The organism is Roseibium sp. MMSF_3412 (assembly GCF_030733265.1).
GTDB lineage: Bacteria > Pseudomonadota > Alphaproteobacteria > Rhizobiales > Stappiaceae > Roseibium.
On record NZ_JASHJI010000018.1, the window covers coordinates 57,672 to 140,703 of the forward strand.

General features: G+C 58.4%; 66 protein-coding genes (1 of these 66 running past the window's edge). 28 read left to right on the top strand and 38 right to left on the bottom strand.

Translation table 11 applies throughout. The features are described 5' to 3' along the window. The 4 genes from RBB49_RS23805 to RBB49_RS23820 form a co-directional block, all read right to left on the bottom strand. Positions 1–781, bottom strand: partial view of an ExeA family protein gene (locus tag RBB49_RS23805; protein WP_306145405.1) — the 5' portion only. 107 nt of this gene lie to the left of the window's left edge; 781 of the gene's 888 nt are visible here — the first part of the coding sequence; its start codon is at positions 779–781; the stop codon falls past the left edge of the window. A gap of 375 nt (positions 782–1,156) precedes the next feature. Next, complete coding sequence (locus RBB49_RS23810; RefSeq protein ID WP_306145406.1) at positions 1,157–1,858, bottom strand: VPLPA-CTERM sorting domain-containing protein; 702 nt, start codon at positions 1,856–1,858, stop codon at positions 1,157–1,159. A 293-nt stretch (positions 1,859–2,151) separates the two neighbouring features. After that, a complete protein-coding gene (locus RBB49_RS23815; RefSeq protein ID WP_306145407.1) occupies positions 2,152–2,997 on the bottom strand; it encodes a CpsD/CapB family tyrosine-protein kinase in 846 nt (281 codons plus the stop codon). Between the two features lie 31 nt (positions 2,998–3,028). Further along, positions 3,029–4,084: a hypothetical protein gene (locus RBB49_RS23820; protein WP_306145408.1), complete on the bottom strand. Its 1,056-nt coding sequence runs from the start codon at positions 4,082–4,084 to the stop codon at positions 3,029–3,031. Positions 4,085–4,109: 25 nt separating this feature from the next. On the opposite strand from RBB49_RS23820, the gene RBB49_RS23825 reads away from it, so the two are divergent. Further along, positions 4,110–4,457 carry a hypothetical protein gene (locus tag RBB49_RS23825; protein ID WP_306145409.1) on the top strand — a complete coding sequence of 116 codons (348 nt, stop codon included), beginning with the start codon at positions 4,110–4,112 and terminating at the stop codon, positions 4,455–4,457. A gap of 167 nt (positions 4,458–4,624) precedes the next feature. Here RBB49_RS23825 and RBB49_RS23830 read toward each other — a convergent pair whose 3' ends face one another. Together RBB49_RS23830 and RBB49_RS23835 are read right to left on the bottom strand one after the other, a co-directional pair. Beyond that, positions 4,625–7,072, bottom strand: a complete 2,448-nt coding sequence (locus tag RBB49_RS23830; protein ID WP_306145410.1) for a tetratricopeptide repeat protein — start codon at positions 7,070–7,072, stop codon at positions 4,625–4,627. A gap of 823 nt (positions 7,073–7,895) precedes the next feature. Then, positions 7,896–8,549 (bottom strand): NADPH-dependent FMN reductase, encoded by a 654-nt coding sequence (locus RBB49_RS23835; RefSeq protein ID WP_306145411.1) that lies wholly within the window; start codon positions 8,547–8,549, stop codon positions 7,896–7,898. A 429-nt stretch (positions 8,550–8,978) separates the two neighbouring features. Here RBB49_RS23835 and RBB49_RS23840 point away from each other — a divergent pair, with 429 nt between their 5' ends. The 5 genes from RBB49_RS23840 (at position 8,979) to RBB49_RS23860 (ending at position 14,093) form a co-directional block, all read left to right on the top strand. Beyond that, entirely contained in the window at positions 8,979–10,232 is a 1,254-nt protein-coding gene (locus RBB49_RS23840; RefSeq protein ID WP_306145412.1) for an ABC transporter substrate-binding protein, read from the top strand. Positions 10,233–10,300: 68 nt separating this feature from the next. After that, complete coding sequence (locus tag RBB49_RS23845) at positions 10,301–11,215, top strand: carbohydrate ABC transporter permease (protein WP_306145413.1); 915 nt, start codon at positions 10,301–10,303, stop codon at positions 11,213–11,215. A gap of 12 nt (positions 11,216–11,227) precedes the next feature. Beyond that, positions 11,228–12,067: a carbohydrate ABC transporter permease gene (locus RBB49_RS23850; RefSeq protein WP_306145414.1), complete on the top strand. Its 840-nt coding sequence runs from the start codon at positions 11,228–11,230 to the stop codon at positions 12,065–12,067. Further along, on the top strand, positions 12,064–13,098 hold the full coding sequence (locus tag RBB49_RS23855; protein ID WP_306145415.1) for a Gfo/Idh/MocA family protein: 1,035 nt from the start codon (positions 12,064–12,066) through the stop codon (positions 13,096–13,098). Before RBB49_RS23850 ends, RBB49_RS23855 begins: the two co-directional genes overlap by 4 nt. Next, complete coding sequence (locus RBB49_RS23860) at positions 13,095–14,093, top strand: ABC transporter ATP-binding protein (RefSeq protein WP_306145416.1); 999 nt, start codon at positions 13,095–13,097, stop codon at positions 14,091–14,093. The genes RBB49_RS23855 and RBB49_RS23860 overlap by 4 nt, the downstream gene beginning before the upstream one ends. A 76-nt stretch (positions 14,094–14,169) precedes the next feature. Here RBB49_RS23860 and RBB49_RS23865 read toward each other — a convergent pair whose 3' ends face one another. The 5 genes from RBB49_RS23865 to yghU form a co-directional block, all read right to left on the bottom strand. Then, positions 14,170–14,769, bottom strand: a complete 600-nt coding sequence (locus tag RBB49_RS23865; RefSeq protein ID WP_306145417.1) for an RNA polymerase sigma factor — start codon at positions 14,767–14,769, stop codon at positions 14,170–14,172. Positions 14,770–15,302: 533 nt separating this feature from the next. Next, on the bottom strand, positions 15,303–17,045 hold the full coding sequence (locus tag RBB49_RS23870) for a calcium-binding protein (protein WP_306145418.1): 1,743 nt from the start codon (positions 17,043–17,045) through the stop codon (positions 15,303–15,305). Positions 17,046–17,277: 232 nt separating this feature from the next. Continuing rightward, positions 17,278–18,711, bottom strand: coding sequence for an NAD(P)(+) transhydrogenase (Re/Si-specific) subunit beta (locus tag RBB49_RS23875; RefSeq protein ID WP_306145419.1), 1,434 nt, complete (start codon positions 18,709–18,711; stop codon positions 17,278–17,280). 12 nt (positions 18,712–18,723) lie between these two features. Next, on the bottom strand, positions 18,724–20,307 hold the full coding sequence (locus tag RBB49_RS23880) for a Re/Si-specific NAD(P)(+) transhydrogenase subunit alpha (protein WP_306145420.1): 1,584 nt from the start codon (positions 20,305–20,307) through the stop codon (positions 18,724–18,726). A 385-nt stretch (positions 20,308–20,692) separates the two neighbouring features. Continuing rightward, positions 20,693–21,565 (bottom strand): glutathione-dependent disulfide-bond oxidoreductase, encoded by an 873-nt coding sequence (gene yghU / locus RBB49_RS23885; protein ID WP_306145421.1) that lies wholly within the window; start codon positions 21,563–21,565, stop codon positions 20,693–20,695. A gap of 427 nt (positions 21,566–21,992) precedes the next feature. On the opposite strand from yghU, the gene RBB49_RS23890 reads away from it, so the two are divergent. Together RBB49_RS23890 and RBB49_RS23895 are read left to right on the top strand one after the other, a co-directional pair. Beyond that, positions 21,993–23,393, top strand: coding sequence for a selenium-binding protein SBP56-related protein (locus tag RBB49_RS23890; protein ID WP_306145422.1), 1,401 nt, complete (start codon positions 21,993–21,995; stop codon positions 23,391–23,393). An 18-nt stretch (positions 23,394–23,411) separates the two neighbouring features. Further along, entirely contained in the window at positions 23,412–24,053 is a 642-nt protein-coding gene (locus RBB49_RS23895) for a hypothetical protein (RefSeq protein WP_306145423.1), read from the top strand. Positions 24,054–24,067: 14 nt separating this feature from the next. Here the strand turns inward: RBB49_RS23895 and RBB49_RS23900 are convergent, their stop codons facing one another. Continuing rightward, positions 24,068–25,327, bottom strand: coding sequence for a Xaa-Pro peptidase family protein (locus tag RBB49_RS23900; RefSeq protein ID WP_306145424.1), 1,260 nt, complete (start codon positions 25,325–25,327; stop codon positions 24,068–24,070). Between the two features lie 94 nt (positions 25,328–25,421). Here RBB49_RS23900 and RBB49_RS23905 point away from each other — a divergent pair, with 94 nt between their 5' ends. Beyond that, the gene (locus RBB49_RS23905) at positions 25,422–26,309 is read left to right on the top strand and encodes a LysR family transcriptional regulator (RefSeq protein ID WP_306145425.1); all 888 of its coding nucleotides are present in this window, start codon (positions 25,422–25,424) and stop codon (positions 26,307–26,309) included. Between the two features lie 47 nt (positions 26,310–26,356). Here RBB49_RS23905 and RBB49_RS23910 read toward each other — a convergent pair whose 3' ends face one another. The 7 genes from RBB49_RS23910 to RBB49_RS23940 all read right to left on the bottom strand — a co-directional run bounded on the left by RBB49_RS23910 (position 26,357) and on the right by RBB49_RS23940 (position 36,805). Next, positions 26,357–27,142 (bottom strand): ABC transporter substrate-binding protein, encoded by a 786-nt coding sequence (locus RBB49_RS23910; RefSeq protein WP_306145426.1) that lies wholly within the window; start codon positions 27,140–27,142, stop codon positions 26,357–26,359. Positions 27,143–27,175: 33 nt separating this feature from the next. After that, on the bottom strand, positions 27,176–29,551 hold the full coding sequence (locus RBB49_RS23915; RefSeq protein WP_306145427.1) for an EAL domain-containing protein: 2,376 nt from the start codon (positions 29,549–29,551) through the stop codon (positions 27,176–27,178). Positions 29,552–29,964: 413 nt separating this feature from the next. Then, entirely contained in the window at positions 29,965–30,399 is a 435-nt protein-coding gene (locus RBB49_RS23920) for a universal stress protein (RefSeq protein WP_306145428.1), read from the bottom strand. Next, complete coding sequence (locus RBB49_RS23925; protein WP_306145429.1) at positions 30,396–33,023, bottom strand: TRAP transporter permease; 2,628 nt, start codon at positions 33,021–33,023, stop codon at positions 30,396–30,398. The genes RBB49_RS23920 and RBB49_RS23925 overlap by 4 nt, the downstream gene beginning before the upstream one ends. A gap of 182 nt (positions 33,024–33,205) precedes the next feature. After that, positions 33,206–34,168 carry a TAXI family TRAP transporter solute-binding subunit gene (locus tag RBB49_RS23930; RefSeq protein ID WP_306145471.1) on the bottom strand — a complete coding sequence of 321 codons (963 nt, stop codon included), beginning with the start codon at positions 34,166–34,168 and terminating at the stop codon, positions 33,206–33,208. 59 nt (positions 34,169–34,227) lie between these two features. After that, a complete protein-coding gene (locus RBB49_RS23935; protein WP_306145430.1) occupies positions 34,228–35,097 on the bottom strand; it encodes a MurR/RpiR family transcriptional regulator in 870 nt (289 codons plus the stop codon). A gap of 220 nt (positions 35,098–35,317) precedes the next feature. After that, positions 35,318–36,805 carry an NADP-dependent isocitrate dehydrogenase gene (locus RBB49_RS23940; RefSeq protein WP_306145431.1) on the bottom strand — a complete coding sequence of 496 codons (1,488 nt, stop codon included), beginning with the start codon at positions 36,803–36,805 and terminating at the stop codon, positions 35,318–35,320. Between the two features lie 115 nt (positions 36,806–36,920). Here RBB49_RS23940 and RBB49_RS23945 point away from each other — a divergent pair, with 115 nt between their 5' ends. Further along, on the top strand, positions 36,921–37,805 hold the full coding sequence (locus RBB49_RS23945) for a LysR family transcriptional regulator (protein WP_306145432.1): 885 nt from the start codon (positions 36,921–36,923) through the stop codon (positions 37,803–37,805). Position 37,806: 1 nt separating this feature from the next. Here the strand turns inward: RBB49_RS23945 and egtD are convergent, their stop codons facing one another. Continuing rightward, positions 37,807–38,754 (bottom strand): L-histidine N(alpha)-methyltransferase, encoded by a 948-nt coding sequence (gene egtD / locus RBB49_RS23950; RefSeq protein WP_306145433.1) that lies wholly within the window; start codon positions 38,752–38,754, stop codon positions 37,807–37,809. Then, on the bottom strand, positions 38,751–40,016 hold the full coding sequence (gene egtB, locus RBB49_RS23955) for an ergothioneine biosynthesis protein EgtB (protein ID WP_306145434.1): 1,266 nt from the start codon (positions 40,014–40,016) through the stop codon (positions 38,751–38,753). Before egtB ends, egtD begins: the two co-directional genes overlap by 4 nt. 548 nt (positions 40,017–40,564) lie before the next feature. On the opposite strand from egtB, the gene RBB49_RS23960 reads away from it, so the two are divergent. Next, positions 40,565–41,137: a TetR/AcrR family transcriptional regulator gene (locus RBB49_RS23960; protein WP_306145435.1), complete on the top strand. Its 573-nt coding sequence runs from the start codon at positions 40,565–40,567 to the stop codon at positions 41,135–41,137. Positions 41,138–41,200: 63 nt separating this feature from the next. After that, complete coding sequence (locus tag RBB49_RS23965; RefSeq protein ID WP_306145436.1) at positions 41,201–41,488, top strand: YciI family protein; 288 nt, start codon at positions 41,201–41,203, stop codon at positions 41,486–41,488. 1,040 nt (positions 41,489–42,528) lie between these two features. Here RBB49_RS23965 and metG read toward each other — a convergent pair. The 3 genes from metG to RBB49_RS23980 form a co-directional block, all read right to left on the bottom strand. After that, positions 42,529–44,049 carry a methionine--tRNA ligase gene (metG, locus tag RBB49_RS23970; protein ID WP_306145437.1) on the bottom strand — a complete coding sequence of 507 codons (1,521 nt, stop codon included), beginning with the start codon at positions 44,047–44,049 and terminating at the stop codon, positions 42,529–42,531. Positions 44,050–44,559: 510 nt separating this feature from the next. Continuing rightward, positions 44,560–45,555, bottom strand: a complete 996-nt coding sequence (locus RBB49_RS23975; RefSeq protein ID WP_306145438.1) for a YeiH family protein — start codon at positions 45,553–45,555, stop codon at positions 44,560–44,562. Between the two features lie 11 nt (positions 45,556–45,566). Further along, the gene (locus RBB49_RS23980; protein WP_306145439.1) at positions 45,567–46,889 is read right to left on the bottom strand and encodes a cytochrome-c peroxidase; all 1,323 of its coding nucleotides are present in this window, start codon (positions 46,887–46,889) and stop codon (positions 45,567–45,569) included. Here RBB49_RS23980 and RBB49_RS23985 point away from each other — a divergent pair, their 5' ends adjacent. Next, positions 46,890–47,372, top strand: coding sequence for a tetratricopeptide repeat protein (locus tag RBB49_RS23985; RefSeq protein ID WP_306145440.1), 483 nt, complete (start codon positions 46,890–46,892; stop codon positions 47,370–47,372). A 526-nt stretch (positions 47,373–47,898) separates the two neighbouring features. On the opposite strand, the gene dctP is transcribed toward RBB49_RS23985, so the two are convergent. From dctP to RBB49_RS24015, 6 genes are read right to left on the bottom strand one after another with little or no spacing between them, the layout of a single operon-like run. Then, complete coding sequence (dctP, locus tag RBB49_RS23990) at positions 47,899–48,957, bottom strand: TRAP transporter substrate-binding protein DctP (protein ID WP_306145441.1); 1,059 nt, start codon at positions 48,955–48,957, stop codon at positions 47,899–47,901. Between the two features lie 28 nt (positions 48,958–48,985). Further along, on the bottom strand, positions 48,986–50,476 hold the full coding sequence (locus RBB49_RS23995; protein WP_306145442.1) for a TRAP transporter large permease: 1,491 nt from the start codon (positions 50,474–50,476) through the stop codon (positions 48,986–48,988). Next, the gene (locus RBB49_RS24000) at positions 50,476–51,066 is read right to left on the bottom strand and encodes a TRAP transporter small permease (protein ID WP_306145443.1); all 591 of its coding nucleotides are present in this window, start codon (positions 51,064–51,066) and stop codon (positions 50,476–50,478) included. Before RBB49_RS24000 ends, RBB49_RS23995 begins: the two co-directional genes overlap by 1 nt. A 60-nt stretch (positions 51,067–51,126) precedes the next feature. Further along, positions 51,127–51,642 (bottom strand): flavin reductase family protein, encoded by a 516-nt coding sequence (locus RBB49_RS24005; protein WP_306145444.1) that lies wholly within the window; start codon positions 51,640–51,642, stop codon positions 51,127–51,129. Continuing rightward, entirely contained in the window at positions 51,642–52,532 is an 891-nt protein-coding gene (locus RBB49_RS24010; protein ID WP_306145445.1) for an aldo/keto reductase family oxidoreductase, read from the bottom strand. Before RBB49_RS24010 ends, RBB49_RS24005 begins: the two co-directional genes overlap by 1 nt. Further along, on the bottom strand, positions 52,532–53,686 hold the full coding sequence (locus RBB49_RS24015; RefSeq protein ID WP_306145446.1) for an LLM class flavin-dependent oxidoreductase: 1,155 nt from the start codon (positions 53,684–53,686) through the stop codon (positions 52,532–52,534). Before RBB49_RS24015 ends, RBB49_RS24010 begins: the two co-directional genes overlap by 1 nt. Before the next feature lie 219 nt (positions 53,687–53,905). Here RBB49_RS24015 and RBB49_RS24020 point away from each other — a divergent pair, with 219 nt between their 5' ends. After that, positions 53,906–54,616, top strand: coding sequence for a GntR family transcriptional regulator (locus tag RBB49_RS24020; RefSeq protein ID WP_306145447.1), 711 nt, complete (start codon positions 53,906–53,908; stop codon positions 54,614–54,616). Between the two features lie 36 nt (positions 54,617–54,652). Then, positions 54,653–55,777: a Gfo/Idh/MocA family protein gene (locus RBB49_RS24025; protein WP_306145448.1), complete on the top strand. Its 1,125-nt coding sequence runs from the start codon at positions 54,653–54,655 to the stop codon at positions 55,775–55,777. A gap of 109 nt (positions 55,778–55,886) precedes the next feature. Here RBB49_RS24025 and RBB49_RS24030 read toward each other — a convergent pair whose 3' ends face one another. After that, on the bottom strand, positions 55,887–56,297 hold the full coding sequence (locus tag RBB49_RS24030; RefSeq protein ID WP_306145449.1) for a hypothetical protein: 411 nt from the start codon (positions 56,295–56,297) through the stop codon (positions 55,887–55,889). A gap of 242 nt (positions 56,298–56,539) precedes the next feature. Between RBB49_RS24030 and RBB49_RS24035 the strand changes: the two genes are divergently transcribed. After that, positions 56,540–59,230, top strand: coding sequence for an SH3 domain-containing protein (locus RBB49_RS24035; protein ID WP_306145450.1), 2,691 nt, complete (start codon positions 56,540–56,542; stop codon positions 59,228–59,230). Positions 59,231–59,268: 38 nt separating this feature from the next. Here the strand turns inward: RBB49_RS24035 and RBB49_RS24040 are convergent, their stop codons facing one another. Further along, positions 59,269–59,730: an Lrp/AsnC family transcriptional regulator gene (locus RBB49_RS24040; RefSeq protein WP_306145451.1), complete on the bottom strand. Its 462-nt coding sequence runs from the start codon at positions 59,728–59,730 to the stop codon at positions 59,269–59,271. A 105-nt stretch (positions 59,731–59,835) separates the two neighbouring features. On the opposite strand from RBB49_RS24040, the gene RBB49_RS24045 reads away from it, so the two are divergent. Then, entirely contained in the window at positions 59,836–61,302 is a 1,467-nt protein-coding gene (locus RBB49_RS24045; protein ID WP_306145452.1) for an aminotransferase class V-fold PLP-dependent enzyme, read from the top strand. Between the two features lie 15 nt (positions 61,303–61,317). Next, positions 61,318–62,103 (top strand): class II glutamine amidotransferase, encoded by a 786-nt coding sequence (locus tag RBB49_RS24050; RefSeq protein ID WP_306145453.1) that lies wholly within the window; start codon positions 61,318–61,320, stop codon positions 62,101–62,103. 39 nt (positions 62,104–62,142) lie between these two features. Here the strand turns inward: RBB49_RS24050 and RBB49_RS24055 are convergent, their stop codons facing one another. From RBB49_RS24055 to RBB49_RS24080, 6 genes are all read right to left on the bottom strand, one after another. Next, complete coding sequence (locus RBB49_RS24055; protein ID WP_306145454.1) at positions 62,143–62,508, bottom strand: STAS/SEC14 domain-containing protein; 366 nt, start codon at positions 62,506–62,508, stop codon at positions 62,143–62,145. Between the two features lie 94 nt (positions 62,509–62,602). Further along, on the bottom strand, positions 62,603–63,214 hold the full coding sequence (locus RBB49_RS24060; RefSeq protein WP_306145455.1) for an HD family hydrolase: 612 nt from the start codon (positions 63,212–63,214) through the stop codon (positions 62,603–62,605). Between the two features lie 49 nt (positions 63,215–63,263). After that, positions 63,264–63,836 carry a helix-turn-helix transcriptional regulator gene (locus tag RBB49_RS24065; RefSeq protein WP_306145456.1) on the bottom strand — a complete coding sequence of 191 codons (573 nt, stop codon included), beginning with the start codon at positions 63,834–63,836 and terminating at the stop codon, positions 63,264–63,266. A gap of 51 nt (positions 63,837–63,887) precedes the next feature. Continuing rightward, entirely contained in the window at positions 63,888–64,298 is a 411-nt protein-coding gene (locus RBB49_RS24070) for a VOC family protein (RefSeq protein ID WP_306145457.1), read from the bottom strand. Next, a complete protein-coding gene (locus RBB49_RS24075; RefSeq protein ID WP_306145458.1) occupies positions 64,295–64,669 on the bottom strand; it encodes a GFA family protein in 375 nt (124 codons plus the stop codon). Before RBB49_RS24075 ends, RBB49_RS24070 begins: the two co-directional genes overlap by 4 nt. Before the next feature lie 142 nt (positions 64,670–64,811). Further along, positions 64,812–65,438, bottom strand: a complete 627-nt coding sequence (locus tag RBB49_RS24080; RefSeq protein ID WP_306145459.1) for a DapH/DapD/GlmU-related protein — start codon at positions 65,436–65,438, stop codon at positions 64,812–64,814. Positions 65,439–65,832: 394 nt separating this feature from the next. Between RBB49_RS24080 and phnC the strand changes: the two genes are divergently transcribed. The 10 genes from phnC to RBB49_RS24130 all read left to right on the top strand — a co-directional run bounded on the left by phnC (position 65,833) and on the right by RBB49_RS24130 (position 82,486). Next, entirely contained in the window at positions 65,833–66,666 is an 834-nt protein-coding gene (gene phnC, locus RBB49_RS24085) for a phosphonate ABC transporter ATP-binding protein (RefSeq protein ID WP_306145460.1), read from the top strand. A 55-nt stretch (positions 66,667–66,721) separates the two neighbouring features. Beyond that, positions 66,722–67,639 (top strand): phosphonate ABC transporter substrate-binding protein, encoded by a 918-nt coding sequence (phnD, locus tag RBB49_RS24090; protein WP_306145461.1) that lies wholly within the window; start codon positions 66,722–66,724, stop codon positions 67,637–67,639. A 273-nt stretch (positions 67,640–67,912) separates the two neighbouring features. Beyond that, on the top strand, positions 67,913–68,761 hold the full coding sequence (gene phnE / locus RBB49_RS24095) for a phosphonate ABC transporter, permease protein PhnE (protein WP_306145462.1): 849 nt from the start codon (positions 67,913–67,915) through the stop codon (positions 68,759–68,761). 11 nt (positions 68,762–68,772) lie between these two features. Next, positions 68,773–70,110 carry a phosphonate ABC transporter, permease protein PhnE gene (phnE, locus tag RBB49_RS24100; protein ID WP_306145463.1) on the top strand — a complete coding sequence of 446 codons (1,338 nt, stop codon included), beginning with the start codon at positions 68,773–68,775 and terminating at the stop codon, positions 70,108–70,110. An 81-nt stretch (positions 70,111–70,191) separates the two neighbouring features. Further along, entirely contained in the window at positions 70,192–70,716 is a 525-nt protein-coding gene (locus RBB49_RS24105; protein ID WP_306145464.1) for an isochorismatase family cysteine hydrolase, read from the top strand. 140 nt (positions 70,717–70,856) lie between these two features. Further along, positions 70,857–72,056: a lytic murein transglycosylase gene (locus tag RBB49_RS24110; protein WP_306145465.1), complete on the top strand. Its 1,200-nt coding sequence runs from the start codon at positions 70,857–70,859 to the stop codon at positions 72,054–72,056. 138 nt (positions 72,057–72,194) lie between these two features. Then, positions 72,195–72,836, top strand: coding sequence for a ParA family partition ATPase (gene parA / locus RBB49_RS24115; protein WP_306145466.1), 642 nt, complete (start codon positions 72,195–72,197; stop codon positions 72,834–72,836). Positions 72,837–72,928: 92 nt separating this feature from the next. Beyond that, entirely contained in the window at positions 72,929–78,466 is a 5,538-nt protein-coding gene (locus tag RBB49_RS24120; protein WP_306145467.1) for an alpha-2-macroglobulin family protein, read from the top strand. A 7-nt stretch (positions 78,467–78,473) separates the two neighbouring features. Next, positions 78,474–80,603 (top strand): penicillin-binding protein 1C, encoded by a 2,130-nt coding sequence (pbpC, locus tag RBB49_RS24125; RefSeq protein ID WP_306145468.1) that lies wholly within the window; start codon positions 78,474–78,476, stop codon positions 80,601–80,603. Between the two features lie 668 nt (positions 80,604–81,271). Continuing rightward, the gene (locus RBB49_RS24130) at positions 81,272–82,486 is read left to right on the top strand and encodes a porin (protein WP_306145469.1); all 1,215 of its coding nucleotides are present in this window, start codon (positions 81,272–81,274) and stop codon (positions 82,484–82,486) included. Positions 82,487–83,032 lie beyond the last annotated feature (546 nt).

Below are 83,032 nucleotides of genomic sequence, written 5' to 3' on the forward strand. Positions count from 1 at the left end.
CGAACCCGTAGAGCAGGGCGGTGTCGCAAATCGTGTTAATGAGGCGCGGTGTGCCTTGCGTCGCATAATAGATCAGGTCGCAAGCGCCCGGCGTAAACAGCGGCCGCTTGGCACCGGCGACTTTCAGCCTGTGCGCAATGTAGCTGGATACTTCCTGTTGCTCGAGGAACGACAGGTGAAAATCAGACGTGACGCGCTGAACGAATTGTCTGAGGCTGGGTGCCGCCAACAGCGTTTTCAACTCGGGCTGCCCGCTCAGGACGATTTGCAGCAGCTCCCGGTTATGCGTGTTAATGTTGGAGAGCATCCGCAGCTCTTCAAGCGTCTCAGAACCCAGGTTCTGTGCTTCGTCGACAATCAGAACGGTCCTGCGGCCCTGCTCATACTCCTCGATCAGGAAATCCCTGAACTGCTTGTAGAGTTTGACGTGGGAGTCGGTGTCGAATTCCTGGTCGAAGGCCATCAGAACCCATTGCAGGAGTTCTCCGCCACCGCCGGTGTTCGACAGGAGACCGACACGAACATCGCCAGGGAGTTTGCTCAGGAGATGCTGGATGAGCGTTGTCTTGCCAGCACCGACTTCTCCGGTGATTACGGTAAAGCCGGCATGATTGACTATACCGTACTCCAGCATCGCGAACGCCATGCTATGCGGACCGGCCCAGTATATGAAGCGCGGGTCCGGTACCAGCGCGAATGGCTTCGTCAAGAGACCGTAATACGGCTCGTACATCATCGACCCCGAGGTACGTGACTGTTCAAATGTTTCGTCGTGTTGCATCGTTCACTATCGGTAAAATAGCAACATATTATTAATTTTGGACGCCGCTTATCTTACCGTTTCACTCTGTTGCCAATAACCAATTTTTTCGCACATTTTCAAGCTATTACTTGAAAAACCGTAAATACATCAATGCGTCTTTCTAGCACATTTTGACGGACCGTTACTAGATAAACTTTGCGTTGAACGCCAATTCTGGGCGCGCTTGCCTTAACGCTAAGGTAGTAATCAATTGCGGCCAAAAGGTAGCAGGTTTCCGCCTGAAATTTGAGCCACGATTTGGTTACAAGTTGTGCACTCCCGGCACAGATTGAGCCTATGGACTAAGCTGGCCGGAAGCTGCAAGCCGCGCTTGAGCGTTGCGCAGGACCGCATTCAGACCTTCTTGCGCCGTTGTGCGAGATAGAAACCGGCAAGACCACAACCCAGCAGGAGGCCGGCTGCCGGCAACGGGACCGGTGTCACGCTCACGAGGTTTTGGCTGTACTTGCTGTTGTTGCGACCGTAACCGAGCGACTCGTAGTAGTCGATATTGTAGGATTGCGTAACGGCGCCGCCGAGGTTGCCGAGAAACGTGTTCGCAAAGTTTCGCGCATCCGTGTTGGTTGTCGACTTGAAGTTGCCGTTCTTGACGTCGAAGTTACCGCTTTTCTCGTAGATGAGTTCCCACAATGCAAGCTGAAACCCTGCGGACTGGTTGTTGTTGTTCAGGTCAAGGCTCGAGTAGGTTGTCTCAAAGAGGCTCTTGATATTGGTCTTTTGAGTCTCGCTGAATGTGAACGTGTTGGTGAAAGGCGTGCTTGTGACCTGATAAAGTCCCTTGAGCGAAAGATTGTGGGCAATGTCGACGCACCAGGCGATGATGTCGGCAGCGCCCGTATTCAGACGGAAGCCACCGGCAGTCACGCGCTGGTTGACCATGGGGTCACCGTTATTGATGATCCGGAGCGACTTGCGTCCGCCGCCGTCAAACACGCTGTTGGGATTGGTCTTCGTGAGCGCAATCGGGGCGGAAAGCGCCATGCTCGTACCGGCGAGCAAGATCGCGAGGGCTGAAAAGGCTGCTTTGAAATTCATAACTCAGGGGCCTCATGTCAAATTCAAAGTTGCATCAAATTTTATATAAACCCGCTTATCATTCGCTGCGTAATGCGGCAAGTTAAAGCGTGTCTTTGAACGGTGAATATTGAGAGTAAGGTTACTATTGATGCGAAAAATATTAAAATTAATGGTAAAAATATAAATTTTTATTTGTTTTATTGGTGAGTTCTTAAGGTAAACGGGTGTGATAAGCTGGTTTTAGTCGCGTGCTCGCTTGTTCCGGGAGCTCTCAAGAGTCCTGAAACGGCAACATCTTCTGTCTGCGGACGTCAGTAGTAGTAGTCTTCAGTCTGGGCGTCTTCGCACTTGTTGAGAACGATCCCGAGAAGTTTGTCCAACTCGCTGATCTGCAGTTCACACTCGTCGACTTCTTCCGTCGTGGTCGTCCCGGAGGCAACCACCAGCAAGGACGTGTCCACCCTCGGCAAAAACCCAAGCGCATCGTCACTGCTCTTCATCGGCGGCAAATCGAACAGCACAACCTCGGGCGCCAGTTCCTTGTCGATGAACCTGAAAAGATCAAGCATGCGTGGCGCTTGAAGCAATTCTGAGGAAGCCGGGGTATGGCCGCTGTTCAGTCCGAGGACAAGGTTCGGGTCAACCTGAACGAAGCAATCGCGCGCTTCTTCCGCTCTGCCGAGAAGGTATTGCGCTATCGAGCGATCAGGCTCGATATTCAGGGTCGGGGCAATCGACGGACGCCGAAGATCGAGGTCAACGACCACGGTCTTGAGCCCAGGGTTGCGCGACAGGCTGAACGCCAGATTGAGCGTCACCATTGTCTTGCCGCAACCTGGCGTCGGAGAGGTAATCGCAAGAGATTTCCACTTGTTGTCCGACAGGGCCTGCCGGACGCGCGTACGCAGGAGATTGAATGCGATATGGTTCGGATCGTCCATTGACTTTGAAACGATCCGCTTCTTTTCCAGGTGATTGTTGTCTATCTCGACCTGGCGAAGTGGCTTTGGTTCTACCTTTTCGGCAACAGTCACTTCTTCGGCTTTTCGAGCCACAAACGGCGAGGCCGGTTTTTGTACTGGAGTGACCGGCGCGGTTTCAAAAGCCTCCCCGTCGGTGACGCCCGCCTTCTTTAGCGCACTCTTGATGTGTTCCACGTTGCAGACTCCAACTTTTCTTTCAGTGCGCTCAGGGTTTCATGAAAGCCGGCAGGAACGGCTCAACCTTCAGCCATACTCTATCCGCCAGCAGTTCGAGCGGTGTGACATAGAGATGCACAATTAACGAGACGGCCACAATACCAAGCAGAACAATGCAAACGATTAATAGACGCCGCAAATTTTTGCGGATGCGCTCTCGTCTGGTCGTCACATACGGGATCACCGCGATCGGCCGCAGCTTGAGCCGCCGCTCCAGATCCCCTGCGGTTCTGACGCTTTTGTCCAGGAATTCGAGAAGCAACACAAGGGCAGCGCCGACCGCCATCGCGCCACCGCCGCCTGCTGCAACGATCGCAATCCTGTCGGGCTTGGTGGGAGCGTCGGGAATCGTCGCCTGCTCGAGGACTTCAAAGCGTTCCGCCTGTCTGTCCTGCTCAAGCCTCTCGCCGATCTCCGCATCTGTAAGCTTGGTTTTGGTTTGGCTGTATTCGTCGCGCAAAAGCTCATAACTGCGAAGCAGCGAGGCAAGTTCAACCTCAACCGAGGGGGTATTCGCAATACTGGTCTGAAGTTCACCAGCTCTTCTTTCGAAGTTGGCCTTTTGCGTCTCCAGCAATTTCAGACGGGTCGCCGGATCTGCAGAGAAGCCCTGTTGTGCCATCTGAGCTTTGATCGAAGCGATTTCAAGTTCCGACTGTGCGATCGACCGGTCGAGATCATCTATCGTTCGCTGTGCGACAAACCCTTTTTCAAGCAGCGGTGTCAAAAGTTCGCGGCGTTCCACGAACGCATCGTAATTCAGTTCCTGGGATTGAAGCCGGAATGCAAGCTGCTGTTCATTGCCGCTTACAGCGTTGTTCGCGCCGTTCGCCGCCTGCTCAGCCAATATAATCTGCTGATCCAGCAGCTCGATCTGGGACGTGAGTTCCGAAAGCTTTTCTCGCCTGACGCCGATGGTATCGGGCAGCGATGCTTCATTGTCCCGCTTGTACGCGGCAATGCGCTCTTCCGACGCCAGCAACTCGTTTTCGAGAGTGGCCAGCTGTTGCTTGAAAAATTCGCTTGTTTCAGCGGCCCGGTTCAATCGCGTCTCAAGGTTCTGAGACAGAATGCTGCTTACCAGCTGGTTTGCAACACGCGAAGCGGCTCTTGGGTTCGTGTATTGGAACGAGATCTCAAAGCCGACGATCTGCCTGTTGTTGCGCGATCTGGACACGGCGATCTGCTGTATCGAAATCGCGTTGCGCATTGCGTCGACGATCTGTGTCGGAGACAGCGCAGGAACGCTATCGCTGTACAGGGAATATTCGGAAGCAATACTCAGCAGATTGTTTCTGGCCAGCAGGCGCTGTTCGATGACTTTCAGGCGTTCGCTCGCATCGGCATTGACCGTCGTGGAAGCCAGTTCGGTCGGGATGCGCTGGGATTCGATCAGAATGACGGACTTGGACTCATAGGTCGGCGGCAGATAATACGCCACGCCAACCGCTACCGCAAAAATCACCAATGCGGGCGCCAGGAAATACATGTAGCGACGGCGAATTACAGAAGTAATTACGCCAAGGTTAAAACTATGTTCCATCGATCTTGAACCACATTTAATTTTGCGAACCGGCGATACGCTCTATTCGGTTTCAGCCGCCGGACGAGGTTGTTTCAGGCGTTCCAGTGTTTGTCTGGCCAATTCCTGATCTTCTTCTGTCATAAGTGTCTTAAGAACCAATGCACGCTCGAGCACATCGATTGCGTCCTGGGTCTGGTCCAGCGCTGCCAGCGTCATTCCGTAATGGTATTGCGCAAGGCCCATGTTGGACAGTCCTTCCGCGGATGCTCTCAAAAGGGGCAGAGCAGAGGAATAGTCATTCTTCAGGTAGTAGATCCAGCCCAGTGTGTCCTTGTACTGCGGCACTTCGGATGTTCTGAAACGTTGTGCGATCTCGAGCGCGCGCTCAAGCGAGGCCTCGTCACCGCGACGCTCGGAGAGCAGGCTTGCCAAATCGTTGGCTACAATCGTCGAACTCGGATCGGCCTCGAACATTTTTTCGTAGACGGCGATGGCTTCGTCGAAGCGTTCCATGCGCTGCAACACTGTCGTCAGCATCAATTGAAGTGCGGTGCTCGCTTCGTCCTTTTCAAGGCCCGCCAGAATTGCTTCCTCGGCTTTTTGAGGTTGCGATGACGCAAGGTAAAACTGGGCGAGGGCAGTGTCACCGGAGGCGTCGCTGTTGTCGGCAGCTGCCAGTTTGAAGGCTTCCTCGGCCTTGTCACGTTCGCCATTCGACATATGCACTGCGCCGAGTAGCAAACGGGCCTGAACGTTGTCGGGTGCGCTCTCAAGTTCGGACTGCAGCCTTTCCAGAGCCTTTTCCTGCTGACCTGACCGGACATAGGCGCGAACGAGTTCTGGAAGAAGCTCCTGGTTTTCTTTGCTTGAGGCCATCGACTCCTCGAGAAAATCCAGGTTTTCTTCGTGCTTTTGTTGTCCGCCAAGCGCTGCTGCCGTGATTTTGTCCGCAAAACGGGCATTGTTTTGATTGTCCGAGTTGCGGAGAAGTTCAGCGATTTGCTGTGCGCCCACGAAGTCGCGCTTCGCGAGTTTCTGTTGGGCAAGCAGCGACAGCACTTCGTGGTTCGTCGGATCCTGTTCGCGTATGGCCTCTAGAATACGTTCTGCTTGCTCGGCTTTGCCGTGACGAAAAAGGTACCGCACCATGGGAAGTCCAGCGGTCGCGGACTGGTTGTCGAGCGCGAATGCCTTGGCAAACTCCTCTTCAGCCAGAATGGACGAACCGTTGCGCTCGTGTGCTTCGGCAAGCAGAAGTCGCAGCCGGGCGTCATTCGGAGCCTCGTTGAGAGCAACAAGAATGTCGTCGGCAGCACCTGCATTGTCGCTGTTCGAAAGCTTGATAGCAGCACGCAATCGAAGCGCCTCGACATTTTTGGAGTCGACGTCGAGCGTTTCGGAAACATAGGCTTCGGATTGCTCGATCTCGCCGGTCTCAAACAGCATTGCAGCGAGCAAAAGACGCGCTCTTGTCTTTTCCTCTGTCCCGGTTGCTTCGGCCAGAACGGACTGCATGTAGTCAATGGCTTGCTGCTCATTCCCGGTGGAGAAATTCAGCTGCGTCAGCGCTGCCTGGAGCGGATGCGGATCGCCGCCGCCTTCCTTGCGCGCCTCGATCAGTGTTTCGAGTTCATTCCTGGCGGCATCCTGGCCTTTTTGCGACAAGACAAATGATACCAGCCGCATTTGAGCTGCGTCATCATCCTGCTTGTCTTTCGCAAGCTGTCTCATAACACGTTCAGCGTCTGCCGGACGGTCCTTGCTCATGTACCATTGAGCCCAAGCAATGCCGAACTGAGGCTTGTCGGGAAAACGTTTCACCATCTCGGCCATCTGGGCTTCGATCTTCACGTCATCGCCGAGGCTGTCGAGAGCGGAAATCTTCAGAACCTGCAACCCGACGTTATCAAGACCGCTTTCGGGCGCTTTTTCCAGGATGGCGACAGCCCCCGCGGGATCGTCTGAGAGCAGTCGCGCGGAAGCGAGAACGATATACGCATCTTCCAGATCGGCATTCTGCTTGATGGCTTCGTTTGCCAGTCTTTCCGCCTCATCCGGATTGCCGGATCTCAACTCGAGCGTCGCTTTTGCAACAACAACTTCCGGCGCGTCCGCAGCGATCGCAAGTGCTTCGTCAAGAAACTTGCGGGCATGTTCGGCCTGGTTGGCGGCCAGAAGCATGTAGACCAGCTTCAGCCGCGCGGGCACATGGCCCTCCGACTGCTCGGCCACGCTGTTGTAAATTCTGAACGCAGACTGGATTTCGCCTTGTTGTTCCTGGATCTCCCCAAACGCAAACAAAGCATCAACGTGGTCTGATTTGAGTTTCAGGGCATTCCGGAATTCCAGACTCGCCTTTGTAAGTTCACCCTCCTCAACAAGCTCCAAACCGCGCTTGTAGTGGTTTTCCGCTCTTTCTTCCGAAGAGCTGCAGCCGACCAGAAATATTAGGCCGAAAATCGTCACAAAATTAGCGACTGCCTGCTTGAAACGCGGCGTCGAAGTCATGAAAATTGCTCCTGCAAACTGCCGTACCATTGCAACACTAAAATAGGCCTTCGTTTGTTAAATTTCGAGGCACATTTTTCTTGTAATTATCTTAAGGTTAAATCGTGATCTTATAAAGACCATAAGTCTTTCTACTGAAAGGAACAACGCAGAAGGAAGCTGCTCCGGCGATCGGGAGCGCTGTCGCCTTGTTTCAACTATTCGTGTGGTGATCTTGGCCTGCGGAAAAATGCTGCATAAATCGCGTGTGCACACAAGTTGTGCGGAAACCTCGTTGCGCAATGTCATCTGCCTGTGGGTTCGATTGAATTTTCAATCTTGTGTTTTCGATTTTCATTGGTTGGGTGTAGTTCCGCCGATCCGACATTGCGGTGTTTTCGTCATGTCGGTCCAACGTTTCGCGCCTTCTGGAAAAACACGGTCAGCGCCATCACCGACACTGTCAGTGGCCATGCTATCGCCGAAAGGCAAGCCAGTGTGAGTGACACCCCGTTTCCGCGGCCGGTCTCCGACAGTTCCATCGCGCTCAAGGTGAAAAAAGCAAACGCGACTGCGCAATACAAAAGAAAAACGAACCCTAAAAACAAAACCATTGTCAAATCCTGCAAGTTAGCCACGCAATGCATGTGGCTAATGCGCCAACTTGGTTAACAGTTTAATACTTTCGCGCAAAAATAGCAAAGGCCGGAAGCCGGCATCACGAAGTTTCTACCGGGATGAAAGCGCGCCGGTCTGCGGCCTTTTCGGGGCACTCTGAACGGAAAACCCGGAGTTGTCCGGTGGCTGTCTCCGGAAAGCGCGCCTGCTGCTTTCCTGCAATGGATCAGCCCGGAGCATTTCGTTGCGATGGCGACCTGGTGAAGGCTGCCGGCTTTTCGGTGCCGTCCATGCCGCGTTGGCGTCCGGCCGCTTCCGCCCACCAGAGAAGCTGTTTCACCGTCCGGTCGAGATAACCGTTCCAGCTGTCGGATTCGGTGCCCTCAAGATAGGCCCCCATTGGGTCGAAAACCTCTTGAGCCCTGGGAACGTGAATCATCGCCGAGACGGGGAGGCAGCCCAGTTCGGCCAGATATGTGCGCATGTTGACCGCAGCTCTTGCGCCGCCCCATTGCCCGGCTGAGTAGGTCACGATTGCACTGGGCTTGTAGGAGAAAAGCGAAGTGCCGAAGTGGTTCAGGAGATGCGCGAGTGCCGGTGACATGGAATGATTGTATTCCGGGCTCACCATGACATAGCCATCCGCGGCTTCAATCTGGCGGGCAACAAGCTCAAGCGCCTGTGGCGCCTTGCCCTTTGCGTATGAAAACTGCGGCTTGAACGGGGTCGGAAGCTCGATCTTGAGCGGGTCGACAAAGTCGTGAGACGCGCCGTTTGCTGCCAGCCGGAGCGCGCAGGCTCTTGCGACCCGTTCGCCAAGGCGCGCCGGATGAGGCGGTGTGCTGTCTCGTTCCGAGCCGATGAACACCAGGAATGTCATGCGAAGCCACCATGTTGGTCTTGTGCATGGATCTTAAAAGACCGCTACAGGAAAATGAACGGAAAACCGCCCGCATCGGCGCACGGTTTCAGGAAATCGAAGTGTTAACCGCGTAATACCTTTGCAATGCCTTTGGTCGCCGCAACGTGCTTGCAAAGGCTGGCAAATGCGGGTCTGGGCCGCCCATTTCGTAAAAATATGCAGAATTTCCCGAAGGGAAAACTTAACAGTCGACAAATGGTATTAAATAGGTATTATATTTCCAGCGGCTGACGGGAGGGCCTTGCCCGGGTGTCGAATCTGCAGAGGGCGCGAGGGCAGGCTGGCGCCGGATTTTGACCGGATATGGCAGGGCAGGGTGTTTTGCTTCCTTTCGTCGGACCGGATCGAACAAGAAGAAACCAACGTTTGAAAACAGGGAACAGCGCAATGACACGTAAGTTACTCTCCTTGGCCCTGGTCGGTACGGCCCTTGCAACAAACAGCGCTTTTGCGGAAGACGTCACGTTGACGATCGAAAGCTGGCGGAACGACGATCTGGCTCTTTGGCAGGAAAAGATCATCCCGGCATTTGAAGCGGCCCACCCCGGAATCAAGGTCAACTTCTCGCCGTCCGCACCGACCGAGTACAATGCAGCCTTGAACTCCAAGCTGGATGCGGGCTCGGCGGGCGACCTGATCACCTGCCGTCCGTTTGACGCTTCTCTTGCCCTGTTCGATGCAGGCCACCTTGTCGACCTCGACGACATGGAAGCCATGAACAATTTCTCCGACGTCGCCAAGGCCGCCTGGCAGTCGGATGATGGATCGGCGAGCTTTTGTGTTCCCATGGCCTCCGTGATCCACGGGTTCATCTACAACAAGGATGCATTCAACGAGCTTGGAGTTTCCGTGCCGGCGACGGAAGAAGAGTTCTTCGCGGTCCTGGAAAAGTTCAAGGAAGACGGCAACTATATCCCGATGGCCATGGGCACCAATGACCAGTGGGAAGCCGCCACGATGGGCTACAACAACATCGGCCCGAACTACTGGAAGGGTGAAGAGGGGCGCAATGCGCTCATCCGGGGTGAGCAGAAGCTGACCGACGAACAGTGGGTCGCGCCCTATGCGACGCTTGCGAAGTGGGGTCCGTATCTCGGTGACGGCTACGAGGCCCAGACCTATCCGGACAGCCAGAACCTGTTCACGCTCGGCCGGGCCGCGATCTACCCTGCAGGAAGTTGGGAAATCTCAGGCTTCAACAGCCAGGCCGATTTTGAAATGGGTGCATTCAAGCCCCCGGTCCGGAACGCCGGCGACACGTGCTACATTTCCGACCACACCGACATCGGCATCGGCATGAACGCGGCGACCGAACATCCCGAAGCGGCGAAGACATTCCTCGCCTGGGTGGCTTCGCCGGAATTCGCCGGGATTTTCGGCAACGCCCTGCCGGGCTTCTTCCCGCTGTCGAAAACACCGGTTGACCTGGAAGACCCGCTCGCCAAGGAATTTGTCGGCTGGCGCGATGAGTGCGAAAGCACGATCCGCTCAACCTACCAGATCCTGTCGCGCGGCACGCCGAACCTGGAAAACGAGACCTGGGGTGCATCCGTCGCTGCCATCAAGGGCACAGAGACACCCGAGGCGCTCGGCCAGAAGCTGCAGGACGGTCTTGCCAGCTGGTACGACAAGCACAAGTAAGCCGCTTCACTGAAAATCAAACCCGGACGGGGCAGGCCTCGTCCGGGAGGCCCTGACCGGAGCTTCGAATGAGCAAGCCGCGCTTTCGATGGCATATCGTCGTGTTTCTGGCCCCTGCGGTCCTCGTCTACACGGCCGTCATGATCTTCCCGCTTTTCAACACGTTACGCCTTGCTCTTTACAGCAAGATCGAGCAGGAACGCGTGTTTGTCGGGCTGCAGAACTTCACGACGCTGTTCGGCGATCCCATCTGGGCGGACCAGTTCTGGAACGCGTTGGGCAACAATTTCTGGTTCTTTCTGATCCATATGCTGGTGCAGAACCCGATCGGTATTGCGCTCGCTGCCATGCTCTCTCATCCAAGGCTCCGGTTCGCGGCCTTCTACCGCTCTGCAATCTTCATCCCGACGATCCTGTCCTTCGTGATTGTCGGATTTGCCTGGAAACTGATCCTGTCGCCCATCTGGGGGATCGCTCCGTCGATGCTCGATGCCGTCGGCCTGAAATCGCTCTACGCACCCTGGCTGGGCAAGGAGGAATATGCGCTGACGACCCTGTCGCTGATCTCCGTCTGGCAATTCATCGGCATTCCGATGATGCTCATCTATGCAGCGTTGCTCTCCATTCCCGAGGAAATTCTCGAGGCGGGCGAGATCGACGGAATTACCGGCATGTCCGCCTTCTGGAAAATCAAGCTTCCGCTGATCCTGCCGTCGATCGGCATCATTTCGATCCTGACCTTCGTCGGCAACTTCAACGCCTTCGACCTGATCTATGCGGCGCAAGGAGCGCTGGCTGGTCCCGATTTCTCAACGGATATCCTCGGCACCTTCCTTTACCGGACGTTCTTCGGTTTCCAGCTGCAACTCGGCGACCCTTACATGGGATCGGCGATCGCCAGTGCGATGTTCGGGATCATCCTTGTGGGCGTGTGCATCTATCTCTTCGGCATCCAGACGCGGATGCGCAGATACCAGCTGTAGGGGGAGGGACCGATGAACAAGGCACGCTCCAATCCGATCAACACTGCCGCAATGCACGGTGCACTGATCCTGTACACGCTGATCGCTCTCTTTCCGGTCTTCGTGATCCTGATCAACAGTTTCAAGAACCGGAAGGCGATCTTCCGGGAACCGCTGGCCCTTCCCAGTGCCGACAGCTTCTCCATGATCGGCTACCAGACGGTGATGAAGCAGGGGGACTTCTTCCTCTACTTCCAGAACTCCATGATCGTCACAGTCGTTTCGCTGTTTTTCATTCTGCTCTTCGGTGCCATGGCTGCCTTCGCACTTAGCGAGTACAGGTTCCGCGGCAACATGCTGATGGGTCTCTACCTCGCGCTCGGGATCATGATTCCGATCCGGATCGGAACCGTCGCCATCCTGGAGATGATGGTGGCCACGGGGCTGGTCAACACGCTTACGGCCCTCATTCTGGTCTATACCGCACAGGGGCTGCCGCTCGCCGTGTTCATTCTTTCCGAATTCATGCGCCAGGTTTCCGACGACCTGAAGAATGCCGGCCGCATCGACGGGCTTTCCGAATATACGATCTTCTTCCGCCTGGTCCTGCCGCTGGTGCGTCCGGCCATGGCGACAGTCGCCGTCTTCAACATGATCCCGATCTGGAACGATCTCTGGTTCCCGCTCATTCTGGCACCTGCCGAGGAAACCAAGACGCTGACGCTGGGCAGCCAGGTCTTTATCGGTCAGTTCGTGACCAACTGGAACGCGGTCCTGTCGGCGCTCAGCATGGCAATCCTGCCGGTTCTCATTCTTTACGTGATCTTCTCGCGTCAGCTTATTCGCGGCATCACTTCAGGAGCGGTCAAATGATACGTGTCTTGATTGCAGGCCTTGGCAATATGGGGCTCTCGCACGCATTGGCCCACCACAGGAACGGGGCATCGGAGATTGTCGGACTGGTCAACCGGTCCGGTGCGGTCGATCATCCGGAACTGTCCGGCTATCCGGTGTTCAACGACTATGGTGTCGCACTGGAAAAGACATCTCCCGATCTCGTGGTGATTGCCACCTATTCCGACAGCCATGCGGACTACGCGGTCGCGGCCATGTATGCCGGAGCACATGTCTTTGTCGAAAAACCTCTCGCAACAACGGTTGAAGACGCCAGACGCGTGGTTGAATGTGCGCAGGAGACGCACAAGAAACTTGTTGTCGGCTACATCCTTCGGCACCACCCTTCATGGATGAGACTGATCGAGGAAGCCCGTGCACTTGGCGGTCCCTATGTTTTCCGCATGAACCTCAACCAGCAAAGCTCCGGCGCGGAGTGGGAAACCCACAAGGCGCTGATGCAAACAACGGCACCGATCGTTGATTGCGGCGTGCACTATGTCGATGTCTGGTGCCAGATCACCGATGCCAGGCCGGTCAAGGTCAACGGCATGGGACTTCGGCTCTCCGACGAAATCGCGCCTGACATGTACAATTACGGCCAGTTCCAGGTGATTTTCGACGATGGGTCCGTCGGCTGGTACGAAGCCGGCTGGGGCCCGATGATGTCGGAGACCGCATTCTTCGTGAAAGACGTCGTTTCGCCCGCCGGATCCGTTTCCATCGTGGAAGGCAACAAGGGTGCGTCTGCCGATGTGGACGGACACACCAAGGTCGGCGGCCTGCTGGTTCATCGCCCGGAAGGCGACAGGACCGTTGATCTCCCCGGCGAGCCCGGCCACCAGGAACTGTGTGACGCGGAGCAGGCTTACGTCCTCAGGGCCATTACCGAAAATTTGGATCTTTCCCGGCACATGCAGGACGCGGTGAGTTCACTGGCGATTTGCATCGCGGCGGATGAAAGCGTCCGCACGGGTCAACCCGTTTCATTGAAGGAGCCAACGTCATGACGGCGCTCACGCTCAAGAACGTCAACAAGTCCTTCGGATCCGTTCACGTGCTCAAGGATGTCAATCTGGAGGTCGAGGAGGGCGAATTCGTCGTTTTTGTCGGACCGTCCGGGTGTGGCAAGTCGACATTGCTGCGTGTCATTGCCGGTTTGGAGGACGTCACGTCGGGCGACATTCAAATCGGCGGTGAACAAGTAAATTTCACACCACCCTCAAAACGCGGCATTGCAATGGTGTTCCAGAGCTATGCGCTCTATCCGCACCTGAATGTGAGGGGCAACATGTCGCTTGCCCTGAAACAGGAGCGCCAGTCCAAGGACGTGATCGATCAACGCATTGCCGAAGCAACGCGCATGCTCAATCTGGAAGACTATCTCGACAGGTACCCGTCCGAGCTTTCCGGAGGTCAGCGCCAGCGGGTTGCCATCGGCCGTGCGATTGTGCGTCATCCGAAACTGTTCCTGTTCGACGAACCGCTGTCGAACCTTGATGCCGCGCTCCGGATGAACACGCGTCTGGAGATCGCCAACCTGCACAGGCAACTGGAAGCGTCGATGATCTACGTGACCCACGACCAGTCCGAAGCGATGACGCTGGCGGACAAGATTGTCGTGCTGCGCGACGGCTATGTGGAACAGATCGGCAGCCCGATGGAGCTTTACAACAACCCGGTCAACAAGTTCGTTGCGGGTTTCCTTGGATCGCCTGCCATGAATTTCCTGCCCGCAGGCCTTTTGAGCGAAGGCGACGAGCGTACGCTGGGGGTGCGCCCGGAGGATCTTTTCCTGTCCGAAAGCGGCGGGCTTCAGGCGCGGGTGGAACATGTCGAGCATCTGGGCGGCGATACCAACGTGATCGCGATGGTCAAGGGGCACCAGGTCACCGCACGGCTTTTCGGCCAACACGCCATCGAGCCGGGCAGGGAACTGGACCTGGCGATTTCCGAAGGCAAATCCTACTATTTTGACGCTGCGGGCGACCGGTTGAGCGCGTAAAATCGGGATCGGATCCCGACCGAAGGACTGACGTTCAGAAGAGAAATGCCGGTTGCAACCGATCGGGCAGGCTGCGTCAGGCCGCGCGGCGCAAGGGTGGCTGTGTGGCGTTTTCGCGCAGCAGATGCCGCAACTGTTCTTTCGCGCGAAGGAGGCGCGTCTTGACCGTGCCCACCGGACATCCGAGCATCTGCGCGATTTCGGAATGGATGTAGCCCTGAAAGTAAGTGAGTTCGATCACCGCTCGCAATTCCGGCTTCAACCGGTCCAGCGCCCTGAAGATGTCGCGCCTTTGGAGCACCGAGGCAGCCATGTCCCGCGTGTCGCTTATCGTGCAGGTATCGATATCCATATCCAGATGACGACGGGCAAGCTGCCGGCGCTTCTTCTTCGCGATCCGGTAGGCGATACCGAACATCCAGGTCGACACCTTCGAGCGCATCTGAAAACTTCCGGACGAGCGCCAGATGACCAGGAACGTGTCATTGGCCACTTCCTCTGCCGCCGCGTGATCGCCTGTGACCCGCTGCGCGAAAGACATGAGTTTCATGAAATGTCTTCGATGTATTGCCTTGAAAGCCTGCGCGTCGCCCTTCGTCACAGCTGTCAGAAGCTGAAAGTCATCCGGTGGGCTGGTGCGCGGGATGTCGTCTGGAGATGAACCGGTCTTTTCCATCACAGCTGTCGAACCTCAGGCAAGAAGAGGGCGTTCGCCGGTCATGCAAGGCACCGGCGTTCACGAATTTCTGTCGTTAAAGATCTGATGTTCCCGGACCTTCCGAAGAACATGCACAGATGATGACGGACGGTCGGTGCGTACGCTTATGACGGGCGTCACAACCAAAAGATGGCCAGTTGGGTAGGCGCACCTGTCCGGTGCCGGACCGGTTTTCGCTCCGGGCTACGGCATACGGTTGACTGGATTTGCCGAAACGGATCTCGCGACGCAGTTCACAATAATTGATGTTGTCATTCCGGCTGAAGCGCAGCGGAATGCCGGAACCCAGTAACCACCAGGTTCTCCTCAATCGTGTTGCCTTTGGACACTGGGAATACTGGTTCCCGGTCTTGCCGCTGACACGGCAAACCGGGAAGACAAAGCCGGAGAGCAGCGGGCCAGATCCTGGAAAATATCTGTTTGCGACAGGGCAAAAAAGATCCCGCCGGCCCTGAGACCGGCGGGAAATGGGAAGATGCCTGGCGTATGATTTATGCGAACAGGAAGGCGTCGGTGCTGAAGTCTTCCACCGTTGCGTTTTCGAAGGTCACAAGCTTGCCGCTAACGTCAAGTTGCACATCATCACCAATCTGCGTGAGCTGGTCCACGAGATCGGCTGCCGTCAACCCGGCATCGGTCACGAACAAGAGACTGTCGACGCCGATTTCAAAGTCGGTAATGACTTTCACACCCGTGTCGTCCTGCGTGAAAACGAACGTGTCGGCGCCAGCGCCGCCGGTGAGAATGTCGAGGCCAGACCCGCTCTGGATCACGTTGTCCTGATCATCGCCGGAGATGACATCGTTGAAGTCGGTGCCAATGACGTTCTCGAAATTGACGGCGGTGGAGCTATCGCCCAACGTGCCTGCATTGAGGTCGACGTCGACGCCTTCGGAAGCGCGCGACAGGTCAAGCGTGTCGATGCCGTCGCCGCCATCGAGATCGAGTTCAATTTCCTCCAGAACGTTGTCAACGATCTGTGCAGCGTCGTCGCCGCCGCCGAAATTGGTTTCAAGAACCTCCGTGTTCCGGATGTCGAGCTGGAACAGGCCGTTGACCGCCTGGTCGTTCAATTCGACACGCGCGAATTGCACACCCTCCGGGGTCACCGAGAATTCGGCAACATCCTTGTTCTGAAGATCGTCATTGACGAGATCTGTGTTGAAATTGACCTGGACGCGGTCATGGTCCGCCCCGCCATCCATCAGGTCCGAACCGTCGCCGTTGTTCCACACGAGCAGGTCGTCGCCGTCTTCACCGAAGACGAAGTCATTTCCCTTGTTGGCGACGAGAATGTCGTTGCCGCCGCCGCCATAGATGGTGTCGACGCCGCCAAGCCCGGAAATGACATTATCCTGGTCGTCGCCGGCAATCTTGTCGTCGAACTCTGTGCCAATGACGTTCTCGAAGTTGACCGCCTTGGAACCATCGACGGTACCGGCGGCAAGATCGACATTGACGGCGTCGGCGGCTCTGGAGAAATCGAGCGTGTCGATGCCGTCGCCGCCATCGAGATCGAGCTTGATTTCATCAAGTACGTTATCGACGATCTGCGCAGTGTCGTCGCCGCCGCCGAAATTGGTTTCCAGAACTTCGGTTTTGCGAATATCGAGCTGGAACAGACCGTTGATATTCTGGTCGTTCAGCTCAACTCGCGCGAACTGAACGCCGTCAGGCGTGACGGAGAATTCGGCGACATCCTTGTTCTGCAGATCGTCATTGACGAGATCGGTGTTGAAATTGACCTGAACGCGGTCATAGCCGCGCCCGCCATTCATGAGATCGGAGCCGTCGCCATTGTTCCAGACCAGAAGGTCGTCGCCGGCACCGCCGAACATGCGGTCGTCGCCCTTGTTGCCGACAAGACGGTCGTAGCCCTTGCCGCCGCGCAACGTGTCTTCGCCGTCACCGCCGTTCAGGTTGTCATTGCCGTGGCCACCGGAAATCTTGTCATTGCCGGTGCCTCCAAAGGCAAGGTCATTACCGAAACCGCCAAAGATCTTGTCGTTGCCCTTGCCGCCGAACATCAGGTCGTGGCCGAAACCGCCAAAGATCTTGTCATTGCCGTGACCGCCGAAAAGGAAGTCGTTTCCAAAGCCGCCGAAAATCTTGTCATTGCCGCCATTGCCGAAAATGAAATCGGACGCGAAGCCACCAAAGAGAAGCTCTCCCTTGTCGGAGCCATTTATTAACTGGGGCCGGAAGAAATTGAGAAAGGAATAAAGGAAGCTCATTGCAGATCTCCTGTCGTTTGAAACACACCATCTGCGCCCGCCTGAAACGGCGGCTTCAATTCAAGCTGTAAAAAAGTCACGCGCTGGTGTTCCCGCTGATGCGAGTATCTCTGGGTGCCCTTGGTGCTCAAAAAGGTTCGAAAAAAATCACCTGGCCGCGTTTTTTTGAGCAAGGCACAAAAAAACCGCCCGTGTTTCCCCGGGCGGTCTTTGAGACACTATGCGCGAAAGCTTACTCGATCATGGTGAGCAGCTTGTCGAGGCTGGCCTTGGCGTCGCCGTAATACATGCGGGTGTTTTCCTTGTAGAACAGCGGGTTTTCGATACCGGAATAACCGGTGCCCTGACCGCGTTTGGAAACAAACACCTGCTTGGCTTTCCAGACTTCCAGAACCGGCATGCCGGCGATCGGCGAATTCGGGTCCTCCTGTGCCGCCGGATTGACGATGTCGTTGGAGCCGATGACGATGGCCACATCCGTTTCCGGGAAGTCCTCATTGATCTCGTCCATTTCAAGAACGATGTCGTAAGGCACTTTTGCTTCAGCCAGAAGCACGTTCATGTGTCCGGGCAGGCGGCCGGCAACCGGGTGGATCGCGAAGCGGACATTCTTGCCCTTGGCGCGCAGGCGCTTGGTGAGTTCGCTGACAGACTGCTGCGCCTGCGCAACGGCCATGCCGTAGCCCGGTACGATGATGACGTTGTCGGCATCATCAAGCGCAGCCGCGACACCATCCGCATCGATGGCGATCTGTTCGCCTTCGACTTCCATGGCCGGTCCGGCCGTGTTGCCGAAGCCGCCGAGAATGACGGAGATGAACGAGCGGTTCATGGCCTTGCACATGATGTAGGACAGGATCGCACCGGACGAGCCGACGAGAGCGCCGACGACGATCAGGAGGTCATTGCCGAGCGAGAAGCCGATGGCCGCCGCCGCCCAGCCCGAATAGCTGTTCAGCATGGAGACGACCACGGGCATGTCCGCACCGCCAATACCCATGATCAGATGGTAGCCGATGAAGAAGGCCAGCAGCGTCATCAGGATCAGCGTCCAGATCCCGGCTCCGCTCAGGAACAGGATCAGTAGCAGGAAGGACAGGATGGCTGCGCCTGCATTGAGCGCATGTCCGCCCGGCAGTTTTTCCGCCTTGGACGTGATCTTGCCCGCAAGCTTGCCGAAGGCGACGACGGAGCCGGTAAAGGTGACGGCACCAATGAAGACACCGAGGAAAACCTCGACCTTCAGGATCGCCTGTTCGGCGCTGGTTTTCTTGGCAAGCAGGGCCGCAAATCCTTCCAGTGCCTTGCGCTCCTCTTCGCTCATCGCAAGCACGCGGCCAAGTTCGATATAGGCGTTGAAGCCGACGAACACGGCTGCGAGACCGACGAGCGAATGCATCGCGGCGACAAGCTGCGGCATTTCCGTCATCTGGACACGTTGGGCGACAAAGTAGCCGATGACACCACCGGCTGCGATCAGCAGCAGCGACAGAAGCCAGAGACCTGAACCAGGGCCGATGAGCGTGGCGACGACGGCGAGTGCCATGCCGGCAATGCCGTACCAGACGGCGCGCTTTGCGCTTTCTTCACCCGAGAGACCCCCGAGAGAGAGAATGAAAAGAACAGCCGCAACCACGTAGACGGCAGTGGTGAAACCGAATTCCATGGGTCGGGCTCCTTAAGACTTCTGGAACATGGCGAGCATGCGCCGTGTGACGAGGAAACCGCCGAAGATATTGATCCCGGCCATGAAGATGGACAGTCCGGCCAGCAGGATGATCAGGAAGGATCCCGAACCGACCTGCAGCAACGCGCCGACAATGATGATCGACGAAATCGCGTTGGTGACAGCCATCAGCGGCGTGTGCAGCGAGTGGCTGACATTCCAGATGACCTGGAAGCCAACGAAAACGGCCAGGACGAAAACGATGAAGTGCTGCAGGAAACTCGCTGGTGCGATCAGTCCGACAAGCAGCATCAGGATACCGCCCACCGTAAGCAGGGTGACCTGCTGCTTGGTCTGCGCCTTGAAGGCAGCTGCTTCCGCGGCCCGCTTTTCTTCCGGCGTCAGTTCCTTCGGCTTTTCCTTCGATTTCGCGGCAATCGCCTGGACCTTCGGAGGGGGAGGCGGGAACGTGATTTCGCCCCGATGCGTAACCGTCGCCCCCCGGATGACATCGTCTTCCATATTGTGGACGAGCTTGCCGTCCTTTTCCGGCGTGAGGTCGGTCATCATGTGGCGGATATTCGTCGCGTAGAGGCTGGAGGACTGTGCAGCCATCCGCGAGGGGAAGTCCGTATAGCCGATGATCGTGACACCGTTGTCGGTAACGACCTTCTTGTCCGCCTCGGTGCCTTCCACGTTGCCGCCGCGTTCGGCGGCCAGATCGATAATCACCGAGCCGGGTTTCATGGCCTTGACCATGTCCTCGAGCCAGAGCTTGGGTGCGGGCCGGTTCGGAATAAGCGCCGTCGTGATCACGATGTCCATTTCCGGAGCCAGCTCACGGAACTTCGCAAGCTGGGCCTCGCGGAATTCCGGAGACGACACGCTGGCATAACCGCCTGTCGCCGCGCCGTCCGTCTGCTCTTCCTCGAAGTCGAGATAGACGAATTCCGCTCCCATGGATTCGACCTGTTCGGCCACTTCCGGGCGCACGTCGAAGGCGTAGGTGATTGCACCGAGAGACGTCGATGTCCCGATGGCGGCAAGGCCGGCAACACCGGCACCGACTACCAGAACCTTGGCAGGCGGCACCTTGCCCGCAGCCGTGATCTGACCGGTAAAGAACCGCCCGAAATTGTTGCCGGCTTCTATGACTGCACGGTATCCGGCGATATTGGCCATGGACGAAAGCGCGTCCATCTTCTGAGCGCGCGAGATGCGGGGCACCATTTCCATCGCGATGACATTGGCACCCTTTTCCTTCGCAGCTTCAAGCCCGGCCTCGTTGCCGCCAGGATTGAAGAACGAGATCAGCGTCTTGCTGTCCGTCAGATACCCCAGCTCCTTGTCTTCCGGCTGGCGCACCTTGGCGACGATATCGGATTGTTTCCAGAGGCTGGGTGCTGTCTTGACGATTTCGACACCGGCTTCCTTGTAAGCCTCGTCGGAAAAACCCGCCGCCTTGCCGGCACCGCTTTGGATAAGGCAAGAGTAGCCGAGTTTTTGCAGCTGTTTTGCGGATTCCGGGGTCATGGCCACGCGGGCCTCCCCGGGAAAGATTTCCTTGGGTGTGCCGATCTTTAGGGCTTCTGACATATGTCGCTCCAAGATGGTGACCAGGACATGGCCGAGAATGTGGAATCATGGGCGACAGGAAAGCGCAGTGTCCCCCCGCATGCCCCGATTTTGTGCGTGGCTGCATATAGAGACGAAAATTTTACTTATGACAAGACGTGTTTCCGTGCGAACAGACGTGTATTGCGTACGCTTGCTTTGATCACGTTCTGAACTGATTTTTTAAGAAAAATGCGGTGGCGGGTATCCTAGTCTTGGTCGCCGGGTCTATTTGCGACAGGAATACTCCGATTTAAATGCGAATTAGCAATAATTTCTCGGCACGACGCCGGTATTGCAATAACCAATTGTTGAGGCAGCGAGCGTCCTGGCAGCGACCTGTCGACGCAGGCCGCCGCCGAAGGGATTATTCCGCCGCTGTTTCAACCGGTTCCTTGGGTTCCAGATCCGACGCACTGTGGCGCTCGTGGAACTGTTCGTGTTCCTCGCCCCAGGCCTTGTTGACCCTGCGGCCGCGGATAACAGCCGGGCGGGCGTCGATCTTCTCGGCCCAGGCTTTGACGTTCTTGTACTCGTCGACAGAAAGGAATTCCGCGGCATTGTACAGCCGGCCCAGGACAAGCCCGCCGTACCACGGGAAGATGGCCATGTCGGCGATCGTGTAATCTTCACCCGCAATGTAGGGGCGATCGGCGAGGGCCTTGTCGAGCACGTCCAGCTGACGCTTTGTTTCCATGGCGAAGCGGTCGATCGGGTACTCGAATTTTTCCGGTGCATAGGCATAGAAATGGCCGAACCCGCCGCCGAGATACGGCGCGGATCCCATTTGCCAGAACAGCCAGTTCATCGTTTCGGTTCTGGCAGCCGGGTCCTTTGGCAAAAACGCGTCGAACTTTTCCGCAAGATAGAAGAGGATCGAGCCGGATTCGAAGACCCGCGTCGGCGGTTCGGTGCTGTGATCTACCAGAGCCGGAATTTTCGAATTGGGATTTGCTCCGACGAACCCGCTTGAGAACTGATTGCCTTCATTGATACGGATGAGCCACGCATTGTATTCGGCCTCCGTGTGACCGAGCGCCAGCAGCTCCTCCAGCATGATCGTCACCTTGACGCCATTCGGCGTTGCCAGCGAGTACAGCTGCAACGGGTGATCGCCGACCGGAAGGTCCTTTTCATGCGTTGCACCGGATACCGGCCGGTTGATGCTCGCAAATTCACCGCCGTTGGGCTGTTCCCAAGTCCAGACTTTGGGCGGGGTATAGGTCGAGGTATCGCTCATTGAAAAGCTCTCCGGAAATTTGAAGGCGGGCCTTGTTGCGCGTGAACCCGTTAGCGGAACTCATCGCAATCTTACGATTAGATAGGACGTTGAGCGAAGTTTGCCTAGATGGAGTTTGCATTTAGGTCGGCTTTTTCATCAAAGGGGTCATTGTTGGCGTTCCCGTTCGTTGAAACGTCCTTGCGGGGCCGGCAGCGTTGCGCAAAAATTCGAAAAATTAGAAATTTTTTGCTCTCGACCTGACCCAAACGTTAAGGCATCCTCTTCTTTCTGGGACTTTGAACGCGGCGCAAAGACCGCGCATCCGTCCCTAACGATCCGCACGTCACGAGAACCAGACCGGAAGGAAAAGACGGAAACCTGAAACACGAAAAACAAAAGTGCGGGTAGCCCGTCTTGATAATTGTCGCAATTTAGGGAGGACGACATGAATTTGAGGCCAGATCCGAGTTTTTATCCGACTGCGCAGATGGCGATGGAGGCCCCGGTTGAAAAACTGGCCTTTACGCTGATGCTTAGTCCGGATTTCAGCAAGCCTGACGGCCTGGCCGTCGTCAATGTCGATCCCGAAAGTTCCGATTATGGCAAGATCGTTCACACGGTCATGATGCCGAACACCGGCGACGAGTTTCATCATTTCGGCTGGAATGCGTGTTCGTCGGCCTTGTCCCCGCTGACCGGTCACGCGTTTCTGGAGCGCCGGTATCTCATCATTCCGGGCATCCGGTCTTCGAGGATCTACGTCATCGACGTGAAGGAGCCTCTTAGCGCGAAGATTCACAAGATCATCGAACCGGAAGAAGTCTTTGCAAAGACTGGATATTCCCGCCCGCACACAATCCATTGCGGGCCGGAGGGGATCTACGTCTCGACGCTGGGCGGCGGCGGCGAGGACGGCACTGATGGCCCTCCCGGCATTTTCATCATGGATTGCGAAACCTTCGAGATCCTGGGCCGGTACGAAATGGACCGGGGCATACAGGACAAGCATTATGACTTCTGGTGGAACCTGCCGCGCGACTACATGGTCTCGTCTGAATGGGGCCTGCCGCCTCAATTCGAGAACGGGCTTGTCCCGGAGGATCTCCTGTCCAACAAATACGGGCACAGGATCCACTTCTGGGACCTGAGGGCCCGCAAGAATGTCCAGACGATAGACCTTGGCGAAAATCACCAGATGGCGCTCGAAATCCGCCCCGCACATGATCCCGCCAAGCAGTACGGTTTCTGTGGTGTTGTCGTGGATACGACCAACCTGCAAGGCTCCATCTTCACCTGGTGGCGCAATGACGACGGGACTTTTGAAGCGAAAAAGACGGTCACGATCGACCCGCAGCCCGCCGACCCGGATGACCTGCCGGATATGCTCAAGGGTTTTTCTGCGGTACCGCCGCTTGTCACCGACATTGATCTCAGCCTCGACGACAAGTTCCTATACGTCGCCTGCTGGGGCACCGGCGAAATGCATCAATACGATGTCTCCGATCCGATGAATCCCAAACTTGCCGGCAAGGTCGAGATCGGCGGTATCGTCAAAAAGACGAAACATCCGAACGGCAATGAGTTCGGCTACGGCCCGCAGATGGTCGAGATCAGCCGGGACGGCAAGAGGGTCTACTGGACCAACTCGCTCTATTCCACCTGGGACGACCAGTTCTATCCGGGTGAGCGGGGGGCCGCGATGGTCATGGCTAATGCCGGTCCCAACGGCGGCCTGACGCTGGATGAAAACTTCTGGGTCGAGTTCCCGGACGGGTACCGTTCACACCAGATCAGGCTGGAAGGCGGGGACTGTTCGACCGACAGCTTCTGCTATCCTTCGGTGTAGACTTTGGATGGAATGAGCATGACGGCCCTTTGGCTGGCCGTCATCGGCTCCGGCCTCTATCACGGTCTCAATCCGGGCATGGGCTGGCCATTGGCTGTCTCGGCAGCGCTGATGGAACGGCGCACGCAGGCTCTGCCGCGTGCGCTGCTGTCTCTGGCAGCGGGCCATCTGCTGGCCATGCTGGCAATCCTGCTGCCGTTTTCCGCCATGATCACGCTGGTCAGCCTGGAGAACGAGATCCGGATCGTTGCCGCCTGCCTCGTGATTGGCCTGGGGCTATATCTGCTGATCACCAACAGGCATCCCCGGTTTCTGGCGCGCATCTCGCCGGCAAAACTCGGCGTATGGTCTTTTCTGGTGGCGATCGCCCATGGTGCGGGTCTGATGCTGGTTCCGATTTATCTCGGCATCTGCGCGGTTCAGAACAGCCAGGGACATGAAGCTGCCGGCACCTTGATGGGGGGCGATGTGCGCATGGCGCTACTTGTCTCGGTGGTGCACACGCTGGCAATGGCGACAGCGGGCGGGCTGATTGCCTTCGGTGTCTATTCCTGGCTTGGGCTGAAATTTCTGCAGAAAGCCTGGTTCAACCTCGATAGGGTCTGGGCCGTCAGTCTTATCCTCGTCGGCGTCTTCGCGCTCGCGATCCCGCATGCCTGATCAAAACGGATGCTCTAGTTGAGAAGATCGTCCTCGAACGGAAACAGGGACAGCAGTTCGATCCCGGTCTCCGTGACAAGAACCTGCTGTTCCAGCTTTACGCCTTCCTTGCCGCCATGCGCACCGATGAAGCTTTCCACGCAGAGTGTCATTCCCGGTTCGACCACGCCGTCGTAACCCGCATCCGGAAAGTCGCCATGATGGTAGAGGTAAGGATATTCGCCGGTCATGCCGACGCCGTGCGCGGACAGGTAATATCGGTTCTTGTAGTATTTTTCCGGAATGTCCCAGGCCCTGTCCGCGTAGTCCCGGAAAGTCATGCCGGGGTGGAGAATGTTCATGTTGTGGTGCACCTGCTCGAAGGCGACCTTGTAAAGGTCCTTCTGTGCCGCGCTGGGTTTGTCCGGGCCGGTGTGAAACGTGCGCGAAAAATCGGCGTAGTATCCGTGGCAGCCGACAACGTCCGTATCGAGCGCGATCAGATCGTTGGCGTTGATGACACTGGGCGAAGCCTCCTGAAACCACGGGTTCGTTCGCGCTCCGGCGTTCAAGAGCCGCGTTTCGACATAGTCCCCGTTCTGCGCGATGATGGCCTGATGCAGCACGGACCAGAGTTCCACTTCCGTCAGCCCCGGCCGGATGGCGTCCCTTAGACGTGCAACACCTGTTTCCGTCGCGCGCAGCGAGGCGATCACGCACTTCATTTCCTCCGGCGACTTGATCGCACGCGCCATTTCGACGGGTTGCTGCGCGTCGACCACGGTGAGACCAGCCTCGTTGAGCGCGAATTTCGAGCCTGCATTGAGCCGTTCAACGCCGACAGTTGCCTTCCGCTCACCGCTCAGTTCCCGGATCAGGGCTGCCATTTCCAGGCCCCATGTCCGTTCGCGTTCTGCGATGCTCGGGCCGGCAGCAACGAAGCTTGCGGTTTTTGCCGGCCGTACTTCATCAACGGTTTCATAACCTTCGGCGAGATGTTCGCATCCCGTGAACTCAAACAGGATCGACCGGTCCTGGGTCATCACCAGGTAGCGCGACGGGGTGTTGCGCATGGAAAAGACCTGCATGTTCCGGGCACCTGTCGCGTAGCGGATATTGACCGGATCAGACAGGATCACGGCATCGACGCCATATACAAGCATCTGGGCGCGTACGCGTGCCTGACGGTAGGCGCGAACCGCGGCGTGATCGATGCCGTCATCTGATGGGCTGCGATCCAGCTGCGCCAGGCCATGAAGGTCGCTGCGTTCCGCATGCCAGTCCAGTTCGGCCATGCCGTGTCTCCCTTTTCCTACAAAAAGGAATATCACTGGAGGAGCCAATCAAAAAAACTATGGAAATTTTCGGCAGTATGGATAACTTTCCGGAATGCAAAACTATCGAAAGTCACTGCCGCCCCTGGACACGATTGTCTTTTTTGAGGCGGCCATGCGGCATCTCAATTTCACCGAGGCTGCCGATGAGCTTTATGTAACGCAGGCGGCCGTCAGCAAACGGATAAAACAGTTGGAGCAGTGGCTTGGCGCGGACCTGTTCGTACGAAGCGGCAGAAAGCTCGTTCCGACGGAGGCTGGCACCTATCTTGCCGAGAAGACCGGCATGACCCTGGACTATCTCGACTATGCTTTCCGGACAATCAAGGTGCCTGCACAGCCGGTGGTTCAGATCGCCTCGGTCACGGCGCTGGCAACGTTCTGGCTGCAGTCAAGGCTGCGCGATTTCGCTTTGTCTGATGAAGCCTGTCCGTTCAATTTAAAGACGGCGGATGAGTTGGGCGACTTGCTCGGACCCGAGAACGACCTCGTCATCCTGCACGGGGAGAACCGGCTGCCGGGCTGGGGCCTGGAATTGCTGTTCGATGAGGAGATTGTTCCGGTGGGAACGCCAGAAGTTGTTGTACGCGCGCAATCTGCAGACGCGCGGGACCGGCCACCGCTGCTGAACTTCGCGCGCATGGCTCCGAACTGGACGGATTGGTCTGTCTGGATACAAAGAACGGGCTGGACGGAATTCGGCAGGAATGAACGCATCAGCTGCGCCAGTTACAATCAGACTATCGGCCGGGCGCTGAGGGGAGAGGGGCTGGCGCTGGGGGCCTTGCCGCTCCTGACGGACGAAATTGCTTCTGGCGCGCTGGTGCCAATGCCCGATCGAAAGCTGACAACGGGGAAAGGGTATTTCATTGCCTGGCCTCAGACACGTCCACTCTCAGAGGAAGCCGAAAGGATGAAAACGGCCCTGTCCCGCAGTACCTGAGAGCCCATGAGCGGCAATGTTCCCGGCAGGGTTTGCCGCGCACATGTTCAGGAATCGGAAGAACGGATGCCGTAGCCTTTCAGTATGGTGCTGTGTGTGCCGTCCTGCACCATGGAATCGAAAGCCTCCTGCAAGGCGTCAATCACTGCGCCCGAGGTCTGGTGATGAAGCGCGAGATAGAGTTCGCCGCGATTGAGGTCATAAACGGTTTCATACTCGCTAAGGTCGGCCCCCATTTGCTGAAGGCCCCAGCGTGTCACCTCGGTTTCGTAGGAAATGGCATCGACACGGCCGGCAATGAGCTTGCGGAAATTCTGTTCGTTCGACAGGACGGGCTCGATACGGTCATCGGGAACGCCTTGTGCGCGTAGCAGCAACTGACCGACATCGTCCTTCACGACACCGATGCGGATCTTTGCAAGATCGTGCACTGTTTCGATCTTCAGGTTGCGGTCTTTGCGTGCCGTCAGGCCGACAACCGTCGACACGAAAGGGCCAACCCAGCGGAACAGGCCCTCGCGGTCCTGGGTGCGCGTGGTTGAAAAGAGCGCATGTCCAGGTCTTTGCAGAGTGAGATTGTAGCCCCTTGCCCAGGGAAGCAGCGCGATGTCTTGCCGGGTGTGTCCCGACATGGTCCGCTTGAAAATTTCCTCCATGATCTCGACGCTGATGCCACGCAGGGCTGTGCCGTCGTGATAGTTGAAGGGCGGATATTCCTCCGTCATAACCTTGAGCGACACAAGCTCGCTCTCTGCCCTCGAGGACGAGGCTGCGGGCATGATTGTGAAGGCGGTAAGGCCGGCGACAACGGATCTTCTCGTCAATTTTCGCATTGCTTGATCCTCGATTGCTCGGGTCCGTCAATCCTAACCGACATTTCGGAGTGTTTCGTTTGGCAGCCGCGCTGTTTCGGTTCGGCCGGTATGACTTTCGGAAAGGTAGGTATCGAGTGGTTCCGCCTTGCCGAACAGGAAGCCCTGGCCGGTCTTTACGCCCAGATCGACGAGGCGCGTGTACTGGGCTTCGGTCTCAATACCCTCGGCGATAACGTTCAGCTTGAGCTTTTGCGACAAACCGACAACCGCTTCGATCAGTGCGGCCGTCTTGTGGGTGCGCTCGATGCCGGACCGTTCGTCCAGTCCCTTGATGAATGACCTGTCGATCTTGACGGTGTCGACCGGGAAGCGGTGCATGTAGCTGAGAGACGAGAACCCGGTTCCGAAATCGTCCAGCGCAAAGGTGCAGCCGAGTTTGCGGATGTCTTCGATGAGACCATCCAGCCCCATGCTGTTTTGCATCAGGGTTGTTTCGGTGATCTCCAGAACCAGCCGGCCCGGGTCGACGCGGTGGGCGGTCAGTTTTTCTCTGAGGTTGCTTGGCAGGTCCGGCAGAAATTGCGCTGCGGAAAAGTTCAGAGCAACATAGGCGGATTGGCAGTCCCGGCTTTGCTGCAGGCGCTCAAGCGCGTCGAGACCCATTTCAAGAACCAGGTCGCCGATCTCCAGAATGCCGCCTGTCTGTTCTGCGGCACGGATGTATTCAAGGGGAGGGAGCACGCCCCTTTCGGGATGGACGAGGCGCAAGAGCCCTTCAAAGCCGATTGTCGTTCTGGTTTCCAGATTGACGATCGGCTGGAAATGCAGCTGGAACCAGTCGTTCGCCAATGCCTCGGAAATGACTTCCTTGACTTCGAGCTGTTGGCTCGCCTCCTTGCCGAATTGCTCGTTAAAGACGCAGAACCCGTTGCGGCCGCTGTTCTTCTGCCGGTACATCGCTACGTCCGATGCCTTGAGCAGTTCTTCCGCGCTCTTGGCATTGTCGGGATAAAACGAGATCCCCACGCTCGCTGAAATCTGCAATGTCCGGCCGCCAAGATCAATCGGGCGGTTCAAGGTGCGATTGATCTTGGTGGCAAGCTCGACGGCGCGTTTCTTGCTTGATTTGCACGACAGCATGATCGCGAACTCGTCGCCGCCGAAGCGGCCGAAACAGTCGTCTTCACCCAGCAACTGGGCGATTTCACGTGTGACGGACTGCAGCACCCGGTCGCCGGCGAAATGCCCCAGATTGTCGTTGACCCACTTGAAGCGATCCAGATCGAAGAAAAGGACGGCGATATCGTCAGATCCGTCCGAGCTTTCGATCGCCGCATTCAGCCGATCCGCAAAACCCTCGCGGTTCACCAGCCCGGTCAGATAGTCCGTCCGGGCCTGGCGCAGGATTTCCGCTTCTGCAGCCTTCAGCTTGCTGATGTCGGTCATGACGGAGAGCGAACTTCCGCCGTGCGCACTGTCGTCGAAGTCCTTGGTTTCCGTTATCAGCACATCGAGACAGGTGCCATCGGCCTTTTGGAACACGGACGTGAGTTCCAGGGTCTCGTTCTTGCCGTCGGACAGCATGCTCCGGTTCTTGAGGTATTCGTCCTTGAAGTCATCGTGGATGAATTCCCGGAACTTGCGGCCAATGACATCCTTGCGGCTGTATCCCGTGGCGTGCAGCCAGTAGTCAGATACGTTGCGGATGTTGTCGTCGCTGTCGATCGAATACAGCATGACCGGCGTGTTGTTGTAGAGAAACGTCAGACGTCTGTTGGCACGGATCAACTGCGCCTCGTCCTGGTCCAGTCTGTCCTGCATTTCGTTGAAGGCAGAGGTGACACGCCCCAGTTCATCGGACGACTCCCAGTCGACTTTACGGCGGGTTCCCGATCGCTGTGTCGCTTCAATCGCCGCGTTCAGGCGAAGCAGCGGTCGGGTGATCATGAAGCGGTTGGCAATCAGAGCCGCAACCAGCACCGAGATTGTCGACACCACGAACAGGATCGCAGATTTGACGACTTCGCGAACCGCTGCGTTGCTGATGTGACTGGACATGAAGCGGATGCGCAGGGTGCCTACATTGTGTTCAACCCCGTCCACCACGTGCGTGATTTCCTTGGAAAACAGCGCATTCTCCCTGTTGAGCGCGTTTGTCTCGCTGTTTTCCTTTGAGATCAGAGCGAGGCTCTTGTCATTGTCGTCAAGGATCTCGATGCTGAAAATGTCGCGATCATTGGCGATCGCGGTCGCCCATTTTCTCAGGTTGTCGTAGTCGAAATCCCAGAGCGCCTTGCTCAGTGCCTTGCTGTTGGCATCAAGCAACACGCGTTTTTTTGCAATCATTTCGCGCTCGACCGAGTTTTTTGTCATGACAAAAAACGTAATCAGCAGCGGTCCATTCACGGCAATCAACGCCGCGAACATGATCGCAAGAAACTTCCTCTGCGTAGAATTCCTGATAAGTCTAAGCATGGAGCAATGTTACGCCGGTTGCGGTAAACAAACCTCTTCCTTTCTGGTTGAGGAAGGCAGTTTTGTTTAATTTTTTGTAGCTTCTGCTAATCGAATTCTCTGTTCGACGCGCTCAATATATATCGATTCGGTCTTGGGAGCCGAAAAAGCTGGCAGTGGACCGTCAACCGATATTTGCGTGCTTGGAACAGCTTCGCGGTGGTCGTTGCGAGACTTCTCAACCGGAAAGATCAGCACCGCAACCCGCTGCCAACCGCACAGGCAAGGAAAAAAGGGCGGAACCACATCAGCGGTTCCACCCTTTTGAAATCCAACCTGTTTTTCAATTGTGACGCGGCCGTCTTTGGAGCGAACGGCTCTTCAGTCTATTCGCGCACAATGTAAACCGAGCATTGGGAATGGCGCGCAACACGGGCCGCATTGGGACCAAGAAGGAATTCCTTCAGATCTGGCTTGTGCGCTCCGATGACGATCAGATCGGAGCCTGCCTGCTTGGCCGCTTCCAGTATCTCCTCGTAAATGGAGCCCGCCGCAACGATGTGCCGAATGGACTTGTTCCGCTCGTCACCGAGCACACGGCTGACCATGTCATTCAGAGCCGATTTCGTTTTCGTAACCAGCTCGCCCTGAAAGTTGTCGTCGAAATACGAGTTGACCAGCGTCACGCCGTAGTTCGGCACGACGGTGATGACATCCAGCTGCGCCCCGTCGAGACGCGCGAGCTTGTCGCCCGTCTCCAGCACCTGGACATCGTCTTCGTGTGAAATATCGACTGCACACAGCACAGACTTGATGCTCATGCCGGCACCCCTTTCTCGCGGCCAGCGCGGGCGCGCTGGATCAGATAAACCACCACCAGCAGCAACAGGCCGGGGATATAGACAAGTTCCTTGGGCAGTTGCTTGACCTCGACCTTCGCTTCCTTGGCCACAACCGGATTGTCGGCATAGAAGTCGAAGTCTCCGAGCTCCTCGAAGTAGGGCGTGCCCGGGAAAGGTTCGTCGATTTTCATGACACCGTCCTCGTCAAGAACGGTGAGGCCGAGTGCCTCGAGCCGCGCCTCTCCGCCGTCTTCTGTACCGGGATTGACGATGATTGTTTTTTCCGTCGTTTCCCCGGTATCGAAGTCGGGACCGCTGACCGTCACCCGGATCTCCTGACCGGCCGGCGCATTTCCGACAGCTTGAATGAACTGCGCAGGAGGGATCTGCTCGAACGGAGGCTGGATACGGTTCATGAAGAAGTCCGGCCGGAACAGGACAAATGCGATCAGAACCAGTGCAACGCTTTCGTAGATCCGGCTCTTCGTTACAAAGTAGCCCATGGTGCCGGCGGTGAACACAAGGATCGCTATTGTTGCCACCACGAACACAAGCGTTCCCTGTAGCCATCCGACATCGATCAGCAGGAGATCGGTGTTGAAGATGAACATGAAGGGCAGGGCGACGGTTCTGAGCGAGTAGAAGAAGGCCGTGAAACCGGTCCGGATGGCATCACCTCCGGACACCGCCGCCGCAGCGAAGGAGGCCAGGCCCACCGGTGGTGTCACGTCCGCCATTATCCCGAAATAGAAGACGAACAGATGCACGGCGATGAGCGGTACGATCAGGCCGGACTGCGCACCAAGTTCGACCACGACACCGGCCATGAGAGAGGACACGACGATATAGTTCGCGGTCGTTGGAAGGCCCATGCCGAGCACAAGCGACAAGACGCCGACGAACATCAGCATCAGGACGAGATTGCCGCCCGACACGAATTCGACAAGATCCGCCATGACCTGGCCGATACCTGTCAGGGTGACGGTGCCGACGATGATACCGGCGGTGGCGGTTGCCAGGCCAATACCGATCATGTTGCGGGCGCCGTCGATCATGCCTTGAACGAGATCGTTGACGCCTTCCTTCAGCTCATTGAAGGTTTCGCTTTCGCCTCTGAAAATCGCCTTGATCGGGCGCTGGGTCAGCAGGATCACGAAGAGCAGGGCCGTTGCCCAGAATGCCGACAGGCCGGGTGATTTCTGTTCGATCATCAGGAAGTAGACGAGCACGACGATCGGCAGCAGGTAATAAAGGCCTGCCTTGTAGATCTCGGAAATTTCCGGAAGCGTGATCTCTTTCTGGTTGGGATCATCCGGATGAAGGTCGTCGACGGTCGCAGCCAGCTTCAGGAGAGCGAGATAGGCGACAAAGACCAGAACCGCCAGGATCCAGCTGGCCCCGTCCGGAACGGCCGCGACGATCCAGCCGACCGGAAATTTGACGCCGTAGCAGAGGGCGGCGAATCCGGCGAAGAAGAAGAACATCCCAAGCACCGTGCGCAGGGTCGAAACGGTCTTGTGCCCGATGGTCGGCATGTTCCGCTTCACGGCTTCAAGGTGAACGATGTAAACCAGCGCGATGTAGGAAATGACCGCGGGCAGGAAGGCGTGTGTGATCACGTCGACGTAGGAGATGCCGACATATTCGACCATCAGGAAGGCTGCTGCCCCCATGACGGGCGGCATGATCTGACCGTTCACCGAAGACGCCACCTCGACCGAACCGGCCTGTTCCGAGGAGAAGCCGACGCGCTTCATCAACGGAATGGTGAAGGTTCCGGTGGTGACCACGTTTGCAATCGATGAGCCGGAAATCAGGCCGGTTGCGGCGGAGCCGACAACGGCGGCCTTGGCAGGGCCGCCCTTCAGGTGCCCGAGCGCGCCGAAGGCCATCTGGATGAAGTAGTTGCCCGCGCCCGCCTTGTCCAGGAGCGCTCCGAACAACACGAACAGGAAGACGAATTTGGTCGACACTCCAAGGGCGATGCCGAAAACGCCCTCGGACGTGATCCACATGTGGCTCATCGCTTTTTTCAGCGAAGCGCCCTTCCAGCGTATGACCTCGGGAACCCACTCGGACGAACCAAAGAAAACGTAGAGCAGGAACACCGTCGCTACGGCGGCCATTGCCGGGCCGAGTGCGCGCCGCGCCGCTTCAAACAGGACGACGATGCCTGCAAGGGCGAACCACTTGTCCACGTCGTCGGCGAGACCGCCATTATTGACGATTTTCTCGTAGAAGAAAAATCCGTAGAGCGCGATGAACGCGCCGAAAAGTGCGAGTATCCAGTCCTGTATCGGAATGTAGTGACGCGGACTGCTCTTGAGTGCGGGATAAGCCATAAAGGCGAGGAACATGGCAAAGGCCAGGTGAAACTGCCGGCTGTTGTTGATCAGGTCGCCGGGAAGCAGATAATAGGCGACCGGCGATGCGAGAAGCACCTGGAAGACCGACCACAGGAACGCGACACCTGCCAGCAGCAGACCGACGTTTCCGGCCGGGTTGCGCGAGCCGGAATCGGACGCGGCAACAAGTTCCTGAAGCTCTTCTTCTGACAGGCCCCGCTTCGTGTCCTGATTGTTGGATTGACTCTGATCAGCCATGAAATTTCCCCATCCAACGGCTCGAATCCGAGCCGCGCCCATTGATCCCCGGGTCCTTCGGGCCAGCGGCCCTCAGTAAAAGGTGACGTGCAATTCGATTGCGCCCGTGCGGTTGTTTGTCGTTCTTCGGCGCAAGAATGCGGGTCCGGAGAGCAAGTCCCCGGACCCCAAGCTGTTCTGGATTAGTTGATCCAGCCTTGCTCTTTGTAGTACTTGGCAGCGCCCGGATGCAGAGGTGCGGACAGTCCGTCGGCGACCATTTCTTCAGGCTTCAGGTTGGCAAATGCCGGATGCAGCTTCTTGAAGGCATCGAAGTTTTCGAACACCGACTTGACCAGCGTGTAAACCGTGTCGTCAGCAACGTCGGCGGACGTGATGAAGGTCGCGCCGACACCGAAGGTGTTGGTGTCGCCATCGTTGCCGCGATACATGCCGCCCGGAATGGTGGCGGTGCGGTAGTAGCTGTTGTCGCCAACGAGTTTGTCGACAGCGCCACCGCCCACGTTGACCAGTACGGAATCACAGGCAGTCGTTGCCTCCTGGATGGAGCCGGAGGGGTGACCGACCGTGTAGACCATGGCATCGATCTGGTTGTCGCAAAGAGCTGCGGACTGCTCGGCGGCCTTCAACTCGGTCGCCTGGGCGAAGTCGCCGGTGGTCCAGCCCATTGCTTCCATCAGGACTTCCATGGTGCCGCGCTGACCGGAACCCGGGTTGCCGATGTTCACGCGCTTGCCCTTGAGATCCTCGAAGTTCTTGATGCCGGAATCGGCACGTGCCACCACCGTGAACGGCTCCGGATGCACCGAGAAGACCGCGCGGAGGTTTTCGAACGGACCCTTGTCCTCGAATTTCGAGGTGCCGTTGAAAGCGTGATACTGCCAGTCGGACTGCGCAACGCCGAACTCGAGCTCGCCTTCGCGAACCGTGTTGATGTTGTAGACGGAACCACCCGTGGATTCGACCGAGCAGCGAATGCCGTGGTCCTTGCGGCCCTTGTTGACCAAACGGCAGATCGCACCACCTGTCGGGTAGTAAACGCCAGTGACGCCACCGGTTCCGATCGTGATGAATTCTTCAGCCGTTGCTGCTCCGGTGAATGCGATGCTGGTCGCCAGAACAGCACCTGCAAAGTTCATTTTCATCATCATTTGACTAGACTTCCCCATTGTTAAAATTCTTAAGTCAAGCGTGGCACACCACCCTAGACATTTTCAATCTCGTCGAGCAAGCGATTATGCTTCTCAACTTCCTGGATCCGTGCCTCCGCATCGGACCCGGCCCGCGCAACCAGCATGCCCGTTATGGTCTCTATCAAGACAAGCGTAGCTGCGTAAGACGAAAAAAAGTGTGGACTTTCAGTTCGTTGAATGAAGTGATAGTCGGCGAACTGCAGGCCCGGAAAGGCGCGGCTATCGGTCAGAACCACGACCTTTGCCCCTTTTCCGGCCGCGATCTTCGCAGCGCGTACGGACCTGTGGGCATAAGGGTGTTTGGAAATGATCAGCACCGTGTCCTGACGGTTCAGCCCCGCGAGCGTGCTGCCCAGTGTCGTGCCGTTGCGTCCTGCGACGAACCAGCGGTCATCAAACCACTTTGCAAGGTAGGCGAAATAGTCCGCAAAGCCGGCCGACCCGAGAGCACCTATCAGAACGATCTTGCGCGACATCGACAGTTGATCGACCACTGCATCAAGCGTTGCCGGGTCAATATCGGCGACCAGACCCTGGATGTTGTCCAGACAGGCGGAAACCTGGCGTGGCAGGAGTGGCTGGCCGGCATCCGATTGCAGGCGGCGTGCCTTCTCCCGGAAACTGTTTTGCTCCCTTGCCGTCAGTTCCGTGCGCGCCTGCTCACGCAGCGCTTCGTAGTCGTTGTATCCGAGAGCCCGTGCAAGACGTGTATAGCTTGCGGGTGACACACCGCTCGCAGTGGCCACGGACCGCAGACTTCTGGTGGCGATTTCCACTTGATTTTCAGCAATGTAATCCGCTGCAACGCGCAATGCGTCACTCAATTCGGCGTAGCTGGCCGAAATTGCTGTCCGGATTTGTTGCGGCGAACTTGCTCCCATCGGCGCACTGTTTCATTTGTTTTTTGCCTTGTCAAACCCTGAAACAAATGTTTCTTGTCCACTGATTTTTCCTGCCCTTGAATTCGCGGGGCAGTCCCGCGCCAACGAGGTAACACCCGGCTGAACGCGGGTACCATCAGGCAATCCTGAGCTGCAAAAAAACCTCCCGGCAGGGAGCGCTGCCGGAAGGGAAAGTGGCGATGGGGTCGTTCTGTTGGTGTTATTGTCCCTGGCCGAGCGAGTAACCCGGTACTCCGTTGAAGGTGTAGAGGTTTTCGGACTTGATGACCTCGATTTCCTTGTTGCTCAGAGCCATGATCAGTTCAGCCACGTTCTTTTGTTTCAGATCTTTGCCGTTGCTCTCGAAGCGGCACCTCCAGTGATCCGTCTTGAAGGTCTCCGGCAGCCCCGCCGGCCATACCTTCACGCCCCGATTGGTGATCATGGTCAGCTTTGCGGCGCATTGCTGGGTGGCCGCGATCAGCCTGACGGCCAGATTGTCCGGATCCACGACAGTGTCGCGCACGAACAGGTCGACCCCGACAAGACATCTTTTCGCCGGGGCCGGACGGACCGGGGGCGCAATCACGGGTGCATCCTGCCGGCCTTGAACGGCAACAGGCTTGAGCAGACTGGGAAGTTCTCCGATCCGCTCGATGACCGCGTCGGCAAATTCGTCCGTGCCGACTTTCAAGCGGCTTTGTTCCTCAGAATAGATGTCGGCGGTGTGGATGCCGCTTTCGATCGTTTTCAGCCAGGCATTTTGAAGCCTGCTTGCAGCCTGCTGCTGTCCGAGGTGCCCGAGCATCTGCGCGCCGGCGAGGATCAGTCCCGACGGGTTGGCAACGCCCTGGCCAGCTATATCGGGTGCGGACCCGTGTATGGCCTCGAACATGGCAAAACTCTCGCCGATATTGGCAGACGGTGCGATCCCGACGGACCCGCTGATCTCTGCGGCAATGTCGGAGATGATATCGCCATAAAGGTTCGTCGTGACAATGACGTCGAACATCTCCGGCGATGCGGCGAGCTTTGCCGCTCCGATATCGACGATCCAGTGATCGGCGGCGATTTCCGGATATTCGGCCGAGATCTTGTCGAACATTTTGTGAAACAGACCGTCCGTCAGTTTCATGATGTTGTCCTTGGAAAAACAGGAGACTTTCCTGCGCCCGTTCGACCGTGCGTATTCGAAGGCATGGCGAATGATCCGTTCCGTGCCCGGGATCGAAACAAGCTTGAGGCACTGAAACACCTCGTCGGTCTGGCGATGCTCGATGCCTGCGTAAAGGTCTTCCTCGTTTTCCCGGAAGATCACGACATCCATTCCCGGGTGATTTGATGCCACGAAGGGCGTGAGCGCGGCGCAGGGGCGGATGTTGGCAAACAGCCCGAGTGTCTTGCGGATGGTGACATTCAACGATTTGTAGCCGCCGCCCTGGGGCGTGGTGACCGGACCCTTGAACAGGACACCGGCGGACCGCAAAACACTCCAGCTGTCCGGCAGGATCCCGGATGTGTGGCCGGCCTCATAGACCTTTTCCCCGAGAACGACCTCATGAATGTCCAGGTCTGCGCCCGCCGCGTGCATGCATCGTAGGGCAGCGCGCATGATTTCCGGACCGATACCGTCACCGTGGGCAACGGCGATCTGCGCCGTTTCTGCGGGTGCTATGGAATAGGCGGCCTGCGCGCTGTGAACGTTCATTTCTGTCTCCTGACGTTTGAAAACTGTGTGCGCGCCACATGTAGGGGCTTCAAATGAATTGCGAAAATTAATAATCTTCAGTATTTGGATTTAAAAAACTCATGAATGGATTGCCATGGACACGATCGATCCGGCTTTGCTGAAGGCCTTTGTGCTGACAAGCCGCACCGGAAGCTTCACAAAGGCGGCGGAAAGCCTCTTCCGCAGTCAATCGGCGGTTTCACTGCAGATTCGCAAGCTTGAGGACATATTGGGCGAACGCCTCTTGCGCCGCAGCGCCCGCAATGTCGTGCTGACACCGGCCGGAACCCGGTTTCTGGACTATGCCCAGCGGATCCTGGAGCTGAACAATGAGGCGCTGTCTGCCTTTCGGGCGCATGAGGTCACCGGTCTTGTGCGATTGGGGACACCTGAAGACATTGCGACAACCTACCTTCCAAGGGCGCTGGCGGATTATGCCGAGGCGCATCCGGGTGCCAGTCTTGAGGTGACGTGCGACCTGACACTCAATCTTCTGGAAAAGTTCCGCGCCGGACTGCTGGATGTTGTCCTCTTGAAGCGCGAACCGGCTGCCGCGATCGGCGGCCAGCGTGTCTGGAGTGAGCCCTTGTTGTGGGTCTCGGCGAACCGATCGCTTCTGATGCCGGGGGAGGCCATGCCGCTTGCGGTCAGTCCCGAGCCATGCGTCTATCGCAAGCGCGCCGTGGAGGCGCTTCGCAAGGAGGGGTTTGAGCCGCGGGCGGCCTATGTCTGCGGTTCACTTGCCGGTACGCTTGCAGCGGTCCGCGCAGGCCTTGGCGTCGCCGTCCTGCCGAGCCATATGGCGCCGGATGATCTTCTGACGGACAACGGGGCGAAGATGCCTCCGCTTGAAAACACCGAGATCCTGCTCGCAACCGCATCGGATGCCGGTCTTGCCGCAAGGCGCCTGGCGGACGTCCTGGAAGCCGCATTCGAAGAAGAAGCGAACAGGGATCTGGAAAAGGCGTTGGGTCGGTAACCTATGTCGCCTCAAGTGTCAGGACGCTGAAGAGCCCGTCCGGATCCGTGTCCGTATCAAGCACGCGCCAGCCGCTTGCGCTGGCAATCTCCGCGAAAGACTCCGCGTCATACTTGTGCGAGTTTTCCGTGTGAATGGTCTCGCCTCCGGCAAAACGGATGTCCGTGTCACCGATCCGAACCGTCTGGTCGACGATGCTTTCCAGGTGCATTTCGATGCGGCTTTCTTCCGCGTTCCAGAGGGCCTTGTGCTCAAATCGAGCGAGATCGAAATTTGCACCGAGTGACCGGTTGATCCTCTGCAGGAGATTGAGGTTGAAAGCCGCCGTGACGCCCGCCGGGTCGTCATAGGCTTCAACCAGCACCGCTTTGTCCTTGGGCCGGTCGACGCCGATGATCATGTGGGCACCGGGCATTGCGTCCCGGATGCTTTTCAAAAGGACGACCGCCTCGCTCTTCTCGAAGTTGCCGATCGTCGAGCCCGGAAAAAACACCAGAACCGGAAGTTCGGGCAAAAGCGGCAGTTTTCCAAGCGGCTGGGTAAAGTCCGCCGCGATCGGGATCACCGCCAGCGACGGGTAGGCGCGCCGAACCCTGTCAGCGGCCTCTTTCAGATGGTTGGCGGAGATATCGATGGGCATGTAAACCGAAAGATCCGGACATGCTCCAAGCAGGAGGCTGGTCTTTCGGCTCGATCCGCTGCCGAGTTCCACCATCGCGCCGCGTGCGCCCGGCAGCCGTGCATATTTGCGAAGCTGGGCTTCCAGAATGCCCAGCTCGGTGCGTGTCGGATAATAGGCATCCAGTTCCGTGATGGCTTCAAATAGATGCGAGCCGACATCGTCGTAGAGCCATTTGCTGCTGATGACTTTGCGATCGGCGGTGAGGCCCTTGAGAATCTCCGACCGGAAATTCGTGTCCTGCTCTGCGGGAGGTACGTGTTTGGTCATTGGTCTGCCGCCAGTCTCAGGCCCAGCATCTGCCAACGCTGGTGTGGATAAAAGAAGGTTCGATAAGAAGAACGCATCTGAAGCCTGGGGGTTGCACAGGACCCGCCGCGCAGAACCATCTGGTTGACCATGAACTTGCCGTTGTATTCACCGATCGCACCTTCCGGCGGCCTGAAACCGGGATAAGGGGAAAACGCGCTGCTGGTCCATTGCCAGACGTCACCCCAAAGTCCGGGCTCGCGTCCAAGCGGCATGAAGGTGCCGCTTTCCAGGAAGTTTCCGGCAATCGCTGTGTGCTGGGCAGCTGCCTCCCATTCCGCCTCCGTCGGCAGCCGGTGTCCCGCCCACCTGGCAAAGGCATCGGCTTCATAGTAGCTGACGTGAACAACGGGGGCAGACAGATCGACGGGACGCGGACCCTGAAGCGTATAGGTCCACCACTGGCCGTCCTGTTGCCACCAGTAAAGCGGCGAGTCCCAGCCGTTCTGCTCGCGGACTGCCCAGCCTTCCATAAGCCAGAGCGTCTGGTTGTCATAGCCGCCATCTTCCATGAAGGCGATCCACTCGCCGTTGGTCACCGGACGGTCCGCAAGCCTGTAGGGTTCCAGCCAGACCTTGTGCCGGGGCCCTTCGCAGTCATAGGCAAAGCCGTTGCCGTCATGTCCGATTTCAACAAGGCCGCCCTCATGCCGCGTCCAGCTCTGTTCCGGAATGCTCCGAACGGCTTCAGGCTGGGAAGGCGCGTAGGCGGGCAGGAGAGGGTTATGGGAAAGCGCGTGCAGGAGGTCTGTAACCAGAAGTTCCTGATGCTGCATCTCGTGGTGGCACCCGAGCGTAATCAGGGCATCAAGCTGTGTCTGCTCCAGCGCAAACTTGTCGTAGATCATGCCCTCGCGCAGTGCATCTTCCACATGCGCCCTGTAGGAGGTGACCTCCGTGACGCTTGGGCGGGACAGCAGCCCGCGCTTGGACCGGGTATGACGCGGGCCTGCCTGAACGTAGTAGGAATTGAACAAAATGGCGAAGCGCTCGTCCCGCGCCTTGTAGCCGGGCAGATGGGGCTTGAGTATGAACTCCTCGAAAAACCAGGTCGTATGCGCCAGGTGCCACTTGGGCGGGCTGGCGTCTTCCATGGATTGAAGCCCCATGTCCTCGTCGCTGAGCGGTGCTGTCAGGCTTTCTGTACGTGTCCTCGTATCGTAGAAAAAATCCAATAGGTCGGTGTCGGAAGACGGTTCATTCCGTTCATCCAGGTAAGTCATATCTGTCCCTCCACACGGGCATCGGCGTGATTGCCTCGCACCGGCCCTGTGACTGCCACCAAGCGATCTGAAGGTAGGGATCGGGGGCGGGATTCCAACGGGGCAAATCGCACCGCACCGGTGCAAAAATGCGCACTGCTGACACGCGTACACTCTGTGTTGACGAAAAACATCAATGTTCCGGAATTCATCGCTTTTGGCACCACTTTAGAATTAAATCAGCAAGCCGTTGAAATTGGACACGAAAATGCGTGTTCGCGTCTGTCATGTGGCTGCTGCCGATGCCGTTATGAGTACTGCACCCTTCCTGACAGCTGTCTGTCAGGATTGTTTGGCGACCCGCTTCACAAAGGTGTGAGGAGAGAGGTCTTTCTACCGTGAGCTGTGCGCCGGAACACGCGCCGCCGGAAAAGCGAGTGCGTCTGCGCCACCGTCAAAATTCGGATTTGACTCTCTAGGGCAAACGTCCTAATTGCGTATTAGGTCAATTGTCCTAATTGCCGGTTCAGGCGGGACACGTACGGTGCAGCGGCAGCGAGGAGCGAAACATGAAATCAGGTTCCACGAAGCAGCAGATCGTCGACGCGGCGGATGCGTTGTTCTACGCACAGGGGTTTGGTGAAACCTCCTTCGCTGACATTGCGCAAGCGGTCAGAATTTCCCGCGGAAATTTCTACTACCACTTCAGAACCAAGGACGAGATCCTCGACGCAGTCATCGACAAACGCCTGTCTGACCGGGATGAAATGCTGCGGAACTGGGATGAGATGTCCCCAGACCCGGCAAGGCGCATCGCCTGCTTCGTCCGCATCCTGATTGTCAATCAGGCAAAGATCATCGCCTACGGATGTCCGGTCGGGACATTGACAACGGAGCTGGCCAAGCTGGACCACGACGCGCAGGACAAGGCAATCCGGATCATGGCGCTGTTCCGGGACTGGTTGACCCGTCAGTTCAGCGAACTCGGCTGCAGTGCAGACGCCGAGGCACATGCGCTTCACGTGCTGAGCTGGAGCCAGGGCGTGGCGACGCTTGCACAGACCTTCAAGGACGAGGCCTTTGTCGCACGCGAAGTCGATCAGATCCTCGCCTGGGTCGACAAGGTCTCGCAGAAAAACTGAAACCCAAAGACACATCAGGCCAGCACCTGGCTTATCTTCAACGATGATCCCAAGGAGAATGAAATGTTTGTCGTGACCCTGAAGTTTTCGGACAACAAGGCCCGAGCGGGTGAACTCATGGACGCACACAAGGCCTGGATCAAAAGCGGCTTCGATCAGGGCCTTTTCCTGATGGTCGGCAGTCTCCAGCCAAACAGGGGCGGCGCCATCATCGCCCACGACACGAGTCTGGAGGACCTGGAGAGTTACGTCGGGAAAGACCCGTTCGTTGTGGAAGACGTCGTGCGTGCAGAGATCCTCGAAATCACCCCGGCAAGGCTGGATGAGCGCCTGGAGTTCCTTGCGGCGTAAGTGGCCCGTGTCGAGCGGGTTCAGACACCGGTGTGATCTGTCTGTCCGGATTGGCTTTCGGCTCTGCCGTACTTGTCTGGCGTGACATTGAAAGCAGGAACCGGGTCCTGCTCCATGCGACAATCTTCTTTTCGTCACCCCGGGCGAACGAAGTGAGACCCGGGGCCGGGAAGCCCGAGCGTATTTGAACGGTCACCGTGAGATCCGGCAAGTCATTGCCTCTCCGATCCCGGCTCGCGCTGCGCTTGGCCGGGATGACGACAGAAAGTGAGAGAGCCCCCCCATCCTGAAGAAGCGCATGAGCGCTTTCTCGAAGGACAGACCGTGCTCTCTGCAGCTTCCGCCGATCCTTCGACCCCCTTGGTGTATTGTCGAGGGGGCGCCAGTTCAGGCGAGGGACGCTGGCAGGACACGCATCACCATCCCGCGTCACCCCGGGCGAACGAAGGGAGACCCGGGGCCGGGGAGCCCAAGCCTATTTGAACGGTCACCGTGAGATCCGGCAGGTCATTGCCTCTCCGATCCCGGCACGCACTGCGCTTGGCCGGGATGAAGACAGAAAGTGATAGGGAGCCCTCATCTTGAAGAAGCGCGTGAGCGCTGTCTTCAACGATGCCACAGTGAACAGCCCACATCCAATTCCACCGTCATTGCCAGACTTGATCTGGCAATCCATGCCCTTGCCTAACTTCAGGGCGGCTGTGTCATCGGAGACTCAACGGCATGGATGCCATGATCAAGTCATGGCAATGACAATGTGGTGTTGCGGGTGGGGGGGGCGGCTAACGCGCGCGCTCTTCTTTGTCATTGCAGGGCTTGACCCTGCAATCCATGGCATTGCTTCTCCCCAATAACCGGGCCAGCCTTTCGGCATGGATGCCACGATAAGGTGATTGCATGACCCGATTGACCTGAAAGAAATCCAGTCACACCTCGTCAGGTCGGGACGACGACAGAGATAAGAGGACCTCGTCCCGGGAGCGGGCAAAAAGAAAGGCACCAGTTGAGGCGCCTTTCTGATGGGTTGGTTGTCGTCGCGCTTACTGAACGCGCGGAAACAGCGACTCGATCTCGCCGAGGTCGCCATTGCCTTCAAGCCTGTCCAGGACCGGGGTCCAGGGGCGGGGAGCTGCAGGTGCGTTCAGCATGGCAAGCGCCTTGTCGGCGGAACCCGGAATGACCTGCTGCAAGGCCTCCATGATCACGCGCAGGCAGTCAAGGGTCACGTAGATCACCGTCTGGCAGCGCTCGCGGGTATCTTCGCTCTTGAAGAGCGTCCACGGCGCCTGCTTGTCGATATACTCGTTCATCTCTTCCGCCAGCGTCACGATGGCCTGCGTGCGCGCCGGAATGTCCTGAAGGTCGATCCAACGGCTGAAGCCGGAGGCCGCCTCGACAACTGACTTGCGCAGGGCCTCGTCTTCCGCGCTCAAGGGTCCGGGTGCGGGCACCTTGCCGCCGAAGTTCTTGTTCGAGAATTTCGCGACGCGCGACAGGAGGTTGCCGATCTTGTTGCCCAGTTCGCTGTTGTATGTCTGGGTGATCAGTTCGACCGAGATCTGGCTGTCGCTGTCTGCCCTCATGTGCCGCGCCAGATACCAGCGCAGCGCATCGACGCCGAGCTTTTCGACAACTTCGATCGGATCGACGACATTGCCGATCGACTTCGACATCTTGACCCCGCCGGCACCGACCCAGTGGCTGTGCACCGAGAGTTTCTTCGGCAGCGGCAGTCCGGCGGCCATCAGCATGATTGGCCAGTAGACGCCGTGCGGTTTCAGGATGTCCTTGCCGATCAGGTGCTCGCATTCCGCCCACCAGCTCTGATAGCCGTCTTCCGGCCAGTCGATATTGGTCAGGTAGTTGGTCAGCGCGTCGAACCAGACATAGGTGACGAAATCCGGATCGAACGGCAGATCAACGCCGAGGGTCACGCGTGACTTCGGCCGGGAGATACAAAGGTCCTCCAGCGGCTCGGCGAGCATCTGCTTGAGTTCGTTGCGGAACGCTTCGGGCTGAACGAAATCCGGATTGTCGGCAATGTGCTGCAGCAGCCGTTCGCGAAACGGCTCCATTTTCAGGAAGTAGTTGGTCTCTTCCGTCTGCTCGACCTGCATGGTCGGGTGCAGAGGGCACTGGCCGTCTTCGGTCAGGTCAGACTCTTTCTTGAACTCCTCGCAGCCCTTGCAGTAGGTGCCGGTATAGTTCTTCTTGACGATCAGGTCCTTGTCGAAGATCGTCTGCTCCATTCCGGCGACAGCCTGTTTGTGGCCCTCGCGGCTGGTGCGCACGAAATAGTCGTAGGAAATGCCGACAAGGTCGAAAACGCTCCGGAATTCCTTTCCGCGCATGTCGAGAAACTCCTGGTAGCCCATGCCGAGTTCGGCCGCTGCTTCCTGGTTCTTCTGGCCATGCTCGTCAACGCCGGTGGACAGCATCACGTCGCATCCCAGCGCCTGGCGGTTGCGCTTCAGGATATCGGCCATCACGGAGGTGAAGGCGTGACCGATATGCGGAGAACCGTTGACGTAGTAGATCGGGGTCGTGATGTAGCTTTTCATCCAAACGCTTTCGAAGTTCCTTGGCGTTGCGGGCGACCGTTGATTGACGCGTGCCGCACGCCCATTGATGCGGTCCCGACATCGGGACCGTGGCTATATTTCACACTCAAGGGATCAAGGAAACCCCCGGGCCGGGTTTCAAGCATCAATGTGGGGTTTGCGGGCCGAAAGGCAATGTTCCGGTCATGTGTACCTTGCCCTTCATTCAAGACGGGTGACGCGACACCGATTGTTAATCCGGATTCCGGATCGGCGCGCAGCTGGCGCTGCACTAGTCCGGAATGACGGTTTCTTCCAGCCGATTGTTATCTCCCTTGCCATCCCTGCGAAGGCAGGGATCCAGTATTCGCCTGTCTGACCGTCTTGATCGATTGCTGTCCAGACGGAGTACTGGGTCCCGGTCTTGCCGCTTGCGCGCCAAACCGGGATGACAACCCGGGGGCTACCGAATTGGGTGGGCCGCGCCAAAGCGCCCCGGCATCAGGCAGAAAACGACGGGATCGAAACCTGCTACCCGATCAGCCAGATCCCGGCGAGAACGAACAGCGCCAGGAACACCGTCTGGGTCACGACCATCCAGATGGCCGGTCCGCCAACTTCCAGCAGTTTCGGGATCGAGGTCTTCATGCCGACGGCAGCAATTGCGGCCAGGAGGGCCCATCGGGAGACCTGGCCTGCCAGGTCCTTGGCAGTGTCCGGCACCAGACCGAAGGAATTGAACGCCGCCAGAACCAGAAAAGCGACCACGAAGGCGGGCATCAGGGGCGGACGCGCGGATCCGGGCTCCGCGCTACCGCGCAGGATCAGGGCTGCGACGAGAACGATCGGCGCAAGCAGGGTCACGCGGATAAGCTTGACGAGAGTGGAAAGATCCCCGGTTTCCTCGGAAACGGAGAAGCCGGCACCAACCACCTGCGCCACATCGTGAATGGTACCGCCCAGAAAGACGCTGGTGGCATCAAGCGACAGGCCGAGATTCGAGGTCAGGATCGGGTAGACGATCATGGCCAGGGTGGACAGGACCGTCACGGTGATGACGGTGAAGGCCAGATCCCGCTCGGCGTGTTTGCGTTTCGGCAGGATCGAGCCGATGGCCATGGCGGCCGAAGCGCCGCAAATGGCGACTGCACCGCCGGACAGGAAGGAAAACAGCCGGTCCTTGCCGAAGAGGTTTCCGATCAGCAGCGAAAAGGCGATGGTCGCCAGAACGCCGAGGATGACCAGAAGCAGGAAGGGCAGGCCGAGGGCTTCAACCATTTCGATGCTGATCCTGACGCCCAGAAGCGCGACACCGATACGCAGCAGCGTTCTGGCGGCAAAGGCGATGCCCTCCGATGTGCGTTGTTCATCGGACAGAAAGTTCAGCGGCATGCCAAGCAGAATTGCCATCAGCATGGCTGGCGCGCCGTAATGCTCGTTCAGAAACTGCGCCGATATGGCGACAAGCCCGGCGATCGCTATGCCGGGAAACAGTTCGTTTGCCCGGTGTTTTAGGGAATCCAGCATGAGTGTCCAGTTCAGGGTCGGTCGACTGGAAGTCCGCTTGGAACGCTGTCGGGGATCCCGAAAGGCGGATTGGAAACGGAGGACGTTCCCGTCAGGGCTTTCAAAAACGCAACAAGGTCGGAGACTTCGCGGCCGGTGAGGGCAATCGGCTCGACATCCCGGAAAAGGGCCTGTCTAGCCATCTCACGTTTGTCGTTCCAGACGACGAAGTCAATGGCTTCCAGCCAGGGTGCGACAGGAAGCGCAGCCTTTTCCGGCTGCCAACTGGCCAGCATTCCGTCCGGATCGAGGTGATGGCGCACAATGCCCTCAAGCGTCGGATAGGCACCATTGTGGCCGTAAGGGGCTGTCAGCTCGACATTGCGAAGCATCGGGGTGCGGAACCTGTAGGCGTCTTCCAGGCGGTCGCTTTCTCCCATTCGGCCGACGTCGCGCACCATCGGGTCGAACCGGCGGGTGCGGCCCGGGCCGAAGGGCGGCAGACCAAGCGCATGGAACTCCTGATCGCTGAGAAGCTGGCCGGAATGGCAGCTTGCGCAATTTGCCTTGCCGTAAAAGAGATCCAGCCCGCGTTTCTGGTCAGCCGCAAGGGCGGTGTCGTCACCGGCAAGATATTGGTCGAACGGGCTGTCGAAACTCGTCCATTCAATCGCCTGGAACGCGGCGAGCGCGTTGGCAACCTCGGCGATCGTGACCTGTTCCGGTTCCTCGATATGGTCGAACGCTTCGACGAACATCTTCCCGTATTCGGGGATCACGCGGACCCGTTTGGCAAGGATCGGCCAGGACGCGTCGATCCGGTCATGCACGGCACCGGCGATTTCGTTTTCCTTCGGATTGCCCGCCATCTCGAACTGGGCAACCAGCGGAAAGATCGCCTGGGCACCGAGTAACGTTTCAAGGCCCTCCGGCAGCCATTCCTCGGCCGGGGAATTGAAGCCGTTTTCGTAGTCGTCCGAAATGGAAAGCCGGCCGTCGTGAAACAGGGTGTGAAGCTCTTTTGCTCCGAGATTCCAGAGGCCTGGCGCGTTTCGCGGAATCCTTTTCTTAATCCGGTTTTCCGTAACAAGCGCCGTCCGGTTTCGTCCAAGGCCTTTGCCGCCTTCCCCGATCCCCAGCGAAAGCCCGTCACCTGTTCCCAGCGTCGGATGATGACACGTGGCACAGGCAATATTCCTGTTGCCGGAAAGGATCTTGTCGTAAAAGAGAAGCTGACCGAGCGCGGCCTGTTTCCTGTCGAAGGCGATGAAATCACCCGCGCCGAGCGGTGCCGGCAATTCAGCCGAAATGGCAGGCGCTGACAGAAGAACGACAAGAGGGAATGACCTAAGCACATGAGAAAGACGCTTGAAGCCGCCTTGTTTGGCCTTGTTCTGATGGCGACGCCAGCCCTTGCCGAGATCGAGGCGGCGCGCGACCTGATGGAAGCGGGGCAGTTTGAAGAGGCCAAGGAGCAGCTTTGGCCCGCCGCGCGATCCGGCAACGCGGATGCCGAGGAACTGATCGGTGTGATGTACGCGATGGGGCTCGGCGTGGAGCGGGACGACCAGCGGGCTTTCGAGTGGTACCTCAGAAGCGCCATGAAGGGGCATCCCGGCGCGCAGTCCGGTGTCGGCTGGTACTACGAGGTCGGTCGCGGCATGCCCGCGCCCGATCTCGTGCGCGCCTACATGTGGTACACGCTGTCCGCCATCGGCGGCGACCCGGACGCCGCGATCTCGCTGGAAGAGGTCGTCAAGAAAATGACCAAGGAAGAAATTGATAAGGCGCATATTCTGGTCGATGACTACAAGGTCTGGATGTATCCGTTCCGTTGACGTTTCCGCCCGGTTCGTTCGTCATCCCGGCCAAGCGAAGCGCGAGCCGGGATCGGGAACCTGCGGGCCGTAAAGTGTGCCCTGTGATGATGCCCGACTGACAGCTGCAAGTCATCCCATGACTTGACTCACTGCTGCCCGGTTTAACCCGACAATGATCTATTGCGGCGATCCGCGGTCGATGAACTTGTCATCCCTGCTGAAGCGGAGCGGAAGGCAGGGAACCAGTAACCTCTTGTTTCTCCATCTTCTTCTAACCTCCAGCAACACGGTGTACTGGATCCCGGTCTTGCCGCATATGCGCCAAACCGGGACGACAAATCCGGGAAACAAGTCCGTATCACGATTGACAGCCGCAATTCATGCCATGGCCGGACCATAGGATCCATGCCGTTCAACCTCGAAAAATCTCCGAATATGGTGCGACAGCACGGCGTGGATTGCAGGGTCGAGCCCTGCAATGGCAAACATTGCTTGAATTGGTGCCGCACCCTGTTGGGGTGGGCGCGGCACCAGTTTCTCAGGGTTAGTTCACGTCGGCGTCGCGCGCGCCGTTGATGTCGGTTTCAGCTGCCTTTACGGCTTCTTCAAGCGCACCGAAGATTTCCCCGCCGCGGCCGACATTGGACTTGAACCAGTCGTAAACCGGGGAAGCGGCTTCCTTGAAGGCGGCCTTTTCTTCAGGCGTCGGCACGTAGAGATCGCCGCCACCGGCAACGAAGTCTTCATAGGCCTGGATGGACTTGCGCTTCGGCGATGCGAAAGTCGCCTGCTGCAGGGCATAGAAGCCGTCGACAACAACGCGGCGCATGTCTTCCGGCATGGCCAGGAACTTCTCGTTGCTCATCCACCACAGCGCGCCCATGTAGGCATGGCCGTCGAGTGTGACATATTGCAGGCCGGCATCCGGGAATTTCATGCCCATGATGTCGGTGATACCGTTCTTGGAACCTTCGACAACGCCGGTCTGGAAGGAGGTGAACAGCTCCGGCCACGGAATCGGGGTCGGAGAGGCACCGAGTGCTTTCACCAGTTCCTGCGGCAGGTCGGCGACAACGGTACGGATCTTCAGGCCTTCCATGTCGGCAGGGGCTGCCACACGGCGCTTGGTGTTGGCGAAGTTCCGCCAGCCGCCGGTGTTGCCCACTGTCATCAGGCGGATCGTGTTGTCGGAATCTTCAAGCGCCATCGCCCGCATTGTGCGAACGAAATCGCCGGAAAGAACATGCTCTGCAATCCGGTCGTCGGACATCATGTAGGGCAGGTCGAGAACCTGAACATACGGGAAGATGCCGGAAGCGCCGCCCGATGTTGAGATGTAGATGTCGATTGCGCCGCCGGCGACACCCTGAAGGCATTCAGCACCGTTTGAGCAGAGCTGCGTGCCGATGAAGAGTTCGACTTCGATCGCGCCGTTGGAAGCGGCTTCAACGAAGTTCTTGAACACGACAAGACCGTCATAGTCTTCGTCGTTCTCGTTGGAGTTGGCTGTTGCGCGCAGCGTATAGTCCGCGGCAACGGCACTCAGCGACGATCCGGCAAGCATTGCCGCGACGGTGAGTGTTTTCAGGGCAGATTTGAGCATCAGGTACCTCCCATATATAAGCTCAAGATCAGTTGGCAAATCCGGTCAATCGCGGGATCGTCATCGAAAGTGCCGGTATGTAGGTGATCAAAAAGATCACCGCGATTTCTACCGCCAGGAACGGCAGAATGGCTTTGGCAATGGTTTCAACCCTTTCTTTTGAAACCGATGCGGCAACGAATAACACCAGTCCCATGGGCGGTGTGGCAAGACCGATGGTCAGGTTCACGCTCATGATGATGGCAAAATGGATGGGATCAACACCCAGTTCCACGAAAATCGGTCCCAGGATCGGTCCGAGAATGATGATCGCGGGTCCTGCATCCAGGAACATGCCGACAACGAAGAGCAGCAGGTTGATCAGGAACAGCAGGATCAGCGGGTTTTCGGACAGCGACAGCACGAAGTCCGCCATGATCTGCGGCGCGTAGCTGAGACTGACGACCGTCTTGAACGCCATCGCCGCGCCGACCAGCAGCAGAACGACCGCAGACGTGATGCCGGCCCTGTTCAGGATGCCCGGGATTTCCTTCATCTTGATGGAATGCAGGACGAAGAACCCGATGATCAGGGCGTAGGCAACGGCCACCGCCGCGGCTTCCGTCGGCGTGAACACGCCGATCAGGATACCGCCGAGGATAATGATCGGCGTTTGCAGCGGCGCGACCGCCTTCTTGCACACCATTCTGAAGTCATCGGAAACGGCGCCGCGCAGTCCCATAAGGATGAAGTGCGATATGGCCAGCAGTGCCACGAACAGGATTGCTGTCGTGCCACCGGTCAGTTCAAGCGACATCTGGCCGGCAATGGCAAAGGAGATGGCCAGCAGCACTGAGGCCAGGTTGATCCTCAGAAGCGCGAACGAGACCCAGTATTCCACGGTCGCCATTTTCTGGCCCGGGTTCACGATCCGCTGTGCCTTGGGCAGATCGTATTTGTCCGCCATGAGCCGCACCACGAGCATCAGCCCGATGCCGACCATGACGCCCGGCACGATACCCGCCAGGAACAGCGCGGCGACGCTCTCGCCCATCACATAGGCGTAGATGATCATGATGCCGGACGGCGGAATGATCGGTCCGATAACGGAGGAGGCTGCTGTCACGGCAGCGGCGAAACGGCGTGTGTAACCCTGCTTTTCCATGGCCGGAATGAGCATGGAGCCGAGCGCGGATGTATCTGCGACCGCCGATCCCGACAGGCCCGCGAACAGCATGGACGACAGAATGTTCACATGGGCAAGACCGCCACGCAGATGACCCATGAGCGCCTGGCTGAATTCCACCAGGCGGGTTGTGATCCCACCCTTGTTCATGAGCTCGCCGGCGAGCATGAAAAACGGAATCGCCATCAGAGGAAAACTGTCCATACCGTTGTAAACGTTACGGTAAAGAAGGGTGATGTCGCGTTCCTGTCCACTCATCCAGAGCAGAATACCCGGCGCTGCGAGCAGGCCGAAAAAGACCGGCAGGCCGATCATGAGGAAGAACAGGAAGACGGGAAGGAACCAGATCAGCATCAGTCAGCCCCCGCCATGTCTGCATCCGGAATGTCCGGCAGGCGATCGTTGCCGCCGACAATCGAGATCACGCTGCGCAGGATGAGTTCTATGTTGACCAGCGTGAGCAGGATGACACCGACAAAAAGAGACATCATCATCCAGCTTCTCGGCACCCGGATCCACTCCGTGAGTGTGAAACTGCCGGGAACGTAGAGCGAGGCCGTGGCAAACTTGCCGCCGAAGCCGGTCACCTCGGCGTAGCCGATCTGGACCGCGATCACGAGAACGAGCAGTGATATCAGGAGGAGAAACAGCGAAAGCAGCTTTCCGATCGACTGGGGCAGGGCGTGGCCGAGCATGTCGATAGCCACGAAACCGCCGCGCCGGAAGGCGGTGGGTGCCATCAGGCCCGTCATCCACAACATGCAAAAACGCGCCGCCTCGTCAGGCCAGGGCAGCGCGTTGTTGAACACGTAACGGAAAACCACCTGGATCAGGATCGCTACGACCATCAAGGCCACGGCAACGATGCCTATCGCCCGTCCTATTCGCAAAAGCTGCGAATTGACGAAAGCGAGCGGTGCAAGAACCGCCAGCAATGCCCCCATTCGGGCTCCTCCCTAATACGTCTTTTTGAACCGGGCGGATGGCCGTCCGGCGTTGGGCTCCTATTCTGGAGCGATTTGTCCGAGTTTGCCTGCAAAAAATGTCAACGCCTCCCCGTGACGCATTTCTGCCTGCATGACCTGTCCCAGAACGATCAGGTGATCGCCACCCTCATAGGCGGCAAAACGTTTGCACTCGAACCGCGCCAGGCAATGCTCCAGAAGCGGCACACCATTCTCGTCGATCGTGTGCGGCAGTTGGTCGAAGGCGTGGGCGTTTCTGACGAAACCGTTGCACACCTCGGCCTGGTGATGGCTGAGTACATGGATGGCGTAGTTTTCTGCCGTTTCGAAATATTGGAACCGGCGCGATCCCTTGTCCGGCATCCAAAGCACGAGCGGCGGGTCGAGCGACACCGACGAAAAGCTGTTTGCCGTTATCCCGACCGGGCCGTCGTCCGAGCCCGTCGTGACAACGGTGACACCCGTTGCAAATCGGCCGAATGCATCACGCAGGAGACGGGTATTGTCTGTATGCGGTGCAAAGGTAACGGGATGATTGGCATTTTGCATGGTCATCAGGGTACCTCGTTTCCAAGGGCGGCTTCATAGAGCCGGTACCAGGTTTCTCGATCCAGTGTGACTTTCAGCGCATCGGAAATCTTCGCAATGCGCTCAGGGTTGTTCGTGCCCATGACAGGCAGAAGCTTGGCCGGGTGGGCAAGCAGGAAAGCAATCGCAACGGCGGACCTGTCGACGCCGAATGCTCCGGCGAGTTCATCCATGACCGCGCCGAGCTTGCCGGTTTCCGAGATCAGGGCGCCACCGCCAAGCGGAGACCAGGCCATGAGCTTGGTGCCGAGCCGCTGGTGGAAGGCGAGATCGCCATTGGTGAAGGGTGAAATCTCGGCGAGCGAGATCTCGATCTGGTTGGTCACCAGCGTGTTGGACATGGCCGATTGCAGCAACTCCCAGTCCCAAGGACGGAAGTTCGAAACGCCTATGTTCCGTACCTTGCCGCTTTTGACGAGATCGTCGAGCGCGGCACCGGTCTCATGGTGATCCATGAGCGGGTCCGGACGGTGAATGAGCAGGAGATCGATCGTGTCGATGCCCATGTCGCTCAGGGACGTCTCGACCGATTTCTCGATATGCGCACGCGAGGTGTCGTAATATTTCACCTTGGCGTCGGCGTAGCGGCCGACCGGGGCGACGATGTCGCATTTGGTGACGATTTCCATGCTGTTGCGCAGGGCCGGATTGGCTTTCAGCGCACCACCCAGAACAGCCTCGGCTGCATAGCCGCCGTAGATGTCGGCCTGGTCGAATGTGGTAATGCCCTGATCGAGACAGATCCGGATCTTTTTCTCCACGTAAGCCGCGGACGTATCGGAATCGTCCCCAAGCCGCCACATACCATAGATCAGGCGGGAAAATTCCAGAGTGTCGGAAAGTTTGACACGTTCCATTAGCGGCGGACTCCATTGCCAAGCGGCGTTGCGGGTGTGTCGGCCGGGACGCGGCCGTAGGCGTGGGGCAGGGAACAGGTCTTCAGGTTCGGCAAGACGCGCGCCCCGAAATGCTTTGCCTCTTCAATGTGCGGATAACCGGAGAAGATGAAGGCCCGGATGCCCATCTTCTGGTAGGCCTCGATCTTGGACATGACCTGATCGGTCGAGCCGACGAGTGCCGCGCCGCAACCGGAGCGGGCCCGGCCGACACCGGTCCAAAGGTTCGGCTCGATGTAACCGAACTCGTCGGCGACTTCGCGGTTCTTGGCCTGGTGGCTCACGCCGAGCGACTTTGCGTCGAGTGCCCGTTCGCGAATGGCCGTGCCTTGAACGTCGTCGAGCTTGGATACAATAAAGTCAGCGTATTCCTGAGCTTCCTTTTCCGTGTCGCGAACGATCATGTGGACGCGCAAACCGTAGTCCAGCGTGCGGTCGTATGTCTCGGCAACGGCGTTGACGGCCTTCATGCGGCCTTCCAGTTCCTCGACCTTTTCCGGCCACATCAGGTAGACATCGCAATGCTGGCCGCACAGTTCAAGCGCCGCCGGCGAATAACCGCCGAAGTAAAGCAGCGGACCGCCCGTTTGATACGGTCTTGCCGGATCGGTGGTCAGCCCGGCGAAATTGTAAACCTCGCCCTGATAGTTGATCTCGTCCTGCGTCCAGGCCTGTTTCAGGATCTCGACCACCTCGCGTGAGCGCTGGTAGCGGTAACCGCTGTCGGCCTGTTCGCCCGGAAAATCGGAAGAAATGATGTTGACGGTCAGACGGCCCTTGAGCATGTGGTCAAGCGTCGCGATGGTTCTGGCAAGCATGATCGGTTGCATCTCGCCGCAGCGTACGGCCGCCAGCAGGTTGATCTTGTCGGTGATCGGCGCGCAGCCGGCGACGAAGGACAGCGTGTCCTGGCCAACCTGGTAGGAGGACGGGCACAGAATGTTGCGGAAGCCCTGTTCTTCAGCCGTTCTTACAATCTGCGAGCAGTGGTCCCATGAGGAACGCAGATCGCCCTCCGGAACGCCCAGGAACTGATAATCGTCGGAACACAGAGCAGAGAACCACGAAACCTCTGCTGCATCCAGATCCGGCGATGTCACTGGGACAACTGTCATGAATTTCCTCCTTGGGGATGTCCGAGCGGACACGAGCCCTAACACCTTCATTTCGATCAGCTTTGTCCGGTCGAGCCTCTTGAGGGGAGCTCTGCCGGGGATCGAACTTTCGTTTGATTTCGAACAGCTTCACTTTACCGTCGATTTATTCTTGCTTATCATCCGGTTTGATGTAAATCAATAGTGTATCAATTTTAAAAATCAGAGCCCCTGACCACCATGCAGACATCGTCGCAGACCTCGAATGCGCTGCCGCTGTATTTGCAGATCAGCGAGCTTCTGATCAGGGATATCGCAGCCGGACGGCTGATCGACGGCGAGCGTCTGCCACCCGAACGCGACATGGCGGACGAATTGGGTATTTCCATCGGCACGTTGCGCAAGGCGCTCGCCGATCTTACGGAAAAAGGCTTACTGGAGCGGATTCAGGGCTCGGGAAACTACATACGCCAGGCCGGAACGCACGAAAGCATCTACGCGATGTTCCGTCTCGAGCTCTTGTCCGGCGGCGGATTGCCGCGCGCCGACATTCTCAGCGTTGAGCGGACGCGCAAGCCGGACGACTTTCCGGCCTTTGGCACGAGCGAGGAAGGCACCCGCATTCGCCGCCTGAGATATTTGAACGACGTCATCATCGCGGTTGAGGAAATCTGGCTCGACGGCGATGCAGGTCAGGTAAAGCGCGAGCTGCTTTCGGACTCTCTTTACAGGTTCTACCAGAAACATCTCGGTTTCTGGATCGTCCGCGCCGAGGACCGCGTCACCATTGACACCGTTCCGGAGTGGGCGCCCGAACCGTTCACGCTCAAGCCAGGAACGGTCACGGGGTTCATTGAAAGGTTCAGCTGGGCGGACGGCGCAGAACCGGTGGAATATTCACGCACCTGGTTCGATACGGCCAGGGCGCACTATGTACAGCGTTTGAAATAGGCAGGTCGGAAGAAATCTGCCGAGAAGGAGACTTTTATGCCTGCGAAGGTGAGATACGGGGTTATTGGCTGCGGCATGATGGGGCAGGAACACCTGCGCAACATAGCCTTGCTGCCGGATACGGAAGTCAGCGTGATTTTCGAACCCGACGCGGAAATGGCGGCAAAGGCAGCTGAAATCACGCCAGATGCGAAACTGGTTTCGTCGGTGTCCGAATTGCTGGACGTCCCGGAACTGGACTGCATCCTGATTGCGAGCCCGAACCATTGCCATGTCCCGCAGATGCAGGAAATCCGGCAGAAGCGGCCGTTGCCGTTGCTGGTTGAAAAGCCGCTTTTCACCGATCCGAAGGAACAGGCGGAACTGGAGGCGTTCAAGGCGGCCTATCCCGCACCGATCTGGGTGGCGATGGAATACCGCTACATGCCAGCGATTGCTGCCCTGATCGATCAGGTGGAAGCGGCAACCGGTGGCATCAAGATGCTGACGATCCGCGAGCACAGGTTCCCGTTTTTGGAAAAGGTCGGTGCCTGGAACCGCTTCAACAGGTATTCGGGTGGCACCTTCGTCGAAAAGTGCTGCCATTTCTTCGACCTGATGCGCCTGATGATGAAATCCGAGCCCGTCCGTGTCATGGCCTCTGCCGGCCAGGATGCGAACCACAAGGACGAGACCTATGACGGCGAACAGCCGGATATTCTCGACAACGGTTACGTGATCGTGGATTTCGAAAACGGATCGCGCGCGCTTCTCGATCTTTGCATGTTTGCCGAAGGGTCCAGATATCAGGAAGAGGTTGTCGCGGTTGGTCCGACCGGCAAGATCGAGGCCTTCGTGCCGGGCCCCGGCCGGTTCTGGCCAGAGGATCTTGGCGAGCCGCCGGTGGCTCAGCTTGTCGTGTCGCCGCGCCGGCCGAAAGGGCCGCGCACGCTTGAGATCCCGGTCGATCCGGCGTTGCTCGATGCAGGCGACCACAATGGATCGACCTTCTACCAGCACGAGCGATTTGTGGCTGTTGTGCGCGGTGAAATCGACCTGCCGGAAGTTACGCTGGAAGACGGCCGCCGTGCGGTAGAGATGGGGCTTGCCGCGCAACAGTCGGCGCGTACGGGGCAGGTTGTGACACTGTCTTCGCCAGGCGTTTCATCGGTCGCCTGCTGAGCGGCCCGGAACCGGGCACAAAAATATCCGAAATTTGGCGGGCGTCATGCGGCTGGCGAAGCCGTGGTGAGAACGGACCGGCGCGAATACAGGCGCCGGTCCGTATTTGCTACCATTGGTTGACGGCACGCACGAGTGGGGCTGTATTCGTGCTGTAACCGTTTCGTCCGCGGCGCAAATTGAATTCCCGGATCGCGACCTTGTACTCGCGCCCGTTATGCGTGTTCTTGCACTGCTTGGTGCGCAGCGCGATATTGTCGGGCACGCCCCGGTGGTTCTGGACCAGAACGCAGAACAGGTCATAGCGGCCATTGATGGCGACTCTTTTGCGCGCACCTTGCGCGAGCACGATTTGGGTGTGGCGGCTGAAGCTGGTGTCAAAAAGCAGAAAGTTACAGTATCTCGCCTTGCCGTCAGGTGTTTGCGTGCTTTCGCAGATGAAGGTTTCGGCGGACGCGGAAGAGGGCGAAAACGCGGCGGCAAACAGCGCGAAACCCACGCCGAACAAGCTGGTTTTCAAGGCATACTTTCCTGAGAACATTGTCAAAACCTCCTAGCCTTACAGGGCTCAACGATCTGTGTCATGGTGGCGTGAGAGCAACCTAACGCCGCGCGCGTTTGTGCGCCTGTGACGCGTGACACAGGCAATGCATGCGGCGAAGGGCAGTTCTTGAAGGGTGGTTGCCGTCTCTGGAATCTCAGCCGGAAGGTGCAAATCACCCACTCGGTTCTAAAAGCATTTTCCGCCTTTGGGAGGGCCAGATGCGCAAGACTATTTCGGTAATTCTGTCTTCAGCATTGATTGTGCAGACCGTATTTGTGAATGGCGCGTTTGCCGCGCCGGCGGTAACGACCGCCAACGTTAATTTCCGGCAGGGACCGGGCACGGGTTTCGGAACGCTCGGCACCGTGCCGAACGGGACCCAGGTCGAATTGGAAAACTGCGACGACACCGGTGCCTGGTGTTCGATCAGCTACAACGGCCAGAACGGGTTTGTGAGCGGGCAGTATCTCCAGCTTTCGGAACCTGAACAGACGACCGGGTGGCCCAGGTCTTTTGAAACGGACGGCGGCGCGACCCTCGTTCTCTACCAGCCGCAATTTACCGAGTGGACCGACTTCAAGACGCTCAAGGCCCTGGTTGCTGCCGAGTATATCAAGGACAAGGAAGCCAAGCCGGTCTTCGGCGTGATCGGCGTCAGCGGCAAGACGGTGGCCGATCCGCAAAATGGTGAAGTCGCCGTTAGCGACATTCAGGTCACACAGCTGGACTTTTCCTCACTGGATCGGAGTTCTCTGACCGACCTGACGCTTCAGGTCGGCAAGATCATGCCGACCGGGACGATCACGGTGAAGGAGGACCGGATTACAGCGGGGCTGGCCGAGTACCAGCGCATGGAGGACGTCGAGGGCCTGAATGCGGAAGCCCCGCCGATTTTTGTCGAGACCGAGCCCTCGATCCTTGTCCAGACCGAAGGCGCACCGATCCTGGCACCCGTGAAGGGGGATCAGGGCCTGAGCTTCGTGGTCAACACCAACTGGGACATTATGAAGGTCGACGACACGGGAGAGTTTTTCCTGCGCGATGAAAAGTCGTGGCTCTCCACCAAGGACGTTTCCAGCGGCTGGCAGCCGGTGACGGATCTCCCGGACCTGATCAACAACCTTCCCGATGACGACAACTGGTCCGAAACCCGAGCGGCGATCCCGCCCGAACCCTTCGCCGACAACAAGCCGCCGAAAATCGTCTATTCCGACAAACCGGCGGAAATGATCGTTTTCGATGGGGAACCGAAGCTCGAGCCTGTGGGAAGCACCGATCTGGAGTGGGCGTCGAACACGGACAGCGATGTCTTTTTCCTGAAGTCTACCTCGACCTGGTACATTCTCGTGTCGGGCCGCTGGTTCAAGTCGGGGTCTCTGGACGGCCCTTGGGAGTTCACGACGCCAAGCCTGCCGTCCGAATTCCAGAACATTCCAGAAGACGCGCCTTACTATTCGGTACTGTCTTCGATCCCCGGAACTTCCGAAGCAGCACAGGCGCGCCTGAAGGCAAGCATACCGACGACTGCGCGTGTTGAGGTCGGCTCGGTGAGCGCCGACATCGCCTACGCCGGTGACCCGGAGTTTGAACCGATCGAGGGGACTTCGATGTCCTATGCGGTCAACACCAACGATCAGGTCATCCAGGTCGGCGCGAAATACTACGTCCTTCAGGATGGCGTCTGGTTCGTCGGCGACAGCCCGGAAGGCCCGTTTGTCGTGGCAACGGCTGTTCCGGACGAGATCTACACGATCCCGCCGTCGTCTCCCGTCTACAACACCACATATGTACGTGTTTATGAAACGGAACCGAATGCGGTCTGGTACGGCTACACGATGGGTTATCTGACCGGGTTCCTGGCCTGGGGCGTCTTTGTCTACGGGTCCGGCTGGTACTACCGTCCCTGGTATCGCCCCGGCATTCGCCCGATTTATTTCCCGCGTCCGGTCACCTATGGCATCGGTGCGTTCTACAACCCTGTGCGCGGCACCTTCGGCAGGTATGGCTACGCCTACGGCCCAAGGCGCGGCATCGCTGGCGGCGGCATCTACAATCCCCGAACGGGCGGATACATTCGCGGCGCGGCCATCAGCGGCCCGCGCGGCAGTGCCGGTTTCATCACCGCTTACAATCCCCGGACGGGCAATCGGATCGTGGCCGGCGGCGCACGCGGGATTTACGGCTCCTGGGGCGGTGCGGCCGTCTCCGGACCGGCCTGGTCCCGCACGCGCGACATTCAGGCGGGCGCGGCCAAACGCTGGAAGGAAGGCGGCGGCGATCTCGGACGGGTCGGAAGCCTGGACCGCAGGGGCGATGTCTTTGCCGGACGCGATGGTTCCGTCTACCGCCGCGATGGCGAGAACTGGCAGAAGTTCGAGGGCGGGCGCTGGGGCGATGTTGCCGCGCCCTCACGTGAAAACATCCAGAACCGCCTGGGTGACGTCGGTGCCGGAGCCGCAATCGGTGCCGGGGCAGGCGCGGCCATCGCCAACCGTCCGGCGGGCGACCGGATTCAGAACCGGCCCAATGCGGGGCAGGGCAACCTGCAGCGGCCCCAGAACCGTCCGGCGGGCGACAGGCCGAATGTAAACCGGCCGGCTGGAGACCGCCCTGCGGCGCAGCGTCCAAGTACGCAAAGGCCGAGTACACAAAGACCGAGTACGCAAAGGCCTGCCCAGAGACCGTCAACACGTCCGGCGCAGAACACGCGTCAGGCACCGGCGCATCTCAATCGCGACCGGAAGGCGCGGAATGCGGGCAACAAACAGGTGAACCGGAATCGCAACGTTCAGCGGAACCGTCCGCAGCAGACACGCCCGCAACGTCAGGCCCGCCCGCAGCAGGCCCGTCCGCAGCGCGGTGGTGGTGGCGGCCAGAAGAGGCGTGGCGGCGGACATCGCAGGCGCTGACCGGCGCTGTCCTGGTCACGTACCGGGATTTCGGTCTTTCAAAGCGGCAGATCGCGGGCATCCGCGATCGCCTCCATCGTCATGTAGGACGTGACCGTGTCCAGATCGACCTTCTCGATCAGGCGCTGATAGACCTTGTCGAAGGCATTCATGTCTTCCGCCACGACCTTCAGCATGTAGTCGTAGTCGCCGGCGACGCGGTAGAAATCGATGACATTCGGGATCGCCGAGACTTCGCGCCGGAAGCTTTCCAGCCAGTCCTTGGAATGATGCCGCGTGCGGATCATCACGAACACCGTCAGGTTGAGGCCCAGAAGCGCGGGGTCCAGACGGATGGTATGGCTTTTGATCAGGCCGTTTTCGTAAAGCGCCTTCAATCTGCGCCAGCACGCGTTTTGTGACAGCCCGACGATCTCTGCGAGCTCCCTCTGCGAATGACGGGCGTCTCTTTGCAGCGCGCGAAGGATCGCCCGGTCTATCTGATCGATTTTTTTATACATTTTAGATCAATTGACACAATTCTTCATATCTTTCAAAGAAAACTTGTGAAGTTTCCTCATCGGAAAAGGTCATATGATTGCGTCAGCAGAAGAATGGAGCAGCAAATGACCCACAAGACCGGAACGGCAATCGATCATTTCAGGGCCTCTTTGGAGACACCGGATGTCGTCGGAAAGCTGCGGGCAGGGCTGATCGGGGAGGGCGTCGGCATTTCCGGCCCGCTCGGCGAGCGCGAAATGATTTACGCCGACTACGTTGCGTCCGGTCGGGCACTGCGCCAGATCGAGGACTTCGTTCTGGACGAAGTGCTTCCCGTCTACGCCAACTCTCACACCGAGGCGTCCTATTGCGGCAGTGCCATGACGCGGATGCGCGAAGCCGCGCGCGCGGAAATCGCACGCATGTGCGGTGCGGACGGCTCCTACGCGACGATCTTTTGCGGTTCCGGTGCGACAGCCGGTCTCAACAGGCTGGTACATCTGCTCGGCGTGAGCGAAGCTGTCAGACGGGGAGACAGGCCCCTGGTCCTTCTCGGGCCCTATGAGCACCATTCGGACATTCTGCCCTGGCGCGAAAGCGGTGCGGAGGTCATTGAGATCGGTGAAGCCGTGACAGGCGGGCCCGATCTGGAAGACCTGGAGGCAAGGCTGCTTGCCTGCGGCAGGGACAGACTGGTTGTCGGCGCATTTTCGTTGATGTCCAACGTCACCGGGATCGTGACGGACGATCTCGCCGTAACGCGCCTTCTCAAGAAACATGGTGCCTTGAGTGTCTGGGACTGTGCCGGCTCGGGCCCGTATCTTCCGATCGACATGCGATGCGGTACGAATGCGCAAAAGGATGCTGTTGTTGTGTCTCCGCACAAGTTTCTCGGCGGTCCGGCCGCGTCCGGTGTCATGATCGTGCGCAAGGACGCCGTGACACGGGATGTGCCGGTCTTCCCGGGCGGCGGCAGTGTTCGCTTCGTTTCACCCTGGGGGCATGACTACACGGCCGACCTGTGCGCGCGCGAAGAAGCAGGGACCCCTAACGTGATCGGCGATATCCGGGCCTGCCTGGCCTTTCTGGTCAAGGAAGCCATCGGGCAGGACCTGATGGACGCCAAAAATGCCGGCTGGAGAAGCAAGGCGCTCGCGGTCTGGCAGGACAATCCGGCGATCGAGATCATGGGCAACCCGCATGCACGCCATACCCTGCCGGTCTTTTCCTTCCGGGTTCGTGATCTTGAGCGCGGCGGATACATTCACCAGCAGTTGGTGACCCGGATGCTGTCGGATGCTTACGGTGTCCAGGCGCGGGGCGGGTGTGCATGCGCCGGGCCCTACGCGCATCGCCTGCTTTCTATCGGTGCGGACGAATCGGATCGGTTGCGCCGGGGCATTCTTGCCGGGGAAGAACTGAAGAAGCCGGGATGGACTCGGCTCAATTTTTCCGTTCTGCTCACGGCCGAAAAGGCGGACAGGATCATTGCAGCGGTCGATGAACTTGCACGTGCGCCTTACCCGCTTGCTGACTGGTATGAATGTGATCAGGAAACGGCGCGTTTCAAGGCGACCAGAACCGCTGCTTGACGAGGATTAGACAACATGTGCCGATGGGCAGCCTGGAGTGGTGCACCGAGATATCTGGAAGAGGTCATTTGCGACCCGGCCCACTCGCTGATTGATCAGAGCCGGAACGCGCTGTCCTGCAAGACCGCCGTCAACGCGGACGGGTTCGGTGTCGCCTGGTATGGCGACCGGGAAACCCCCTGCTTGTACAAGGATGTAAGGCCCGCCTGGTCCGATCCGAACCTGCTTCAGATCGCGCGGCATATCCGCTCCGGACACTTTCTGGCGCACGTACGCGCTTCAACGGGAACGGCAACCACCCGTGACAACTGCCATCCTTTCACGCACGAACGCTGGGCGTTCATGCACAACGGCCAGGTCGGCGGCTACGAGAAGGTCAGGCGTCGCCTCGACAACATGATCCCGGATGACCTTTACCGGCATCGCATGGGCGGGACGGACAGCGAATGCCTGTTCCTGATAGCGCTGGCCTATGGGCTGCGCCAGCATCCGCGCGCTGCCATGGCACGTGTGGTCCATGAGGCGGAAGCCCTGTCACGCTATGCCGGGGAGACGCCCCATATGCGTTTCGCCTCCGCATGGTCGGACGGCAATACGCTTTATGCCGCGCGCTACGCGTCCGACAGGTTCCCGCCAACGCTCTACTATCGGCAATTCGATGACGGCGTGATGGTCGTTTCAGAACCGCTCGACGAAGCACCCAGCCGCTGGACGGAAGTCCCGCGCGGGCACATGATCGAGGTGAAGGATGGAAAAGTGCGGCAGGTGGCATTCCTGAGCGAGGAACAACTGGCAGACTGACGCTCCCTTGACCTGCGCTACAACACTCCGGCGCAGCCGTCAGCTTTCAATCCAGTGCCAGGCCGTTTCGATTTCTTCCCTGGAATAGTGCATCTCCTCGATGCCGACCGCCTTTGCAAACAAAGAATCGACCGCGACGAGCGCCGCAAGCACCCTGCTGTCGGCAACGATGGCGACTTTCCGCAAGTGTCCCATATGGGTCAGCATCCACTTGATATCGGAGGTCGCGGCCTCGAATGAAATGCTCACCTGATCTCCAAGCACGACCAGAATGCTGATCTTGTCATGCTCCGCGATCAGCTCTTCGGCCCTTGCGGTCAGTTCCTGTTCCTGGCTTAGCTCGAGTTTGCCGGAGATCTCGACGCCGAGAACGGGACCGTTGCTGCGCGGGAGGATCTTGTACATCTGGATCGTCCTTGAACCGGTGATAGTCTTCCAGACCCTAAAACACCCGTTTCATGCTGTTCAAGGGCACGTGGCCGAAAGGCGCTCAGCCGTTTCAGTCTTGAGCTTCGGAAAGGAGCACGCGTGTCTGGTTATCAACGACCTCCCGGATTTGCCGCGTCAGCGGAAACTGGTCCGTTCTTGATGTCCCGTAGGTCAGGTTGAAGCCGTGAAATTCGGCGCTTTGCGGCGGCATCAAATGGTGCTGCAGGATCGTTTCCAGCTTGTCGAACGCCTTCGCCAGTCTGGCCTCGGCGGTACTGGCCCCGGCATACTCGTCCCAAAGGCTGAGAAGATCCTTGGCGATGTCTTCGGCAAGACCGGCGCACAGGGTCTGGAAATCCTGCCGCTCGCGCGTTTCGCGGTCGTCACCGTCCTGCTGCAGCGGTGCCGGGATGTCGCCGGAAATCGCCTCGCCGAGATCGTGCACCACGCACAGTTTCACAAGCTTGAGCAGGTCGATCCCCTCCAGTTCCTTCTGAAACAGGAGCACCATGAGCGTCAGCCGCCAGCTGTGTTCGGCCGTGCTTTCCGGCCGTCCCTTGCGTGTCGAGCCCGAGCGGATCGTATCCTTCAGGCGTTCGGCTTCCTGAAGAAAGGTCAGGATACCTGCGAGCCTTTGCGGTTCCATCGTGTCTGCCGGGTGTTTTGAAGCGTCATCTGTCATGCCGGACATCGTAGCCGGTCGGACCGGGCCGTGCGATGGTCCGAATAATTTATGCGGGCAGGGGAGCTTCGTCCCGGACAAGACGCGCAAAACGCCCGTCCGACAGGGCGAGCCTTGAAATGCGGATCCGGCTTTCCGGGATGGTCAGTTCCGCAAATTCTGCGCGTTCCGTCAGGTAGACGATGTCAGGACCCAGCGGTTCGAACCAGCCGCTGTCCTCCAGGCCGTTCTCGGCCACCTTTATGCCCTCCGAAGCAAAGCGCCAGAGCGGCGTGTCGATGAGATCGGCAACGGAAACCCGCCAGTCCTTCGTGCGGGCCGGTGAGGCGGCAAGCAACCTGTGTGTCAGGTCGCAAACGAGATGTACCGGTGTTGCCGCCTGCGTGACAAGATCCAGCAGAGCACGGTCCGAAGCCGTTTCGGGCCGCGCGCGCAGCAGTTGCGTGATTTTTTGCCGGTCGAATGCGTCAGGTTCTGCCTGTCCGCTTTCCCAGCGCGAGATCCTGCTCTGCGAAACGCCGAGATCCCGGGCAAGGGCCTGCTGTTTGACCCTGTTGAGGACACGCCATCTCCTTAAGGAGGGGCCGAGGCTGGAGGCTAGAACGGCGGTTTCGTTGGTCATTTCGGGAGTTTACAGCGGCTTGCTTCAAAGGTGGAGTGACAATCGCAAATGTCAATCTGACTTGAAGGCCCGGCTGGAAACCTGAAGTGCGTTGCCATCCGGGTCCTTTGAATTTGAAAACTCGTATCCGTCTGCCTTGTGGATAGTGCCGAACTTGAGGCCTTTTTTCGCCGCCTGTTCGCGAAATGCGGAAACATCTCTCACATCAAAGACCAGCTTGACGGCGACCTGACCCAGTTTTTGCGCCTTCCCGGCCTTGTGGAGCAACAGGTGCACGCCACCGTTTTCCGGAACGAGTTCGGTAATCCGGTCCGTCGGTGTCGTCTGCACCTTGAAGCCGAAGAAAAACGCATAAAACGAGGCGCTGATGTCGACATCGCGCACGTACAGGATGATCCGGTTCAGCCCCGCGGACACACTGATGTTGGTGCATCCGGTTTCGGTGAAGTCGATTTCGCTCATTTCCTGAGTTCGCCCTGTGTGAACGCGATGGACGGATCGGACGAGTGCTCGATGCCTTCAATCCCGATCTCCACCCACGGATGCTTGCGATGCTCGTAGACCGAAAACCGGGGAGGGGGAAAGTCCGGGTCGGCAAACGCTCCGACCGGTATGGCGGTCACACCCGGCCACCCTTCGATGACAAAGGCAAGCGTCGACCCGCAGACCGGGCAGAAGCGATAGGTGGCGACATGGCCGCTGTCACAGTCACGGTGCCATTCGTTGAAGTCTCCGGTAAGCCGGACATTTTCATCGCGCCAGCGCGCCTGCACCCCGAAAACGCTTCCGGTCCGCTTCTGACACTCCAGGCAATGGCAGGCAGAAACCCGCACGGGCTCGCCCCTGCATTCTGCGCTGAGCTGTCCGCACCTGCATGTGGCCGTTCGTGTGCGCATATTTGTGCCTCCGTTGCGGTTTGCCGTGAAGCAAAGCACCGGCAGGCGAAGTGCACAATAGCGCTCGCGTGGAAGAGACCTATCGATATTTTTCAATAAACGCGTCGATGGGAAGTTCCCGGAAGTCGGGCAGGCGCTCCTTCAGCTGATCGTGGGACCAGTCCCACCAGCAGATATCCATCAGTGCCTGCTCCTGTTTTTCGCTGAATCGGCGCTTTATCGGCTTGGCGGCAACTCCGCCGACAACCGTATAGGGGGCAACGTCCTTGGAGACGACGGCACCTGCGGCAATGATCGCCCCGGTCCCGATCGTGACACCGGCGAGCACGGTCGCGTTGTGCCCGATCCACACATCATGCCCGATCGTTACCCAGTCATCCTTGCGCCACTGAAAAAAATCGGCATCGTCCCCGCCCAGTTCGTAGGCGGCCGCCCGGTAGGTGAAATGGTGCTGGGACGCCCGCCAGGTTGCGTGATTGCCCGGGTTGATGCGTACGCGCCGCGCGATCGAACAGAACTTTCCGATGCTCGCCCAGACCACGTCACCCTCCTGAACGATATAGGAATAGTCGTCCATCCGGCTTTCGCGCATTTCGGTCCGCGCCCCGACTTCCGTCCAGATCCCGAGTTCGCAATTCAGCACACTGGCTTCCGGATGAATATTGGGGGCTTCGGTCAGGCTGGGCATTTGGGTTGGCGCGGGCATCTGGTCTCCGTCTGGTTCGATCACTACGGGCTGTGTTTCTAGCGGGCTGAGGCGCGCTGCACGTGAATTTTTGATGACAATGCCATGACGAATTCCACAAGCTGCAAGGCAGGGACACGGCGGAAAACATCCAATGCCCGATATTGAAGCGGCGGCAAGGAAGCCGCATTGCCTCAAAAACAGGCGTCGTGCAAATGCGGCCCCAACAGACGAACGCCCGAAAGCGCAACGGAAAAAAACATTACCCGACTAAGTCATGGTTGAGGTGAATGCCTCCATGTCATTGAAAAGACATAAATACTTAGCCTGAACGTCAAAAACCTGTCATCTGACTGTAATCGACCGATGGCTCTTTCCCCCTGGCGCTAAGCAATTTAACGGACAGGGCTGTCGGGTGATTGAATTCCAGAATGTAACCAAGACTTTCGGGTCTCGGACTGCGGTCAACAAGGTCAGTTTTAACATCGACAGGCCGCAGATGGTTGGCATTATCGGCCGTTCCGGCGCGGGTAAATCGACCCTCCTTCGCATGATCAACAGGCTCACGCCGGCGACATCCGGTGAAATCCTGTTTGAAGGCAGGGACATCCTGCGTCTGAAAGGCGGGATGATGCGCCGGTGGCAGCGCGACTGCGCCATGGTGTTCCAGCAATTCAACCTTGTGCCTCGCCTCGATGTCGCGACCAACGTGATGCTCGGACGTCTGAACGGCCACGGTACGCTCAAGAGCCTGTTCAATATCTTCAGCGCCAGCGACGTCAGTGACGCGCTTGAGGCGCTCGACCGTCTCGGCATCGTCCAGGAAGCAACCAAACGCGCCGAGGAACTGTCCGGCGGCCAGCAGCAGCGCGTCGCAATTGCCCGCGCATTGATGCAAAACCCGCACATGATCCTCGCCGACGAACCGATAGCGTCGCTTGATCCGATGAACGCGAAAATCGTCATGGACGCCCTGCGCGAGATCCACGAGCGCGACAACAAGGTGGTGATCTGCAACCTGCACACGCTCGACACCGCGCGCAGCTATTGCGACCGCGTGATCGGTATGCGCGACGGTTTCATCGTTTTCGACGGGAAACCGGAAGAGCTCACCACGAGCGCAGCCCGCGAGATCTACGGCGCGGACGAAAGCTTCAACGAGGCAGCCACATCCACTGCCATCGATGCCGGACATTCTGGCGCAAAAGAATCCGCCGGTGCGATGACCCCGGCGGCGGCAGCGGTTTGAACCGCCTGCGCACCTCAAAACGTCATCGGTTTCAGACTCTCGGGGAGTGTCCCAAATGAAAATCGTATCCAAAGTTGCCGCGCTTGCCGCTGTCAGCATGATCGCCCTGAACGCTTCGGTCGCAGGCGCAGAAGAAATCACCGAATTCCGCATCGGCATTCTCGGCGGTGAAAACGCATCCGACCGCCTGCGCGCCTATGAGTGCCTGGAAGAAAAGACCGCTGATCTGCTGGGCGTTCCGGTCAAGCTCTTCGCCCCGGCCGACTACAACGGTGTGATCGAAGGCCTGCTCGGCGGCAACCTCGATCTCGCATGGCTCGGTGCGTCCAGCTACGCCAAGGTTCACCTGACTGATCCGGAAGCCGTTGACCCGGTTCTGGTCAAGGTCAATGTTGACGGCGGCTACGGCTACTACTCCATCGGTTTTGCCCGCAACGACAGCGAAATCAATTCGCTGGAAGACATGAAGGGCAAGGTCTTCGGTTTTGGTGATCCGAACTCCACATCCGGTTACCTGATCCCGTCCATTGCCATCCCTCAGGAAGGTTACTCGATGGAAGCCGGAGACTATTTCGGCGACGTCGTCTTCACCGGCGGTCACGAGCAGACCATCGTTGCCGTTTCCAACGGTGACATCGATGCAGGTGTGACCTGGGCCGACGGTCTTGGCGAGTGGGAAGACGGTTACAACTCCGGTGCTTTGCGCAAGGCGTCCGACGCCGGCCTCGTCGACATGACCGAACTGCGCCAGATCTGGCAGTCCCCGGTGATCCCGGAAGGCCCGATTGTTCTGTCCAAGAAGCTGCCGGAAGACGTCAAGATCAAGATGACCGGCCTGATCGCCTCCCTGAACTCCATCGATCCGGACTGCGCCTACAACATCGCAGCTGGTGAGACCAAAGGCTTCATGCCGATCACGCACGAAGCTTATGTGAACATCGTTGAAGCCCGTAAGGCCAAGAACAAGAACTAAGGTTCACCCGAACCAGGACACGGGCCGGTTGCCGGCCCGTGTTCGCCTGGTGCAAGGCGTTGATTGCAGTTCAGCTTCAAAAGCAAAGCACGGGGCCGAGTTCCAGTGCTCACCGGGCTGTCGTGTCAACCGCCACTCTTGTGCCTGCGTTTACCGGATCTCTGTTGCAGTCTTCGCTCGCGAATGCGCGTGGAGGCTGACGAGACCAGGACCGCCCTGCGCGGCACAGTGCTGCCGACATGCCAGAATTCATCCACAGAAGGCTCCTAGAACATGGCTGTTGCCGCTCTCGAACAGGAAATCCTGATACTGCGCAAACGCCGCCAGCTCTACTCGCTGATCGGGCTGCTGCTTGTCGTTGCAGTGCTTGTTTCCGGTTTCTCGAAATCGAACGAGATGAATTCCGGCGGTTTCCTTCAAGGGCTTTCAAAGTTCTTCGATTATCCAGGCGAAATTGTTGCCGAAGCCTGGCAGGCCGGTCCGGCGTTTTTCGGTCTCATACTGACCTTTCTCCCGGCGATGCTGGAGACACTGAACATAGCCGCGGTTGCGACGCTTCTGGGAGGTGCGATGGCGGTCGTGCTTGCCATGGCGTCGACGCGCAACGTTGACAGCTGGGGACCTCTCATCCCGGTCGTCCGCCGTATCATGGACATCACAAGGGCGTTTCCGGAGCTGATCATCGCTCTGTTCCTGATTTTCGTTCTCGGCTCCAGCCCCGTTCCGGCAATGATCGCGGTTGCGGTCCACACGGCGGGCGCGTTGGGCAAGCTCTTTTCCGAGGTCAATGAAAACATTGATCGCAAGCCGATCGAGGGGTTGTCGGCCTGTGGTGCCAGCTGGCTGCAGCGCATCCGCTACGCCGTGATGCCTCAGGTCGCCCCGAACTATCTGAGTTATTTTCTGCTGCGTCTTGAAATCAACGTTCGCGCCTCTGCCATTCTCGGCTTCGTCGGCGCGGGCGGTATCGGGCAGGAACTGCGCCGGACAATCGGCTGGGGTCAGGGCGCAGGGGACGAAACGGCTGCAATCTTCGTGCTGCTGTTCTGCACCATCATGATGATTGACCAGGTCTCGTCCTACCTGCGTGGCAAACTCGTCGGCTCCGGCCGGGCGCATTGAGGAACTTCGTTATGGCTGTCGATACACTCAATGAACCGGTCTTCGACCGAGGCACCGTTTTCCGCAATGTTCGCCGCCGGGCCTGGCTCACCATCGGTGCGCCCTTGGCGATCGTTCTTTACCTGACCTACACATGGTTTGCCTTTGGCGTGCCGGAACTGCTGGCGAAAGCGCAGCCCGAAAGAGCCGTTATCCTGGCGACCGACAGTGTCGCCTACAAGGTTCATGTCACCAAGCTTCTGCGGCGCGACATCATGGAGGTCGCCATCGAGGGCGAGCGCCGGGCGACCTACGCTCAGGAGGACTTGCCCGGCTGGGTAGAGGTTGACGGAACGAATGCGATTGTCGATCTCGGCGACGGCTATGAGGTAACGATAACCGGCAAGGTGATGGAGTTCACCGTACCCGACTACGGCACCATCAAGGTGACGGCAACGAATAGCGGTGTGACCACCGAATTGCCGCCCGGTCCCGTTCCCGAGTGGCTAAAGGACGATCCGAGAAAGTTCGATGCGCGCCCCACACTTGACCGGCGCGTCCAGGTGACGAAAACGAAAATCGAAGTGCACAACTACTTTGGAGGTTGGGAAAACTTCTGGTTCTCCTTCCAGTCCGAGCTGCACGGCATGCCCTTCAGCCAACTTTGGGCCATCGCACTTTCCAATGAGCGCATCGATCCGGCACAATCCAACATGTCGCTGATCATGCACGACTTCCTCGGAAATCCCGACTGGCAGCACGGTGAGGTGTTCACCGCACTCTTTGAAACGATCATGATGGCTGTTCTGGGCACGCTTATCGCTGCCTTTGTGGGTTTGCCCCTGGCTTTTCTGGCCGCACGAAACTTTACGCCATCTCTCCTTTTGCGGTTCGGCACGCGCCGTCTGTTCGACTTTCTCCGCGGCATCGACATGCTCATCTGGTCGCTGATCTTCATTCGCGCCTTTGGCCTTGGACCGTTGACCGGGGCGCTTGCGATTGCCTTCACCGACACCGGGACCCTCGGCAAATTGTTTTCCGAAGCGCTTGAAAACATCGACAACAAGCAGGTGGAGGGCGTCCGGGCGACGGGTGCCAGCCAGACCCAGCGCTATCGCTTCGGGGTCATCCCGCAAATCCTGCCGGTCTTTGTGTCCCAGGTTCTTTACTACCTGGAATCGAATACCCGTTCGGCGACCGTGATCGGTGCGCTCGGGGCAGGCGGCATCGGCCTGATGCTTGTCGAGACCATGAAGACGTCCCGTGACTGGGAAAACACCAGCTACATTATCATCCTGACGATCTTGGTTGTGATCATGATGGATCAGGCCTCGGGATGGCTGCGCAGGAAACTGATCGAGGGCAAATAAAGCGATTCAGCCTGTCTCACGTGACGGCTTGCGCATATCGCAGTGCTGTGGTCGCCTGTCGGTAAACGGGAGGCGGCCACCATGCAGGCTCATATCGGATTGTTGATCGTGGATGTTCAGGCGGGCTTCGTTTCCGCAGGCACGGACCACATTCCCGGCATCGTGGAGGACCTGCAGCAGGGCTATCGCCACGTCGCCGCGTCCCGGTTTGTCAATCACGCCAACTCGCCCCATCGCCGTTTTCTGGATTGGAACAGGTTTCTGCCGGACACTGCGGAGGTCGAACTTGCATTCAAGCCGGTCTCCCACGCCTTCGTGTTCGACAAGCCGCAGTATTCGGCGGTGTCCTGCGATCTTCTCAGGTGGGTGCATCTCAACGGTATCTCCGAAGTGCATGTCTGCGGCATCGACACCGAGATCTGCGTTCTGACATCCGCGACGGCGCTGTTTGAAGTCTCGATCAAGCCTGTCGTGCTCGCATGGGCGTGTATGTCCGGGGGTGGCGGTAAGGAAGGTCATGACGCGGGGCTGCTCGCGTTGCGGCGTCTGATCGGGCGGGCGAATGTGTGGGCCGACAGCTCCGGAAGACGCTATTTCAACGGATAACCTGCTTCGCGGAAGCGGAATTGGAACCGGGAATTGCAGGTCCTTGGTGGTTAAGTGCGCATTCATCCCTTTTTCGCCGCATTTCCGTCGTGCGATGATCTAAACATCCCGCAGAGGAATCAATGCTCTTGGAGGGGCTCATGCCGAGATTTGGGTTGAGAAGGCTGGCGCTCATGGCGCTCGGGTCGGGTCTGATCTGGACCGCGGGTTCACAGAGTGCCCTTGCCATAGAAAGCTGTGTTGCCTCGCTGAAACAGGAAGCAGTTTCCGCAGGTGTGCGGCCGGAAGTCGCCGAGCGCATGCTCAAGGGCGCATCCTTCGACGAGAAGGTGATCCGCTTCTCCACGTCCCAGCCGGAATACAAGACAGAAATCTGGGACTACATGGCCTTTCTTGTCGATGCGGAGCGTATCAAGGATGGCAAGAAAAACCTCCGCAAGCACCGCCAGACACTCTCGGCTATCGAGAAGCGATATGGCGTCAATCGCCACGTCGTTCTGGCCGTCTGGGGTATCGAGAGCGACTTCGGCCAGTTCAAGGGGGATTTCTACACGCCCCATGCGCTTGCCAATCTGGTCTGTGCCGGGAAGAGACGGCAAAAGTATTTCCGCGGCGAACTCATCAAGACATTGCAGATTGCCTCGCGCGGAGATGTTCCGGTCAACGATTTTCAGGGGTCCTGGGCGGGTGCTTTCGGCCAGACGCAGTTCATGCCCAGCACCTATAACAGCCTCGCCGTGGATTTCGACGGCGACGGGCGCAAGGATCTTGTCAATTCCGTTCCCGACGCCCTGGCATCGACCGCGAACTTCCTCAAAAATGCAGGCTGGAGAGACAGCCGTGCGTGGGGTTACGAGGTCAAGGTGCCTTCCGGATATTCCGGCCCGACCGGTCTCAAGAAGCGCGCATCGCTGTCAACCTGGGGAAAGCGCGGCTTCAAGAAGATCGGTGGCGGCAGCGTCTCGGGCAAGACCGAGGCAGCGCTGATCCGCCCGGCCGGCGCGAACGGTCCCGCTTTTCTTGTCACGCGCAATTTCAATGCCCTGCGGTCCTACAACGTGTCGACCTCCTACGGGCTTGCAATTGCTCTCCTTTCCGAACTTGTTGCAGACGGTGAACCGTTCAAGACACCCTGGCCGACGGACAACCCCGGCCTCTCGCGGGCGCAACGTCTTGAATTGCAGAAGCTCCTCAACAGAAACGGTTTCAATGTCGGCGAACCTGACGGCAAGGTGGGGCCGCTGACGCGAGCCGGCATCCGCAAGGCCGAAGCCAAGTATGGCCTGCCGGTGACAGGACGGCCCTCATGGAACGTTTACAGCGCACTCGGCGGAAAATAAGCGCCAATTAACCGGACTTGCGTGGAAAACGCAGGGTTGAGAAGGCGTTCCCGCTGATTTATTTCGTATTGCACCATTGTTTTGTTGCGCTGCGAAAAGTTGCGTCGCACAATGCAGGTCCCATTCTGGAGAAGTGCGATGTCAGGCCGAATATTGACAGTTGCCCAGCAAAAGGGCGGATCCGGCAAAACCACCCTGGCGGCTCACCTTGCGGTGGCGCTGGCCAAACAGTCGGGTGAACCGGTGGCAATCCTTGACGTCGATCCGCAAGGGTCTCTTGGAACCTGGTTCGAAGCCCGCGAGGAAACGCTCGGCGAGGACGAAACCGGTCTTGAATTTCGCACGGCGTCCGGCTGGGGCGCACGCCGCGAGGCGCGGTCGCTGGCCCGCTCGCACGGCTATGTCGTCGTCGATACGCCGCCCAAGACGGATACGGACGCAAAGCCTGCAATCGACGCAGCTGACTTCGTCATTGTCCCGGTTCAGCCCACGCCGGTCGACCTGTGGGCGACATCCCAGACCATCGACCTTGCCAACCGTGAAAGCACGCCGGCGTTGCTCGTCTTGAACCGAGTTCCCCCGCGCGCCTCGCTGACGGGTGAAATGGCGGAAGCCATCGCTGAATCGGGTTATGAGACGTTGAACGCACGCCTCGGCAATCGCACGGTTTTTGCGTCCGCCATGGGCAAAGGCATTGCCGTGCCCGAGGATGCGCCGTCAAGCAAGGCGGCGAACGAGGTTGCTTCGCTTATTGACGAGTTGCTCGACCGGATCGGCTGAGGCCGTTCTCCCCGGTCGCACGCCAGATTTGCCTTGTCCTTGTCACGTTCCGGTGCCTTGATAGAGAAAATTCTCGGTCCGGGAGGACAGGCATGTTTGTTTCATTCAAAGCTTTTGCATCTATTCATTCGATCACGACGCGCTTCAAGGGGCGCGCTTTCAGGCTGCTCTCGGTCCCGCTGATCCTTGCTGCGGCGATGGCACAAGTCCCGTCGGCCAATGCCCAGGATCGGCGCATTGTGACAATCGATGACGCGGACTTCTTCGGTGGAGACTATCGAACCGTCAAGGATGTCGACCTGAACGGCTGTACCAGCGCCTGTCTTGAGGACAATCAGTGCCGCGCCTTCACCTTCAACACCTCCGCGGGCTGGTGCTTCCTTAAATCGGATTTCGGTGAACTCCAGAGTTTTCAGGGAGCCATCGCGGGGCGGGTGGTCGAGGTCCAGGCCCGGCGTGCCGACCAGAGCGCGGATCGCAGGGCCGAACTGGAATTCGTGCCGCGTGCGCAACTGGAAAGTGCAGAAACCTATTCTCAGAGCCTGGCAAATTCTCGCCGGACCAGCCGCGCAACGGTCGAACAGTTGCGTGCCGAGGGGCTTGCGGCTCTCAGAAACCGCAACGGAGCGCTCGCCGAAGCTGATTTCGTGCAACTCATTGTTCTGGAACCGGGTGACTACACGGCCTGGACCCAACTCACCCAGGCCCTGCTGGCGCAAAACCCCGAAAACTGGCAGGAGCGGGAAACCAAGCAGAAAAACGCGGTCTCAGCAGCAATAAACGCCTATCTTCGCGCCATTACTCTCCCGGAGCGCGCATTTGCACTGGACCTCCTCGGCAGCACCCTGGTGCGCCGGAGTGAATTCAAGCCGGCGATCAAGTCCCTGAGAGCGTCTCTTGCGCTTAGTGAAAACCCCGGCCTTCGCCGCCGCTACGATGAGCTTGTGGCGCAGCACGGCTTTCGGATTGTCGATCACCAGGTGGATTCAGACAGCACGGCACCAAGGGTCTGCCTTGTTTTCTCACAGAAACTGCCGCTCGGCGAAGATTTGACCCCCTATGTCACCGTTCGCGGTCCGACCACGGCCTCGATCGAGGCCGAGGGAACACAGATCTGTGCCGACGGGCTGGAACACGGGGCGCGTTATCAGGTGACTGCCCGCAGCGGGCTTCCTGTCGCCGATGGCGAGAAACTGGAGAAAACCTCTGAACTCTCGATCTACGTCAAGGACCGGTCGCCGTCGGTTCACTTCCTGAGCCGGTCCTATGTCCTGCCCTCGGGTGGCAATCCGACCATCCCGATCGTTTCGGTCAACACGAACGAAGTCGAAACCGCCATCTATCGGGTCGGCAACCGGTCTGTTGCCGATGTGCTTCGCGACAACCGTTTTCTGCGCCAGCTCGATCCGTGGCAGGCGGAGCGCATTGAAGACGAACTGGGTGAAAAGGTCTGGTCAGGTATCCTTGAGACCGAAAACCCGCTCAATCTGGACGTGACGACGGCATTCCCTGTCGCCGACACGGGCATTGATCTGAAGCCCGGAATTTACGCACTGACGGCGCGGTCGAAACTCGATGTCAAAAACCGCTGGGGAACGCTTGCGACCCAGTGGTTTCTTGTGTCGGACCTCGGCTTGACGGCGCTCAGTGGCGACAACGGCATTACGGCGAACATCCGGTCGCTCGCATCCGCGGAGGCCATTGAAGGCGTGACGGTCAGGTTGCTTGCGGTCAACAACGATATTCTTGGGGAAACCACCACGAACCAGGACGGGTTCGCCGAATTCGCGACCGGGCTGACGCGCGGACGGGGCGGATCGGCACCGGGCGTCCTGATTGCTGAAACCGCTGAAGGCGACTATTCGTTCCTGGACCTGCGCAAACCGGCGTTCGATCTTTCCGACCGGGGAGTGGAGGGGCGCCCGGCACCGGGCCCGCTGGATGTATTCGCCTGGACCGACCGGGGCATCTACAAGGCAGGCGAGACGGTTCACGCGCAGGCGCTTCTGCGGAATTCAAAAGCCGTTGCGCAGGAGAACTTTCCGCTGACCTTTGTGTTCAACCGGCCGGATGGCGTTGAACATGCCCGCTTCACGGTCTCCGATGCCGGGCTGGGCGGACATCTCAAGGATCTCGATCTCGGCCCATCCGCGCAGCAGGGCATCTGGTCCTGGCAGATTTTTGCCGATCCGAAGGGCCGTGCGCTCGCGCAGGAGACGTTCCTGGTGGAGGACTACCAGCCCGAGCGTGTCGATTTCGATCTGGAGACACAGGCGAAGGCCTTCAGCAGGGCCGCGCCGACCACAGTCTCGCTGGAGGCGAGGTTCCTCTACGGATCGCCTGCCAGCGGCCAGTCGCTCGAGGGTGACGTGATTGTTCGTCCCGTAAGGACCATGAAGGACCATCCGGGATACGTCTTCGGACTTGAGAGTGAAGAAACCTATTCGCGACGCGGAGAAATTCCATCCGGGCTGAAAACGGACGCAGACGGCAAATTGTCCTTCGATGTCGCAATGCCGGCATTGCCAGAGACCACGGCGCTCTACGGGGGAACGCTGGTTGCGCGGCTTGTCGAGGCCGGTGGCCGCTATGTCGAGCGAGACCTTGAACTGCCCGTTGCCCTGGACGGGCCGCGCATCGGCATCAAACCCGCATTTGATGGTGGTGTCGACGAAGGCGGACCGGCGGGCTTCTCGATCATTGCCGTCGGTGAGGATGGCAGGCAGACAGACGCGGCTGGCCTGACCTGGACGCTTTCCAAGGTCAATCGCAGATACCAGTGGTACCGTCTCGACGGGCGCTGGTCCTTCGAACCGATCACGACCTCGCAGCGCGTCGCCAGTGGCGAAATCGAAACGTCGGCTGCAAACCCTGCCACTCTCTCGCTGCCGGTTGAGTGGGGCGAATACCGGCTGGATATCAAGGGCAGCGGTGCGCTTCAGACAGCGACGAGCCTTTCCTTCAATGCCGGCTGGTATTCAGCGGATGCGACCAGCGACACACCGGACTATCTCGATGTCGGTCTGGACAAGGCCAGTTACCGGCCGGGCGAAGTCGCGAAACTCCGGCTGAAGCCGCAGATGGCGGGCATCGCTGTCGTGAACGTGGTCGCCGGCGGTCTGGTAGCGAGCCAGAGCATTGAAGTGACTGCCGCAGAGACCGAAATCGAAATCCCGGTCAGTGATGACTGGGGGGCAGGGGCCTATGTGACGGCCAGCCTCTACCGGCCGATGGACATCGATCAGAAACGCATGCCATCCCGTTCGGTTGGCCTGTCCTGGTTGCAGGTTGATCCCGGTAATCGGAGCATTGATGTAGAGGTTTCCGCGCCGGACCGGATCCTTCCCGAAACAAAGCTCGACGTGCCTGTCAGACTTGCCAATCTCGAGGCGGGAACCGAGGCCTACCTCACGGTCGCCGCGGTCGATGTCGGCATTTTGAACCTGACCAATTACGAAACGCCGAATCCGGATGACTGGTATTTCGGTCAGCGCCGCCTCGGCACGGATATCCGGGATCTCTACGGTCAGCTTATCGACCGGATGGCCGGGTCCTCGGGCCGGGTGCGGTCGGGTGGCGATGCGATGTCGCTTCGTCTTGATTCGCCGCCGCCTGACGAGGAACCCGTCGCCCTGTTCTCCGGCTTGGTGGATGTCGGGCCTGACGGCGAAGCCGTGGTGTCTTTCGACGTTCCCGCATTCAACGGGGCCTTGAAGCTGATGGTGGTGGCCTGGACTGCCGAGGGCGTCGGGCACGCGGAGCAGGAGGTCGAAGTCCGTTCGCCGGTGGTGATGACCGCAAGCGCGCCATACTTTCTGGCACCGGGTGACGTGTCACGCATTGCGATCGAGATCGACAATGTCGACGGGCCTTCAGGAGCCTACCAGCTGGACGTTTCGGCGGGCGACGGCCTGGCGGTCGACAATGCGCCCAAAAAGGCTCGGAGCGTTGAAATCGAAAACGGCAAGAAAGCGCTCGTGCTTCTGCCAGTGAGCGCGGGTGCGGCCATTGCCAAAAGCGAACTGGTTGCGGCCCTGACCGGACCAGATGGTGCGGACTACGTCAAACGGATTGGACTCGAAATCAGAGACAACCAGCCGGAAACCGTGCGCCGGTCATCGTTCCAACTGGCCGCCGGTGGCAGGTTGACGCTCAGCGCCGACAGCTTTGACGGACTGAACCCATCGACCGTGAATGTGACGCTGACCGCCGGCGGGGCAGCCAGCATTGACCTTGCCGGGCTACTGGCTGCCCTCGACAGGTATCCTTACGGGTGCACCGAACAGACGACCAGCCGTGCCTTGCCCTTGCTCTACCTGAGTGAGGTTGCGGAAACGGCGGGCCTGGGCGGAGACGACGCCATTCGCGAACGTGTCGTAAAGGCAATTGCCGCGGTTCTTGCCAATCAGTCCTCTTCAGGTGATTTCGGATTGTGGAACAGCTACGGCGGCGGCGACACATGGCTGTCTGCCTATGTGACGGACTTTCTGACCCGTGCGCGCGAAAAGGGTTACAGTGTCCCCGATCTCGCCTTCACGACCGCCCTGGACAATCTTGAAAACCGGTTGTCCTACGCCTCAGATTTTCAGAACGGCGGCGAGGATATCGCATATGCGCTTTATGTCCTTGCCCGGAACGGCAGGGCCTCCATGGGCGACCTGCGCTACTATCTCGACGCAAAACTGCAGGACTTTGCAACACCGCTTGCCAAGGCGCAGGTTGCCGCCGGGCTATCGCTTTACGGCGAAAGCGAACGGGCTACCATCGGCTTTTCCGCCGCCTTGGCCGATCTGCCGCGCGATACGTCCACCGTCTTCAGGGATGACTACGGTTCGCGCCTGCGCGACAGCGCGGCTGTCACCGACTACGTCGTCACGGCTTCGGCCGGAACCCGGCTGAGGGACGAGGCAGTGGACCAGCTGGAGGCAGCGCAGGGTCAGACGCCGAACCGGTCAACCCAGGACATGGCCTGGATGCTTCTTGCCGCGAACGCTTTGAACGAATCGGCCGAGGAAGCGCGCCTTTCGGTTGACGGCGCGCAAACGCCGGGGCGTCTCGCATGGGCGCTTGAAGGAGCCGATCTGGCGGGAGCGCCCGTCGAGGTCGTCAACAACGGCACGACGGCGACCGATCTGCTTGTCTCCGTTGCCGGGCAACCCGTTGTTCCGGAACCGGCAGGAGGACGGGACTATTCGATCGAGCGCACGGTCTACGATCTCAACGGAAACCCGGTTGACCCGGCAGCGGTGCCGGTGAACACCCGCTTGGCCGTTGTGCTGACCGTCCGCGCCCTGACCGGCCAGCCTGCGCGGCTGATGGTGGTCGACCGCCTGCCTGCTGGACTGGTCATCGACAATCCGCGCCTGGTGCGCTCGGGAGATGTCGCCGGGCTTTCCTTCCTGTCGACGGTCGATTCGCCCGAACATGCCGCGTTCTATGAGGACCGGTTCGAAGTCGCAGTAGACCAGAACCGCCAAAGCGGCGAGGAAATGACCTTTGCCTATCTGGCGCGTGCAGCGACCCCAGGCACTTTCGCGCATCCCCCTGCGTCGGTTGAAGACATGTATCTGCCGTCGAGAAGGGCCATCACCGCGACATCGCGGTTCACGGTGCTGGGACCAACCCGGTAATCACGCCATGCTGGAAAGGCTGCAGCAAAAGGGGACGAAGTACCGGCGATCGCTCGGCATCGCCGGTCTGTGCTGTGCCATGGCCGCCTTGCTGGGCACTTGGAAGGTTCACACCGACTATTTGGCCCTGTCACGGCCAACCGATGCCGCGGCCCTGCCGCTTTCCATTGTCGTCCTTGACCGCGATGAGCGTCTGCTCAGGGCCTTTATCAGTGCCGACGACAAATGGCGCTTGCCGGTGGATCTGAGTAAGATAGACCCGCTTTACTTCGACATGCTGCTTGCATTCGAGGACAAGCGTTTTTTCGAGCACGGTGGTGTTGATGCCCGGGCGCTTTTGCGGGCAGCCGTTCAAAGCGTCCGCAAGGGACGTCTTGTTTCGGGCGGCTCGACACTAACGATGCAGGTTGCCCGTCTGCTGGAAGAGAGGCCGACAAAGAGTCTTCAGCGCAAGTACGAACAGATCCTTCGCTCGATCCAGTTGGAAAAAAGGTTCACCAAGGAAGACATCCTGCGTCTCTACGTCCTGCGTGCCCCCTTTGGCGGAAATCTTGAAGGCGTACGGGCGGCAAGCCTGACGTGGTTTGGCAAGGAACCCGGACGCCTTACCGCTGCTGAGGCAGCATTGCTGGTGGCGTTGCCCCAAAGCCCGGAAACGAGGCGCCCGGACCGGTACACGGCAAATGCGCGCGCCGCTCGAAACCGTGTTCTGGCTGCTGCGGCATCCCGGGGCGTCATATCGCCCGCCGAAGCGGCGTCAGCGTCTGCGGAACCGATACGAACGCGCCGGTATGCAATGCCGATGGTGGCTGCCCACGAGAGTCGATTCGCGCGCACCATGGCTCCGGAGAAAACGGTTCATCGGCTTACCCTGGACAGGGATCTGCAGGCCACGCTCGAGGCTCAGGCACGCCGTCGTGTGAACGACTTTCCAGCACCGGTTTCGCTCGCTGTCGTGGTGGCCGATCACACCAGCGGCGAAATTGTCGCCAGAATCGGGGCTCCGGATCTGCTGGACGAGGCGCGTCTTGGACATATCGACATGACGCGCGCGGTCCGTTCGCCCGGGTCGACCCTGAAACCCTTCATCTACGGACTTGCTTTTGAGGAAGGTATCGGTGTTCCGGACAGCCTGATTGCGGACAGGCCGATCAGCTTTGGCGGCTATCGGCCGGCGAATTTCGATCGGGCCTATCAGGGAACCGTGACGCTGCGCGAGGCCCTTCAGCTGTCCCTGAACACGCCAGCAGTGCAACTGCTGGAGACGGTCGGCCCGGCAAGACTGATGGCACATTTGAAACGCGCCGGTATCCGGCCGGTTCTCGACAAACGCAAACCGGCGGGCCTGGCGGTCAGTCTGGGCGGTCTCGGGCTCACATTGGGCGAACTGGCGCAGGCCTACGCGGCTCTTGCTCAGGGCGGTGAGAGAACCGAGCTTGCCGGTTGCCGCGGCAACTGCCGGTCAGAACCCGGTTTGCCCACTGGAAGGCCTGTTCTGAGCCGCAAGGCGGCGGCAATGGTTAGTGACATCCTGAGAGGGATGCCGCAGACACGAAGCGCGGAAACGCATCACATTGCCTACAAGACCGGGACGTCCTACGGCTACCGCGATGCGTGGGCGGTCGGGTATGACGGCCGGTATGTGGCCGCGGTCTGGGTCGGGCGGCCTGACGGGTCTCCGGTTCCCGGACAAACAGGACAAAAGACCGCGGTTCCCATTCTCCACGAAGTGTTTCAAGCGCTGGGTCCAAGGCGCGAACCCCTGGACGCGTATCCCCTGACTGTCAGCGCGCTTCTGGAAGGCGCGGTTCCCTTGTCCCTGCGCCATGCAAGAACGCAGGGGAATCGCGCCGCTTCTCAATTGGAAGACACGTTGTCGATCTCGTATCCGCCCGACGGAGCCGAACTGCATCTGGGGTTTGAGACGGACGCGCATGGCGCCCAAACGGCACAACCCATTGTCGTGAAATTCAAGGGTGGCAGCGCCCCTTACGCGTTTTTGGTCAACGGCCGCCCGCATCAGGCAGATGCTCTGCAGAATCAGCTTGTCTGGCGGCCGGAGGCACCTGGATACGCGCATGTGACGATCCTCGACGCATCCGGCGGCAGCGCGACTGTGTCATTTGTTGTCCAATAAGTATCTGAAAAATATCAAGATAATGTTTTCACCCATCTGACTGGCAGCCCGGTGCGCCGAAACTGTTGTCCGTTTGCCGGGACGCAATCGTGCGTGATTCCAGTATCTAACTTAAGGTAAATTACAGCAATGAAGATGCACGTAATGCGAGAATATGAAAATCGGAAATATAAAAAATAAGACGTCATATAAAAGACAAGAGAAAATGAAGTAAAAATTCATAGATAGCATCTAAGATGGTAAAATATATATAAGATTTATATGAAAAAGGCTTAAAATAGCGCTAAAAATCTATTTTTTTCCCAAAAAATACAACTTTAAGATTCGCAAACTTAGATTGTAAAATGCAATCAAAAGAATTCTCCATAAAATCGGCGGATTTCTGCGAATTTTTAAAAAAACAAACTGATAAATGATAAAAAACAGTAACTTGAACTGTTGCTGAAAAAACACATCCCGTATGAGTTGTGCAACCTGGACATGTTTTTGGCTTGAAGACAGAGAGTGTATCTGGTTTTAAGGAACCCGCGATTACGAGTATTCGTTTCGAAAAATAATTCAAATGATGAGCAATTGAGTTGTTTTTCAAGGAAATCGCGGGGGTAGACCTTGTCACGTCATTCTGTGCGCGGTGAGGCTCTAATTGAAATGACTGTTTGGAGGTCAAAATGAAACTTAAGGGCTTGATGCTCGGCGTGGCAGCTGCTGCTACCGCTACCACCGCTCAGGCGGCCGATCTTCCGGTTGCTCCGGAGCCGGTCGACTACGTTCGCGTCTGTGACGCTTACGGTTCACGCTTCTACTACATCCCGGGCACTGAAACCTGCCTGCGCGTCGGTGGCCGTCTGCGTACGCAGTTCGTTGTCAACAACGTCCTGGACAACGACGACTTTACAACGACAAGCGGCTGGCAGGATCGTGACGCTGACGGCTATTCCTGGCTGACACGCGGTTACGCATACCTTGATGCCCGTAACGCTACCGAATTCGGCACCCTGCGTGCATATGTCGGTCTGCGTATGGATATCACCAACGGTTCAAGCGGCTTCAAGCTGGACGCTGGTTACATCCAGTGGGGCGGCCTGACAGCTGGTTACCTCGGCTCCAACTTCAACATCTACACCGGTCAGGTGTTCATGGGTGTTGTCACGCGTGACTGGTCCGACTCCACGGTCAACCAGCTCGCATACACCGCTGCTTTCGGCAACGGCTTCTCCGCGACCCTCGCTGTTGAAGACCGTTCCGGCCGCGAAGTTGGTGACTACGGCGGAACCCGTATGCCTGACATCGTTGCTGCTCTCAGCGTTTCCCAGGGTTGGGGTTCTGCACAGATCTCCGGTGCCCTGCACCAGGTCTACCCGGACGCTGCTTTCAACAGCACCAACGCTTCCGGCGATGAAGACAGCCTCGGCTGGGCAATCGGCGCCGGCGTGAACGTCAACCTGCCGTTCGCAAACTCCGGTTCCAACATCTACTTCCAGGGTTTCTACGCTGACGGCGCTCTGTCTTACATCGGTAACGGCATCACCGGCTTCGAAGTCACCACCGGCGGAACGACCTACTCCCCGTCTGACTACGACAGCAACGGCGACACCAACTCCGGTTACTCCCTGTCTGCTGGTCTGTACGTTCAGGCAACGCCGACCATCGGTCTTGCAGCTGACGGTTCGTGGGCTCACATCGACACGGGCACCTCTGCTCTGGGCGACATCGATCGTTGGGCAATCGACGGTTCCGTACAGTGGCAGCCGGTTTCCGGTTTCGTCATGGGTGCCGACATCGGTTACTCCAACACCAGCTTCGACAACCCGGCTCCGGGTGCGTCGGGCTCAAGCGACGTCGACGAACTCCTCTTCGGTGTTCGTATGCAGCGGACATTCTAATCTAACGGTTAGAATCCTGACTGAGAGTTTCTGAACTCCGGTCAGTCATGCGGCCCGGCAGGCTCCAATCTGCTGGGCCGTCTCCTTTCAAAGGATCGATTCTGCACCCTCCTTTTGTGGTGCATTTGCCTTTTGATCGGAAGAAACGCGCTGTTTTATGCCCTTGCGAGAGGCTCTAGAGCGCTCATTTCCTAACAGTTTCTAAAGATCTCCCCCATTTTTGTGACATTCGCGCAACACCGGTTTTTGAAAACAGCTTCCGGGCAGGGTGGAACGCGTATTCGATGTTGAACCGCGAATGTGGATGCGTATGGTCATGGTGCGAGCGGCTTCGAGCCGCACTGGTTTGCATGCCACGGACATCCAACCTCCGATCGGAAGCAAACGCAGACTTAATTCGCGGGGACAAATGGCGCTTCTGATTTGAGTGCCAATTGAAATGACTGATTGGAGGTCAGAAATGAAACTCAAGGGCTTGATGCTCGGCGTGGCAGCTGCTGCTACCGCTACCACCGCTCAGGCGGCCGATCTTCCGGTTGCTCCGGA

Excerpts from the sequence above, each read along its gene's own strand:
- RBB49_RS24120 (WP_306145467.1), top strand. The coding sequence starts at position 72,929 with ATGTTTGTTTCATTCAAAGCTTTTGCATCTATTCATTCGATCACGACG.
- phnE (WP_306145463.1), top strand. The coding sequence starts at position 68,773 with ATGGCTGTCGATACACTCAATGAACCGGTCTTCGACCGAGGCACCGTT.
- RBB49_RS24130 (WP_306145469.1), top strand. The coding sequence starts at position 81,272 with ATGAAACTTAAGGGCTTGATGCTCGGCGTGGCAGCTGCTGCTACCGCT.
- RBB49_RS23965 (WP_306145436.1), top strand. The coding sequence starts at position 41,201 with ATGTTTGTCGTGACCCTGAAGTTTTCGGACAACAAGGCCCGAGCGGGT.
- RBB49_RS23985 (WP_306145440.1), top strand. The coding sequence starts at position 46,890 with ATGAGAAAGACGCTTGAAGCCGCCTTGTTTGGCCTTGTTCTGATGGCG.
- metG (WP_306145437.1), bottom strand. The coding sequence starts at position 44,049 with ATGAAAAGCTACATCACGACCCCGATCTACTACGTCAACGGTTCTCCG.
- dctP (WP_306145441.1), bottom strand. The coding sequence starts at position 48,957 with ATGCTCAAATCTGCCCTGAAAACACTCACCGTCGCGGCAATGCTTGCC.
- egtB (WP_306145434.1), bottom strand. The coding sequence starts at position 40,016 with ATGACTTACCTGGATGAACGGAATGAACCGTCTTCCGACACCGACCTA.
- egtD (WP_306145433.1), bottom strand. The coding sequence starts at position 38,754 with ATGACCAAACACGTACCTCCCGCAGAGCAGGACACGAATTTCCGGTCG.
- RBB49_RS23905 (WP_306145425.1), top strand. The coding sequence starts at position 25,422 with ATGCAAAACTATCGAAAGTCACTGCCGCCCCTGGACACGATTGTCTTT.
- RBB49_RS23890 (WP_306145422.1), top strand. The coding sequence starts at position 21,993 with ATGAATTTGAGGCCAGATCCGAGTTTTTATCCGACTGCGCAGATGGCG.
- RBB49_RS23995 (WP_306145442.1), bottom strand. The coding sequence starts at position 50,476 with ATGCTGATCTGGTTCCTTCCCGTCTTCCTGTTCTTCCTCATGATCGGC.
- RBB49_RS23880 (WP_306145420.1), bottom strand. The coding sequence starts at position 20,307 with ATGTCAGAAGCCCTAAAGATCGGCACACCCAAGGAAATCTTTCCCGGG.
- RBB49_RS23925 (WP_306145429.1), bottom strand. The coding sequence starts at position 33,023 with ATGGCTGATCAGAGTCAATCCAACAATCAGGACACGAAGCGGGGCCTG.
- RBB49_RS23910 (WP_306145426.1), bottom strand. The coding sequence starts at position 27,142 with ATGCGAAAATTGACGAGAAGATCCGTTGTCGCCGGCCTTACCGCCTTC.
- pbpC (WP_306145468.1), top strand. The coding sequence starts at position 78,474 with ATGCTGGAAAGGCTGCAGCAAAAGGGGACGAAGTACCGGCGATCGCTC.
- parA (WP_306145466.1), top strand. The coding sequence starts at position 72,195 with ATGTCAGGCCGAATATTGACAGTTGCCCAGCAAAAGGGCGGATCCGGC.
- phnD (WP_306145461.1), top strand. The coding sequence starts at position 66,722 with ATGAAAATCGTATCCAAAGTTGCCGCGCTTGCCGCTGTCAGCATGATC.
- RBB49_RS23870 (WP_306145418.1), bottom strand. The coding sequence starts at position 17,045 with ATGAGCTTCCTTTATTCCTTTCTCAATTTCTTCCGGCCCCAGTTAATA.
- RBB49_RS24105 (WP_306145464.1), top strand. The coding sequence starts at position 70,192 with ATGCAGGCTCATATCGGATTGTTGATCGTGGATGTTCAGGCGGGCTTC.
- RBB49_RS23810 (WP_306145406.1), bottom strand. The coding sequence starts at position 1,858 with ATGAATTTCAAAGCAGCCTTTTCAGCCCTCGCGATCTTGCTCGCCGGT.
- RBB49_RS23900 (WP_306145424.1), bottom strand. The coding sequence starts at position 25,327 with ATGGCCGAACTGGACTGGCATGCGGAACGCAGCGACCTTCATGGCCTG.
- RBB49_RS24045 (WP_306145452.1), top strand. The coding sequence starts at position 59,836 with ATGACCCACAAGACCGGAACGGCAATCGATCATTTCAGGGCCTCTTTG.
- RBB49_RS23930 (WP_306145471.1), bottom strand. The coding sequence starts at position 34,168 with ATGAAAATGAACTTTGCAGGTGCTGTTCTGGCGACCAGCATCGCATTC.
- RBB49_RS23875 (WP_306145419.1), bottom strand. The coding sequence starts at position 18,711 with ATGGAATTCGGTTTCACCACTGCCGTCTACGTGGTTGCGGCTGTTCTT.
- RBB49_RS24015 (WP_306145446.1), bottom strand. The coding sequence starts at position 53,686 with ATGACAGTTGTCCCAGTGACATCGCCGGATCTGGATGCAGCAGAGGTT.
- RBB49_RS24070 (WP_306145457.1), bottom strand. The coding sequence starts at position 64,298 with ATGAGCGAAATCGACTTCACCGAAACCGGATGCACCAACATCAGTGTG.
- RBB49_RS23865 (WP_306145417.1), bottom strand. The coding sequence starts at position 14,769 with ATGGAAAAGACCGGTTCATCTCCAGACGACATCCCGCGCACCAGCCCA.
- RBB49_RS24000 (WP_306145443.1), bottom strand. The coding sequence starts at position 51,066 with ATGGGGGCATTGCTGGCGGTTCTTGCACCGCTCGCTTTCGTCAATTCG.
- RBB49_RS24050 (WP_306145453.1), top strand. The coding sequence starts at position 61,318 with ATGTGCCGATGGGCAGCCTGGAGTGGTGCACCGAGATATCTGGAAGAG.
- RBB49_RS24080 (WP_306145459.1), bottom strand. The coding sequence starts at position 65,438 with ATGCCCGCGCCAACCCAAATGCCCAGCCTGACCGAAGCCCCCAATATT.
- RBB49_RS24035 (WP_306145450.1), top strand. The coding sequence starts at position 56,540 with ATGCGCAAGACTATTTCGGTAATTCTGTCTTCAGCATTGATTGTGCAG.
- RBB49_RS23960 (WP_306145435.1), top strand. The coding sequence starts at position 40,565 with ATGAAATCAGGTTCCACGAAGCAGCAGATCGTCGACGCGGCGGATGCG.
- RBB49_RS23915 (WP_306145427.1), bottom strand. The coding sequence starts at position 29,551 with ATGTTCGCGGCGTTGATTGCCGTGAATGGACCGCTGCTGATTACGTTT.
- yghU (WP_306145421.1), bottom strand. The coding sequence starts at position 21,565 with ATGAGCGATACCTCGACCTATACCCCGCCCAAAGTCTGGACTTGGGAA.
- RBB49_RS24010 (WP_306145445.1), bottom strand. The coding sequence starts at position 52,532 with ATGGAACGTGTCAAACTTTCCGACACTCTGGAATTTTCCCGCCTGATC.
- RBB49_RS23825 (WP_306145409.1), top strand. The coding sequence starts at position 4,110 with ATGCTGCTTACCAGCTGGTTTGCAACACGCGAAGCGGCTCTTGGGTTC.
- RBB49_RS23830 (WP_306145410.1), bottom strand. The coding sequence starts at position 7,072 with ATGACTTCGACGCCGCGTTTCAAGCAGGCAGTCGCTAATTTTGTGACG.
- RBB49_RS23940 (WP_306145431.1), bottom strand. The coding sequence starts at position 36,805 with ATGAACGTTCACAGCGCGCAGGCCGCCTATTCCATAGCACCCGCAGAA.
- RBB49_RS23920 (WP_306145428.1), bottom strand. The coding sequence starts at position 30,399 with ATGAGCATCAAGTCTGTGCTGTGTGCAGTCGATATTTCACACGAAGAC.
- RBB49_RS23860 (WP_306145416.1), top strand. The coding sequence starts at position 13,095 with ATGACGGCGCTCACGCTCAAGAACGTCAACAAGTCCTTCGGATCCGTT.
- RBB49_RS24005 (WP_306145444.1), bottom strand. The coding sequence starts at position 51,642 with ATGACCATGCAAAATGCCAATCATCCCGTTACCTTTGCACCGCATACA.
- RBB49_RS23975 (WP_306145438.1), bottom strand. The coding sequence starts at position 45,555 with ATGCTGGATTCCCTAAAACACCGGGCAAACGAACTGTTTCCCGGCATA.
- RBB49_RS23855 (WP_306145415.1), top strand. The coding sequence starts at position 12,064 with ATGATACGTGTCTTGATTGCAGGCCTTGGCAATATGGGGCTCTCGCAC.
- RBB49_RS24060 (WP_306145455.1), bottom strand. The coding sequence starts at position 63,214 with ATGACAGATGACGCTTCAAAACACCCGGCAGACACGATGGAACCGCAA.
- RBB49_RS24065 (WP_306145456.1), bottom strand. The coding sequence starts at position 63,836 with ATGACCAACGAAACCGCCGTTCTAGCCTCCAGCCTCGGCCCCTCCTTA.
- RBB49_RS23895 (WP_306145423.1), top strand. The coding sequence starts at position 23,412 with ATGACGGCCCTTTGGCTGGCCGTCATCGGCTCCGGCCTCTATCACGGT.
- RBB49_RS24040 (WP_306145451.1), bottom strand. The coding sequence starts at position 59,730 with ATGTATAAAAAAATCGATCAGATAGACCGGGCGATCCTTCGCGCGCTG.
- RBB49_RS24110 (WP_306145465.1), top strand. The coding sequence starts at position 70,857 with ATGCCGAGATTTGGGTTGAGAAGGCTGGCGCTCATGGCGCTCGGGTCG.
- RBB49_RS23850 (WP_306145414.1), top strand. The coding sequence starts at position 11,228 with ATGAACAAGGCACGCTCCAATCCGATCAACACTGCCGCAATGCACGGT.
- RBB49_RS23845 (WP_306145413.1), top strand. The coding sequence starts at position 10,301 with ATGAGCAAGCCGCGCTTTCGATGGCATATCGTCGTGTTTCTGGCCCCT.
- RBB49_RS24055 (WP_306145454.1), bottom strand. The coding sequence starts at position 62,508 with ATGTACAAGATCCTCCCGCGCAGCAACGGTCCCGTTCTCGGCGTCGAG.
- RBB49_RS24020 (WP_306145447.1), top strand. The coding sequence starts at position 53,906 with ATGCAGACATCGTCGCAGACCTCGAATGCGCTGCCGCTGTATTTGCAG.
- phnE (WP_306145462.1), top strand. The coding sequence starts at position 67,913 with ATGGCTGTTGCCGCTCTCGAACAGGAAATCCTGATACTGCGCAAACGC.
- RBB49_RS23840 (WP_306145412.1), top strand. The coding sequence starts at position 8,979 with ATGACACGTAAGTTACTCTCCTTGGCCCTGGTCGGTACGGCCCTTGCA.
- RBB49_RS24025 (WP_306145448.1), top strand. The coding sequence starts at position 54,653 with ATGCCTGCGAAGGTGAGATACGGGGTTATTGGCTGCGGCATGATGGGG.
- RBB49_RS23835 (WP_306145411.1), bottom strand. The coding sequence starts at position 8,549 with ATGACATTCCTGGTGTTCATCGGCTCGGAACGAGACAGCACACCGCCT.
- RBB49_RS23945 (WP_306145432.1), top strand. The coding sequence starts at position 36,921 with ATGGACACGATCGATCCGGCTTTGCTGAAGGCCTTTGTGCTGACAAGC.
- RBB49_RS23935 (WP_306145430.1), bottom strand. The coding sequence starts at position 35,097 with ATGGGAGCAAGTTCGCCGCAACAAATCCGGACAGCAATTTCGGCCAGC.